This window comes from Streptomyces sp. XY431, from assembly GCF_001279805.1.
Taxonomy (GTDB): Bacteria; Actinomycetota; Actinomycetes; order Streptomycetales; family Streptomycetaceae; genus Kitasatospora; species Kitasatospora purpeofusca.
In genome coordinates, this window is the sequence record NZ_LGDO01000302.1 from 1 (window position 1) to 84,887 (window position 84,887).

The window sequence follows — 84,887 nt, forward strand, 5'->3', positions numbered from 1 at the left end:
GCCTTTCTGCTGGCCCTCGCCGGCGCCCTGCTGCTCCAGGGCTACACCCAGCACCTCTTCGACACGCGCCCCGACGCCGCCGCCCACCCGGCCGGCAACGCGACCGTCCCGCAGGAGGTCCGCACCGGCGGCCCGGTGATCGACGCGGGCGGCCCGAAGCCCCGCACCGCCGCGCCCGCCCCCGGCACGGTCGCGCTCACCTTCGACGACGGCCCGGACCCGCGCTGGACCCCGGAGGTCCTCGACACGCTGCGCCGGGCCGGCGTGCGCGCCACCTTCTTCGTCGTCGGCACCCAGGCCGCCGCCCACCCCGACCTGGTCCGCCGGATCGTCGCCGAGGGCCACCAGCTCGGCGTGCACACCTTCACCCACACCGACCTCGGCGCCCAGCCCGCCTGGCGCCGCTCGCTGGAGCTGCGTGAGACCCAGCTGACCCTGGCCGGCGCCGCCGGGGTGACCAGCGCGCTGCTGCGCCCGCCGTACTCCTCCACCGCCGAGGCGCTGGACGACCCGGGCTGGGCCGCCGTCCAACAGGCCGGGCGCGAGGGGTACCTGACCGTGCTCTCCACCCGGGACAGCGAGGACTGGCGGCGCCCCGGCGTCGAGGAGATCATCGGCGCCGCCACCGCCCCCACCGACCGCGGCGGCAGCGGCCGGATCCTGCTGCTGCACGACGCCGGCGGAAACCGCTGGCAGACCGTCGCCGCGCTGGACGGCATCCTCTCCCAGCTCAAGGCGCACGGCGCCCGGTTCACCACGGTGAGCGAGGCCGTCGGCCTGCCGGACCCGGTCCGCAAGGCCACCTCGGCCGAGCACTGGCAGGGCCTCGCGCTGATCCAGATGCTGCGGGCCGGCGACTGGACGCTCACCGTGCTGGGGTGGCTGCTCTGGGCGGCCGGCGCGGTCAGCGTGCTGCGCGCGGTCGCCGTGCTGTTCGCCGCCCGGCGGCACAAGCGGTTGCGCCGCCGCCGCCCGTGGGGCCCGCCGGTCACCGAGCCGGTCAGCGTGATCGTGCCCGCGTACAACGAGGTGGCCGGCATCGAGGCGGCCGTCCGCTCGCTGCTCGCCTCCGACCACCCGGTCGAGGTGATCGTCGTCGACGACGGTTCCACCGACGGCACCGCCGACCTCGTCGAGTCGCTGAACCTCCCCTACCTGCGGGTGATCCGGCAGGCCAACGCGGGCAAGCCGGCCGCCCTCAACACCGGCATCGCCGCCGCCCGGGCCGAGCTGCTGGTGATGGTGGACGGCGACACCGTCTTCGAGCCGGACGCCGTCCGGATGCTCGTCCAGCCCTTCGCCGACCCGACCGTGGGCGCCGTCTCCGGCAACGCCAAGGTGGTCAACCGGGGTGGCCTGCTGGGTCGTTGGCAGCACATCGAGTACGTGGTCGGCTTCAACCTGGACCGCCGGTTCTTCGACCTCGCCGAGTGCATGCCCACCGTGCCCGGCGCGGTCGGCGCCTTCCGCCGCTCGGCGCTGCTGGCCGTCGGCGGCGTCGGCGAGGAGACCCTGGCCGAGGACACCGACCTCACCATGGCGCTCTGCCGGGACGGCTGGCGGGTCGTCTACGAGGAGCGCGCGGTGGCCTGGACGGAGGCGCCGGCCTCGCTGGGCGCGCTCTGGCGTCAGCGCTACCGCTGGTGCTACGGCACCATGCAGGCGATGTGGAAGCACCGCGGCGCGCTGCGCCAGCGCGGGCAGGCGGGCAAGCTCGGCCGGCGCGGCGTGCTCTACCTGCTGGTGTTCCAGGTGCTGCTGCCGCTGCTCGCCCCGGCGGTGGACGTCTTCGCGCTGTACGGGCTGGTGTTCCTGGACCCGCTGCGGATCGTCGGACTCTGGGCGGCGTTCCTGCTGGTCCAGCTGCTGATGTCGGTCTACGCGTTCCGGCTGGACCGGGAGCCGCTCGGACCGCTGTGGTCCCTGCCGCTGCAGCAGTTCGTCCACCGGCAGCTGATGTACCTGGTGGTGGTCCACTCGGTGTTCACCGCACTGGCCGGCTCGCGGCTGCGCTGGCAGCGGATGCAGCGGTACGGCAGCCTGCGGGTACCGCCCCGAACCGGGCCCCAGGGCGGGCCCGGCGAGGCCGGGTACCACGACGCACCGCCGGAGCCGGTCGCCCCCGGGGGCTATCGTGCACACGTGCACGAGGCGGTCCGGGACCCCGGGCAGGGCCTCTGAGGGGAGCGGTTCCAGGTGATCGGACGCGCGCTGAACGGGCGCTACGAGCTCGTCGAGATACTCGGCGTCGGCGGCATGGCCACCGTCTGGCGCGGGGTGGACCACGTGCTGGGCCGCCAGGTGGCCGTCAAGGTCCTCAACGGGGGGCTCGCCGACGACCCGAGGTTCGCCGAGCGGTTCGGCCGCGAGGCGCAGCACGCCGCGATGCTGGTCCACCCGAGGATCGCGATGGTCTTCGACTCCGGCCTGGACCAGGGCTCGCCGTACATCGTGATGGAGCTGGTGCAGGGCCGGTCGCTGGCCGTGCTGCTGGCCCAGCGCCCGGGGCTGCCGGTCGAGCAGGCGGTCGGGATCGCGGCGGCGGTCTGCGAGGCGCTGGCCCACGCGCACGCGGCGGGTCTGGTGCACCGGGACATCAAGCCCGGCAACATCATGATCACCCACGACGGCGGGGTGAAGGTGGTGGACTTCGGCATCGCCCGCGCGGGCTCCTCGCACAACCTCACCCAGACCGCCTCGGTGCTCGGCACCGCCGCCTACCTGTCGCCCGAGCAGGCCACCGCGAGCCCGCTGGACGGCCGCACCGACCTCTACGCGGTCGGCTGCGTGCTCACCGAGATGCTCACCGGCGCACCGCCGTTCGCGGCCGAGACCCCGGTGGCGATCGCCTACAAGCACGTCGGTGAGCTGCCGCTGCCGCCCTCCGTCCGGCGGCCCGGCCTGCCGCCCGCCCTGGACGCGGCGGTGCTGCGGCTGCTCGCCAAGCACCCGGCCGACCGCCCCGCCGACGCCGCCGTCGCGCGGGCCGAACTGCTGGCCTGCGTCCCGGGGCTGGTGCCCGCCGACCCGACCACCGAACTGCTCGCCGCGGCCTTCCCCCAGGCCGCGCCGCCGCCGGGCGACCAGCGGCACACCACGCTCCTGCCGCCGCAGCCGGTGCCGCCGGCCGCCACGTCGGTGATGGCGCCGATCCCGGCCGCCGGTCCGTTCCCGGAGGCCGAGCCGGTGCGGGAGAGCCGTCGTCGGCCGATCGTGTTCGGGGCGCTGGGCCTGGCCGGTGCGGCCGGTGCGGCGATGCTCGCCCTCACCGCCTTCGACGACCCGGCCACGCCCGCCGCCGCGCCGTCCGCCAGGCCCTCCGCGACCGCGCCGGTCACCCCGGCAGCGGCCCCGGCGCAGGCCCCGGCGCCGACCCCGACGGCCACCACTGCGTCCCCGACGCCCTCGGCCGCCCCGACCACCCAGGCGCCGCACAACCAGGCCCCGCTGGTGCAGATCAACGCCCTGCGCCAGAGCGTCGCGCAGACCCAGGTGGAGAAGGACCGGGCCCGCCAGATCGAGTTGCTCCGCACCCTCGACGAGGCCACCGCCCGCCTCAACGAGGGGCATCCCGACGACGCCGCGAACAAGCTGAAGAGTGCCCAGCGCACCGTCCGCGACCTCGCCAAGCGCCACGCCATCGAGGGCCAGACCTACCAGAACTGGAACTCCCGCCTGTCGTCCCTCATCACCTCCCTCAACGCCACCGCCGACCAGGACGACTGACCGGCGGCGGGGGCGTCCCGGGCAGGAGCCGGTCAGGAGCCGGGCAGGAGCCGGTCAGGCGCCGAGGAAGCGCTGGAGTTCGTCCAGGAGGTAGTTGGCGCCGGTGCAGCCGACGCCCTGGAACCACAGCTGGTCGTCCACGGGGAAGGCGCGGTGGGCCCTGACGGCCTCCAGGGCCTGCCAGCCGGGGCTCGCGAGGGTGGCGGTGAGGCCGTTGCGCTCCGGGTCGCCGTAGCCGGCGTAGAGGAGCAGGTCGCCGTCGGCCCTGGCGAGCTGGTCCGGCGGGAGTTCCAGGTCCGGCCGGTCGACGTTCTGGGAGTCCGGGCGGGGGACGCCGACGTCGGCGAGGACGGCGCCGGGGAAGGTCTGTCGGCCGTAGAGGCGGATCCCGCCGCCCTCGACGAAGCGGACCAGGCTGACCTTCCGGCCGCCCGCCCTGGCGTTCCCGAGGGCGGCCGTCACCTGGTTGACGTGCCGCTGGTAGGAGGCCATGAACGCCGCCGCGGCGTCCTGCCGGCCGAGCGCCTCGGCGTGGGTCTGCAGATTGGCCTTCCAGGGCGCGCCGGTGGTGGCGGTGAGGACGGTCGGGGCGATCGCCCGCAGCTCGTCGTAGCGGCCGCCGTCCCGGGACTGGTTGGACAGGATGAGGTCGGGCCGCAGCGCGCGGACGGCGGCGAGGTCCGGGGCGCCGATCGGCCCGACGTACGCGATCGGGGCGAGCCGGGAGGCGGGCCAGTAGTCGGGGAGGGCCCGGTCCGCCGCCGCCCGGGCCGCGCCGACCGGGGTGATGCCGAGGGTGAGCGCGGAGTCCAGTTCGGCGGTGTCCAGGACGACGACCCGCGCGGGCGCCCCGGGCACGGTGACCGGGCCGGTGGCGGTGGCCACGGTGACGCTCGGCGGCGGGGTGGGGGAGGGGGCCTCGGCGGCGGCCGCGAGGTCCATCGGCGGGGGTGCGGCGGGCCGGCCGGTGCAGCCGGTGAGCGCGGCGCCCCCGAGCCCGCCGAGCAGCGCGGTCAGCAGGGTGCGGCGGGGGATCGGGGGCATCGGCACCTCGGGCGGCTCGGACAGCGCAGACGGGCGGAAGGACACGGCAGCGCGTCGATTATGTCCGAATTGGTGCGTAAAAAGTGGCTATGCGTCCACGGTGGCCGCCCATGGCGCGCCCGGCACCACCAGCGGGGTGCCGGTCACCGGGTCCGGCACCACCACCGACTCCAGCCCGAACACCTCGCGCACCAGCTCCGCCGTGACCACCTCGGCCGGCGGTCCCTGGGCGACGATCCGCCCGTCCTTCATCGCCACCAGGTGGTCGGCGTACCGGGCCGCCTGGTTGAGGTCGTGCAGCACCGCGACGACCGTCCGGCCGCGTTCCACGTTCAGCCGGCGGACCAGGTCCAGCACCTCCACCTGGTGCGCGATGTCCAGGAAGGTGGTCGGCTCGTCCAGCAGCAGGATGTCCGTGCCCTGGGCGAGCGCCATGGCGATCCAGACCCGCTGCCGCTGCCCGCCGGACAGCTCGTCCACGCCGCGTTCGGCCAGTTCGGCGGTCGAGGTGCGCTCCAGCGCCTCGGCGACCGCGGCCTCGTCCTCCGCCGACCACTGCTGCCACCAGCTCTGGTGCGGCTGGCGGCCGCGCGACACCAGGTCGGCGACCGCGATGCCCTCGGGGGCGGACGGCGACTGCGGCAGCAGCCCGATCCGGCGGGCGATCCGCTTGGTCGGGACGCGGGCCAGCTCCTCGCCGTCCAGCAGCACCGCGCCGCGGACCGGCTTCAGCAGCCGCCCCAGCGCGCGCAGCAGGGTGGACTTGCCGCAGGCGTTCGGGCCGACGATCACGGTCACCCGGCCGTCCGGAATCCGCAGGTCGAGCCCCTCGGCGACGGTGCGGGCCTCGTAGGCGAGGGTCAGGTCCCGCGCCTCCAGGCGGTGGGACACCCGCTTCACGGGATCGGCGGACTCGGTGTCGGGCAGCATCGGGACCTCCACGACTCAGGAACCTCCACGGCGGGAGCGGATCAGCAGCCACATCAGGTACGGCGCGCCGACCAGTCCGGTCACCACACCGACCGGCAGCTCGACGGGCGCCAGCAGCCGACGGGCCAGCAGGTCGGCGAGCACCACGACCAGTGCGCCGGTGAGCGCCGAGCAGAACAGCGGGATCTGCGCCGACCGGGCCAGCCGCACGGCGATCTGCGGGGCCATCAGCGCGACGAAGTCCACCGGCCCGGCCGCGCCCGCCGCGCAGGAGGCGAGCACCACGCCGAGCAGCGCCATGCCGAGCCGGATCCGGTCCAGCCGCAGCCCCAGGCCGACGGCAGTGGCGTCGTCGAAGGAGATCGAGCGCTGGGCCCGCGCCGCCCACAGCGCCACCGGCACGGCGGCCAGCAGCACCCAGGCGAGCCAGCCGGCCTGGTCGTACCCGGAGCCGTTCAGGCTGCCGGTCATCCACACCTTGGCGGCCTGCGCCTGGAAGCCGTCGCCCTTGGTCAGGAACACCGAGGTCAGGGAGGAGAGCGCGACCGAGACGCCGATGCCGATCAGCACGAAGCGCTGGGCGTGCAGCCCGCGCCGCCAGGCCAGCAGGTACACCAGCAGCCCGGCCGCCAGCCCGCCCGCGACGGCCGCGTACGGCACCTGGCCGGTGGAGTCGACCACGCCGTAGGCCAGCAGGCCGACCACGGTGGCGGTGGCGCCCCAGGAGACACCGACCACGTCCGGGCTGGCCAGCGGATTGCGGGCGACGGTCTGGATCAGCGCCCCGGCCAGCCCGAGCGCGGTGCCGGCCAGCAGCCCGACCACCACCCGGGGCAGCCGGAACTCGCCGACCACCAGCTCGTGCGGGCTCGGCTGCCCGAGCACCACCTTCAGCACCTCGCCGGGCGCCACGGTGGACTCGCCCAGGCAGAGCGAGGCGACGACGGTGGCGGCCAGCACGACCAGCAGGCCGAGCGCGGCGAGCGCCGAGCGCCGGTGCAGCAGGAAGGAGGCCGGTCCGGCCCGCAGCACGGTGTAGCCGCGCAGGGCGACGGTGCTCATGCCGCCACCACCTTCCGCCGCCGGACCAGCGCGACCAGCACCGGGACGCCGACCAGGGCGGTCATCACCCCGGCCGGTACCTCGGAGGGCGGGAAGAGCACCCGGCCGAGGGTGTCGGCGAGCAGCAGCAGCGCGGGGCCGAGCACAGCCGAGAGGGCCAGCACCCAGCGGTGGTCCGCCCCGGCCACCGCGCGCGCGGCGTGCGGCACCGCCAGGCCGACGAAGGCGACCGGCCCGGCCGCCGCGACCGCCGACCCGGTCAGCACGGTGGCGCCGAGCGCGCCGACCGCCCGGACCGGTCCGGTCCGCGCGCCGAGGCCCTTGGCGGTGTCGTCGCCGAGCGCCAGCGCGTCCAGCCCGCGCGCCACCGACAGGACCAGCACCGTGCCGACGGCCAGGAACGGCAGCAGCTGCCGGGCGACGTCCGCGTCCCGCCCGGAGAGCGAGCCGACGTGCCAGAACCGGAACTGGTCCATGGCGGCCGCGTCGGTGGTGAGTACCAGGGTGTTGAGGGAGGCGATGAACGCGGAGATCGCCGCGCCGGCCAGCGCCAGCTTGACCGGCGCGGTCCCGCCCCGGCCGCGCCCGGCGAGCCCGTACACCAGCACGGTGGCGAGCACCGCGCCGGCGAAGCCGAACCAGACGTACCCGGTGAGCGTGGAGATCCCGAACACGGAGATCGCCACCACCACGCCGGCCGCCGCGCCCTGGCTGACGCCCAGGATGCCGGGGTCGGCGATCGGGTTGCGGGTGATGCCCTGCATGACGGTGCCGGCGAGGCCGAGCGCCGCGCCCACCGCGAGGCCCACGATCGTGCGCGGCAGCCGCAGCTCGCGGATCACCACGGCGTTGGTGGTGTCCCCGCCGTGCAGCAGGGCGTCGACGGTGTCGCCGAACGGGACGGTGCGGCTGCCGACCGCCAGGCTCAGCAGCACCGCACCGGCCAGCAGGGCCAGCGCGGCGGCGAGCCACAGTATTCGGCGGCGCAGCAGCCGGGCTCTTCCGGGTGCGGTGGTGTCGGTCATGGCTCTCTCTCGCAGATAGCTCAGGCAAACCTAAGTTCCGCGTCGAAGCCCGGGCAAATCCCCCTGTCCGACAACCCGTCCGACAACCTGCCTGCCAAGCCGCCCGACAACCTGCCCGCCGACCTGCCGTCCAGGCCGGTTGGATAGCCTGACGGCATGCCTGTGACCTCGGACGTCCCGCTGACCGTGGGTTTCGACCTCGACATGACGCTGCTCGACACCCGGCCCGGGGTCAGGGCCACCTATGTGGCGCTGTCCGCCGAGACCGGCACCGCCATCGACGCCGACCTGGTGGTCACCCGGCTCGGGCCGCCGCTCCTCGACGAGCTGCGCAACTGGTTCCCGGCGGAGGACCTGGACGCGGTCGCCCACCGCTACCGCACGCTCTACCGGGACCACGCCTTCGCGCCGACGGTCGCCCTGCCGGGCGCGCACGCCGCACTGGACGCGGTCCGCGCCCACGGCGGCCGGGTCGCGGTCATCACCGGCAAGTACGAGCCGAACGCCCGGCTCCACCTGGAGCACGCGGGTCTGCGCGCGGACGCGCTGGTCGGCGACCTGTGGGCGGAGACCAAGGGTGTGGCCCTGCGCGAGCACGGCGCGACCGTCTACGTCGGCGACCACCTCGGCGACATCCGGGGCGCCAAGCACGCGGACGCGGTGGCGGTGGCCGTGGCGACCGGCCCGTACAGCGCGGAGGAGCTGCTGGCGGCCGGCGCGGACGTGGTGCTGCCCGATCTCACCGGCTTCCCGGCCTGGCTCGACGGGCATCTGGCCGCCCGCTGAGGCCCGTGCCGACGCCCTGCGGCGGCGCCGTCAGGCCCCGGCGCGGACCCGGCGCCGCTGGGCGCGCGCGGAGAGCAGCAGACCGGTCAGGGCGAGCAGGAAGCCGAGCGGCATCAGCATGCTCAGCCAGTAGGCGGCCGACGGCAGCGGCGTCAGGTGCAGGAACAGCGGGACGAAGGTCACCAGGGTGGCGAGCGCGCCGAGTCCGAAGACGATCGTGCCGACCTTGACGTAGACCTCGCCTCGGTCGGCGCTCTGGCTGCTGACGCTGCTCGCGCTGCTCACGGGGCTTGCTCCTCTGCGGCGGGGTTCGGCCGCGGCGGCGGGTCCGGCGGCCGTCCCAGTCTCGCAGAGCCGCCCGGGGTGCGGGCCGCCGCGGTACCGCCGGGGCGGCCCCGGAACCGCTTCGCGGGCGAGCGGTCCCGTCACGTTGCGCAGTTTTCCGGGCGCTGGGAGTTTTGATCCCTGCTGGGCGGGGGTATGCAGGCTGTGCCGAGGGGTGCGATCAGTGCGCCCCGTTCTCTCCGACCGGAGGTGTGAGCCAGTGGACAGCGTCGAGTCGCGCCCGGGTCATGCCGATTCCGGGTCGCGCGTGGCCGTCGGGGCTCCGTACGGAACTTTCGCGGAACGCGGATGAGACAGTGACGGACCGTTAGTCTGCTCCTTACAGTGTGCTGATCGTGCGCGCCCCGCAGGGCGCGTCCCCCAGGGTCGGCCCGCTCTCCCACCACCCAGTGACCCCGGCCAGGGCCGGGATCCCTCATACCCACATCGAGGACTGTTCGAGATGCCCACCGGCCAGGTCAAGTGGTTCAACGAGACGAAGGGCTTCGGCTTCCTGTCGCGCGACGACGGCGGCGATGTCTTCGTCCACACCAAGGCGCTGCCCGCCGGAATCACGTCACTGAAGCCGGGGCAGCGGGTCGAGTTCGGCGTGGTCGCCGGACACCGCGGCGACCAGGCGATGCAGGTCCAGCTGCTGGAGGCGCTGCCCTCGGTGGCCGCCGCCCAGCGCAAGAGCCCGGACGACATGGCGGCACTGGTCCAGGACCTCATCACGATGATGGACGCGGTGCTGCCCGGGCTCCAGCACGGCCGCTACCCGGCCAAGCCGGCCGGGCAGAAGCTCGCCGTCCTGCTGCGCGCGGTCGCCGAGCAGTTCGACGTATGAGTCCGCCGCCCGACCGGTGACGGCCGGGCGGCCGGTGCTCAGAAGTCCAGCGCACCCGGGCCGAGCGGGGGGACCAGGCCCTCCGCGGCGGCCCGGGCGAGCAGCGCGCGGACGGCCGCGTGCCCCTCCTCGCCGAGCTCCGCGGTGAACTCGTTGACGTAGAGGGCGATGTGCTGGTCGGCGACGTCCGGGTCCATCTCCTGGGCGTGCTCCAGCACGTACCGGCGGCTGGCCTCCGGGTCGTCCCAGGCCTGTCGGACGGAGGCGCGGATCGCCTCGGTGAGCGCCCGCAGCCGCTCCGCGCCGAGCGAGCGCCGGGCGATGATGGCGCCGAGCGGGATCGGCAGGCCGGTCTCCCGCTCCCAGGCCTCGCCCATGTCGGCCAGGCTGCGCAGACCGTAGTTCCGGTAGGTGAACCGGGCCTCGTGGATGACCAGGCCGGCGTCCACCCGGCCGTCCCGCACGGCGGGCATGATCTCGTGGAACGGCAGCACCACGATCCGGCCCAGGCCGCCCGGTACCGCCTTCGCCGCCCACAGCCGGAACAGCAGATAGGCGGTGGACCGCTCGGAGGGGACGGCGACGGTCTTCCCGCTCAGGTCGTCCCCGCTGTCCGGGCGGGTGAGCACCAGCGGGCCGCAGCCGCGCCCGAGCGCCCCGCCGCAGGGCAGCAGGGTGTACTCGTCCAGCACCCAGGGCAGCGCGGCGTAGCTGACCTTGAGGACGTCCAGCTCGCCGCGCTCGGCCAGGCCGTTGGTGACGTCGATGTCGGCGAAGGTGACCTCGGGGGCGTCCGCGCCCGGGACCAGGCCGTGCGACCAGGCGTGGAAGACGAAGGTGTCGTTGGGGCAGGGCGAGTAGGCGATGCTCAGCCGTTCAGCCACGGCCGGCCTCCTTGGGCGCTCGGCGCGGTCCGGGCGGATCGGCCCGGTGGGACTGCGGTGGCCCGGCGGCCTGCGGTGCCGCCGCCGGCGCCGGTGGGCCGGGCGGGGGCGGGACCAGGGCCGGGCAGGGCAGGGCGGCGAAGGCCCGCTCCAGCGCGCCGAAGGCCTCGCCGATCCGCCAGGCGGACCGGTCGCGCGGGCCCACCGGGTTGGAGACGGTGCGCAGCTCGAACGCCGGCACCCCGTGCCGGGCGGCGGCCTCGGCGACCCCGAAGCCCTCCATCGCCTCGGCCACCGCGTCCGGATGGCGGGCGGTCAGGGCGGCGGCGCGCCCGGCGCTGCCGGTCACGGTGGAGACGGTCAGCACGGTACCGGTGGCCAGGGTGTCCACCCCGGCGGCCCGCAGGGCCTCGGCGACCAGGGCCACGGTGGCCGGCGCCGGGGTGTGCCGGACGGTCCCGAAGCCCAGCTCGGTGACGTCGGCGAAGCCTTCCGGCGTCTCGGCGCCCAGGTCGGCGGCGACGATCGCGTCGGCGAGCACGGTGGTGCCGATCGGCGCCCGCGGGGCGAAGCCCCCGGCGATCCCGGCCGAGACCACCAGGTCGTACCGGTCGGCGGTCAGTGCTGAGAGTGTCGCGAGCGCGGTGGCGGCGGCCGCCGCCGCGGCACCCGGGCCGACCCCGCCGGCCAGCACGTCCACCGTCGCGCCGGAGGGGTGCGCGACCCGGTCCAGCGCGCCGCCGGGCAGCGGCACCCGCCGGGGGACGCCGCCGAGGCCGCGCAGCACCGCCTCGGCCTCGGCCGGCACCGCGACGACGACGAGCAGCCGGGCCCGCGCGGGGCCCGACTGCTCGTCGGGAAGTCGTACCGTCACCGGTCGACCGTCAGCTGTCCTGGGTGTTCAGCTGGAAGTACCACACGCCGTAGATCGCGTCCGGCTGCTTCGGGTCGCTCTCGACCACGGTGATCAGGGTCTTGCCGGAGGAGTTGAGCGCCTTGCTCGCGGGCACCGAGCCCGAGTAGGTGGCGTCCGTGGCCGCCGTGGCCAGGATGAACCGGCCGCCCTGCGCCTGCTGGCCGCCGTTGGTGTTGGCCCACCAGCCGCGGTCGGCCACCTCGGGGCTCACGCCGATGCCGATCCGGTCGCTCATGGTGACGTCGGACTTGGGGAGGGTGCCCTCGTCCAGAGCCTTGCCGGCCTTGTCCTGGCACTCCTCCTGCTGCTGCTCGGTCAGCGGCTTGCCCTCGTTGAAGCAGAAGGGGTCCTTGACCGTCGAGGAGTTCCCGACGACCAGCGTGACGCGGTGGTCGCTGATCTCGTGCTGGTCGGACGCGAAGGCGATGGACCCGCCGACCGTGCCGGCGGCGATGACGACGACGGCGCCGAGGCCGGCGATGACGCGGGTGCTGAGGCTCATGCGTCAGAGGCTACCGGGCTTTCGCGATCACGCTACGCGGGGGTCGGCAACCGCGTGTTGTGCCCAGGGGCGGGCCGCCGGGGGCGGCCGCTCACGCCACCCGGGGCGCGGCGGGGCGGTGGCGCACACCCACCCGCAGGAGCGAGCGGAGCGTCCACAGCAGCACCGCGCCGACCACGGCGGCGGCCACCGTGAGGCCCAGCGCGCCGTTCAGCGGCAGCAGGATGCCGACCGCGCCGCCCGCCACCCAGGACATCTGGAGCAGGGTCTCCGAACGGGCGAAGGCCGAGGTCCGCACCGCCTCGGGCACGTCCCGCTGGATCAGCGCGTCCAGCGACAGCTTGCCCAGCGAGGCCGCCATCCCGGCCGCCGCGGCCACCGTCACCACGGTGACGGTGCTGTACCAGAGCGCGGCGGCGGCGGTGGCGCAGCCGGCCAGCAGCAGCATCGCGGTGACCGTCATCTCCGGGCTGCGGGGGCGCAGCCAGGACCCGAGCGCCGAACCGATCGCGTTGCCCGTCCCCGCGGCCAGCGCCACCAGGCCGAGTGCCAGGGTCGGCTGCAGGCCGCCGATCGGCTCCTCACGGAGCAGGAACGCCAGGAACATCACCAGGAAGCCGACCAGCCAGCGCATCGCCGCCATCGCCCGCAGCGCCAGGATCACCGAGGGTCCGACGGTGCGCAGCGAGGCCTTGGGCCGCTGCCCCGCGGCCGGCTCCGGCGCGGGGGCGTTCCGGCCGTGCAGGACGCCGTGGTGGCCCGGCGGGTGCTCCTCGGCGTGCAGCACGGCCCGCTGCTCGCCCTTGGCCGAGTCCACCGTGTGCGGCAGGTGGAAGGCCATCAGGGTGCCGGCCACGAAGACCAGGAAGGCGCCGCGCAGCGGCCAGCCGGGACCGATCAGGTGCAGCAGCCCGCCCACGCCGCCCGCGACGATGGTGGCCAGCAGCCCGGCCAGGGTGACCCGGGAGTTCGCCTTCACCAGCGACAGCCGGCTGGGCAGCAGCCGGGGCACCACGACGCTGCGCACCACCCCGTACGCCTTGGACGCGACCAGGACGCCGAGTGCCTCCGGGTAGAGCGCCAGCCCGCCGCCGGTCACCACGCCGGCCATGGTCCAGGCGAGCACCGCGCGGGCCAGCATCGACATCGCCATGGCGGCCCGGCGGCCGTGCGGCAGCCGGTCCAGCAGCGGGCCGATCACCGGGGCCAGCAGGGCGAACGGCGCCATGGTGACGAGGAGGTAGAGCGCCACCCGGCCGCGGGCCTCGCCGGTCGGCACCGAGAAGAAGATCGTGGAGGCGAGCGCCACGGTGATGAGCATGTCCCCGAAGGCGTTCAGGGCGTGCAGCTCGATCAGCTTGGCCAGGCCGGACTCGCCGGCGCCCTCGGCGGCGGTGGCCCGGCGGATCCGGCGGCCGGTGCCGTGCACGACCTTGCCGGTCCGGGAGCCGGCGGCGGAGGCGGTGCGGACCAGGAAGTGCCGGCGCGGCTCCTCGCCGTCACCGTCACCGTCGTCCGGCCCGTCCCGGTGGGCCTGCTCCTCCTGCTCGTGCTGCTCCTCCGGCTCGGCCCGGTCGTCCGGTCCGTCCGCGGGGGCGCCGGTCGGCGGCGCAGCGGGCAGTGACGAGGGGTCCACCGACTGCGGTTCACCCGCAGCGTGGACCGGAGACTGCTGTCGCGGCACGGCGTTCGCTTCGTCGGGGCTGCCGGCCTGCGAGGCGTGCAGTGCGTGCTGCGACGGTTTCTCGTCCGCCACATGCCCATCCTGCCCCAGATTCGGGAGGACGACGCGGGATTCCGCTCCGCGCCGCGCGAGCGGGGGCCGCCGTTCCCGTCCCGGACGCCCCGGATCCACTCCGGAGCGCCCCGGACTGTGCCCGGCGGCCGACCGGCGGGTAGCCTGCCCAGAGTCCGCCCGAGTGCCCGACCGGTGCCGGCGGATCGGACCAGCGGCGCGGCCGGTATCCGCGGCAGGCCGCAGTCGCGCAGAATGGACGAGGGAATCCGAGCCGCGACGGAAAAGGCAACTCGCCGTGGGCGACAGAAGAAATGGGAGAGAATCGACGCCGTGAGTGCAGCGATGCGAAGCCGTACCCCTGATCGGCTCTGTGCCGAGGCCGTCGAACTCGCCCGCCAGGCCGCCGAGGACGCTGTCGGTGCCGAGACCGTCGGGGGGCACCTGGGCGTCCAGGCCGAGACCGACCGTGTCGTGACCCACACCTTCGAGTGCCTGGACGCGGCCTACCGCGGCTGGCACTGGGCGGTCACGGTGGCGCGGGCCCCGAGGGCCAAGAACGTGACGCTGGACGAGGTCGTCCTGCTGCCGGGGCCCGACGCCGTCCTGGCCCCGCAGTGGGTGCCGTGGAGCGAGCGGCTGCGCCCGGGCGACATGGGCCCCGGCGACCTGCTCCCCACCGACGCCGACGACGTGCGTCTGGAGCCGGGCTGGACCGGCGAGGACGAGCCCGCGCCGAACTCCGCGCTGGCCCAGGCCGCCCAGGAGGACGTGCTGGTCAGCGACGACCCGGAGGTCCAGCCGGCCCCGGTCCGGGCCCAGATCAGCGCCGTCGCCGACGAACTGGGCCTGGGCCGCAGCCGGGTGCTGTCCCGACTCGGTCTGCACCTGGCCGCCGACCGCTGGGAGAAGGCCCACGGCGCGCAGACGCCGATGGCGCAGTCCGCCCCGGCCTGCTGCGTCAGCTGCGGCTTCCTGATCCCCATCGGCGGCTCGCTGGGCCAGGCCTTCGGGGTCTGCGGCAACGAGTTCGGTCCGGCGGACGGCCAGATCGTCTCCTTCGCCTACGGCTGCGGCGGGCACTCCGAGGCGGCCGTCATCCCGGCCCCGCCGGCGCCGGCCGCGCTGATCCTGGACGAGCTGGTGGTCGAGCCGCTGACGCTGCACCCCGACCGGCTCTCCGGCTCGGTCGAGCCGGACGCCCCCACCGAGGAGCTCGGCCACTCCTAGGAATCGTCGTCGTCCGGCGGCCCGTCCCACCCCGTGGGGCGGGCCGCCGTCGTCCCTGCCGCCGTCCGGGCGGACCGCCCGCTCCGGGGGTGTGTCCGGGACTGTCCCCGCGGCAGGGAAGAATGCCCCCCGTAGGGCACAACAGGGCGGCGGAAGGCGGCAGGTCCAGTGGAACCTCGGATTCTCGGCAGCGGCACGGACGAGCGCCTCGCGGACCCCTTCGGCAGTGCCGGACTGCGCCGCCGGGTGCTGGACGCCTGGGCCGCCTCCCCGGCCAGGTTCCGGGAGGACGCCAACGCCGAGGAGGAGCTCGCCCTCGGCGGCTACCGCGACCGGCTGGTCGTCGAGCTGGCGCAGAACGCCGCCGACGCCGCCGTCCGGGCCGGGCACGGCCCGGGCCGGCTCCGGCTCACCCTGGCGGACGGCGTGCTGGCCGCCGCGAACACCGGTGCGCCGCTGGACGCGGCGGCCGTCGAATCGCTCTCCACCCTGCGCGCCTCCTCCAAGCGCGGCGACCGGGACAGCACCGTCGGCCGGTTCGGGGTCGGCTTCGCCGCCGTCCTCGCGGTCACCGACGAGCCCGCCGTGCTCGGCGCGGGCGGCGGTGTGCGCTGGTCGCTCGACGAGGCCAGGTCGCTGGCCGAGGCGCAGCCCGCCCTCGACGAGGAGCTCCGCCGCCGGGACGGCCATGTGCCGCTGCTGCGGCTGCCGTTCGCCGCCGAGGGTCTCGCGCCCGACGGGTACGACACGGTGGTGGTGCTGCCGCTGCGCGACGCGGCCGCCGAGGACCTCACCCGCCGGCTGCTGGCCGGCATCGACGACGCGCTGCTGCTCACCCTGCCCGGCCTGGCCGAGGTCGTGGTGGAGACCGCGGACGGCACCCGCACCCTGACCCGTTCGGCCGCCGAGCCGCGTCCGGACGGGGCCCTCCCGGCGCCGGCCGGCGGGGTCACCGGGGCGGAGATCAGCGAGGTCACCATCACCGACGACGCCGACGGGCAGCTGCGGAGCACCGTCTGGCAGACCGTCGGGGCGGCCGGGCCGCTCGACGTCGAGCTGCTCGCCGACCGGCCCACCGAGGAGCGCACCCGCCCGCACTGGACGGTGACCTGGGCGGTACCGGTCTCCGCCGGGGGCGACCCGCAGCCTCCGGCGATCGCCCCGGTGCTGCACGCGCCCACCCCGAGCGACGAGCCGCTCGACCTGCCCGCGCTGCTGATCGCCTCCTACCCGCTGGACTCCACCCGTCGGCACGTCGCCCCCGGCCCGCTCGCCGACTTCGTCACCGAGCGGGCCGCCGACGCCTACGCCGAGCTGCTGCGCGCCCGCGGCGGCGACCTCGGCTCGCTCGGCCTGGTGCCCGGGCCGCTCGGCCGGGGCGCGCTGGACAACGCGCTGCGCGCCGCCGTGCTCTCCCGGCTGCCCGGGACGCCGTTCCTGCCGCACCCGGCGCCGGTCGAGGACGGCACCCCGGCGCTGCGGCCCCGGGACGCCACGCTGCTGGAGGGCGCGGACGGCTCGGTGGTCGAGGCGCTGGCGCCGATCTTCCCCGGCCTGCTGCCGGCCGGTCTGGAACGCCGCACCGAGCTGCGGGTGCTGAACGTGCGCCGGGTCCCGCTCGCCGAGGTGGTCGACCAGTTGGGCGGCCTGGACCGGGAGCCGGCCTGGTGGCGCAACCTGTACGCGGCGCTCGGCGGCGCCGACCCGGAGGCGCTCGGCGCGCTGCCGGTCCCGCTCGCCGACGGGCGGACGGTCACCGGGCCGCGCCGGGTCCTGCTGCCCTCCGACGACGCCGACTGGGCCGCCTTCCCCGGCTACCCGGAGGCGCTGGCCGACGCGCTCGCGGTGCTCGACCTGCGGCTCGCCCACCCGGAGGCCTCCCACCCGCTGCTGGCCAAGCTGGGCGCGGGCGCGGCCACCCCCGCCGGGGTGCTGGACACGCCCGAGGTGCGGGCCGCCGTGCTGCGCTCCTACGAGCTGGCCGAGGACGACCCGGACGCCGCCGCCGACCTCGCCGAGGCCGTCCTGGCGCTCGTCCGGGCGGCTGCCCCGGCCCCCGGCGAGCACCCGTGGCTGGCCCGGCTGGCCCTGCTCGACGACGAGGGCGAGCCCGCCCGGGCCGGTGAACTCCTGCTTCCCGAAAGCCCGTTCGCCGCGCTGGCACGCGAGGACGACGCGGCCTGGGTGGACGACGAGCTGCTGGAGCGCTGGGGCCCCGAGGTGCTCGGCTCGGTCGGTGTGCTCGCCGACTTCGTGCTGGTCCGGGCCGAGGACGTGGTGCTCGACCCGGACGACCTGGAGCGGCTCGACCCGACCGCGCCCGCCGACCGGGCGGCCGGCGGCCACCCCACCGGGCTGATCGACGAGGCCCCGGACGGCCTGGCCGACTGGGCCGAGGATGCGCTGGAGGCGCTGCACGCCGATGGCGGAGACGCGATCGGCGTCCCGCCGGTCGCCGCCGAGCTGCTCGCCGTCCGGGACCTCGACCTGGTGGACGACGACGCCTGGCCGCAGGCGCTGGCCACGCTGGCCCGCCCGCCGTACCGGGACGCCGTGGTCACCCCCGTCCGCACCCTGCTGCCGGACGGCTCGTACACCGACCTGCCGCCGTACACCGCCTGGTGGCTGCGCGACCACCCGGTGCTGGACGGCCGCGAGCCCGCCGGGCTGCGCGCGGCCGGCGCGGACCCGCTGCTGCGCGGCCTCTACGACGAGGCCCGCACCACCCTGGACGAGCAGTTCCTGCACGCGCTGGGCGTGCGCACCACGCTGGCCGCGCTGCTCGCCGAGCCGCACGGTCCCGACGAGGTGCTGGACCGGCTGACCGACCCGGACGCCGAGATCGGGCACCGCCAGCTGCACGGCATCCACAGCGCGCTGGCCCGGGTCGGCGCGGACCGGCTCGAAGCGCTGGACGTGGTCAGGGCGGTCCCGCCGATGGACCGCGCCACCGGGCGGCGGCCGGACCGGACCGTGGTGGTGGACGCCACCGAGGCGGTCGTCGCGGACGCCCCCGACCTGGTCGAGCTGCTGCACGACCACCCGCTGCTGCCGGTCGCCCCGGAGCTGGCCGCGGAGCTCGCCGAGCGGCTGCACGTCTCGCTGGCCAGCGAGGTGGCCGGCGGTCGGGTGCTCTCCCAGGGCGCACTGCACCGGGTGCCGGCGGTGGTGCGGGAGCTGCTGCCCGGCTGCCCGGTGGCGTACGAGGAGCACGAGGAGCTGCTGGTGGTCGGCCCGGACGGGGAGGAGGCGGCCGTCGACTGGCGTTGGGACGGCGCGGCGGACACCCCGGAGGCGCCGTACGACCCGGAGACGGCCGAGGAGGCCGACGAGGACGACGAGTTCGAGCTGCCGCCGGTGCCCGGGCTGCTGCACGCGGCCACCCCGGAGGGTCTGGCCGCGGGCCTGGCCTGGTCGGTGGGGCAGTGGCACCGCCGGTTCGAGGTGCTGGCCGCGCTGAGCGAGCCGGACCGGGCCTACGAGCTGTCCGCGGCCCGGGACTTCGAGGGCTGACGGGGCGCCGGAGCCGGAGCCGCCCTCGCCGGCGGGTCCGGCTCCGGCTCCGGCGCTTCCGGCCTCTGCCCGCCGGGTGTCGGAGCGTCCGGATCCCGTCGGTCAGGAACGGGAGCCGGAGCGGGTCCGGCCGCGGGCGATCATCCGCAGGTAGAGCGCGAGCGTGCTCAGCACCCAGGTGGCGGTGAGCACCGCCGCCACCGCCTTGGTCAGCAGCGGGCCCGGTTCGATGTGCGCGAGCGCGCCGGCCCCCACCATCACCCCGGCCAGCAGCCCGGTGGCCAGCAGTCCGCCCAGGAAGGCCGCGAAGGCCTCCAGCTCCCCGCCCCTGCGCCCCATCGCGGTACCCCCCGTCGTCCGAACCCCTCCGGTTCGTGGCTCAATCATCGAGCCGGCGCCGCATGATCCGCCAGACCACTTCCAGCACCAGCCCGGCGGTCACCGCGATGGCCACCCCGATCCACGGGTCCCGGGTGCCGGACAGCGAGAGCTGGAAGAAGTCGGAGAGCCACGGCACGGTCATCACCAGCGCGAAGCAGCCGCACATGGTGGCGATCAGCAGCACCCGCCACCAGTTGTACGGGCGGGCGACGATCGCCAGCACCCAGATGGCGACCAGGAACAGCGTCAGGGTGGCCACGCTGGTGTCCGACTCGAGGTCGGTGGCGTGGTTGGCCCGGGCCAGCGCGTACGCGGTGAAGGTCGCCGTGCCGGCGATGATGCCGCCCGGGATCGCCAGCCGCAGCACCCGGCGCACGAAACCGGTGCGGGCCCGTTCGTTGTTGGGCGCGAGCGCCAGGAAGAAGGCCGGCACACCGATCGTCAGGGTGGACAGCACGGTGGAGTGCCGGGGCAGGAACGGGTACGGCGAGTGGGTGAAGATCACCAGTAGTGCCAGCAGCACCGAGTAGACCGTCTTGACCAGGAACAGCCCGGCCACCCGCTCGATGTTGCCGATCACCCGGCGGCCCTCGGCGACCACCGAGGGCATCACCGCGAAGGAGTTGTTCAGCAGCACGATCTGGGCGACCGCCTTGGTCGCGTCGCTGCCGCTGCCCATCGCCACGCCGATGTCCGCGTCCTTGAGCGCCAGCACGTCGTTGACGCCGTCGCCGGTCATCGCCACGGTGTGCCCGCGCGACTGCAGCGCGCCGACCAGCTCGCGCTTCTGCTGCGGGGTGACCCGGCCGAAGACGGTGGTGCGCTCGGCGAGGTCGGCCAGCGCCTCCGGCTCGCCGGGCAGGGTGCGGGCGTCCACCGGGTGGTCGGCGCCGGGCAGTCCGAGGTGGGCGGCGACCGCGCCGACCGAGACGGCCGCGTCGCCGGAGATCACCTTCGCCTCGACCTGCTGGCTCTCGAAGTAGCGCAGGGTGTCGGCGGCGTCCTCGCGCAGCCGCTGCTGGAGCACCACCAGGGCGAGCGGGCGCAGCCCGGCGGCCGGGTCCGGGGCGTCCAGCGGGACGGGCGTGCGGCCGAGCAGCAGGACCCGCAGGCCCTGGGCGCCCAGCTCGTCGACCTCGGCCAGCGCCGGGTGGCCGGCCGGCAGCAGGACGTCGGGCGCGCCGAGCAGCCAGCTGGCCTCGCCGCCGCGCGGCTCCAGCAGTTGGACGCCGCTCCACTTGCGGGCGGAGGAGAACGGCATCGCCTCGATCACCCGCCAGCCGCCCCGGGCCCCGGGGGCTCCCCGGCCGGACTCCGGGCCGTCGCCGTTCAGGTGCCCGCCGTCGGGGTGCCGGCCGTCCGGGTGCTGGGCGTCCGGAGGCTGGGGGCCGTGAACCGCGGCGTCCCGGCCGTCGCCGTAGGCGTCGATGACGGCCTGCATGGACGCGTTGGGTCGGGCGTCGGCCCCGGCCATCACCGCCAGCGCCTGCTCGACGGTCTCCTTGAGGGTGCCCCGGTCGTCCAGCGCGCCGCGCTCGTCGGTGGCCCCGTCGTCCCCGTCGTCCGCGTCCGCGTCGAGGATCCGCAGGTCCACCAGGTCCATGCCGCCCTCGGTGAGGGTGCCGGTCTTGTCCAGGCAGACGGTGTTCACCCGGGCCAGGCCCTCGATCGCGGGCAGCTCCTGGACCAGGCACTGCTTGCGGCCCAGCCGGATCACCCCGATCGCGAAGGCCACCGAGGTCAGCAGCACCAGGCCCTCGGGCACCATCGGCACGATCCCGGCGATCATCCGGCGGACCGCCTCGCGCCAGTCGCGGCCCTCCACCGCCAGCTGGCTGATGATCAGACCGACCGCGGTCGGGATCAGCAGCCAGGTGATGAACCGCAGGATGCTGTCGATGCCGCTGCGCAGTTCCGACTTCACCAGCGTGAACCGGCTGGCCTCCTCGGCCAGCTGCGCCGCGTACGCCTCGCGGCCGACCTTGGTGGCGGTGAAGGTGCCCGCGCCGGCCACCACGAAGCTGCCGGACATCACCTGGTCGCCGGGCTGCTTGAGGACCGAATCGGGCTCGCCGGTGAGCAGCGACTCGTCGATCTCCAGACCGTCCGCCTCGGTGACCTCGCCGTCGACGATCACCTTGTCGCCGATGCCCAGCAGCACGGTGTCGTCCAGCACGATCTCGCCGACGGCGATCTGCTGGACCGTGCCGTCCCGGCGGACCTGGGGCCTGGCCTCGCCGATCAGCGCGAGGCTGTCCAGGGTCTTCTTGGCGCGCAGCTCCTGGATGATGCCGATCGCCGTGTTGGCGACGATGACCAGGCCGAAGAGTCCGTCCTGGATCGGGCCGACGACCAGGATGATCGCGAACATCACGCCGATGATCGCGTTGAAGCGGGTGAAGACGTTGGCCCGGACGATCTCCTTGGTGGAGCGGCTGGAGCGGACCGGTACGTCGTTGACGTCACCCCGGGCGACCCGGTCGGCCACCTCGGCGGCGGTGAGACCGCCGCGCCGGCCGGGCAGCAGCCCGAGCGGGTGGGCGCCGTCGGGCTTCTCCCCGGCGTCCGGGGCGGCGGTCGGCCGGTCCTCGGCGGGCTGCGCAGGCTGCGTCATGGCACCGACTCTACGGGTGCCTTATGTCCGATGCGTGCTACTAAAGGACTATTCAGTCCGACCGGGTGGCCGGGTCCCCGCCGTTCCCCTCCGGGGCCGTGCGGGGCGCCCGGTCGGCCGTTCCCGCGGTGCCCGTCGGGCCCGTTCCCGCGGTGCCCGTCGCCCCAGCCCCGGCGGCCCGGCTGCGGGCGATCGCGTCCCGGCGGGCCCGGCAGTACCAGAGGCCGATCAGGCCGAGGCCGCCGCCGGCCAGGCAGATCCACGGCCAGTTGCCGTGGCCGTGGTCGGAGAGGGTCCCCCAGAAGGGGAGCAGGACGACGAACGCCACGAACCAGAGCACCGTCCCGCCGCCGACGATCGCGACGTCATTGGCCTCCAGCGGCGGCGGAGAGGGGTGCGATGGCGTCTTGGGCATGGGCCCTAGGGTACGGGGGCGGCGGGCGTTCGATCGATTCCCTGTGCGGACTGTCCGGGGCTGTTCCGATCCATCCCGGTCTACGCGCGAAGATAGCGAACGGGCGATGGTGGAACTCATACTTGTCGTTCCGGTTGGCCGGGGCACGCCCAGGACATCGTGCTTCGTGCCCGTCCGATCGGATCGCCCGGCCACAGTCGCTCGGGCGGCTCCCCCCTCTCCTCCGCCCCCACAGAGGACGCAGCATGCCCGTGGCCCAGCCGACCACCGAGTCGCCCGAGCCCGCCCAGCCCGACGCGCCGAAGCCCCCGACCGGCGCCCTGGACCGCTACTTCCGGATCGGCGAGCGCGGCTCCACCCTGCCGCGCGAGATCCGCGGCGGCATCGCCACCTTCTTCACCATGGCCTACATCCTGGTGCTGAACCCGATCATCCTGGCCAGCGCCACCGACATGACCGGCGCCCACCTGGACAACACCCAGCTGGTCACCGCCACCGCGCTCACCGCCGGTCTGACCACACTGCTCATGGGTGTGATCGGCAACGTCCCGATCGGCCTGGCCGCCGGCCTCGGCGTCAACACCATCGTGGCCCTCCAGCTCGCGCCGAAGATGACCTGGCCGGACGCCATGGGCATGGTGGTGCTGGCCGGCTTCGCGATCATGATCCTGGTCGCCACCGGCCTGCGCGAGCGGGTGATGAACGCCGTCCCGCTCGGCCTGCGCAAGGGCATCGCGATCGGCATCGGTCTGTTCATCAGCCTGGTCGGCCTGGTCGACGCCGGCTTCGTCACCCGGATGCCCGACGCCGCCCACACCACCGTGCCGCTCCAGCTCGGTACCGGCGGCCACCTGCTCGGCTGGCCGGTCCTGGTCTTCGTGCTCGGCCTGCTGCTGACCCTGGTCCTGATCGTCCGCAAGGTGCCCGGCGCGATCCTGGTCTCCATCGCGGTGATGACCGTCGTCGCCGTCGTCATCGACAAGCTCGCCGACCTGCCCGACAGCGTCTGGGGCCTGACCGTCCCGGCCTGGCCCGGCAGCCCGGTCGCCAAGCCCGACTTCGGCCTGGTCGGCGAGGTCAGCCTGTTCGGCGGCTTCGAGAAGGTCGGCGTCCTGACCGGCGTCCTCTTCGTCTTCACCGTCCTGATGTCCTGCTTCTTCGACGCGATGGGCACCATCCTCGGCGTGGCCGACGAGGCCCACCTGCTGGACGAGAAGGGCGACCTGCCGGGCATCAACAAGGTGCTGATGATCGACGGCATCGCCACCGCGGCGGGCGGCGCCACCTCCTCCTCCGCGAACACCTGCTTCGTCGAGTCCACCGCCGGTGTCGGCGAGGGCGCCCGCACCGGCTTCGCCTCGATCGTCACCGGCGCCCTGTTCATGGTGGCGCTCTTCTTCTCCCCGCTCGCCAAGATGGTCCCCGCCCAGGCCGCGACCCCCGCGCTGGTCGCCGTCGGCTTCCTGATCCTGGCCAACTCGATCAAGGAGATCGACTGGGCCGACTACACGATCGCGATCCCGGCGTTCCTGACCATCGTGATGATGCCGTTCACCTACAGCATCACCAACGGCATCGGCTTCGGCTTCATCGCCTTCTGCGTGCTGCGCCTCGCCGCCGGCCGGGGCCGGGAGGTGCCGGTCGCGATGTACGCGGTCTCGGCGGTCTTCGCCTTCTACTACCTGATGCCGGCCCTCGGCCTGCTCTGAGGCCGGACGCCGGTCGGTCCCGGGCCCTCTCCGCACCGCGGGGAGGGCCCTCGGCTTTCCGTCCTCCCGGTCCGCGAGGCGGTCGGGGGCGAGGGCGCGGATGGCGGAGAGCCGGTCGGCGTGGCCGGTGCGGCCGACGATGTCGACGACCTGGGCCGGCGGGGTGTTCACGCGCATCGTCTGCGCTGGGCCGGTTCGCATCGGGTCGGGGCTCGCGCCGACTGGGCCAGGATGTGCTCGGTGCGCTCGCGGGCGCCGGGCGGGTCAGCCCCAGATGAGGTCCTCGGCCGGCGGGGCGACGACGGTGATCGGCCGGGCCTCGACACCGGTGGCGGGCTGCGCGGTGGTGGCGGCCAGTCCGGCCAGCGCGACGAGAGCGAGGGTGGTGACCGCGGCGGCCTTGGCGATGACGGTGCGGAACATGAGGGTGGTCCTCTCGGGTGCGAAGCGGCTGGGTCCCGGAGGCCGCATCCCGCGGTGACGCCTCCTCCGGTGCCGTCCGGGGCCTGGCCCCTTCCGGCAGACACCAGCTTCGTCGCAGCTCAGCCCGGGTGGAAGGCCTGACCGGTGGACGGAAACGGCCCTGGACCGTTCCGGTCAGGGGTGCCGGAAGCGGCCAGCAGCCGGTCGTAGAACGGGGTGACGAGCGGGACGGCGACCCGGTCGGCCCGCCAGCCCAGGAGCTCCGGGAACGATTCCAGCGCGGTCCGGCAGAACGCGGCCGCGCGTCTCTCGGCCTCGGCGAGCGAGTCGGTGAGGAGGAACAGGCCGAGCACCGGGTCGGGCACGGCGTCGCGGTGGAGCACCAGGTGCTCGATCCGGTCCTCCGGGCGCACCAGGGCCGACAGGAGTTCGCGGGTGTCCGGGGGGAGGGCGGCCTCCGGCGCGGGGTGCCGCAGGGCGGCGTGCACGAGGTACATGGAGTCAAGCGTGCTGAAGCGGGCGATCGGTGTGGAGTAGTTCAACACGGACAGTTCAGGCCCTGGCCGGAAGCGTCCACAGGGCGCCCTGGTGGGGGGCTCGGAGCCTGTGGAAGGATCGCGTGCGCAGCGAACACACATTCGTCATGGGGGAACGGACATGCTGACCGCACTGGGGCTGGACGCTGTCGCGGAGTCCGTCTACCGGGCCATGCTGGCCCGTCCGGGTGACGGCGTGGCCGCGCTGGCCGATCGCCTGTCTCTGGCCGAGCCGCAGGTCAGGACCGCCCTGGACCACCTGAGCGAGCTGGCCCTGCTGCGCCCCTCCGCCGAGCGGCCCGGTTCCCTGCGCGCGGTCTCCCCGGACGTCGGGATGGAGATCCTGATGGCGCGGCAGCAGGCCGAGCTGGCCGCCGCGCAGGCCAGGATCGAGGCCTCCCGTGCCGCGGCGGCGCAGCTCATCGCCGACTACGCCGACCTGCGGCCGGAGGCGAACACGCCCGATGTCGAGCAGCTGGTCGGCCTGGACCGGATCCGGGACCGGCTGAGCCGCTTCTCGAACGAGGCGCGCGAGGAGATCATGACCTTCGCGCCGGACGGCGGCCAGAGGCCGGAGAACATCGAGGCGGCCAAGCCGCTCAACCGCGCCCTGGCCGACCGCGGCGTGCGGATGCGCACCGTCTACCTGGACAGCGTCCGAAACAGTCCGCACACCGTCGAGTACGTGAACTGGCTGGCCTCCCTCGGCGGCCAGGTCCGGACCGTGCCCGAGCTGCCGACCCGCATGATCGTCGTCGACCGGGCGACCGCCGTCATCCCGGTGCGCAGCGACGACACCGCGGCCGGCGCCGTCGTACTGACCGGCCAGGGGATGCTGACCGCGCTCTGCGCGCTGTTCGAGACCGTCTGGGCCGGCGCACAGCCGCTGGGGGTCATCGCCCAGCTCGACCGGAACGGCCTCACCGCCCAGGAACGCACCGCCCTCGCCCTGCTCGCCGACGGGCACACCGACGACGCCATCGCCAAGCGGCTGGGCGTCTCCCCCCGCACCGCCCGCCGCATCGCCACCGACCTGATGGAGCGCCTGGAGGCCCGCAGCCGCTTCCAGGCCGGCGCCCGCGCGGCCCAGGTGGGCTGGCTGTCGTAGCGGAGCCCGCGCGTCGGCTGCGGCGTGCGGGGACGGAGGGCGTGAACCGGTCGGGTTCACGCCCTCCGTCGTTCGGCCGGGTTCGCAGCCGGTGCGCCGGGTGTCAGTGGACGCAGTACTCGTTGCCCTCAGGGTCCTGCATGACCACCCAGGAGCCGCCCGGTTCGGCGACCTCGCGCAGGGTGGTGGCGCCGAGGGCCTCGAGGCGGGTGACGGTGGCGGCGCGGGCGTCCGGGCCGGGGTGGAGGTCGAGGTGGAGGCGGTTCTTGCCCTGCTTCGGCTCGGGGACGCGCTGGAAGAGGATGCGGCGGCCGAGCCCGGTGCCGGAGGTGGGGTCGTGCGGGTCCTCGGGGTGGCGGACGGCGGCGAGGGTGAGCCAGGCGTGGCGGCCGTCGACCTCGGTGATCAGGTCCGGGGTGATCGCACCGGCGGACAGCAGGTTGCCGATCAGGGTGCTGTGGTCCTCGACGGTGTAGTCGAGGGCGGCGCCCCAGAAGGCGGCCTGGCGGTGCGGGTCGGCGGCGTCGATGACGAGCTTCCAGTGCATGGGCATGTAACCGGTTATAGGGGTTGCAGGGCGACCGGGGCAAGATGCGGCGTCAAGAAGGTCTCGGTGTAGCGGAGTTGACCGGGGGCATACTCCGGGCGAGACGGGGGAGGGGAGCGTTTCGATGGTGCGACAGGATCCGCCGACGGGGGTCGAGGCACAACTGCTGCCGGAGCTGTTCCGGGCGGCCGACCGGGCGTCGATCGCCGGCCAGCAGGAGACGCTGCGCTGGTACCGGGGACTGATCTCGATGCTGGTGGTCGCGGCGGTCGTCGGCTCGCTGCCCGGGCCGGACGACAAGGGCGCCGCCGACATCACGCCGCTGTTCTCGGTGGTGGCGTTCCTGGTGGCCGGGTACTTCTGGTCCCGGCTGCGCCGGGGCAACCCGCAGGCGCGGTGGTACGAGGCGCGGGCGGCGGCCGAGTCGGTGAAGACGCTGGCCTGGAAGTACTCGGTGCGGGCCCGGCCGTTCGAGGGTGACGCGGAGTCGGCGGACGTCGACCGGGTCTATCTGCTCCAGCTGGAGGACGTGCTGCGGGCCTTCGAGGACCCGGCGATCGTGCCGCCGGACGCGGTCGCCGAGATCACCCCGGAGATGCGGCGGGTCCGGGCGGAGTCGTTGACCTCGCGCCGGACGCTCTATCTGCGTACCCGGGTGGAGGGGCAGCGGACGTGGTACCGCTCGCGCGCCGAGTCCTGCGAGTCGCAGGCGGTCACCTGGGGGCTGGCCGTCGCGGCGCTGATCATCATCGGTGCGGCGGCGGCCGTCGCGCAGGCGACCGGGGCGCTGCAGGTGCACGTCTTCGGGGCCACGTCGGCGGCGGCCGCGTCGGTGATCGCCTGGACCCAGCTGAAGCAGCTCCGCCCGCTGGCGGCCGCGTACCAGCTGGCGGCGCGGGAATTGGAGAACGTCGGCAACCAGCTGTCCGACCTCGACCTGCGGGGGCCGGACGCCGAGCGGGGCTGGGCCCGGCTGGCGGCCGAGGCGGAGGACGCGGTGTCGCGCGAGCACACCACCTGGCGGGCCAAGCGGGCCTTCCCGCGCTGAGCGGGGCGCCCGTGGGGCCCGGGCCTTCCGGCGCTGGGCTCAGGCGTCCAGGGGCGCTAGACCGAACGGGTGGCCGGCCGGGTCGATCAGCACCTTGAGCGTGCGCCCGTGCTGGTACGTGGGCTCGGTCGCGCCCAGGGCCAGCGCGCGGGCGGTGGCCTCCTCCAGGTCGTCGACGTAGAAGTCCAGGTGGAAGTGCTTGCCGCCGTCCGGCTCGACCCACGGCTCCGGCCGGTACCCGTTGACCCGTCCGAAGCCGAGCGGGCTGCCGCCCTCCGGGTTGTCCAGGATGGCGAACTGCTCGTCCACGTGCCGGGTCTCCCACCCGAGCAGCTCGCCGTAGAAGGCGGCCAGTGCGACCGGGTCGGCACAGTCGATGGTGACCATGGCGAGGCGGGCGAAGCCGGTGTCGGCCTGCGCGGCCTGCTCGGCGGCGACGTCGGTCATGTCTGCTCGGCCCTTCTGCTGAGGGGTGGTGCGGCGCCGGGGGTCCGCGTGGACCGGGCCCCACGATCCAGCATCGCACCGGGAGTCATCGGGGGCACGGCCAGAGATGTGGGGCGATTCGGTCCGGAACGTTCCGGATCGCTACAGAATCGGCACTTCTTGGGCATCGGAGGACCAATGATTAGTTGTATAAACTTTTGATCCAATCGAGGGATTGTTGGTTACGGGGGGTTTCTCGATGGCTATCGAACTGCCTGACGAAGTCGCGACACTGCTGAGCTTCATCGGCATCCGCTGGCCCGCGGTCAACGAGGACAAGGTCCGCGAATTCGGCGAGCACATCAAGGAGTTCGCCAAGGGCCTCGAAGAGGTCCACGGCGACTCGACCGCGACGATCCATCAGCTCGGCGGAGCCTACGAGGGCGCGTCCTACCAGGCGCTGGCCGCCAAGTGGGCCCTGATGTCCGACAAGCACTTCAACGAGGTCGTCCAGGCCGCGCACGTGGTCGCGCAGGCGATGGACATCGCCGCCGACGCGATCGTCGCGATGAAGCTGGAGGCGCTCGGCGAACTCATCGTCCTGGCCGCCACCTTCGTCGCCGCCCAGGCCGCCGCCGTGGCGACGGCGGGACTGGCGGAGGTCGGCGCCATCGCGGCCCAGCAGGCCGCGCGCAAGCTGATGTCCTACCTGGCGCACCAGCTGGAGGAGTACATCGTCGCCCAGGTGGTGGAGGCCGCGCTCAACCCGCTGATCGAGATCGTCGCGGAGGCGGTGTCCGGGCTGGTCTTCGAGGCCGCCGAGGCCGCGGTCGCCGGTGGCTCGGTCGGCGCCGCGTTCAAGATCAATCCGGCCGCGGTGGAGGCGCACGCCCGGGCGCTGCACGAGCAGGCCGAGAAGGTCGCCCAGCACGCCCAGGTCTTCGGCACCCGGGTGTCGGCGGTGAGCTTCGAGTGAGCGACCCCACCGTCAAGGCGCTCAAGAACGTCGCGACGAAGCTCGGCAAGACCCTGTCGGACGACATGGGCAAGGCCGCCAAGAAGATGTACAAGCAGGCGGGCGACAACCTCAACAAGACCGCCAAGCACCACAAGGACAACGACCACAACACCGCCGGCGACTTCGACGGCAAGGCCAAGGACAAGGCCGCCGAACCGCCCAAGACGGGCAACGGCGCGGGTGGTGACGGGCCGAAGACGCCGCCGCGGAAGTACTTCATCCACGACGACGGCCGGGTCCAGGAGATCAAGGACGGCAAGCTCGTCGATGTGAAGGACCCGGACGAGTCGCTCAAGACCATGCTGGACGGGGCCAAGGTCAAGGACCCGTCCAAGGAGGAGATCGAGAAGCACCACGCGAAGAAGTACAAGAAGTCGGACAAGGACGACGCCGGGAACCAGAAGCAGGACGAGAAGGTCGTCAGTCAGAAGATCGACGATCCGACCGAGCTGTCCCGCGCGGTGGAGGAGGCCCGGCGCGCCCAGGGGGACTACGGCGGCAAGAACTACGCCTCGCTCCGGTACCGGGACGAGAAGGGCGAGTTCATCCTGGTCGGCCGGAGCGACTACAACCGCAGCCACTCGGAACGCTCGATCGGAAAACCTCTGCTCGGCGGCAGGGAGGGCAATGTCACCGACCTCTACACCGAACGGGCGCCCTGCCAGGCGGGCCCGAACTGCGAACGCTGGCTGGCCAGGCACTTCGAGTCCCAGAACCCGGATCTGAAGGTCACCCACGGTGTCGAGTACGACAACAAGGTGCCCACCAAGGACCGCGACTGGGGGCACAAGGCCTATCTGAAGCAGATCGAGCAGGACCACGCCGCGGGCCAGCACGGTGGCACGATGGGCACCAAGGACTTCGACGCGCAGGGGCAGCAGGACAAGGCGGCCTCCGCCGCGAAGAAGAAGGCCAAGGGTCTGTGACGGTCGAGAACGAAGGATGGACGAGGTGCTGGTAGGGATTGAGTGGCCGGTGGTCGTGGAACGGGCCGCACCCGGCGACCTGCTGCGGTTCCGCCCCGACGTGGCGGCGCGGATCTGGCCCGAGGGTGACGGCGCGCGCTTCGTGACCGAGATCGGGATCCCGTTCTCCAACGGGCTCTTCCGGATCCTGGAGGAGTTCGCGGACCGGGACCCGGCCACCCCGGCGCACGCCTTCGAGACCTGGGACTCCTCGCCGGTCGACACGCCGCACGGCCGGCTGCAGCCGCTGGGCAGCCTCTTCCAGGCGACCGTGTACGTGCACCTCGGCGACGGCACGATCTGGGTCTCGGACCCGGACGCCGAGATCGAGTACGAGCTGATCCACGGGGACGTCTCCTCCCTGAGCTACCTCGTCTACAAGTTCGAGGTCGAGCGCCCGGGCCCCGACGAGCGCCCGGACCCCAACGACTGGGCCGCGGTGGAGGAGATCGTCCAGGAGGGCATGGAGCGCTGGGACTCGCTGCCGTTCAAGAGCGAGTTCTGGGCGATGTTCCTCGACACCTGGGCCACCCTGTGAGCGGGGCCGCCGAGTGAACGCGGACAGGGACGACGAGCTGGCGGCGGCGCTGTTGGCGCATTTCGGGCCGCGCGGGCTGCGGGCCCTGCCGATCGCGCCCGCCGGGCCGTTGCGGCATCCGGGGCTTCCGCTGCAGGTCGGGCCGTACTTCCGGGCGGCGGAGGAGCACGATCCGCTGTCGGTGGGGGAGTGTGCCGCGGCGGTCGGGGCGGACGCCGGGCCGATGGCGGCGCAGCTGCGGATCGGGACGGACGGCGGGGCCGAGCTGTACTTCGCGCCGGACCGGTCGGTCCGGGCGGTGCTGCTGGGCGCCGAGCCGCTGGACCTGCCGGTGAGCGGCAGCGTGGCGGCGTTCGCGGCGGGACTGCTGCTGCTCGACCGGTTGCTGCCGGCGGTCGCCGAGGTGGATCGGCCGGACCTGGCGCTGGCCGCCTACCGGGAGCTGCGGCAGGGTCTGCTGGCCGCGGACCCGACCGCCTTCGACGACCGTGAGGGCTGGTGGCCGCGGGTGCTGGACGACCTGCGGCGGCCGTTGAACATCGACTCCTCGGCGGCCTTCGAGGTGGTCGACGAGCACGGCGCGAAGCGGATCGTCTCGGAGGTGGGCGGCCCCGGCCTGCTGCACCCCGAGGAGGCGCTCTGGCACCGGCTGCGGGCCGAGGGCGTGGAGGCCGAGCAGGTCGTGCGGGTGTACTGCGAGCTGGAGCCGTGCATGATGCCCGGCCACTACTGCGCGCGCTGGCTGGCGCGGGAGTTTCCGCAGGCGGAGTTCACCCACAGCTTCGACTACGGCGACACGGCCGAGTCCCGGGAGAGCGGGATCAAGGCACTGATGATCAGCGTGGCCGAGCGGCGCGGCTGAGTCGGGCAAGGCCGGGTCGGGCAAGGCCGGGTCGGGTAGGGCCGAGCCTGGCACGGCTGAGCTCGGCACGGAGCACGGAAGTACGGGGAGAGGGAAGCGGGCGATGGCGGGGAGCGGGCTGCGGATGCCGCGGCTGGGGGCGGGCCGCAGGCCGGCCGGAATGGCGTTGCTGGGCTGGCTGGACGATCCGCGGGCGCCGCGGCTGTGCCGGGTGGCCGGGCCGCCCGGGTCCGGCAAGTCGCACCTGCTGGCCTGGCTGGTGCGCGGCTGCACCGGGGCCGACGCCCCGGGCGGGCGGCGGATCCACGCGGTGCTGCCCGCCGCCGGTGCCACCGTCCGGACGGCCGTCTGGTCGCTCGGGCAGCAGCTCGACCTGGTCGCGCACGCCCCGGGCCCGCTGATCGCGGCGATCGCGGCGGACGGCCGGCCGACCGTGGTCTGCGTGCCCGAACTGGACCTGGCCGAGGACCCGGCCGCCCTGGTGACCGAGCTGCTCGACCCGCTGCTCCGGCTGCCCGGGGTACGGCTGGTGATCGGGGCGGCGACGGACGGCCCGGCCGCCCGGGCGTTCACCGCCGTGCCCGCTCCGGCGGTGCTGGACCTCGGTGAGCCGCAGTGGACGGACGCCGCGCGGTTCGCCGCCTGGGCGGTGGAGCAGGGCGGCGACCCGGCCGCCTACCCGCTGCCCGGGCCGGTCCTCGGGACGCCCGCGGCCCCGCCCGCCCCGGTGCCGCCGCCGCCCGGGACGGAGCCGCGCTCGCTCGGCGAGGAGGCCCTGTCGGCGCTCTGGACGACGGTGGCGGCGGACCCCGGCCCGCTGGCCGCGGACCCGCTGCTCTACGCGCTCGCCCGCCCGGTCCCGGTGACGGCGGCGGTCGAGCGGCGGGACGACGCGCTGGCCAGGGCCTGGCGGGCCGCGGGACCGGCGGTGATCGAGGAGCCGGACCCGGCGGTGCGGGCGGCGGTGCTGCGCACCCGGCTGCTGGGCGGGGACACCGTCGCCGCGGCGGCCGCGGCCGTGCTGGCGCAGCTGCCAGGGCCCTGGGCCGGGCGCTGGGCCCGCTGGGAGGGCGTCGACCGGGACTGGCCGGGACCGGCGGTGGCGCTCACGGCCGGGGCGGGGCCGTACGCGGGGCAGGTGCTGGTGGCCGATCCGACCGGTTCGGTGCGGACCTTCGACGCCGCCACCGGCCGGCGCCTCGGCGCGGTGGTGGTGCCCGCGCCGCGCCCGTTGCGGGGGCTGGCGGTGACGGCGGGCGGTTCCGCGGTGCTGCTCGACGCCTGGGGGCGGCCGGAGCTGGTGGTGCCGGCCGAGCCCCGGCCGGGCCTGGAGCCGTACGGGCTGATGGCGGCACTGGACGCGGTGGGCGCGGCCTCCGGGGACCTGAGCGCGGTGGCGGCGGTCGGCGGGCTGGCGGATTCCGCGCCGGCCCTCGGCGACGCGGCCGGCGCGGTGCACTGGTACGAGGACGGCAAGGTGCTGAGCGAGCGGCTGCACCACGGGCCGGTGACGGCGCTGGCCGGTACCGCGCTGGGCGGCGGGCCGCTGTCCGATCCGGAGATCCCGCTGCTGGTGAGCGGTGGCTTCGACGGCGCGGTGCGGCTCTGGGGGCCGCGTTCGGCGCCGATGCCCGAGCCGTCCGACCGCCGGGGCTGTCCGGTGACGGCGGTGGCGGCCGGGGCGACGGCGGCCGGTCCGGTGGTGGCGGCGGCCTGGTCGGACGGGCTCGTCCGGGTGCGGGACCTGGGGACGGGAGGGGTGCTGGACCTGCGGACCGGCTCGGAGGTGTGGTCGCTGGCGCTGGCCGGCACGCTGCTGGTGCTGGGCATGCCGGACGGTCTCGCGGCGGTGGACACCCGGCGCTGACCTCGCCCAGAACCCACGCGCGTAAACCCACGCGCGTACCCCGATCGGGACGCCGTGAAGCGGGCGAACGGAAACCAATTTTCTTTAGCGAGAGTAATGACGTAGGCTAAACAACATGCCCGAGATGTCCGAGCAGGACCTCGCAGCCATCAGTCAGCTGCGTTCGTCCGCCATGCGCCTCTCCCGTCGACTGCGTCACCAGCGGGTCGAGGAGTCGCTCAGCCCCACCGAGATCGGGGTGCTGGGCACCCTCGCCCGGTGCGGGAAGGCCACACCGGGCGAGCTCGCCCGGAAGGAGCACGTGCAGCCGCCCTCGATGACCAGGATCGTCGCGATGCTGGAGGAGAAGGGCCTGGTGCGGCGCGAGCCGCACCCGGAGGACCGCCGCCAGGTGGTCGTCAGCAGTACCGAGGAGGCCGAGGCGATCCTGGCGGAGTCCCGCAGTCGCCGGAACGCCTGGCTCGCCGAGCTCGCCGAGGGGCTCGACGAGGAGGAGTGGGCGAAGCTCCGCGAGGCCGCGCCCGTGCTCTACAAGCTCGCACACCTCTAGGCAGATCGATTCCGGTAGCCGCCGGAGGACGAAGGAGAAACGCATTACCGCAGGACCGATGACAGACACCAGGAGCGCGACGGCCGGAGCACCGGCCGCCGCGCCGCGAGGGGAGACCACTGTGACACCGCCGGCCGCCGCCACCGCAGCCGCCACCCGTATCCGGACCGACGAGCAGACCACCGACACCGCCGCGGCGAGCGCCGCGGCCGCCGACACCCAGGCACCCGCCCCGACGGGGCTGCCGGGCAACGGCGACGACGACCCCGACGAACGCACCGCGGCGGAGGACCCCGCCGCTCCCGGCCGCAGCCGCGCGGCCACGTCCCCGAGGACGGCGGATTCGCCGACCGGAGCCCGGTTCACCCGGCCCGGGGGGATGTTCAGCTCACTGAGCGTTCGCAACTACCGCTACTACTTCGCCGGCCAGGTGGTGTCCAACACCGGGACCTGGATGCAGCGCATCGCCCAGGACTGGTTGGTCCTGAGCCTCACCGGCAGCCCGCTCGCGGTCGGCATCACCACCGCGATGCAGTTCCTGCCGATGCTGCTGCTCGGTCTCTTCGGCGGAGTGCTCGCCGACCGGCTGCCCAAGCGCAAGCTGCTGATCGGCACCCAGGGCGCGATGGGCCTGCTGGCCGCCGGCCTCGCCGTGCTGACCGTGGCCGGCGTCGTGACGCCGTACTACGTCTACGCCTTCGCCCTGCTGCTCGGCCTGGTCACCGTGGTCGACAACCCGGCCCGGCAGGCCTTCGTCTCCGAGATGGTCGGCCCGAAGCACCTCGCCAACGCGGTCAGCCTGAACGCCGCCAACTTCCAGACCGCCCGGCTGGTCGGCCCCGCCGTCGCGGGCCTGCTGATCGCCGCGGTCGGCAGCGGCTGGGCGTTCGCGGTGAACGCGCTGTCCTTCGCCGCCGTCATCGGCGGACTGCTCGCCATGCGCGAGAGCGAACTGCGCCCGACCGAGCCGATCGCCCGGGAGAAGGGGCAGTTGCGGGAGGGGCTGCGGTACGTCAAGGAGCGGCCCGAGCTGCTCTGGCCGCTGGTGCTGGCCGGTTTCATCGGCACCTTCGGCTTCAACTTCCCGACCCTGCTGGCGGGTTTCGCCACGGACACCTTCCACGTCGGTGCCGGGCAGTACGGCCTGCTGAACACCGCGATGGCGGTCGGCTCGCTGGCCGGGGCCCTGATCGCGGCCCGCCGGGGCGCGCCCAGGCTGCGCAGACTCGTCGGCGCCGCCCTCGGCTTCGGCGCGCTGGAGGTGCTGGCGGCGTTCGCGCCCGGCTACTGGACCTTCGCGCTGCTGCTCACCCTGATCGGGGTGTTCGGGCTGAGCTTCAACACCTCGGTCAACGCCACCCTGCAGCTGGCCACCGAGCCCGCGATGCGCGGCCGGGTGATGGGCCTGCTGATGCTGGTCTTCACCGGCGGCACGCCGATCGGGGCGCCGATCGTGGGCTGGGTCACCGCCTCGTACGGGCCCCGGCTCGGGCTGCTGGCCTGCGGCCTGGTCTCGGCGCTGGCGGCCACCGTGGTCGGCCTGGTGCTGGCCCGCAGCGCGGAGCTGCGGCTGCGGCTTGACCTGCACCCGGGGCGCGGCGGCCGGATCGTCGCCCTGGTGCCGCGGCCGGTGGCCGGCGTCAAGCCGGAGCTGGCCACCGCCTGCTGACGGTGGGTCGGGCTCGCTGACCGCGGGTCGGGCCCGTTGACCGCGGGTCGGCCCCGGAGTGCCGTTCGACACTCCGGGGCCGACGGCCGGTCAGAGCCGGATGGCCAGGATCTGCCCCTGCCAGAGCCCGGCCGGCTGCTCGACCTCGAAGGATTCCGTCTCGGTGAAGCCGAGCGCCCGGTACTGGCCGACCAGCTTGCGGTCGCCGCCGGCGAAGCAGTCCACCCGCAGCAGGCCGATGCCGCGCCGGCGGGCCTCGTCGAGGGCGTCGGCGATCAGCGCGGCGCCGATGCCGGAGCCCTTGCGGGTCCGGTCGGTCACCAGGTTGCGGATGTACAGCTCGGGCCCGTCCACCGGGGTGGCGTACTCGGGCCGCTCCTCGGACAGCACGCAGGAGCCGACGGTGCGCCCCTCGTCGTCGACCGCGAGCCGGATCAGGAACGGCTCGTGGCCGTACTTGCCGATGTGCTCGACCCGGGCCGGGGTGCCGCTGAAGGAGTGCTCGCCCCACTGGCGGGTGCGGCCCTGGGCGGCCAGCCACTCCACGGCGCCGTCGAGCAGGGACAGGATGTCGGGGATGTCTTCGGGACCCCCGTTGCGGATCTTCATGGAAAACCGTTCTAGTCCAAACCGTCGCCCGGTGGAAGATGTCCCCATGAGGCTCTTCGTGGCGGTACTGCCTCCGGTGGAGGCGTTGCAGGACCTGGTCGACGCGGTGGCGCCGGTGCACGGCCTGCCCGGGGCGGACCGGCTGCGCTGGACCGCGGTCGAGGGCTGGCACCTGACCCTGGCGTTCCTCGGCGAGGTGCCGGTCGAGCGGGTGCCGGAGCTGTCGGCCGCTCTGGCGGCGGTGGCGGCGGTGAATCCGGCGCACCCGCTGCGGCTGGCCGGGGCCGGCCGGTTCGGCGACAAGGTGCTCTGGGCCGGGGTCGAGGGCCGGGTGTGGGCCCTGCGCGGGCTGGCCGAGGCGGTGGCCGGGGCCACCGCGGCGGTGGCCGGCGAGGCGGACGCGTTCAGCTTCCACCCCCATCTGACGCTGGCCAGGGCCGGGTCCTCACGGGGGCAGCGGCGCGCGGCGCAGCGGGCGGCCGCGGCGGAGCTGGACGGGCTGGCGCAGGCCCTGGAGGGGTACCGCGGGCCGGACTGGGAGGCCGCCGAGCTGCACCTGATGCAGAGCGAGCAGGGCGGCGGCTTCGCCCACTACAGCTCACTGGCCTCCTGGCCGCTGGCCCGCTGGGAGGACTGAGAAGGGCGGGTGGGCCGGGGCTCCGGTCAGGGCCAGATCCGCATGGCGTCCGCCGCGACCCGCTCCAGTTCGGCGCGGGTCGCGCCGTCGCGGGCGCGCTGCGACATGCCCTGGACCACGGTTGCGGTGAACTGCGCCAGCGCCGCCGGGTCCGTCCCGGCGGGCTCGTGACCGGCCGCGACGTCGGCGCGGATCAGTGACTCCAGGGCGCGGACGTTGGCGTTGCGCAGCTCCCGGACGGCCCCGGTCACCTCGGGCGAGGTGCAGTTGACGGTCGAGCTGATCAGCAGACAGCCCCACGGGTGGTCGGGGTCGGTCGCCATGGCGGCGGCCTCGCGCAGCATCCGGGCCACGCCGGCCCGGGCGGTGGGCTCCTCGGCGAGCGCGCGGGTCGCGTAGGCGCCGTGGCCCTCCCGGTACCGGTCGACCACCTCGCCGAAGAGGGCGCTCTTGTCGCCGAAGGCCGCGTAGAGGCTCGGCGGGCGGATGCCCATCGCGGTGGTGAGGTCGGCGACCGAGGTCGCCTCGTAGCCGCGTTCCCAGAACAGCCGCAGGGCCTGCTCCAGGGCGGCCTCACGGTCGAAGGAGCGCGGGCGGCCGCGCTTCGCGGTGGTGGTGGCCATGCGCCGATTCTATATCGCCCACTACAGAAACCGTGCTACGGTCATTTCATTAGCGATCACTACAGAAGTGGGCGCCGCCGGACCGGTGGCGCCCGGAAGAAGGGGGCGGTCATGTCGGGGTTGACCGGACGGACGGCGCTGGTGACGGGCGGCAGCCGGGGTATCGGGCGGGGCATCGCCGAGCGGCTGGCCCGCGAGGGCGCGCTGGTCGCGGTGCACGGGCGGGACCCGGAGGCGGCCGCGCGGACGGCGAAGGAGATCGAGCGGGACGGCGGCCGGGCCTTCCCGGTCGCCGCCGAACTCGGCGTGCCCGGGGACGCCGAGGCGCTCTGGGCCGCCTTCGACGCCGGGCTGGCCGGGTACGACGGCGGCCACGGGCTGGACATCCTGGTGAACAACGCCGGGATCGGGCAGCCGGGACGGATCCACGAGGTGGACGAGGCCGCCTACGACCGGGTCTTCGCCGTCAACACGCGGGCGCCGTTCTTCGTCGTCCGGCACGGTCTGGACCGGCTGCGCGACGGCGGGCGGATCGTCAACGTCTCCTCGGGCGTCACCCGGGTGGCGTTCCCGGAGGCCGTCGCCTACGCGATGACCAAGGGGGCGCTGAACACCCTGACGCTGACCCTCGCCCAGGAGCTGGGGCCGCGCGGGATCACCGTCAACGCGGTGCTGCCGGGCATCGTGGCCACCGACATCAACCCCTGGCTGGCGGACCCGTCGGCGCGGGCCCGGGCCTCCTCGTTCTCGGTCTTCGACCGGGTCGCCGAGCCGGCCGACGTGGCGGACGTGGTGGCCTTCCTGGCCTCGGACGACGCCCGCTGGGTCACCGGCCAGAACCTGGACGCCAGCGGCGGATCCAACCTCGGCGTCTGAGCCCGGACCGGCCGGGGGTACGCTCGTTGACCGTGGATCCCAAGACTCGCATGCGAATCGTGACCGGCGCGCTCGTCCTGCTGCTGGTGATCGTGCTGGCCAGCTCGCTGGTCGGCCGGTAGCCGCCGGGACCGGCGGAACGGAAGAGGGCCACCGCCCGGAGGCGGTGGCCCTTCATTCGTGCGGGTGCGGCCGGTCGTAGCCGCTGGAGCACGCGGTCGGGGTCAGAGCCGCTCGACCACGTAGTCGATGCAGACCGTGAGCGCCTCGACGTCGGCCGGCTCGATCGCCGGGAACATCGCGACCCGCAGCTGGTTGCGGCCGAGCTTGCGGTACGGCTCGGTGTCGACGATGCCGTTGGCGCGCAGCGCCTTGGCGACGGCGGCGGCGTCCACCGAGTCGTCGAAGTCGATCGTGCCGACGACCTGGGAGCGCTCGGCCGGGTTCGCCACGAACGGGTTGGCGAACGAGGACTTCTCGGCCCAGCCGTACAGCCGGGACGAGGAATCAGCCGTACGGGCGACGGCCCAGTCGAGCCCGCCGTTGCCGTTCATCCATTCCAGCTGGTCGGCCAGCAGGAAGAGGGTGGCGATGGACGGGGTGTTGTACGTCTGGTCCTTCGACGAGTTGTCGATGGCCGTCGGCAGGTCGAAGAACGGCGGGATGTACCGGCCGGAGCCGGCGATCTCGGCGGCGCGCTCCAGGGCGGCCGGGGAGAACGACGCCAGCCACAGGCCGCCCTCGGAGGCGAAGGACTTCTGCGGGGCGAAGTAGTAGACGTCGGTCTCGGTGATGTCCACCGGCAGGCCGCCGGCGCCCGAGGTGGCGTCGACCAGCACCAGCGAGCCCTGGTCGGCGCCGGCCGGGCGGGCGATCGGCATCGCGACGCCGGTGGAGGTCTCGTTGTGGGTGAGGCCGTAGACGTCCACCCCGGCCTCGGCGACCGGCAGCGGGTGGGTGCCGGGGGCGGTCTTGATCACGCTCGGCTCGGCCAGCCAGGGCGCGGCCTTCACGGAGGAGGCGAACTTGGAGGAGAACTCGCCGAAGTCGAGGTGCTGGGACTTCTCGCGTACCAGGCCGAAGGCCGCGATGTCCCAGAAGGCGGTGGACCCGCCGTTGCCGAGAACCACCTGGTATCCCTCGGGCAGGGAGAACAGGCTGCTCACGCCCTCGCGCACGCGCTTGACCAGGTTCTTCACCGGGGCCTGGCGGTGGGAGGTGCCGAGCAGGGAGGTCTCGGTGGCGGCGAGGGCACTCAGGGCCTCGGGGCGCACCTTGGAGGGGCCACAGCCGAAACGGCCGTCGGCGGGCTTGATGTCAGCGGGGATCTGGATCTGAGCCACGCGCCGCAGCCTACCGGCCGGGGCAGCCGCGGTTCGACGCCCGTCCGCCCGCTGAGATGCCCCCGACCCGCCCGCGAGCTGCGGAAACAGCGGGTCCGGTCGGTATCCGGACCCGCTGTCGGGGGAGCTGCGACGGTGGTGTCAGCCGGCGATGGCCTCGAAGCCCTCGATGTCGCGGGGGCTGCGCGGGCCGGGGCCGATGTAGCGCGCGGCGGGGCGCACGAGGCGTCCGGTGCGCTTCTGCTCCAGGATGTGCGCCGACCAGCCGGCGGTCCGGGCACAGGTGAACATCGAGGTGAACATGTGCGCCGGGACCTCGGCGAAGTCCAGCATGATGGCGGCCCAGAACTCGACGTTGGTGGCCAGCACGCGGTCGGGGCGGCGGTTGTGCAGCTCCTCCAGCGCGGCCTTCTCCAGCGCCTCGGCGACCTCGAAGCGCGGCGCGCCGAGCTCCTTGGCGGTGCGGCGCAGCACGCGGGCGCGCGGGTCCTCGGCGCGGTAGACGCGGTGGCCGAAGCCCATCAGGCGCTCGCCCTTGTCCAGGGCGTTCTTGACCCAGGCGGTCGCGTCGCCGGTGCGCTCGATCTCCTCGATCATGCCGAGCACGCGGGACGGCGCGCCGCCGTGCAGCGGGCCGGACATCGCGCCGACGGCGCCGGACAGGGCGGCCGCGACATCGGCGCCGGTGGAGGCGATGACCCGGGCGGTGAACGTGGAGGCGTTCATGCCGTGCTCGGCGGCGGAGGTCCAGTAGGCGTCGATGGCCTTGACGTGCTTGGGGTCGGGCTCGCCGCGCCAGCGGATCATGAACCGCTCGACCACGGTCTCGGCCTTGTCGATCTCGCTCTGCGGGACCATCGGCAGGCCCTGGCCGCGGGCGGACTGGGCGACGTACGACAGCGCCATGACGGCGGCCCGGGCGAGGTCGTCGCGGGCCTGCTCGGCGTCGATGTCGAGGAGCGGCTTGAGGCCCCAGACCGGGGCGAGCATGGCGAGGGCGGACTGCACGTCGACCCGGATGTCGCCGGAGTGGACGGGGATCGGGAAGGGCTCGGCGGCCGGCAGGCCGGGGTTGAACTTGCCGTCGACCAGCAGGCCCCAGACGTGACCGAAGGAGACATTGCCAACCAGGTCGTCGATGTCGACGCCTCGGTACCGCAGGGCGCCGCCTTCACGGTCGGGTTCGGCGATCTCGCTCTCGAAAGCGACGACGCCTTCGAGCCCGGGTACGAAGTCGGACATGCACGGCTCCTTCAGTTCTGCGATCGGCGGACCTCCGTGGTGGGGAGGCACACCAGTGACCGAATGGTGGTTGGCACTCGGTGCCAGGGTGACAGGCACGGGGTGCATTGCGCCATACACCACCATGGTGATGTTTCCCGAGGGCCCGCTTGACTTTTCGCCCGAGGGCCGGTCGTGCCCGGCAAATCTCCGGAACCAAGGGTGCGGTTCGGGACAAATCACCGTACGACGGGCGGCCAAGCGGTGGCGAGTCACCTTATCTCCCACCGGGGTTTGTCCGGAGGTAGCGGTGCCGGTTGCTTGTCGTACGGGATGATGTTGACGTGCAGACCCCGGACCGCGCCCAGTCGACGCCCCTGCCCCCCGCCACCCGGATCCTGGCCGACGAGGCCCGACCCGGGCCGGACCTCGCCGTGATGCGCAAGCACTACACGCACGAGGGCCTGGTCGAGGAGGACCTCGCCGCCGAGCCGATGGGCCAGTTCACCCGGTGGTTCCACGACGCGGACGAGGCCGGGGTGGCGGAGCCCAACGCGATGGTGCTCTCCACCGCCGACGCCGAGGGGCGGCCCAGCTCGCGCACGGTGCTGCTCAAGGGGTTCGACGCCCGCGGCTTCGTCTTCTTCACCAACTACGGCTCCCGCAAGGGCGCCGAACTCGCCGTCAACCCGTACGGCGCACTGCTCTTCCCGTGGGTCGCGCTGGCCCGCCAGGTGATCGTCCAGGGCCGGGTGGAGAAGGTCGGCCGGGACGAGACCGCGGCCTACTTCCGCACCCGCCCGCACGGCTCCCAACTCGGCGCCTGGGCCAGCGAACAGTCCAGCCCGGTCGCCTCGCGCGAGGTGCTGGAGCAGCGCTACGCGGAGCTGGAGCGGCGCTACCCGGAGGGCGAGGGGGTGCCGGTGCCGCCGTTCTGGGGCGGGTACCGGGTGGTGCCGGAGAGCGTGGAGTTCTGGCAGGGGCGGGAGAACCGGCTGCACGACCGGCTGCGCTACCTCGTCGACCCGGCTGCCCCGGCGGGCTGGCGGGTGGAGCGGCTCTGCCCGTGAGTCCGGCCGGGCCGTGCCCGCGGGGCGGTCGGGGTCGTGCACGCGGGACGGGTCGGGTCGTGCCCCCGTGCATGCCCGTGCGGGCGTCGGTCCGGGCCGTGCCCGTACGCCCCCGACCAGGCCCGTAGCCCCGCGGGGTCGCACTTGTGACGACACCACTACACCTTCCTTCGCCCACCGGCTGACCTTGCGTCAGCCCGCCAGTAAGGTGGGGATGTTCACCGGCTCGGTGGGGGGTTTTTGGGTGCGGCCGTACTTCTTCTTCAGCTACGCGCGGCGGGACCACCTGGCCGGGGGTGCCTTCGTCGACCAGTTCTTCACCGACCTGCGGGACGAACTGGCGCGGATCGAGCCCGAGGCCGGTCCGGGCGAACTGGCCTACCGGGACACCGAACGGCTGCGGATCGGCGACGACTGGGAGCGGCAGCTCTCCCTGATGCTCGGCGCCAGCCGCACCATGGTCGCCCTCTACTCGCCCGCCTACTTCGCCAGCCCCTACTGCGGCAAGGAGTGGACCGCCTTCGACCACCGGACGCGGCGCCACGAGGAGCAGACCGGGGAGAGCGTCCCGGCCCTCATCCCCGTCCTGTGGGAGCCGCCGCCCGAGGACCTGCCCGTCGAAGTCCGGCGGATCCAGTACATGCAGCACGACTTCGGCGCCGAGTACGCCACCGGCGGGCTGCGCCACCTGCTGCGGACCGACCCGCAGGGCACGGCGTACCGCAAGGTGGTGCGGGTGATCGCCGAGCGGATCCGGGAGGCCGCCTCCTGGCGGGTCGCCGAACTGCGGGACCTCGACCTCGGGCAGGTGGAGGGCTGCTTCCCGGTGGAGGAGGTCGCCCCGGTCGCCGCCCGCAGCAGCCTGGTCCGGCTCTTCGTCGCCGCGCGGCGGGCCGGCGACCCGCCCGCCGTGGTCGGCGGGGCCGGCGCGGTCAACGGCGACCGGTTCCCGGCGCAGCGCTCCGAGGCGGACAGCGTGCGGGCCGACAGCGTGCGGGCCGACGGCGCGGGCGGCGGTGCGGGCGGTGGCGTCGGCGGCCCGGACGGGCCCTACCAGGGCGGCTGGTACGGGGCGCACCCCCGCGACTGGGCGCCCTACCACCCGCCCCGGCTGCCCTCGTTGGCGGTCCAGGCCCAGCAGGTGATCACCCGGGCCGGGCACAGCACCAGCCTGGAGACCGTCGGCCCGGACCTCGCCGACGCGCTCGACCGGGCCCGGGAGAACAACGAGGTCAGCGTCCTGCTGGTGGACCCCTGGGCGGCCGGCGCCGAGCCCTTCCGGCAGGCGCTGCGCGACTTCGACCGGCAGAACCACCCGGTCACCGCCGTCCTGCTGCCCGACAGCACCGACGACCCGCCGGCCGGTCCGGCGCGCGCCCGGCTCTGGGAGGGGGTGCGCGAGGTGTTCGCGCGCACCTGGTTGCACCGGTCCGGGCCCGAGCCGCTCTTTCGCATCCACATCCGGCGGGAACGATTCGAGCGTGAGCTGCTCTCGACCGTGACCGTCGCCCAGAACCGCCTGCTCGACCAGCTGGACGACGACCCGGTCGCCGCCCGGGCCCAGTTCGGGCTCGGTCCGGACCCGCGACCGATGCCCGGCCTCACCATCCCGGCCTGGCCGCCCGTTCCGCCGGCGCCGCCCGTCTCCCCGGGCCCGCCCGTCCCGCGCCCGGGGAACGCCCCCGGAGCGGGGGCCGGCGCCGGGGCGGGGGCCGGCGCCGGGGCCGCGCCGGGGCCGAGGGGCGCCCTGCGCGAGGAGACCGTGCCCCTGACCAACCGGGCGCCCAGTGAAGGAGAAGCGGACCGATGAGCGTTGAGCACGCCGCCCTCGCGGACCACGGGTCCGCGGCCCTCGCGACCCCCGGCACCGGCACGGTCGTCACCTTCTACTCCTTCAAGGGCGGCACCGGCCGCACCATGGCGCTCGCCAACCTGGGCTGGATCCTGGCCAGCCAGGGCCTGCGCGTGCTGGTGGTGGACTGGGACCTGGAGGCCCCGGGCCTGCACCGCTACTACCACCCGCTGCTGGTCGACCCCGAACTCCACGGCACCGACGGGCTGATCGACATGCTCCGGGCCTACGTCGACGAGGCGCTGCCCGGCCCGGACCGCCGCGGCCCGGGCCCGGACCCCCGGGAGTGGCTGGCGGTGCCCGGCCGGCTGGAGCAGTACCTCTGCGGCCTGGCCCTCGACCTCCCGGACGGCGGCAAGCTCGACCTCATGCCCGCCGGCCGGCAGAACGCCGCCTACTCGGCCGCCGTCACCAGCTTCAACTGGCGCAGCTTCTACACCCGCGCCGACATCCGCGGCGCGGAGTTCCTGTACGCGCTGCGCGAGCAGTGGACCAGCAGCTACGACTACGTGCTGATCGACAGCAGGACCGGCGTAAGCGACACCTCGGGCATCTGCACCGTGCTGATGCCCGACACCGTCGTCGACTGCTTCACCCTCGGCGCCCAGAGCATCCGCGGCGGCGTCGACGCGGCCCGCGCCATCGTCGACGCCGACGAGCGCGAGATCCGCGTGCTGCCCGTCCCGATGCGGGTCGAGGACGCCGAACGCGCCGGACTGGCGGCCGGGCGCGACCTCGCCCACGACGCCTTCGACCCCTACCTGGAGCGCTGGCTGAGCCCCGAGCGGCGGGCGGACTACTGGCGCGACGTCGAGGTGCCGTACAAGCCGTTCTACGCCTACGAGGAGGTGCCGGCCACCATCGTCGACCGGCCGCAGCAGGGCCGCAGCCTGCTCGCCGCCTTCGAACGGCTGGCCGCCTGGCTCACCGACGGCCGGGTCAGCACCCTGCGCCCGCTGCCCGACCTGGCCCGCCGCCGCCTGTACGCCGCCTATCTGCGCACCGGCCGCACCCGCTCCCGCCAGGTGCACGTGAGCTACGCCCCCAAGGACCGGGTCTGGGCCGAGTGGATCTCCGAGACCCTGCGCGGCTTCGGCTACCTGGTCAGCCTGCACAGCGCCGCCGTCCCGCTCGACCCCGGCCCGGCGCACGGCGGCGCGCTGCCCGAGGCCGCCGGACCGCTGGACGGCGACGGCCGGCTGCTCGCCCTGCTCACCCCCGAGTACACCGCCCTGCCGCGCGCCCGGGAGATCTGGCGCCGGCTCACCGGCCAGGCGCCGGTCGGCGACTCCGGCGGCCTGCTCGCCGTGCGGATCGGCGGTGCGGAGGGCATGGAGCCGCCGCAGTTCGCCGGACACCGGGCCCTGGACCTCGCGCTCGGCTCCGCGGAACAGGCCGAGGCCCAGCTGTTCGAGCTGATCGGCCCGGCGCCCGGCGCCGGGCGCTGGATGGAGACCGGCGGCACCGGCGAGACCGCCGTGCCGCACCCCACCCGGTTCCCGGACGGCCGGCCCTCGGTCCAGGAACTGCCGCCCCGGCTGCCCACCTTCACCGGCCGGATGCGCCTGCTGGAGGCCGTCCGCGACGGCTTCACGGCCGACAGCGACGCCGCGCCCGTCCAGGTGCTCTACGGCATCGGCGGGGTCGGCAAGTCCCAGGCCGCGATCGAGTACGCGCACCGCTTCGCGGCCGGCTACGACGTGCTGTGGTGGGTCCCGGCCCAGCAGCCCGCGGTGATCCCGCAGAAACTCGCCGAACTCGCCCCCGGCCTCGGCCTGGAGACCGACGGCGACGTCACCAGGACGGCCCGCGCCGTCCTCGACGCGCTCGCCAGCGGCCGGCCGTACCACCGCTGGCTGCTGCTCTTCGACAACGCCGAGGACCCGGAGCTGCTGGACCCCTGGCTGCCCGCCGCCGGACCGGGCGGCCACGTCCTGGTCACCTCCCGCGACCGGCGCTGGGCCCGCCGCCCGGGCCGCACCGAGGTCGAGGTGTTCGACCGGGCGGAGAGCGTCGAACTCGTCCGGCACTTCAACACCGGGGTCGAGCGGGCCGACGCCGAGCGGATCGCCGAACTCCTCGGCGACCTGCCGCTCGCCGTCGGCCAGGCCGCCGCCTGGCTCCAGGAGACGCCGATGCCGGCCGCCACGTACGCGGACCTGCTCGACGAGACGCTGACCGACATCCTCGACCGCTCGGTGCGGGGCGCGCCGGTGGCGGTGGCGGCGGAGGAGGACGCCGAGCACGGCTCCGCCGAGGAGGAGGCCGTCGGGAGTTCCGCCGTCCCGCTCGCCACGGCCGCCACCTGGCGGATCGCCGGCTCCGACCTGCGCCGGATCAACGCCCCGGCCGCCCGGATGCTGGAGGTCTGCGGCTTCCTCGGCCCCGAGGCCATCCCGATCTCGATGCTCTACAGCCCGCCGGTGATCGAGGCGATCGGGCTGGTCGGCCCGGGCACCGCCGACCAGCGGCTCGCGGTCGGCGAGATCCTGCGGACCGTCAACCAGTACAACCTCGCCCGCTACGACCACACGGCCGGAACCCTGGTCGTGCACCGGATCGTCCAGGCCCTGCTGCGCGAGCAGGTCGGGGAGGCCGACCGGCCGCGGGTCCGCGCCGCGGCGCACCGCGCGCTGGCCCTCGCCGACCCCGGCGACCCGGACGCGCCGCACAACTGGCCCCGGTACGGCGAACTGCTGGCCCACCTCTGGCCGTCCGGGGCGGCCGAGTCCACCGACCCGGCGGTCCGGCAGTGGATCGTCAACTCGGTCCGCTACCTGTGGCGTCGCAGCCTCCACGACGCCGGCCGCGAGCTGGCCGAACGCGTGCTCGCCCAGTGGCAGGAGAGCGGACCGCAGAGCGTCGAGGCCGAGGTCAGGGTCCAGCTGCTGCGCGTCCAGCTCGGCAACATCCTGCGCAGTCAGGGGCTGGTCCGGGAGGCGTACGAGACCGACCGGGACGCCTTCGACCGGCTGACCGCGCTGGTGGGGCGGGAACACCGGGACACCTTCCCGGCGGCCACCAGCCTCGGCGGGGACCTCCGGCACCTGGGCCGCTACCAGGAGGCCCGGGAGCTGGACGAGGTGACGCTCGCCGGCGCGCGCCGGGTACTCGGATCCGACCACCCGCGCACCCTGATGATCGAGAACAACCTCGCGGTCTCCATCATGCTCGCGGGCGACTTCGCCGGGGCGCTGGCCACCCACGAGGTGCTGTACCACCGGAAGTTGGAGCTGTTCGGCAGGCGCAGTCCGTCCACCATCCGCGACGGGCTCCTCCGGGGACACCTGTTGCGCGAGGTGGGGCGGCCCGTCGAGGCGCTGGCGCAGTTGGAGAAGACCGTCCGCCGGAGCCGGGACGTGCTCGGTGAGGAGCACGACGACACCCTGCGGGCGAGGCGGTACCGCAGCGCCACCCTGCGCCGGCTGGGCCGGCTGCCGGAGGCCCTGGTGGAGGCCGAGGACGTCCACCGGCAGTTGTACGGGCGCTACGGGCCGGACCACCCCGGCACCACGGGTGTCGCCGGGACCCTCGCGGCGGTACTCGGCGCGCTCGGGGACGGCGAACAGGCCGTCCTGCTCGCCGACGAGTCGTACCGGTACCACCGCGACCACCTCGGCGACGGGCACCCGATGGAGCGCCTGGCGGCGGGCAACCTCGCCGTGGCCCTCCGCCGGGCCGGCCGGAGCGACGAGGCACGCTCGTTGGCCTGCGAGGTGGCGGACGACCTGCTCCGGCTGCTCGGCGACCGGCATCCGTGGGTCGCGGTCGCCCGGTTGAACCGGGCCAACGACTCGGCCGGTGCCGGTGCGTACGGTGAGGCGGCGGCCCTCAGCTCGGCTGCCGTCCGGGTCCTGGTCGACCGCTTCGGCCCGGATCACCCGGACAGTCTGGCGGCCTCCGCGAACCTCGCCCTGGCGCTCGCCGCTGTCGGCGACCGGGAGGGCACGGACCTGGGTGCACGGACCCTGGCCCGGGCCCGTGCTGTGTCGTACCTGGGTGACAACCACCCGCTCACCGAGTCGATCAGGGTGAAGGAGTGGCTGGACACCTCGATCGAGCTCCCGCCGGCGTGACGGTGGGCAGGCCACAGACGAAGGGGAACTGGCAATGGAGTCGACCGTGGAGCCGCATGCGGTGACCGAGCGGACCGAGGAGCGCGTCCCCGGGCGACGCCCCGGTCTCACCGAACTGGCGAGCTTGGACGCGGGTGAGTTGGCGAGCCACCTCGCACTGGCCCTGCCGGGTTTCGGGGCTCGCCCGGTCTCACCGTTCGACTCTGCGATCTGATCACCAGGGTTAGTCCGCACCGGCGGTTGGAAACGTGCCGTCATGACGTTTCCTCCGCCGCCGATCACGCAGTTCGTCCTGAAGGTCCACAGCCGGTGCGACCTCGCCTGCGACCACTGCTACGTGTACGAGCACGCCGACACCGGCTGGCGGTCCAGACCGCGGGTCGTCGGGGAGGCCGTACTGGCGCGGGTGGCGGAGCGGATCGGGGAGCACACGGCCGCGCACGGGCTGACCGTCGTCCGGGTCGTCCTGCACGGGGGTGAGCCGCTGCTGGCCGGGCCGGAGGTGTTCCGGCGGGCGGCCGGGCTGCTGCGGGCGGCGCTGCCCGAGGTGTGCGACCTGGACCTGCGGGTGCACACCAACGGCGTCCGGCTGGACGAGGCGTACTGCGAGCTGTTCGACGAGCTGGGCATCCGGGTCGGCATCTCGCTGGACGGCGACCGGGCCGCCAACGACCGGCACCGCCGGTTCGCGAACGGGCGGTCCAGCCATCCGCAGGTGCTGCGGGCCGTCGGGCTGCTGCGCGACCCGCGGTTCCGGCACCTGTACGCGGGGCTGCTCTGCACCGTGGACGTGGCGAACGACGCGGTGGCCGTGTACCGGGCGCTCGCGGAACTGGAGCCCCCGGCCGTGGACTTCCTGCTCCCGCACGCCACCTGGGACCGCCCGCCGGAACGCCCGCCAGGCGCGGGCGCGACGCCGTACGCGGACTGGTTGCTGACCGTGCACGAGCAGTGGGAGGCGGACGGCCGCCCGTTCGCCGTCCGGACCTTCGACTCGGTGCACCGGACGCTGTCGGGGCTGCCCGGTCTGAGCGAGGCGCTCGGGCTGGAGCCGGTGGACCTGGTGGTGCTGGAGACGGACGGCACGTACGAGCAGGCGGACAGCCTGAAGACGGCGTACGACGGCGCGCCCGGGACGGGGATGGACGTCTTCCGGCACAGCCTCGACGAGGTGGCCGGGCACCCGGGCATGGCGGCGAGGCAGTCGGGCCTGGACGGGCTGAGCGCGGAGTGCCGGGCGTGCCCGGTGGTGCGGTCCTGCGGGGGCGGGCTGTACGCGCACCGGTACGGAGGCGGGTCGTTCGACCGTCCCTCGGTGTACTGCGCGGACCTGAGGGCGCTGATCGACGGTCTGGCCGCGCGTGCGGGGGTCGGCTCACGGCCCGCCCCGCCGCCGGTGGACCTCGCCGGGCCGGGGCTCACGGACGAGCAACTGGAAGAACTGGCGGTGGGGTTGGGCGGTCCGGAGACCGTGCGTGCGCTGGCCCGGTCCCAACTCGCGCTCACCCGGACGATGCTGGCCGCCGTGCACGGCTCCTCGGGGCTGGCGCGGTCGGAGGCGTGGGAGCTGCTGGCGGAACTGGACGCCGTCGAACCGGCGGCTGTGGACGCGGTGTTCGCCCACCCGTACGTCCGGGCGTGGGCGGCGCGACGGCTGAGCGGCGATCCGGGGGCGGGGCTCGGCACGCTGGCCGAGCTGGCTGCGGCCGCGGCGGTGCGGGCGGGGCGGGGGGACAGCGTGGCGGTGCCGGTCCGGGACGGGGTGCTGCACCTGCCGACGCTGGGGCGGCTGGTGCTGGGCGGGGGCGTGCGGGAGGCGCGGGTCAGCGGCGGGCGGGACGGCTGGACGGCGCGCGTGGATGACGGCGCGGTCGCCGGTTCGGGTGACCCGCGCTGGCAGCCGCTCCGGAGGGTCGGGAGGGGGATCGCGATGGAGGACGTGGATCCGCAACGGGGGGTGCACCGGTGGCCGGTGGAGGAGCGGTTGAGCGGTGCTGAGTACCTGAATTGGGCCGGGGATTTTCGGGGGGCTGCGGACCTGCTTGACCGCGATCTGCCCGAGTACGCGGCCGGCCTGTGGGCCGGATTGAGCACGGTCACACCGTTGCAGCGGAGATCGGACGGGCGCGACGTCAGCTCGGCCGCCCGCCAGGCCTTCGGCGCGGTCGCAATCGCGCGGCCGCGTGGTGCGGAGACGTTGGCGTTGTTGCTGGTGCACGAGTTCCAGCACGTGAAGCTGGGGGCGGTGTTGGACCGGGAGGAGCTGTACGACCGGGGGGATACGAGGCTGTTCGAGGCGTTCGGCCTGACGCCGAGGCCGATCGGCTCGCTGTTCCAGGCCGTCTACGCGCATCTCGCGGTCACGGCGTTCTGGGGCACCCGCGCGCACGGGGGGACGGAGCCGGCCCGGGCCCGATTCGCGCACTGGCGAGCCCTGACGGACGAAGCCGTGGATTTGCTGGCCGACAGCGGAGCGCTGACCCCGGTGGGGAAGCGATTCGCCGACGGGGCAAGGGCGTCGGTGGACCCCTGGCTGCGGATCACCGGGGGGTGACCCGGTGCTCGGGCTGCGAGCGTCAGATCAGCGATTCGAGGCCACCGCGTGGCCAGCGGCCGAGCCAGAACGCGGCGGTGGACGGCTCGGGTTGGTCCTCGGTGGAACCGTCGTGGGGCAGCAACTCGGTAGGGGCTATGTAGCCCTCCCCGGGGTCGAGCCGAAACCGGTACACGCGGAGTGGGAGTCCACGGCTGATGTAGGCCCGTAGGTCATCGGTGTGTGGGTAGCGCATCTCGGCATCGGTGTGGAGGGCGGCGCAGATGGCACGGATGTCGAGGTTGCCGAGCAGGAGGTAGCGGGTGCCGGGACCAAGGTTGAAGCACAGGCGGCGGCGTCCGGTGTGCTTGGACGAGTAGGGCAGGCGGTCCCAGTTGTCGACGTGAAGGCCGATACGGCGGCCGTCGCGGTAGTTCGGGGTGGTGGTGAGGGTCTTGGCCGGGCTGGCGGCCTGGCCGAGGTGGACCGCGTCCCGGTCGCCCAGCAGGTCGGCGAGGCTTGCCAAGCCGCCCGCCGGGGCCGGGCCGTCGGGTAGCTTCACCAGCTCCACCAGCGTGCTGTCGGCGTTCTGCGCGGTGGGCTGGAGGTCGACGGCCTCGGCGGCGGTGAGGGGCTGCCAGGGGCCGTCCGGGAGGACGGCCCCTGCCTCGTAGCCGAGGTCGCCGTGGGCGGTGCGAACGGCGGCGGTGTCGCACCGGGCTCTGAGAGAGGAGGGGTCGGTATGAGCGACGGCGAAGGTCACGCGGGTTTCCTCCGGGGCTGGTTCACCGGTCGTCGAGGGTGTCTGCGAAGGTCACGTCGAGTTCGGCGATCAGGGCTTCGGCGAGTTCGGCCTGCTGGGTGCGGTCGATGACGACTTTGGCGAGGTGGGCGATGCCGCGCAGGGCGGTCAGGTCGTTTCCGCGCAGGTCGAGGCCCTGGTACTTGCCTCGGCCGAACTCGGTCAGCCGCAGGGTGCAGGTGTCGAGGACGGAGCCGGCCAGGTCGCAGCCGGTGAAGGACGACTCGGTGAGCACACATTTGGTGAAGGCGACCGGGCCGGTGGCTCGGACCTGTTCGAAGACCGAGTAGTCCAGCTTGCAGTTGTCGAACAGGACATTGTCGAGGGTCGTGCCGGTGATGGTGGCGCCCATGATCCTGCAGTTGCGGAAGACGACGCGGGAGAGCTTGCTGCCGGTGACGCGGGCGGCTGCCAGGTCGCAGGTGTCGAACTCGACGGAGTCGAGGCGGACCTGGTCGAGCTGGAAGCGGTCGGCCCGCAGACCGGTGACGCGGCCGGTGATCAGGCGGGTCTCGGCGAGGTCCAGGTCCCGGAGATCGGTGTCGCCGTACTGGAAGTCCTGGACCAGGCCGCGTGCGGACTCCAGGGTGGTGACGTTGGACAGGTAGAGGCCGGGTTCGTTCAGGCGGGGCAGGGCCACGGTGACGCGGCCGATGGTGATGCTGTCCACGGGGCTCCGATCTTGGGCCGTGCCGGGCCCGCACCGCGCGGTGCGGGCCCGGCACTGTTCGGCTAGTCCTTGTTCGGCCAGTTGTCCCAGGTCGGCCGGTTGTCGAACGACGATCCGGCGTTGTCCCAAGTGGGCCGGTTGTCGAACGGGTCGGCGCTGGGGCCGGTCACGGCGGCACCGGTGAGGTCGGCGATCACGGCGGTGTCGCTGGTGGCCAGGAGTTCGAGCAGGGTCATGCGGCTTGCTCCTCACGGACGGTATCGGACAGGGCTGTGACCAGGGCCTGCCGGGACACGCGGCAGTGGTTTGTCTCGCTGGTGTCCAGGCGGCCGTTCTCGAAGTAGCGATTGCCGGCGTGGGCTCCTCGGCAGAAGCCGAAGAACTGGCAGGTGGCCTCACACTCCTCCAGGCCGCTCAGGAACTCGCGCACGTAACGGAGCTGGTGTGCGCGGTCCAACATGGAGCCGATGGTCTGCTCCAGGACGTTCCCGGCTCGGAAGTCCTCGTAGGCCGGGTCGGTGATCCCGGCAAGTTCGGGGGACAGCAGGACGACGTCGCCGTTGGAGGCGACGGTCGGAATGGGGTCGATCAGCGTGCGGTCCCAGTCGTCCTGGCGGCCGTCGCGGACGGCCCGCAGGTAGGCGCCGAGCCGGTCGACCTCGCGGACGGTCAGGCCGGGGTGGACGCGGGACCAGGCGATGGTGCGGCGCCAGAACTCGCGGGCCTGTTCGACGGTCGGCACTGCGCGGTCGGTGTTGACGCCTTCTCTCTCCTCCATGTTCAAGCCGACGGAGTGGCAGCCGAGGTCGGTCATGAAGCTGAGCAGTGTCTCTGGGGCACCGATGCTCTCAGCGCTGACGACCGAGATCGCGGAGAAGCGGATTCCGTGCTCGCGCAGCCGTCCGATGCCCTTCATGATCCGGTCGAAGGCGGGGCGGCCGGACCGGTCCACGCGATGCCGGTTGAGGGCGTCGGGGCCATCGATGCTGACCCCGACGCGGAAGCCGTACCTGGTGAAGAAGTCGCACCATGCCGGGGTGATCATCACCGCGTTGGTCTGTATCGAGTGCTCGACCAACCCGGCCTGCCGCAGCGGCTCGAACGGGGCCAGCAGCTCGGCGAGCCGGGTCCGACCGACGGCCAAGGGCTCGCCGGCGTGCCAGACGACCTCGACCGGTCGCGGCGAAGTCGTGTCGGTGAACTCGGCGATCGAGTGCGCGACGGCCTCCGAAACGGGGATCGGCATCGGGGTTCGCCGCCTGCGGTGCGGCAGGTAGCAGTAGAAGCAGTCCAGGTCGCACAGGGTGTCGCCTTGGACGATGACCGTGTTGGGGCGTCGGGCGATGCGGTGCCGGTAGCGGGCGAGGGTGTGCATCGTGCGGTCCTCCGGGAGGTATGCGTGCGCACTGGTGCAGTGCCGGCCAGCGTGTTCTGCGAGCCAGCCGGTGGAACCACCTTGGCCGGTGGTGTGTCGCCGAACCAGCTCCGCGTCCTATAGGTCGGCCCTATATTTCGAAGGGTGGCCGAGGAGTTGGACGTGTGGACCCACCCGGATCTGCGAGCCGCGGTGGCGGCCGGGGACTGGCCGGCGGTCCTCAAGAGGTGGCGGGCACTGACCCGCAGCAGTCAGAGCAAGCTCGGTGCTCTGGTCGGGCTCGCCCAGCCGGATGTGTCGGCGATCGAGAACCGGCGCCGGGAGGTGACCTCGATCGAGGTGCGCCAGCGGATCGTCACCGGGCTGGGCGTCCCGGTGGAGCTGCTGACCGGACGGGCCGAGGAGTTGCCGCTGCCCTCGCTGGTGCTGCCCGGGGTCGTGGCCGACCCCGAGGCGGACCGGCTGATCAGGGTACGCGGCGGGATGCGGCTGGATGCCGCGTCGCTGGACGCGGTGGAAAGGCTGCTCGCCGAACACCGCCGGGCCGAGGACACTCTCGGGGCGCGGGTCATGAACGGAGTGGTCACCGCGCAATTCGCGCAGGTGGCCACGTTCTACGACCAGGCTCGCGGACCGCTGGCGGACCGCCTGGTGAAGATCCTCGCGGAGTACGCGCAGTTCCTGGCGTGGCTCGCGCAGGACCAGGACAACGCCCCGGTGGCGCTCGGCTGGTTCGACCGCTCGTACGACTGGGCGTTGGAGTCCGGCTACGGCGACATGGCGGCCACCACCATGAGCATGAAGGCCCACCTGGCCTGGTCACAGGGCAACGGCCGTCGCTGTACCCGGCTCGGGGAAGCCGCTGCGGCCACACAGGGCGCGAGTGCGGCAACCAGGGCCATGGCGCTGCAGATGGCCGGCCGTGGACACGCCTTGGACGGGGACGGGGAGAGCGCCTACCGCCGCCTGGACGAGGCCCAGCGGATCATCACCGGCATCACCGATGCCCCGCCTTGGCTGTACTTCTACGGCGAGTCCTGGTTCGCCGCCCAGCGTGGCATGGCCGAACTGCACCTGGGGCGATGGTCCAGCGCGGTGGACAGTCTTCGGGAAGGGCTCGACGGGTTCGGCGCCGGGTTCCGTCGGGACCGGGCCTGGTACGGGGCGTGCCTGGCGCACGCCTACGCGGGAGCCGGCGAAGCCGAGCAGGCCCTGGCCTGCGCGCTTGGTGTACTCACCGACGCCAGTGAGGTCGGCCGACCGCATTCCTGGGGCGAACTGCACACCGTGGCCTCCGTCCTGCTTCGGCAAGGTGCCCGCGAGGGGCGAGCCCTGGTCGACGCGCTGGCGGTGCTGGACTGAAGGTTAGAGGGGTGTTCGGGGCTGCTCCCGCGCGGGCGCGGGAGCAGCCCCAGGGGCAACGCTCAGTGGGTGAAGTGGTCGAACTCGCCGGCCTTGGTGCCCTGGATCCAGGCGGCGAGCTTGGCCTTGGTGGTGGTGATGGCTATGGCGGGGTCGTCGGACTCGCGGATGTGGATGAGGCCGCCGTCAGCCGCGATCTCGACGCAGTCGGCGGCGTCTCCGCTGTAGCTCGACTTCTGCCAGTTGAGCTTCTCCATGGCTACCTCCCCAGGAGTTTGTACCGGACGTGCTGGATCATGCCCCACGAGTCGCGAAAGGCGGGAGACGGCCCAGGCGCAGCTGCGTCCAGTGGCGGAAGCGCCATGCCCTTGAGCCGGTCGAACTTCCTTCGGAACGTGGCCACACCCTCAGGATCGCCCAGAAATGTCGGGCCGTGGGGGTTCTCCAGGAGAACGGTGTCCAATCGAGAGTGCGGCCCGTGCATCAGGACGAATGCCGTGTCGGTCGATGAGTAGACCGTGCAGTCGAACGGGAGAATCTGGATCGTCACGTGGGGGAGGCGTGCCATCTCGATCAGATGGCTCAGCTGTCCACGCATGACGGCCGGACCGCCGTACATCATGTGCAGGGCTGCTTCATGGATCACGGCGTGGAAGGGCGGCGCGTTCTCCGCTGTGATCAACTGCTGGCGTCGGCGCCTGAACTCCGCTTTCTTCTCGGCATATTCGAGGATCACCTCGCTGTACGCCTTGGTCTGCAGCAGGCCAGGGATCAGATGGGTCTGGTAACTCCCGATCGAGGCCGAGGAAGCCTCGAACTCGGCCAGGTCGAGAGCTTCCGAGACCACATGGGCTCGATACTCGCTCCACCATCCCTTGCCGTTGCTCCGGCACATGGCGACGAGTCCGGCCCGGTACTCGGCGTCGTTGACGCCGCACGTGTCGAGCCAGAGGGTGAGTCGCTCAAGGTTGAGGCCGAGCCTGCCAGCCTCGGTGTGGCTGACGGCGGGGCCCTTCATGCCGAGCACATCACCGATCTCGGCAGCGGACAGGCCGGCGGTGTTGCGGAGACGTCTCAGCTCATCGCCGAATCGGCGCTGCCGTTCGCTGATGTCGGTCCTGAACCCCACGTACGTGCCTTTCTGCGCGGACGAGTGACCTCGAACCCGAAGCCTACGGAAAGTGTAGGACTGCCCACAGAGTGTGTTGCACAGTTGAGGGACTTGCGCCTACAGTTGCTTCGACCGCTCGCCGGACGGTTTGTCAGTAATGCTCATATTTACGGCAGTTGGTACCGAACTGCCCGGGCACCGAAGAGCACTCGCATGCGGCGCCTCCAGTCCCGCAACGGGCTTGTTCACGGCGACAGACCCCGAGGTGTGCCCCTACCTACACCGCAGGGAGATTCCCCGTGTGTAACCCCAACCTCAACTCCCCCTCCCTCACCCTTGCCCGGCAGTTGTTGCGCGAGGCCATGGCGCGCGCCGGGTGGGACGACGCGCGCATCTTCGACGCCGAGCTCGCGCTGGCCGAACTGATCGTCAATGCCTGGCGGCACGGCCGTACCGCCGCGCCCGTCGTCCTGATCGCCATCCTCGACCGAACGCTCCGCGTCTCGGTCGGCGACGAGAGCCACGACCTCCCCGAGCAGCGACGATCGCCCGCACTCGGCGAACTCGCCGAGTGCGGGCGGGGACTCCAACTCGTCGAGGGGCTCACCCAGCGCTGGGGTGCCGATCCCCAGAAGAGAGGCAAGCTCGTCTGGTTCGAGCTGGACTCCGCCGCGTGACCGTCGCCGTCGCACTCCTCCTCCTTGCCTCGGCGCTGGTCGGGGCGGTTGGCGAGGTGATGACACGATCGCTGCGGGATCGGGTCGACCGGGCGGGCAGCACGGTCGGCGATGCTCCGCGCCGGGCGGGGCGAACGTAGGTGCCATATATGGCACCGTGGCCCTCGCCCCGGCCGGGCGAGGGCCCACCGCGTAAACCCCACCGCGTAAACTCCGGGCCTGTGAACGAGCAGCCTCCGGTCCTGGTCACCCGCCGTCTCGCGCCCGGTGTCGTCGAGCGCCTCTCCGCGCAGCTCCCGGCCACCCTGCACGACTCCGAACTGCCGATGAGCCGCGAGGAGTTGCTAGCCGCCGTCCGCGGCCGGCAGGCCCTGATCACCACCCTCGACGAGCGGGTGGACGCCGAACTCCTCGACGCGGCTGGTCCCGGCCTCGAAATCGTCGCCAACCACGCCGTGGGCTACCACAACGTCGATGTGGCGGCCTGCACCGAGCGCGGCATCACCGTCACCAACACCCCCGGGGTGCTGACCGCCGCCACCGCCGACATGGCGTGGGCCCTGCTCCTCGCCGCCACCCGCCGGCTCGGCGAGGGGGAGCGGCTGCTGCGCTCCGGTGAGCCGTGGGCCTGGGCGCCGACCTTCATGCTCGGCCTGGAGCTCTCCGGCACCCAGCTGGGCGTGCTCGGGATGGGCCGGATCGGGCAGGCGGTGGCCCGCCGGGCCAAGGGCTTCGACATGCCCGTCCGCTACCACAACCGCAACCCGCTGCCGCCCGAGCAGGCCGACGGCGCCGAGTGGCTGCCGCTGGAGCAACTGCTCTCCACCTCCACCGTCCTGGTGGTCACCTGCCCGCTGAGCGAGGCCACCCGGCACCTGCTGGACGCCCGCCGGCTCGCCCTGCTGCCGCCCGGCGCGGTGGTGGTCGCGATCTCGCCCCGCACCTGGGCAGCGCCACCGTCCGCACCCGCCAGGCGATGGGCAACCTCGCCGTCGACAACGTCCTCGCCGTCCTCGCCGGGAAGGACCCGCTCACCCCGGTGGCGCGGTAGCGGTAGCAGTGGCAGTAGCGGTAGCGCCCCGGCTCATGGGCCGGGGCGCCGTCGTCTCATGAGCCCGCGCGCCGGGCGATCAGCGTCTCCAAACCGTCCAGGATGCGCTCGACCCCGAACGTCAGGGCCTGGTCCCGCCCTTCGGCCGGCGCGGTCATCGCGGTCAGGGTGGCCGGGTAGTCGTCGCCGTGCTCCCGCAGCACTCCGGCGAGGGCCGCGACGAGTCGGGACTCGGCCTCCGTGCCGCTCGCCCGCGACTGCTGGGCGATGCCGCGGACGTGGCTGGTCAGCAGGACGACGGCGTCGAGCCGCTCGCCGCCGGTGAGGCCCTTGCCGTCCAGTGCGGCCAGGGCCCGTTCCACCCAGGACAGTTCCCGCGGACCCATCAGGCGCGCGCCCACGGTCGTCTCCAGGAGCCAGGGGTGTTGCGCGAAGGCCCGGAACAGGGCCGTGGACCAGTCGGTGAGGTCCGTGCGCCAGTCGCCGGACGCGAGGTCCGGCGGGTTCTCGACCGCCCGGTCCGTCATCAGGGCGACCAGCTCCGCCTTGCCCGGCACATACCGGTAGAGCGACATCTTCGTCTTGCCGAGCAGCTCCGCGACGCGCTGCATCGACAGGGCGGCCAGGCCCTCCGCGTCCGCGACCTCGATGCCGGCCCGGGCGATGCCGTCCAGGCTCAGCGCGGGCTTGGGGCCCCGCCTGGGCCGGGCCTGCGGGCCCCAGAGCAGCTGTGCCAGTTCGTCCGCCATCGGTTCTCCCGCCCGCCGTCAGGCTTGCCACATCCCAAAACTGTGTCTACCGTACACAACAACAAACAGCGTCCGAAGGACACAGTTTTGATCGAGGGGTGGAACTCATGGGCACGAAGGTCCTGATCTCCGGAGCCGGTATCGCCGGACCGGCGCTGGCGCTCTGGCTCGGCCGGTACGGCTTCGAGGTGACGGTGGCCGAGGCGGCCCCGCGACTGCGCGGCGGCGGCCAGGCCGTCGACTTCCGCGGCACCACCCACCTGACCGTGCTGGAACGCATGGGCGTGCTCGACGACCTCCGCCGGATCCGCACCGGCGGCAGCCCCATGCGCTTCGTCGACGAGAGCGGGCGGACCAGGCTGCAGCTGCCCGCCGAGTTCGCCGGCGGTGACATCGAGGTCCTGCGCGGCGACCTCGTCCACGTCCTGTACGAGCACAGCCGCCCGTTCACCGACTACCGCTTCGGCGAGTCCGTCACCGAGCTCCACCAGGACGCCGACGGTGTTCACGTCCGCTTCCGCAGCGGTGAGGCCCGCACCTTCGACCTCGTCGTCGGGGCCGACGGGCTGCACTCCAACGTCCGCCGGCTCGCCCACGGACCCGAGGAGCGCTACGTCACCCACCTCGGCCACTACGCCGCCGGCTGGTCGCTGCCCAACTACCTGGGCATCGGCCCGGGGGAGGGGTCCGTCGGCCTCAATGTGCCCGGGCGGCTCGCCTCGGTCGGCACGAGCCACCGGGACCCGGGGACGGCCGCGGCCTTCTTCGTCTTCTCCTCGCCCGCGCTGGCCTACGACCGCCACGACCAGGAGCAGCAGAAGGCGATCGTCGCCGGGGCCTTCGCCGGGACGGGTTGGGAGGTGCCGCGGCTCCTGGCGTCCCTGGCCGAGGCCGACGACCTGTACTTCGACTCCATCAGCCGCGCCGACGTCCCGAACTGGTCCACCGGACGCGTCGCCCTCCTCGGCGACGCCGCCTGCGGGGCCACCATCGGCGGCATGGGCACCGGCACCGCGATCGTCGCCGCGTACGTCCTGGCCGGCGAACTGGCCGCGGCCGCCGGGGACCACACCGCCGCCTTCGCCCGCTACGAGGGCCTCCTGCGTGCGTACGCCCAGGGCTGCCAGAAGGGCGGCGACCGCGCGGGCCGGTTCCTGGCCCCCGGGGCCGTCGGGCTGCGGCTGCGCAACTGGTCGCTGAACCGCCCCCGCATCCTCGACTGGATGATCGAGGAGGGCCGGAAGGCGACCCATCTCGACCTGCCCGACTACCGCCGGTTCGAGACCCGGCCGGGTAGCGGCAGCACCACTCCAGCGTCCTGGTGGTCACCTGCCCGCTGAGCGAGGCCACCCGGCACCTGCTGGACGCCCGCCGGCTCGCCCTGCTGCCGCCCGGCGCGGTGGTGGTCGCGATTCGCCCAGGACCGCGCCGTCCTCGCCCCGCATCTGGGCAGCGCCACCGTCCGCACCCGCCAGGCGATGGGCAATCTCGCCGTCGGCAACGTCCTCGCCGTCCTCGCCGGGAAGGACCCGCTTACCCCGGTGGCGCGTTAGCGGCAGTAGAGGCGCCCCGGCTTTCAGTCCATCGGCCGCCCGGCCGGGGAGCTTCGGCCGGGCGACGGACAGGCGCGCGATGCCGGTCGCGGCTGCGACCCTCGACCTTCGGTATGCCGAGCGGGGAGCGGCACCTCATGTCGCCACATATCCTCAACCGGCCCCAAGGGGTATCAAGGGCGACATTCACGTCAAGTGCCAATCGGTCCGGGGAATCTCAGCCGAATGTGCTCGCATTTCGGCCGGGGTCGTTCTGTTTCGACTTCGATCATCAAGTGGTGATTACCGTCGTTTGACGTGCCATGCGTGCACAGAAAATCGACCGGATGGAGCTTGAATTGATGATGCGCCGAATAATGACAGCTGTTGCGGTGCTTGCTTTATCGGCGACTGGGGCGGGTGTTGCAGAAGCTTCCCCCGAAACTGCCCGGTCCGTTGTTGGCAGTGTCACGACGCTTGAACCCTCTCAGTCGACCGACTCGCTCACTGCCTTCTGGACGCCGGAGCGTCTGCGGCAGGCGGCGGAGAACCCCCTGCCCGTTCCTGCCGTCACCGCCGAGTCCGTAAAGGATTCACGTCAACAGACGCAACGGAATCAGGGAAAGTCGCGAGTGAGCGTCTCCGTGGCGGCAGACTCCGTGGCTCCGAGTCGTAAGAGCGCGACCGTGGCCTCGCCTCTCGCGGCCGGTGCGGCGGTCACCACCCTCTCGCGCTCGGACCTTGCATCGCCGCTCGGCTGGCAGGTCAACATCACAGGTAGGCTCTTCTTCTCCGTCGGCGATGGGTACGGCTCGTGCAGTGCCTCCGCCATCGTCTCGAACAACAAGAACTCGATCTGGACCGCGGGCCACTGCCTGCACGGCGGAAAGAACGGGAGCTTCTATTCGAACTTCGTATTTGCTCCCGGGTACGACGAAACCGCCCCATGGGGGTTTTGGCCCCTCCAGTCGCTCATTGTCTCGTCCGACTGGGCGGACAGTGGCGACCTCACTTCCGGTGACATCGGTGGCGGGATCGTCAGGGCACCGCAGCCTGAGTACGGAAACCTTCAGGACTGGACCGGTGCTTACGGCTACCGATTCAATGGCGACGCCGATGTCGATGGCGTCACTTCGCTGGGGTACCCGGTCGACGGATACAATCGAACGGGCGCAGAACTCCATGACGGAAGCAAGCCGATGTACTGCCACGGCAATGCTGTCGACGCCGGCAACTGGAACCCGTTCGACAATCGTCTGAAGCTGTCCTGCGATATGGGTCATGGGGCCAGTGGCGGTCCCATGGTCATCAATTTCGGCAATAACAGTCAAATCGTGGGAACGAACAGCCACCGACTTGCCGACGAGAATGGCAACTGGGTCGAGAACTATCTCTACTCGTCCAACCACGGCGGAAACGCCGCCGGTGTGATCAACTGGCTCAACAGCCACTGAGAACTCCGAGGGCAGTGGGTCTGCGGGACATGATCGGCAGACCCACTGCCACCTCCGCCGCTACCTGCCGGAGGGGCGGATCTGTCCCATCAGCGGCTGGGGAGGGTTCGTGCGCAGGAACTCCTCGAACGCTCCCGGGTCCTGGACGTACCTCTGCATCTCCGGCGAGAGCGGGAGGTCCTCACGTACCACCACGCGGCCCGAGTCGCGGGCCAGCCCCACTGCGGTGACTGAACCTGCGACACCAAGAACTCCTGCTGTGGCCACCAGCATCAGGCGCGTTCGCTTCATGACTGCCGCAGCTCCCCTTCCATAGCCCGCTCCAGTTCCGCCGACCACGGCGCACTGCGCGGCAACTTCCGTCCCTGCCAACAGAGTAGGAGGGTCGGGGATGTTCGGGTACTCGGATCCGGGCCCACCTCGACCTGCCCGACTACCGCCGGTTCGAGACCCGGCCGGGTAGCGCGGTCAGTACTCCCGGTCGGCCGCGCCGTTGACTTCGCGGCGGGCCTGCCAGGTGGTGTGCTCGCGGGAGACGGCGTCCTCGGCGTCGCGGGAGAAGCGGGCCCAGAGTTCTTCGGCGTCGGGGGAGTCGATGTCGAGGTGGGCGAGCTGGGCCCGGATCAGGGCGAGTTCGTCGGCGGCCAGGCCGTATGCGGCGGCGAGCGGGCGGTACTGGCGCAGTTGGGCCCAGGCGGTGACGGAGGCGGCCACGGCGGAGACGGCGCCGAGGGCGTCGAAGGAGAAGAGCCCCAGCGCCCGCAGTACCGCGAGCACCAGGCCGAGCAGCGGCAGCACCACGCCCGCCACCCCGGTCCAGAAGCCGGCCCGGGCGCAGAAGCGGGACTTGGAGCGGTACCAGTCCTGCTGCACCTGGATCCGTTCGCGCAGGTAGACGTCCCGGCGCAGGGCCAGCGGCTGTTCGCGCAGGGTGCGCATTGCGGGGGTGATCTGGCTCTCGGCGGGCCGGCCGGCCAGGCCGGGGCCGACCGCGCGGCTGTCCCGGAAGGCGTGCAGCACCCGGCCGAGCTGGAGGCCGTAGAGGCCCTCGGCGTCCGACAGCGGTCGGGGCGGCGGCTGGACGGCGTCGGCCCGGACGGCGAACTTCCAGGCCAGGGTCTTCACCGACTCGGCGGCGGCCCGGCCCTCGTACCAGAGGCCCTGCGGGTTCTGCCGGCTGGTGACGGCGGAGAGGCCGATCGCGCCGAGGTAGGCGACGGCGGCGAGCCAGGCCCACGGCCGGCCGTCGGCGGAGCCGGCTGTGGCGGCCGCGACCAGCAGCAGCAGTTCGGCGGCGGAGAGCCGGACGGCCCTGTGCTGCCCCTGCTGGGAGGCCGAGTCGGCCTTCCAGAACAGCTCGGGCAGCAGCTCGCGCTCCCGCACCACCCGGTCCGCCCCGCCCGTGCCCGACGTCATCCCGTCCCCCCGCTCGCAGTTCCACCACCCGCCCCGGCGGTTCTGCCCCGGCGGACGGCCCGGTACGCCTGGGCGGGCAGGCCGGTGCACCCGGACGGACAGGTGGGACGGGCCGGCCGGGGCAGGGCGAGCAGGCAGGGACGCCGTGTCGGCGCGGGTGTCCAGGACGGCCGGCGGGACGGTCGGCCGGGCGGCGTAGCGGGCCCGGTACCGGCCGCCGCGTCCTCGTACGCCGAACGGGCGGGGCGGAACGGAGAAGTCCCGGAAGGCGGCGGAAGGCCCCGGAAGGTCTCAGAACGTGTAGAAGATCCGGTCGGCGTTGTCGGTCATCTGCTTGGCGTTCCACTCGGTGCCGCCGGGCACGTTGCCCGAGCGGAACAGCGGCGGGGCGGCGCCCTCGCCGGCGAGGGCCGCGTCGGCCAGCCGCTCCACCGCCGAGGCGACCACGGCCTGCATCAGCGCGCTGGTGACGATCGTCGAGACCGGGCCGAAGGTGGTCTCGGCGCCGGGGTGGGTCAGCTCGCCGTCGCCGACCGCGATCTTGTTGTCCAGGACGACGTCGCAGTGGTCCTTGAGGTAGGTGCCGGAGGGGTGCCCCGAGGGGACCGCACCGGGGTAGGCCAGCGAGGTCAGTCCGATCACCTTCAGGCCCCGGCCCCGGGCGTGCTGGGCCAGCTCCACGGGCATGGTCTGGCGGCCCGAGAGCGAGATCAGGAACAGCAGGTCACCGCTGGTGGCGGGGGTGAGGTCCAGGGTGGTGGTGGCCAGTCCGGAGACCCGCTCCAGGGCGCTCGACAGCGGCGCCGGCATCACCGTGACCCCGGCCATGCCGGGGACCTCCAGCAGGTTGATCGGCACCAGCCCGCCGGCCCGGTAGACCACGTCCTGGGCCGCCAGCGAGGAGTGGCCGGCGCCGAAGGCGAAGACCCGGCGGTTCCCGGCGACCGCCTCGGCCAGCAGGGCGGCGGCCGCCTCGATGTTCTCCGCCTCCTCGGTCCGCACCCGCTGGAGGTGGGCGATCGCGGCCTCGAAGTACCGGCCGACCAGCTCGCTCATCTGCTGCCTTCGCTCTCTGCCGGTGGAGGCCCCGGCCGGGTGGGGCGGCCGTGATGGTCCGGACCGCTGGTGGAGAAAGCTACGGCGAGCACCGTGCTGCCTCACCGGTGCCGCTGTCAACAGGCACGAAATGCCGCCCCCGGGGCCTGGGGCGGGCCCGGTTGTCGTCGCGGTACGTCAGAATTGGCGGTGAGGATCCCGAGGAACGGAGCCAGCGGCGATGTCTGGGCTGATCGACACCACTGAGATGTACCTTCGCACCATCCTGGAGCTGGAGGAGGAGGGCATCACCCCGATGCGCGCCCGGATCGCCGAGCGCCTGGAGCAGAGCGGTCCCACGGTCAGCCAGACGGTCGGCCGGATGGAGCGCGACGGGCTGCTCCGGGTCGCGGGCGACCGCCACCTGGAGCTGACCGAGGAGGGCCGCCGGCTCGCGGTGCGGGTGATGCGCAAGCACCGCATCGCCGAGTGCCTGCTGGTCGACGTGATCGGGCTGGAGTGGGAGCAGGTGCACGAGGAGGCCTGCCGCTGGGAGCACGTGATGAGCGAGACCGTCGAGCGCAAGGTGCTCGCGATGCTCGGCCACCCGACCCAGTCCCCGTACGGCAACCCGATCCCGGGGCTGGACGAGCTGGGCGACGCCAAGGCCGAGGGCGAGGGCTTCGACGCCGGGCTCGTCCCGCTGGACACCGTGCTGCCGGGCGAGGACGGTGCCGACGTGGTGGTCCGCCGGATCGGCGAGCCGATCCAGACCGACGGCGAGCTGATGCGCACGCTGCGCCGGGCCGGGGTCCGTCCCGGCTCCACGGTGCGGGTGACCGCCGGGGTCGGCGGGGTCATGGTGGGCTCCGGCGACAGTGCGGCCGAGCTGGGCAAGGACATCGCCGCGCACGTCTTCGTCGCTCAGGCCTGAGGACGCCCGGGCCCGAGGACTCCCGGGCCCGAGTACGGCTCGCGCCCCGCGAGAGAACGGCCGGAAGGGCCCGGTGCTCCCCGTGCACCGGGCCCTTCCGTCCTCCCCGTTCCCTCCCGCTCCCGCGCCACCGGCCTCCCCGAACCCGGCCGGTGACGCGGCCCCGCCCTTCCCTCCCGTCCCCTCCGGTTCCCCTCCGTCCCTCCCGTCCGCCTCGCCCGGCTTCCCCGACCGAGCACCCCTTCCGGCGGCCCCTCACATGGGAATTCCTGCCACTCGGCCGATCATGGCAATCCTTGAGCGTTGTCACTCGTACGAGGGGCTTTCGCCGTTGACCAGCGGGTACACCGAACCCTTATCCGCACATGCGTATGACGGGCCCGGCCTCCGGTGGGAGACAAGGCCCGTCACTCGCGCGCGGGGTCTCGCGCGGCGCACACCCCTCACCCGATCGGCGTAGGGCGGCAGTCCTCGGAAGGGTCGGCCGTTCGTCGGCGCGGCCGTTCGGCCGTTCAGCGGGTCGGCCGTTCGGCCGACCGGGGTGCGGTCAGCGCACCGCCGCGGGCTGGGCCGGCTGCGCCGCGGCCGACGGCGCCTCGCGCCCGCAGGCGTAGGCCAGCGGATTGATCAGCTCGGCGGCGTCCGGCAGCCAGCGGTTGAGTGCGGAGGGTGAGCGGGCCCACTGGGCGAAACCGGTCGGGCCGACCCGGGACGGCGGGGCCACCGTCCAGTCGCCCTCGCCCCGGGCCACCAGGTCCAGCCGGGCCGGCGGCCAGCCGAGCTTGCGGAGCATCTCCGGCAGTTTGGCCGCCACCCCGGGCAGCACCAGGAAGTGCAGCCGTCGCCCCGCCCGGCCCTGCGCGGCCGGGACCACGGCCACCGGGCCGAGCTGCAGGCCCATCCGCTCCATCCGGGCCAGCGCCAGGCAGCCCGCCGTCTCCGGCACGTCCAGGACGTCGAAGGACCTGCCGGTCGGCAGCAGGATCGACGCCTCCGGGCGCTCCGTCCACCAGCGCCGTACCGCACCCGGCCCCGCGCTCGCCTTGCGCGCCCAGTCCGAGTCGATCGGGTGGGCACCGGGCAGCGCGCAGCGCGGCTCGCCGCACGAGCAGCGGGCGGGGCCGTCGCCGTCGATCAGCCAGGCGCCCGGGGCGACCTCCCAGTGACGGGTCTCGGCGTAGCTGACGGCTTCGACGAGCAGCGGGGGCAGTCCTGCGTCGGAGCCCTGGTCGGGGGAGTCGGGGGTGTCTTCCACGGGCTGCTCAACTACCGTGCGTGAGGCGGGTTACGGTCGGGTGCGGGCCGTTCCGCCACGCGGTGGCAATTCACCCGAACCGGTGAGGCGGACCGTGCGGGAGCGCGCCGGGGGGAGGCGGGGTGGGCGCAATGGGGGCGCACGGGAGCATTTTGCCGGGCGCGTGGGGGGTGGGGATCGTCACCGTGGGTATCCCGCTGGCGTTGCTGATCGCTAACCTGGTGTCAGTTTCCTTGAACGGTCGGACAGTCGGCAACTCGGCAACAGAGATCAGCAGAAAGCGTCGCCCGCCGGCCGGGACCGGAGGGTGTGGGGAGGCGAAGCCCATGGCCGCGAGACCACTTGTCGCACGACAGCCCAACGAGCGCCTGCAGCAGCTGATCCAGGAGGCCAGCTGCTCCAACGCCGGTCTGGCACGGAGAGTCAACCTCTGCGGTGCCGAGCACGGTCTTGACCTGCGCTACGACAAGACCTCCGTCGCGCGCTGGCTCCGCGGCCAGCAACCGCGCGGACAGGCACCGGCGGTGATCGCCGAGGCGCTCGGACGCAAACTGGGGCGCAGTGTGTCGGTCGAGGAGATCGGCATGGCGGACGGCAAGAACCTCAGCTCCGGCATCGGGCTGCAGTTCGCGCCGACGCTGGGCGCCGCACTCGAGCAGGTCTGCGAGCTCTGGCGCAGCGACGTCGGACGCCGGGACTTCCTGACCGGGGCGACGGTGGCGGCCTCCGCCCTGGTCGAGCCCAGCCGGGACTGGCTGATCACCCCGCCGGACCCGGTGGTGGCCCGCAGCGGCGGCACCCGGGTCGGCCCGACCGATGTCGCGGCGATCAAGGCGACCACCGCGATGCTGGTCGACCTGGACCACCGCTTCGGCAGCGGCCACGTCCGCCCGGTCGTGGTGCACTACCTCAACAGCGTGGTCTCCGGCCTGCTCGGAGGCTCCTACCGGGAGGAGACGGGCCGCCAGCTCTTCGCGGCCGTCGCGCGGTTGACCGAGCTGGCGGGCTACATGGCGGTGGACACCGGACAGCCCGGCCTCGCCCAGCGGTACTACATCCAGGCGCTGCGCCTGGCCCAGGCCGCCGACGACCGGGGCTACGGCGGGTACGTGCTGGCGGCCTCGATGAGCCACCTGGCGGCGACCCTGGGCAACCCGAGGGAGATCGCCCAGCTCGCCCGGGCCGCCCAGGAGGGCGCCAGGACGGTCGCCACCCCGACCGCGATGGCGATGTTCTACGCGGCCGAGGCGCGCGGCCACGCCCTGCTCGGCGACGCCCGGGCGTGCGAGGCGGTGGCCGCCAAGGCGCTGGAGATGATGGAGAAGCGCCGCCCGGAGGACGACCCGGACTGGATCGTCCACTTCGACGACGCCTACCTCGCCGACGAACTGGCCCACTGCCACCGGGACCTCGAACAGGCGGGCCAGGCCGAGCACTACGCCCGCCGGGCGCTCGACCTGCACCCGCCGACCCGGGTGCGGCGCCGTGCGGTGGACCTCGTGCTGCTGGCGACGGCTCAGCTCCAGCAGCGGGACGTGGAACGGGCCTGCGAGACGGGCGCGCAGGCGGTCCGGCTGCTGAGCGGTCTGCGGTCCAACCGGGGCGTGGAGTACCTGGACGAGTTCCGCCGCCGGCTGGAGCCGTACCGGGAGCAGCGGGTGGTCCGCGAGTTCCAGGCCAGGGCGGAGGCGGAGGCCGCCTGAGCGGTGCGGTGGCGCGGTGTTGCGGAGCGTGCGGGGACGGTGAGGGGCGGGCCGCCCACGTGGTCGGCCGGTTCGGTGAACCGGTAGCGTGGGCGCGACGTCCAAGGAACTGTGATGCTCCCAAGAACCGACGAGATGTGGTCCGCCGTCAGCGCGCGGTCGTGCACAGGTGAGGAATCGCGTTGAGCCAGCGCCGCTCGTACCCCAACTCCGGTGACTTCAATCTGGACGACCTGTTCCGTCCGGAGCCGGGGCAGCAACCGGCCCCGCAGCCGGGGCAGCAACCGGGGCAGCAACCGGTCCAGCAGCCCGGGCCGCCGCACGGCCAGCAGCCGGCCGCGCCGTACCCGGGCCCGCAGCCGGGTCCCTACCCGGGCCAGGCGTCCGGGCAGCCCGAGTACTTCGGCGACAGCGCGCTGCCCACCCAGGCCATGCCGGCCCAGCAGCAGGGGATGCCGGCGCCCGGCTGGGGCGGCGCGGCGCACCCCGGCCACCCGGCCGACCACGCCCAGGCCACCCAGTACCTGCCGCCGTACCCGGGGGCCGACCCGCAGGGTGCCGGCGGCTATCCCCCGGCCCGGCCGGGATACGCCGACGGGCCCGCGGCGGACTACCCGGACCGGTCCGGCGCGGCCCCGGCCGGGCGCGGCGGCGGCCGCTCCTCCAACAAGCTGGTGATCGGCGGTGTGGTGGTCGGCGGCATCGCCGCGGCCGCCCTGGTCGCGGTGCTGATGAGCGGCGGCGACGACAAGCCCGGATCGAAGCCCCAGGCCGCCCCGGCGACCACCGGCGGCACCACCACCGCCACCACCGCGCAGCAGGGCCCGGGCCCGACCACCGCCTCCGTCAATCCGGAGGTCAAGGCGCAGGCCCAGGCGCTCTCCGACCTGCTCGGCACCGCCAACGACAGCCGGCAGGCGGTGATCGGCGCGGTCGCCTCGGTGCAGAAGTGCGAGAAGCTCCCGGAGTCGCAGCAGGCGCTGACCGCCGCGGCCGGCCAGCGGCGGGAGCTGCAGAGCAAGCTCTCCGGGCTGAAGACGGACAAGCTGACCGGCGGTCCGCAGCTGGTCGAGCAGCTGAACGCGGCGTGGGCGGCCTCGGCGACCGCCGACGACGAGTACGCGGCCTGGGCCGGGGACGCGCAGAGCGGCTGCGACCCCAAGAAGAACGACAACCAGCACTACAAGAACGCCGTCGCCGCGAGCGGCACCGCGACCACCGCCAAGAAGCAGGCGTCCGGGCTCTGGAACACCGTCGCGGGCCAGACCGCCCTGCCCACCCGCACCGACGGCGACCTCTGAGTCCGCGCCCCGCCGAGGCCCGGCGGGGAACAACGGCGGAGGGCCCGACCACAGTGGTCGGGCCCTCCGCCGTTCCCGGGACGCGCTCCCGGAGGGTGCATCGGCTCAGGCGGGCGGCTTGCCGCCGGTGAGCACCCAGCGCACATCGACGAAGCCGGGCCGCTGCAGGATCATCTGGCCGCCCTTGACCACCTGGAAGGTGACCCAGGTGTTCACCAGCCGCGGCGACTCGGTGCTCGGCAGCATGTTGGTGGTGGCCCAGTTCAACGGCGGGGTGAGCCCGACGTCGATCGGCTCGCCGCCGTCCAGCAGGGTGGTCACGGCCTTGCTGGTGACCGACTGCCCGGCCGCGGTCAGGCGCTCGGAGATCTGCTTGAACACCTCGTAGGCGACCCAGGTGGTCTGTACCCCCGGGTCGGCGGCGTCGATGTGCCGATCGGAGTCGGCGCGGATCACCGCGCGCAGGCCGTCCCAGATCTTGGCCGACTCCGGCGGGTACCAGCCGGTCACGAAGGCACCGGAGAGCGGGCCGCTGTCGCCGCCGGTGGAGTCGACCACCGACTGCTGCACGCTGCCGATCACCGAGGCGATCCTGGTGTTCTTCGCACCGGTCCGGCGGAAGGCGTCGAGCAGGTTGCCGGTCGGCTCGGCGCCCAGCGCGCTGGTGACGCAGTTGCCGGCCTGGTCGGTCCCGATCGCCTTGCGGACCACCGGGCTGTAGTCGTTGGACTTCTCCGGCGCCTTGACGTCCAGCAGCTTGATCCCGGCCGGCTTGAGCGCGTTGCCGAGGTAGCCGAGCAGGTTGTCGCCGGCCGGGGTGTCCGGGCGGATCAGCGAGACGGCCTTGCAGCCGGCCTCCACCAGCTGGCGGCCGCTGCCGCCGATCAGGGCGGGCATGCCGCCGCCCACCGGGTAGGACAGCGGGCTGCTGAACTCCGGCTGGGACAGGCCGTAGCCGCCGATCAGCGGGATGCCGGCGCGCTCCAGGACGGGCATGAAGTCGTCGCCGAACTGGCTGTAGGAGCCCAGCACCGCGACCGCCTTGGCGTCCACGGCCTGCTGGGCGCAGGCCCGGGCGCCGTCGGCGGTGTTGTGCTCGTTGCAGGTGATCACATTGAGCCGGCGGCCGCCGAGGCCGCCCTTGACGTTGAGGTCCTTGCCGATGGCCTCGGCCAGGGCCGTCATACCGGGACGGTCGGCCGAGCCGGTGCCGGACGGTGCCCAGGTCATGACGGTGAGGTCGCCACCACTGGTGGCGGCGTCGGCCGGTCCGCCGCACGCGGAGGCCGAGAAGAGGGTGGGAAGCAGCGCCGCAGCGGTCGCGACGGCAGCGATCGGGCGCCGGTTGCGCCGTCCTTCGATCGGGTTCATGGCCTGGGACGAGCCCCTTCGGCTGGTCATGGGTCTTTCCCTCCCGGGGCGCTCTCTGCTGCGCACCTGTTCCAGCCAAGCCCTGGTGCCGCAAGCCGAGAGGGCCGTAAAGCCAACAGACGACCAACGGAGGAGGAACTCCGGGCGGGAACGCGTGTAGATCGGGAGTGGAGTACGAACGGTGGGGGAACGTACGATCCATCTCCATGTCCGCCAGCACAGAATCTTCGTATCGGTCTGCCCGAAACCCTTCTCGTCCGGGCCACCGCTCCAGCACGATGGGCGGCATGCCGCTCAACGACCTGCCCTGGTGGCGCTGGCGGGCCCGACTCCGCTCGGCCCTGCACATGCTCTCCGACCCCGGGTTCCAGCGGGAGGCCTGGCTGGCCGGCCGTGACGGGTACGGCGATGTGACCGACGCCGTCTACCGGCTGGTCGAGGACACCTGGCTGGACCGCTGGTCCGCCGAGAAGTACATCGGCACGATCTTCCGGGACTCCGCCGAGGCCACGCTGGTGGACCTCGCGGTGCTGCGGGTCGTGCAGATCCTGCACGAGGTCGGTGCGGACGCGCCGGCCGCCGTCTACCTGGGGCACCACGACTGGCCGGAGGCGGTCCGGGCGGCCCGGGAGGCGCACGTCCTGCTGGCGGCCAACGACGGCGAGGATCCGGACGCGCCGCCGCGCTCGCTGGACATCCTGCGGATCCTGACCCAGGTCTGACCGGCCCGTCCCGGAGTGCGGGCAGCCCGGCTGGGGGCGTCCCGGAGTGTGACACGCTGGAGCATTCACACCAGCACGAGCTCAGGACGGGATACCCCCACCGTGGAACAGCAGCCGGCCAGCGCCCAGTACGTCCTCACGCTGTCCTGCCCCGACAAGCAGGGCATCGTCCACGCGGTCTCCAGCTACCTCTTCATGACCGGGTGCAACATCATCGACAGCCAGCAGTTCGGTGACGGGGACAGCGGGCTGTTCTTCATGCGGGTGCACTTCTCGGCGGCCGAGCCGGTGACCGTCGACAAGCTGCGGGCCAGCTTCGCCGCGATCGGCGCCTCGTTCGGGATGGACTGGCAGATCCACCCGAGCGAGCAGAAGCTGCGGATCGTCCTGATGGTCAGCAAGTTCGGCCACTGCCTGAACGATCTGCTGTTCCGGACCCGGATCGGCGCGCTGCCGGTGGAGATCGCCGCAGTGGTCTCCAACCACACCGACTTCCGCGACCTCACCGAGGGCTACGGCATCCCGTTCCACCACATCCCGGTGACCAGGGAGAACAAGGCCGAGGCGGAGCAGCAGCTGCTGGACCTGGTCGCCAAGGAGGACGTCGATCTGGTCGTGCTGGCCCGCTACATGCAGGTGCTGTCGGACAACCTCTGCACCGCGCTGTCCGGCAAGGTGATCAACATCCACCACTCCTTCCTGCCGAGCTTCAAGGGCGCCAAGCCGTACCACCAGGCGCACACCCGGGGCGTGAAGCTGATCGGTGCCACCGCGCACTACGTCACCGCCGACCTCGACGAGGGCCCGATCATCGAGCAGGAGGTGGCCCGGGTGACCCACGACGTCACCCCGGACCAGCTGGTCGCGCTCGGGCGGGACGTCGAGTGCCAGGCGCTGGCGCGCGCGGTGAAGTGGCACAGCGAGCACCGGGTGCTGCTGAACGGCAGCCGGACGGTCGTCTTCGCCTGAGCCTGCCGGCTCTGCCGCCAAGGCTGCCAAGGCTGCTAAGGCTGTTAAGGCTGTTAAGGCTGCTAAGGCTGCTAAGGCTGTTTAAGGCCGGGACAGCAGGGGCGTCGCGCGCAGCACCTCGCGGATCGCGGCCCGGTCGCCGTGCTCGCCGACCGGCACCCGGTCCGGGTCGCGGTGTGCGGCGGCCAGCTGGCAGAACTCCAGCCCGTCCAGCACCATCGCGGCCACCGGCTCGCCGCCGGGCGGGCCCGCGTCCGGGCCGTCCAGCGGTATCAGCCACTCGCCGGCCGCCGGACCGTCGATCACCAGCCGGATCCGACGGCCGGTCCGGCGCCCGGCAACGGCACCGGTCCCGGAGCCGGTCCCGGAGCCGTCCGGCCGCCCGTCGGCACCGCCGAGCGCCGCGCCGGCCGGTTCGGGACGCGCCGCCCGCTGCCCGGCCAGGGCCAGCGGCAGCATCCGCACCGCCAGGTCGATCATCTGCCGCAGGTGCTGCGGGGTCGGCGGGTCGTACGGGTAGGCGACCGCCCGGGCGATGTCCTCGCCGTGCACGTAGCACTCGAAGGCGCGGTCGACGAAGGCGTCCCGCAGCGGGACGGTCGCGAAGCCGAAGTCCACCGGGGTGTTGCCCTGCGGGGCGAGTGCGGCCGAGCGGACCAGTTCGTGGCAGTGCCGGCGCCACCGGGCGCGGATCCGCTGGGGCGGCTGGCCGGCCTGCTCGGCGGTGAGCCGGGCGGTGCGCTCGGTGATCCGGGCCCAGGGCGGCCCCGCCTGCGGCGGCACCCGGGGCACCGCGCCGGTGACGGCCTCCTGCGGCGGGACCCGGCGTGCGGCGGTCGGCCCGCCGCCGGGGACCGGGCCGCCAGGTACCGGGTCGGGCAGGCCGAGCGCGACGGCCAGGTAGCCGTCCACGGCGGCGAGATGGCACAGGACCTCGGCCGGGCGCAGGTACTCGGTGCCGCCGTGCCAGGGGAGTTCGGCCACCTCCTGCCACTCCTCGGGGCCGAGGTCGCGCAACAGGGCGTCGAGCTTGGCGGTCTCGGCGGTGTACGGCATGCCCCAGGTGGGCACCGGCAGGTCCGCCGGACGGCGGGTCAGGCACCAGTCGAGCACCTGCTGGCGCAGCGCGCCGGGCTGGTCCAGCGGCTCCTCGACGGAGAGCCAGCCGGCCGCCTCGCGGAGCCGTCCGGCCTCCTCGGCGCACTGCGGGCAGCCGGCCAGGTGGAGTTCCAGTTCGGCGGCCTCGGCGGAGGGGACGGCGCCGAGGGCCCAGGCGCCGAGCAGCGAGCGCAGCGCCTCGTGCCGCTCGTCGGTGGTCGTCACGTCCCTCCGCCCTCCGTCCGTTGCCCGTCCTCCTCGGCCCTCGGCCCGTCCGTGCTGCCGGCACCCGGGGCCGGGAGCCCGCCGCGCGGATCGCCGACCGCCGGGGCGGAGGGCCGGTGCCGCTCGCGCTCCTGCTCCAGTTCGGTGGCCAGCAGTGCCAGCCCCAGCCGCATCCGCTGTTTGGCGGCCTGCTCGCTGATCCCGAGCCGACGGGCCGTCTCCTGGTAGGTGCGGCCGTCGTAGTAGGACTCCGCGATCGTCTCACGCAGCGGTTGCGGCAGGGCGGAGACCACGTACTGGACCCGGGCGGCGGTGGCCACCGTGCGGATCTCGTCCTCCTCGGCGGGCCCGGCGTAGCCGGCCGCCTCGGCCCGGCGGGCGCGCAGCCGGTCCACCGCGCGACGGTGGGTCAGCGCGCCGAGCCAGGAGCGGAGCGAGCCGCGGGACGGGTCGAAGGCCTCGGGGTGCTCCCAGACGTGGGCGAAGATCTCCCGGGTGAGTTGGGCCGCGGCGGTCTGGTCGGCCAGTATCCGGCCCGCCAATCCGTGCACCATCGGAGCGAGTTGGTCGTACAGCTCGCCGAGGGCGGTCTCCTCGCCGCGGGCCAGGCGCCGTTGCAGCTGCTCGTCCCGGCGCGGGGCGTCGTCGGTGGTGGCCACCGGTCACCACCCCTCCTGCCGGACCGACCGCTGACGCGTCCACGGTATCCCGGGGTGTTCGGGCGGCGGAGCGATTCGGGGAAGAACGGAGTCCGGTGCTTCGGATGGTCGGATCGTGGGATCTGCCGCCGATCCCGCTGCGGTGCTGTTCGAAGCTGGTTGGACATATGTCGCACGGGTGGTTCGCGAGTGGCGGGCGCGGCGCGAGGGGCGGACGGCGGTAGGTTCGCCTCTGCGTCCGGGGCCGGTCGGAGCGGCCGGGCGATCGCCGGTCCGAGGCTCGCCAGAGTGAGCGGGACAGTATGCCCTGCCCCGTCCCCCGATCGCTGGAATATGCCCGAAGCGCTTGCTGCGGTCCGCCGGCCGACTCATCCTGAGGCGTATTCGCGCCGTGGTCGATGGGCGAAGGACGAGCCGGTGCGGGCGCACCGCACCGGGCGTGACGTGCGGTGACCCGGCGGACGGCGGCCCGGAGGACGGCGGCCCGGTGCGTACCCGGGCCGGCCGGGCGACCAGGGCCCGGTCGAGACGGTGCCGAACTGCGAGTGCGGGTGGTGGAGCGGTGCAGGTTCTTCAGGTACAGCTGGCGGTGCAGGCGGACCCCGCCGAGGTCGGCCGGGCCCGCCGATGGGTCCGCTCCCGGCTGCTCAACCACGGGGTGGACCCGGACGCGCCGATCGCCGAGACGGTGGTGCTGGTGGTCTCCGAGCTGGTCACCAATGCCGTGGTGCACACCGGGTGTCCGGCCGTGCTGCGGCTCTGCTTCCCGCTGGGCGACTTCCCCGGCGCGCCACCGGACGGCTCCCCGGGCAGCTCGGCGAGCGGGTCGGTGGGCGGCTCGTCGGGCGCCTGTGCGAGTGGCTCCCCGTCCTCAAGTTCCGCCCCGGCCGGGGGCGGTGAGGTGCGCGAGGCGGCGACGGTCGGTCCGCTCCGGGTCGAGGTCGCGGACGCCAGCCAGGTCGCCCCCGCGCCCCGGCACGCGGGCGCGGACGTCGACGCCACCAACGGGCGCGGGCTGGAGCTGGTCGAGCTGCTCTGCGACCGCTGGGGCTGGTACCCGGACGGTTCGGGCAAGCGGGTCTGGTGCGAGATCAGCCCGGACGCCCGACCGCTGGACCCGCTGGCCACCGTCGACTGGGCGGCCCTCGCGCAGTAGGGCGCGGGTCGCGGGCGGGTGCACGGGCGGGTGCACCGGCGGGCCGTCGGACTCCGGTGATCGCCGGGCCGAAAGCTGACGCAACCATTCCGAATTTCCGACAACCCATTGACGTGACGTATCCGACTGATCACGCTTGGGTGCAGCTCTCCGTCGCGAGGGGACGCCGAGGGACACCCGAACGCCGCCGCGGTGCTGCTGTCCAGGGGGATCACGTCAGCAGGGGGGCCGCAGGCAGGGCCGGTCGGGCGACCGTTCCTCGGCGAGTGCGGAGGGCGTCGCACGGGTTCAGGGCCCGTGCACCGAGGTTGGATGGCGGCCGGCCGTGCCGTGCTCGGGGTGCGTGCGGCCCGCCGTCATCCGATCCGCCCGCCATGGGCGATCCTTTTCGGCCACCGGTTTTGTTCGTCGGAGCACGGACCCCGGTCGGCCGGTTCCCGCTCCCCGGTTGGCCCGATTCCGACGAAAGCTGGCAGCCCCGCCTCTCGTCGCGCCACGGCCCCTTCGGGAGACTCGGCCGCGTGAACGAAGCGAACGCCCCCACCGGCACGGCGGCTCCGGCCGGAGCTGTCGGCCCCGCCGACCTCGCCGGACCTGCCGACCTCGCCGACCCTGCCGACCTTGCCGGATCGGCGAGTCAGCCCGGCCCGGCCCGCGCGCCCCGGGTGCACTACGCCTGGGTGGTGGCCGGAGTCGCCCTGCTGGTGCTGCTCGGCTCGGCCGGATTCCGCTCCACGCCCAGTCTGATGATGGACGCGCTGCACACCGAGTTCGGCTGGTCGATGGGCACGATATCCAGCGCCACCTCGGTGAACCTCACCCTCTACGGCCTGACGGCGCCGTTCGCCGCCGCGCTGATGGACCGGTTCGGCGTCCGGTTGGTGGTGGTCTGCGCACTGCTGACCATCTCGGTCGGCTCCGGCCTCACCATGCTGATGCGAGAGCCCTGGCAACTGGTGCTGTGCTGGGGCGTGTTGGTCGGCCTCGGCAGCGGCTCGATGGCCGGGGCGTTCGCCACCACCATCACCGGCCGCTGGTTCCGGGCCCGGCAGGGCCTGGTGACCGGGGTGCTGACGGCTGCCGGGGCGGCGGGCAACCTGGTCTTCCTCCCGCTCGGCGCCTGGCTGGTCGAGCAGCACGGCTGGCGCTCGGCGGTCGTGGTGGTCTCGCTGGCGGCCAGCGCGGTGGCCGTCCCGGTGCTGCTGCTGATGCGCGAGCGGCCCGCCGACCTCGGCCTGCTCCCGTACGGTGCGACCGAGCCCCCGCCCGCCCCGGCGGCCGAGGGGCGGGCCCTGGCCCGTTCGCTGCGGGTGCTCAGGGACGCCGCCCGTACCCGGGCGTTCTGGCTGCTGGCCGCGTCCTTCGCGATCTGCGGCGCGACCACCGCCGGGCTGGTCGGCACCCACTTCATCCCGGCCGCCCACGACCACGGCCTGCCGGTCACCACCGCGGCGAGCCTGCTCGCGCTGATCGGCGTGTTCGACGTGATCGGCACCGTCGCCAGCGGCTGGTTCACCGACCGCTTCGACGCCGGGCGGCTGCTGGTCGTCTACTACGCGCTGCGCGGGCTCTCGCTGCTCCTGCTGCCGCAGCTGTTCGCCGGCTCGCTGGAACCGCCGATCCTGGCGTTCGTGATCTTCTACGGCCTCGACTGGGTGGCCACCGTCCCGCCGACCGTCGCCCTCTGCCGGCAGTACTTCGGGGAGGACGCGCCGATCGTCTTCGGCTGGGTGCTGGCCTGTCACCAGATCGGCGCCGCGGTGGTGGCCGGTCTGGCCGGGATCGCCCGGGACGCGCTCGGCGACTACGACCTCGCCTGGTACGTGGCGGGCGGGCTCTGCGCCGTCGCGGTGCTGCTCTGCCTGGCCCTGCGGACGCCGGGGCGCAGGACGGACCGCGCGGTCCCGGCCCTGAGCTGATTGTCGTAAGGCATGGCTAGGCTCCGTGGCCATGACGCTGAGTTTCACCCTGGACCCCGGATTCGGCCCCGAGCTGCGCGCCGAGGTCACCGGCCTGTGGACGGCCGCCAGCAATGCCGGCGGGGCCGTCGGTTTCGTCCACCGGGTGACCGAGGAGGAGGTCGGGGCCGCCGGGGCGGCGCAGTTCGCCGGGATCGCCCCGGCCGGACCGGACCGGCTGCTGATCGCCCGGGAGGCCGGGACCGGGCGGCTGGCCGGGCTGCTGCTCCTGGAGTCGATGCGGTTCGGGCCGATGGACCACTGGCGGCTGGTCTCCAAGGTCATGGTCCATCCCGAGCTGCAGGGGCGGGGGTACGGTGCGGCGCTGCTGGCCGAGGCCGAGCGGATCGCCCGGGAATGGGGGCTGGACGGGCTGAAGCTCCAGGTACGGGGCGGGCTCGGCCTGGAGTCCTTCTACCTCCGCAGCGGCTACGTCGAGGTCGGCCGGGTGCCCAGCGCCATCCGGGTCGCCCCCGGTGACGACCGGGACGATGTCATCATGTGGCGCGACCTGCGCTGATCATGCCCGCGCCGGGGCGGTCCGGGGCGGGACCCGTTCCCCGCCGGGCCCGTCGGGCATGCTTCACTGGGAGACCGGCCGGTCCCAGCGCAGTGAAGGATGTGTCCCCGGTGAGCAGCAATGTGAGCAAGAAGTCGCACGCCACACTCCGCTACACCTCGATGCGGGTCTCCGTCTTCCTGGGCTGCCTGCTGGTCGTGCTGATCCTCGGCCACTTCCAGGTGATCCCGGTCTCCGGCGAGGCCGGGGTGATCTTCCTCTTCCTGCTGGCCGCCATCGTCTCGGCGCCGCTCAGCTATGTGCTGCTCAGCCGGCAGCGTGACGAGATGTCGGTCGAGATCTCCGGCCGGGTGGACGGCATCCGCACCCGGACGGCCTCCCGGATCGCCGCACAGAACGCCGAGGAGGACGCGGTGGACGACGCGCTGCGTGCCGCGGCCACCAAGGCGCCCGCCGGCCCCGCCGCCTCGGCCCCGCAGAACTGACCCGCGCCACCGTGCCGGAGAACGCCGCACCGGAGGACTCCGTACCGGAGGGCGCGGAGCCGGGGGACGCCGTGCCGCCGGGGCGCCCCGAACCGGCCGCCGGGACCTGGCCGGCCCCGGTCCGCCGTCCGACCGGCCGGGACGTCGCCCGCCTGGCCGGGGTCTCGCAGGCCACCGTCTCGCTGGTGTTCTCCGGCTCCGAGGCGGGCCGCCGGGTCTCCGACGCCACCCGCGAGCGGGTCCGTGAGGCCGCCCGGGGCCTCGGCTACCGGCCGCAGGCCGCCGGCCGTCAACTCCGGCTCGGCCGCAGCGGCATGATCCTGCTGGCCGTGCCGAACATCCTCGGCCCGTTCTTCGGCCGGGTGCTGGAGGGCGTCCACGAGGAGGCGGGCAAGCACGGCCTGGCCGTCGTGGTCAGCTCGGGCTGGGGGAGTGCCACCCTCGCCGAGGCCGCCACCACCAGCCGCTTCGACGGCCTGCTGATCTGCTCCCCGGACGACAGCCAGCTCGGCGAACTGCCCGCCGACACCCCCGTCGTCTTCCTGGACGCCGACCCCGGCACCGACCGGGCCCGTCCGACCGTCGAACTGGACGTGGGCGGCGGGATGCGCGCCGCCGTCGCCCACCTCGCCGCCCTCGGCCACCGCCGGATCGCCAGGCTCCGCTCCACCCACGCCGCGTACACCTTCCGGGTCCGCCAGGCGGCCTTCGAGGAGACGGTCCTGGCGCTGGGCCTGGACGCGGTCGAACTCGGTGTCAGCCTGAACGAGGGCCAGGCCGCCGCACGCGAGGTCGCCCACCGGCTGCTGGAACTGCCGGACCGGCCGCACGCGGTGATCTGCGACGACGACGTGGTCGCCGCCGGCGTCTACCAGGCCGCGGCCGAGCGGGGCCTGCGGGTGCCCGCCGACCTCTCGGTGGTCGGGATCGACAACGTCCCGGTGGCCGCGCTGCTCACCCCGCCGCTCACCACGGTCGACCTGCCCGGCGAGGAGCTGGGCCGGGCCGGGGTGGCGGCGCTCGCCGGACTGCTCCGGGGCGAGGCGGTCGCACCCGTGCCGCCGCTCGCCACCTCGCTGGTGCTGCGCTCCTCCACCGCCCCGGTCTCCGGGGAGCACTGACCCCGTCGGTCTCCGGCTCACGTTCGCCGGCCCATGTTCGTCGGCTCCTTCGTTCCCGTCGCCCGGGCGCAGGGGCGCGCGTGCGGGGCGGACGGGCGCGCGGAACCGGCGCGGACCGGGGCGGGTACAACGAAGTGGCTGCGCCCGTCAGCCAGACCACCGGCCCGACAGGCGCAGCCACGTCCATGGGGATGCGGCGGGCGTCAGCCCACCGGCACCGGCTCGGCGGCGGGCAGCGGGTGCGCCCCGGCCTCCCCGGCCGAGGTCCCGCCGACCGGGCGGAACCAGCGGCGGGCGCCGAACAGCAGCAGCCCGCCCAGGCCGATCCCGCCGGCCGCGCAGAGCGCCACCGAACGCAGCGACCCCTCCGCGAGGTGGCCGGAGACCGCGTAGCCCAGCGAGTTCCCGGTCGCGAAGAGCGTGACCAGCCAGGCGAAGGCCTCCGTCACGGTGCCCTGCGGGGCCAGCTCGGCGACCAGCACGAAGGCCGCCGCCAGCAGCGGAGCCAGCGCGATCCCGGAGAGGAAGGCGAGGGCGGCCATCGCGGCCGGCCCCGGGACCAGCACCAGCGGCAGGTAGCTGACGGCCATGCCGAGTGCCATCAACCAGGTCCGGGTGGCCGTCGAGCTGCGCCACCGCACCGCGCCGTAGGCGAGCGCGCCGAGCAGGCCGCCGAGCGCCGCGAGGGCCAGCAGGCTCCCGGCGCCGCCGGGCAGGCCCTTCCCGTGCTGGGCCTCGGCATAGGCGATGAACAGCACGTTCTGCGCGCCGACCGCCCAGCCGGCGCCGGCCAGGCCGATCAGCAGCAGGACCAGGCCGGGGGAGCGGAGCGGTCCGAGCAGGCCCGCCGAGTGCGCGCGCGGCGGCGCCTGCCAGGCGCGGGCCGGCGCGGTGGTGGCGACCACGAGGGCCCCGGCCAGGCCGAGTCCGGCCGCCACCCAGAGCGCCGTGACCGGGCCGGCGGTGCCCGCGATGCCGGCCACCGCGAGCGGGCCCGCGACATAGAGGATCTGCTGGGAGGCGGAGTCGAAGGCGTAGGCGGTGTCGAGCTGCTCCTCCTCGACGACGTCCGGCCAGAGCGAGCGCAGGCAGGGTTCGAGCGGCGGCATCGCCAGTCCGGCGATCGCGGCGCCGACGGTGGCGGAGACCGCGGACGCCGGTGCCAGCGCCAGCAGGGCGTACCCGCCGCCGGCGATCACCGCGGAGACGAGCAGGACGCGCGGCTGGCCGGTGCGGTCCACGATCCGGCCGAGCACCGGCCCGCCGATGGCCGCCGCGATCGCGTACGCGGCGGTGGCCAGCCCGATCCGGCTGTACGGCGCACCGGCGTCGCGCAGCGCGAGGGCGATCACCAGGGCGGTCATGCCGGCCGGGAGGCGGCCGAGCAGGGTGCCGAAGAGCAGGCGGCCGACGTGCGGGGCACGGAGCAGGGCGAGGTAGCCCATGGGCGGGATTCTCCGGTCTGGGCAGGGGGCAGGCGGGGATGCTCTCCAAGTTATACGTATAACTGCTGAGCGGTCAATCGGGCCCGCGCGGAGCACTGCCCGGAGCCCGTCGAGGCGCCCGGGTGTCGCGCCGGGATCCTTCGCGTCCGGAACTCAAACAACTACTTTGAACATCTCAAACCTTTACTGCTAACGTGTCGCCCATGACCACCTCAGACGCACGTTCGGCGCACGGCCTGGGCTCGCAGCCCGGTGCCGCCCGCGTGCGTCTGTCCGGTGCTGTGGACAGCCCGCGCCGTTGTCGCGCCATGAGCTGTATTCAGGCGGCACGCCCCTGATCGGGGCCGGTTCCCTTCCCGTCCGGCTCTCGCGCCGTGCCGCCTTTCCCGCCCCCCACCGCCACACCGTCAGTCACGCCTCCCCCGGAGCCGCACCGTCATGTCCACAGCGCCCGAGGCGACCTCGTCGCCGTCCGTGCTCGCCAGAATCCGCAAGACGCCCTTCTGGGCCCAGATCGTCGCCGGCCTTGTGCTCGGCGTCGCCCTCGGTTACCTGGCCCGCGCGGCCGACATTTCCTGGCTGGCCACCACCCTGGAGACCATCGGCCGGATCTTCGTCCAGCTGCTGAAGCTCGCCGTCCCGCCGCTGGTCTTCACCGCGATCCTGGTCAGCGTCGCCAACCTGCGGAACGTCACCAACGCCGCCCGGCTGGCCGTCCGCACCCTGCTCTGGTTCGCGATCACCTCGCTGATCGCGGTGGCCATCGGCCTCGGCCTCGGCCTGCTCACCAACCCGGGCGAGGGCACCAACCTCAAGACCGAGGGCCTCAAGGCGCCGAAGTCCACCGGTAGCTGGATCGACTTCCTCACCGGGATCTTCCCGACCAACATCGTCACCGCGTTCACCGAGGTCGAGGTCCTGCAGATCGTCTTCCTGGCGATCGTGGCCGGCGCGGCGATCATCAAGCTCGGCGCCAAGGCCGAGCCGGTGCTCAAGCTCAGCGAATCGGTGCTCGAGCTGATCCAGACCGCCCTCTGGTGGGTCATCCGGCTCTCGCCGCTCGGCACCCTCGGCCTGATCGGCAAGTCCGTCGCCAAGTACGGCTGGGACCTGCTGGAGCCGTTCGCGACGCTGACCGTCGACGTCTACGTCGGTTGCGCGCTGGTGCTGTTCGGCGTCTACTCGCTGCTGCTGAAGTTCGCCGCCGGCCTCAACCCGGTCAACTTCTTCAAGGGCGCCTGGCCCGCCATCCAGCTGGCCTTCGTCTCCCGCTCCTCGGTCGGCACCCTGCCGGTCACCCGCCGGGTCACCGAGCGGCTCGGCGTCCCGGGCGAGTACGCCTCCTTCGCCGTCCCGTTCGGCGCCACCACCAAGATGGACGGCTGCGCCGCGATCTACCCCTCGCTGGCCGCGATCTTCGTCGCCCAGGTGTACGGCATCGACCTCGGCATCAAGGACTACCTGCTGATCGCCTTCGTCTCGGTGATCGGCTCGGCCGCCACCGCCGGTCTGACCGGTGCGATCGTGATGCTGACGCTGACCCTCTCCACCCTGGGTCTGCCGCTGGAGGGCGTCGGTCTGCTGCTGGCCATCGACCCGATCCTCGACATGGTCCGCACCGCGACCAACGTCGCCGGCCAGGCCCTGGTGCCGGTCGTGGTCGCGGCCCGGGAGAAGACGCTCGACCTGGTCGCGTACAACAACCCGGCCGCCGACCTCTACGACGAGGCCCCGGCCTCGGTGCCGGTCACCGTTCCGGCCCAGGCCGGCGGTCAGGCCCCCGCGACGGCCTGACGCCTGCCCCGAACGGACGCGGCCCCCTCTCCCGGTGAACGGGAGAGGGGGCCGTCGTCGTGCGCGCACCCCGGGAACCCGCGGGGGTTGCCCGAACGCAGGGGGGCGGCGGCGCGGGCGCGCGGGGGCGCCGGAAAAGGCAGGGGGCCCGCCGAAAGGCGGGCCCCCTTGGGTACTGCTGCTCTTGTGCTCACCGTGACGGCCTTGCGGCCGTCGGCGGACCCGACGGGTCCCGAGCGATCAGATCCTCATCGAGGATGATTCAGACAAGGGTGACGTTCTCCGCCTGCGGGCCCTTCGGACCCTGGGTGACGTCGAAGCTGACCGCCTGGTTCTCCTCCAGCGAGCGGAAACCGCTCGCGTTGATGGCGGAGTAGTGGACGAAGACGTCGGGGCCGCCGCCATCCTGGGCGATGAAGCCGAAGCCCTTCTCAGCGTTGAACCACTTGACGGTTCCCTGAGCCATGCCGTTCTCCTTGCGAGGGACGTGTCGGGGACCACACCGTGTGGCGCCCGGTCCGCTGCGCTGATCGCCCTGCCTCCGGACGGGTCCGGAGTTTTCGATATTGCTGAAAAACTACAAAAAGCCTGCGGTTACATGCTCCGCAGGCTTCAAGTACTGCAAGGGGAATCAAACTGCAACTGAGGGCAACGCTAGCATGCGGCTGCTGTGACGACCAGGGGTGACTTGCGTGCTGGACGCCGCGTGTCGTAAGGCGGTTGCGGTGATCGGCACGGTGCGTCACGGAAGGCTGGTGCGGGGCTTCCCGAGCAGCAGGCATACCCTGCGGGGAGGCGCACGAACAGCAAGGGAGCGGCGCGGTGGCAGTACCGGACGAGGAAACGCGGGAGACCCGGGAGAGCACCCCGGTCCGGCCCCGAGTGGGGCACATTCAGTTCCTGAACTGCGTGCCCCTCTACTGGGGGCTGGCCAGGACCGGCAATCTGCTCGACCTGGATCTCACCAAGGACACGCCGGAGAAGCTCAGCGACCAGTTGGTCGCCGGTTCGCTGGACATCGGTCCGATCACCTGTGTGGAGTACCTGCGCCACGCGGACGAACTGCTCGTGCTCCCCGACATCGCCGTGGGCAGCGACGGCCCGGTGATGTCCTGCGTGATCGTCAGCAAGGTGCCGCTCGCCGAGCTGGACGGCCGGAAGGTCGCCCTCGGCTCCACCAGCCGGACCTCCGTCCGGCTCGCCCGCCTGCTGCTGGAGGAGCGGGAGGGGGTGCGGCCGGAGTACTACAGCTGCCCGCCCGACCTGGAGGCGATGCTCGCCGAGGCCGACGCGGCCGTGCTGATCGGCGACCCGGCGCTGCGTGCCTACCTGGGGCAGGCGGCCGAACGCGGCCTGACCGTGCACGATCTGGGCGCGATGTGGAAGGAGTGGACCGGGCTGCCGTTCGTCTTCGCCGTCTGGGCCGCCCGCCGCGACTTCGCCGAGCGCCGGCCCGAACTGACCGCGGCCGTCCACCGCGCCTTCCTGGAGTCCCGGGACCTCTCGCTGGTCGAGGCCCGCGAGGTGGCGACACACGCGGCCCGCTGGGAGGCCTTCGACGCGGACGTGCTGGAGCGGTACTTCAGCGAGGCGCTGGACTTCTCGCTCGGCGAGCGGCAGTTGGCCGGGGTGGCCGAGTTCGCCCGGAGGGTCGCGCACGACAGCGGCTTCGCACCCGATGTGGCCGTCCGGCTGCTGGAGCCCGCACCGGTGGAGCCGCTGGAGGCATTGGAGCCGGCGCTGCTGGAGTCCGCCCCGCTGGTGGTCTGAGCACGTCCCCGCGTCCTCCCGGGACGGCCCGCCGCCCCGGGAGGACGCGGGTTGTGGCACGGCGTCCGCCCGTCGCCCGATAGCGTCTGCACGCGAGCGGGCCCCGGCGGCGGGCCGGGCGGGTGACGGGAGCGGCGGGGGATGCAGGCACTGGGATCGGACGACCCGCGGCAGGTGGGCGCGTACCGGCTGCTGCGACGGCTCGGCGCGGGCGGCATGGGCCGGGTCTACCTCGGCCGGACGGCGGGCGGCCGCACGGTGGCGGTCAAGGTGGTCCGCGGCGAACTCGCCGAGGACGCCGAGTTCCGGGCCCGGTTCCGGCAGGAGGTGGCCGCCGCCCGCCGGGTCGGCGGGACCTGGACGGCTCCCGTCCTGGACGCCGACACCGAGGGAGCCCACCCCTGGGTGGCCACCGGCTACGTCGCCGGCCCCGCGCTGGGCGGCGCCGTCCGGGAGTACGGGCCGCTGACCGACCCCGCCGTCCGCACACTGGGCGCCGTCCTGGCCCAGGCACTGGAGCACGTGCACGGGCTCGGCCTGGTGCACCGGGACGTCAAGCCGTCCAATGTGCTGCTCACCCTGGACGGCCCGAGGCTGATCGACTTCGGCATCGCCCGCGCCCTCGACGCGGCCACCGGGCTGACCCAGTCCGGGTTCGTGGTCGGATCGCCCGGCTTCATGTCGCCGGAACAGGCGAACGGCCGCCCGGTCGGGCCGCCCGGCGACGTCTTCTCGCTCGGCGCGGTGCTCGCGTACGCGGCCACCGGGGTGCACCCGTTCGGCGAGGGGGTGAGCGCGGCCGTCCTGCTCTACCGCGTGGTGCACGAGGAGCCGGACCTCACCGGGCTGGCCCCCGGGCCGCTGCGCTCGATCGTGCTCGCCTGCCTGGCCAAGGACCCGGCGGTCCGGCCGACGCCGCGGCGGCTGCGGGAACTGCTGGACCCCGACGGCTCGGCGGTCGGCCGGCTGGGGCAGGGCGGGGGCTGGCTCCCGCCGGCGCTGGCGGCCGCGGTCGGGCGCAGTGCGGTGCAACTGCTGGACCTGGAGGGGGAGGAGGACGCGTCCGTCGGCGGGGCCGCGGGCGGGGCCGGGGCCGGGGGCGGGGCTGCGGCGGAGCGGACGCCGAC

75 protein-coding genes and 1 pseudogene are annotated in these 84,887 nt (G+C 73.6%); 41 read left to right on the forward strand and 35 right to left on the reverse strand.

From position 1 onward, the window contains the following. Positions 1-6: 6 nt before the first annotated feature. On the forward strand, positions 7-2,181 hold the full coding sequence (locus ADK60_RS24115; RefSeq protein ID WP_079008659.1) for a bifunctional polysaccharide deacetylase/glycosyltransferase family 2 protein: 2,175 nt from the start codon (positions 7-9) through the stop codon (positions 2,179-2,181). Positions 2,182-2,196: 15 nt separating this feature from the next. Beyond that, the gene (locus ADK60_RS24120; RefSeq protein WP_053648846.1) at positions 2,197-3,726 is read left to right on the forward strand and encodes a protein kinase domain-containing protein; all 1,530 of its coding nucleotides are present in this window, start codon (positions 2,197-2,199) and stop codon (positions 3,724-3,726) included. A gap of 54 nt (positions 3,727-3,780) precedes the next feature. On the opposite strand, the gene ADK60_RS24125 is transcribed toward ADK60_RS24120, so the two are convergent. From ADK60_RS24125 to ADK60_RS24140, 4 genes are all read right to left on the reverse strand, one after another. Next, positions 3,781-4,770: an ABC transporter substrate-binding protein gene (locus ADK60_RS24125; protein WP_053648848.1), complete on the reverse strand. Its 990-nt coding sequence runs from the start codon at positions 4,768-4,770 to the stop codon at positions 3,781-3,783. A gap of 87 nt (positions 4,771-4,857) precedes the next feature. Further along, positions 4,858-5,700: an ABC transporter ATP-binding protein gene (locus ADK60_RS24130; protein ID WP_053648921.1), complete on the reverse strand. Its 843-nt coding sequence runs from the start codon at positions 5,698-5,700 to the stop codon at positions 4,858-4,860. Between the two features lie 15 nt (positions 5,701-5,715). Continuing rightward, positions 5,716-6,762, reverse strand: a complete 1,047-nt coding sequence (locus tag ADK60_RS24135; RefSeq protein WP_053648850.1) for a FecCD family ABC transporter permease — start codon at positions 6,760-6,762, stop codon at positions 5,716-5,718. Beyond that, complete coding sequence (locus tag ADK60_RS24140; protein ID WP_045937673.1) at positions 6,759-7,787, reverse strand: FecCD family ABC transporter permease; 1,029 nt, start codon at positions 7,785-7,787, stop codon at positions 6,759-6,761. The genes ADK60_RS24135 and ADK60_RS24140 overlap by 4 nt, the downstream gene beginning before the upstream one ends. Positions 7,788-7,943: 156 nt before the next feature. Between ADK60_RS24140 and ADK60_RS24145 the strand changes: the two genes are divergently transcribed. After that, positions 7,944-8,573, forward strand: coding sequence for an HAD family hydrolase (locus tag ADK60_RS24145; RefSeq protein ID WP_053648852.1), 630 nt, complete (start codon positions 7,944-7,946; stop codon positions 8,571-8,573). Positions 8,574-8,603: 30 nt separating this feature from the next. Here the strand turns inward: ADK60_RS24145 and ADK60_RS24150 are convergent, their stop codons facing one another. Further along, positions 8,604-8,858, reverse strand: a complete 255-nt coding sequence (locus tag ADK60_RS24150; RefSeq protein ID WP_053648854.1) for a hypothetical protein — start codon at positions 8,856-8,858, stop codon at positions 8,604-8,606. A 502-nt stretch (positions 8,859-9,360) separates the two neighbouring features. On the opposite strand from ADK60_RS24150, the gene ADK60_RS47790 reads away from it, so the two are divergent. Next, positions 9,361-9,744: a cold-shock protein gene (locus tag ADK60_RS47790; RefSeq protein WP_030393600.1), complete on the forward strand. Its 384-nt coding sequence runs from the start codon at positions 9,361-9,363 to the stop codon at positions 9,742-9,744. Between the two features lie 38 nt (positions 9,745-9,782). Here the strand turns inward: ADK60_RS47790 and ADK60_RS24160 are convergent, their stop codons facing one another. The 4 genes from ADK60_RS24160 to ADK60_RS24175 all read right to left on the reverse strand — a co-directional run bounded on the left by ADK60_RS24160 (position 9,783) and on the right by ADK60_RS24175 (position 13,520). After that, positions 9,783-10,628 carry a 1,4-dihydroxy-6-naphtoate synthase gene (locus ADK60_RS24160; protein ID WP_199839741.1) on the reverse strand — a complete coding sequence of 282 codons (846 nt, stop codon included), beginning with the start codon at positions 10,626-10,628 and terminating at the stop codon, positions 9,783-9,785. Beyond that, the gene (locus tag ADK60_RS24165) at positions 10,621-11,502 is read right to left on the reverse strand and encodes a futalosine hydrolase (RefSeq protein WP_063783251.1); all 882 of its coding nucleotides are present in this window, start codon (positions 11,500-11,502) and stop codon (positions 10,621-10,623) included. The genes ADK60_RS24160 and ADK60_RS24165 overlap by 8 nt, the downstream gene beginning before the upstream one ends. Positions 11,503-11,512: 10 nt before the next feature. Further along, positions 11,513-12,046, reverse strand: coding sequence for a hypothetical protein (locus ADK60_RS24170; RefSeq protein WP_045937670.1), 534 nt, complete (start codon positions 12,044-12,046; stop codon positions 11,513-11,515). Positions 12,047-12,137: 91 nt separating this feature from the next. Then, positions 12,138-13,520 (reverse strand): MFS transporter, encoded by a 1,383-nt coding sequence (locus ADK60_RS24175; RefSeq protein WP_045937694.1) that lies wholly within the window; start codon positions 13,518-13,520, stop codon positions 12,138-12,140. A gap of 606 nt (positions 13,521-14,126) precedes the next feature. Here ADK60_RS24175 and ADK60_RS24180 point away from each other — a divergent pair. Together ADK60_RS24180 and ADK60_RS24185 are read left to right on the forward strand one after the other, a co-directional pair. Continuing rightward, positions 14,127-15,011, forward strand: a complete 885-nt coding sequence (locus ADK60_RS24180) for a DUF3027 domain-containing protein (RefSeq protein ID WP_045937669.1) — start codon at positions 14,127-14,129, stop codon at positions 15,009-15,011. Positions 15,012-15,179: 168 nt separating this feature from the next. Then, complete coding sequence (locus ADK60_RS24185) at positions 15,180-18,524, forward strand: sacsin N-terminal ATP-binding-like domain-containing protein (RefSeq protein ID WP_079008653.1); 3,345 nt, start codon at positions 15,180-15,182, stop codon at positions 18,522-18,524. Between the two features lie 102 nt (positions 18,525-18,626). Here ADK60_RS24185 and ADK60_RS24190 read toward each other — a convergent pair whose 3' ends face one another. From ADK60_RS24190 to ADK60_RS24200, 3 genes are read right to left on the reverse strand one after another with little or no spacing between them, the layout of a single operon-like run. Next, positions 18,627-18,863 carry a hypothetical protein gene (locus ADK60_RS24190; RefSeq protein ID WP_045937668.1) on the reverse strand — a complete coding sequence of 79 codons (237 nt, stop codon included), beginning with the start codon at positions 18,861-18,863 and terminating at the stop codon, positions 18,627-18,629. Positions 18,864-18,903: 40 nt separating this feature from the next. After that, a complete protein-coding gene (locus ADK60_RS24195; RefSeq protein ID WP_053648856.1) occupies positions 18,904-21,519 on the reverse strand; it encodes an HAD-IC family P-type ATPase in 2,616 nt (871 codons plus the stop codon). 52 nt (positions 21,520-21,571) lie between these two features. Then, positions 21,572-21,934: a DUF2530 domain-containing protein gene (locus tag ADK60_RS24200; protein WP_079008654.1), complete on the reverse strand. Its 363-nt coding sequence runs from the start codon at positions 21,932-21,934 to the stop codon at positions 21,572-21,574. A 245-nt stretch (positions 21,935-22,179) separates the two neighbouring features. Here ADK60_RS24200 and ADK60_RS24205 point away from each other — a divergent pair, with 245 nt between their 5' ends. Then, positions 22,180-23,643, forward strand: coding sequence for an NCS2 family permease (locus tag ADK60_RS24205; protein WP_053648858.1), 1,464 nt, complete (start codon positions 22,180-22,182; stop codon positions 23,641-23,643). A 264-nt stretch (positions 23,644-23,907) separates the two neighbouring features. On the opposite strand, the gene ADK60_RS45030 is transcribed toward ADK60_RS24205, so the two are convergent. Both ADK60_RS45030 and ADK60_RS45035 read right to left on the reverse strand, forming a co-directional pair. Continuing rightward, the gene (locus ADK60_RS45030) at positions 23,908-24,066 is read right to left on the reverse strand and encodes a hypothetical protein (RefSeq protein ID WP_159394080.1); all 159 of its coding nucleotides are present in this window, start codon (positions 24,064-24,066) and stop codon (positions 23,908-23,910) included. Between the two features lie 119 nt (positions 24,067-24,185). Continuing rightward, positions 24,186-24,563, reverse strand: a complete 378-nt coding sequence (locus ADK60_RS45035) for a hypothetical protein (protein ID WP_159400548.1) — start codon at positions 24,561-24,563, stop codon at positions 24,186-24,188. A 160-nt stretch (positions 24,564-24,723) separates the two neighbouring features. Here ADK60_RS45035 and ADK60_RS24215 point away from each other — a divergent pair, with 160 nt between their 5' ends. Next, positions 24,724-25,710, forward strand: a complete 987-nt coding sequence (locus tag ADK60_RS24215; protein ID WP_053648862.1) for a helix-turn-helix transcriptional regulator — start codon at positions 24,724-24,726, stop codon at positions 25,708-25,710. A gap of 103 nt (positions 25,711-25,813) precedes the next feature. On the opposite strand, the gene ADK60_RS24220 is transcribed toward ADK60_RS24215, so the two are convergent. Further along, on the reverse strand, positions 25,814-26,257 hold the full coding sequence (locus ADK60_RS24220; RefSeq protein ID WP_053648864.1) for a VOC family protein: 444 nt from the start codon (positions 26,255-26,257) through the stop codon (positions 25,814-25,816). A 124-nt stretch (positions 26,258-26,381) separates the two neighbouring features. On the opposite strand from ADK60_RS24220, the gene ADK60_RS24225 reads away from it, so the two are divergent. Beyond that, a complete protein-coding gene (locus tag ADK60_RS24225) occupies positions 26,382-27,305 on the forward strand; it encodes a DUF4231 domain-containing protein (protein ID WP_045937645.1) in 924 nt (307 codons plus the stop codon). 39 nt (positions 27,306-27,344) lie between these two features. On the opposite strand, the gene ADK60_RS24230 is transcribed toward ADK60_RS24225, so the two are convergent. Next, complete coding sequence (locus tag ADK60_RS24230) at positions 27,345-27,752, reverse strand: VOC family protein (protein ID WP_045937644.1); 408 nt, start codon at positions 27,750-27,752, stop codon at positions 27,345-27,347. Between the two features lie 238 nt (positions 27,753-27,990). Between ADK60_RS24230 and ADK60_RS24235 the strand changes: the two genes are divergently transcribed. From ADK60_RS24235 to ADK60_RS24265, 7 genes are all read left to right on the forward strand, one after another. Beyond that, on the forward strand, positions 27,991-28,707 hold the full coding sequence (locus tag ADK60_RS24235; protein ID WP_045937643.1) for a WXG100-like domain-containing protein: 717 nt from the start codon (positions 27,991-27,993) through the stop codon (positions 28,705-28,707). Next, positions 28,704-29,675 (forward strand): nucleic acid/nucleotide deaminase domain-containing protein, encoded by a 972-nt coding sequence (locus ADK60_RS24240; RefSeq protein WP_053648866.1) that lies wholly within the window; start codon positions 28,704-28,706, stop codon positions 29,673-29,675. Before ADK60_RS24235 ends, ADK60_RS24240 begins: the two co-directional genes overlap by 4 nt. A 25-nt stretch (positions 29,676-29,700) precedes the next feature. Then, on the forward strand, positions 29,701-30,252 hold the full coding sequence (locus tag ADK60_RS24245) for an SUKH-4 family immunity protein (RefSeq protein WP_159394078.1): 552 nt from the start codon (positions 29,701-29,703) through the stop codon (positions 30,250-30,252). Positions 30,253-30,265: 13 nt separating this feature from the next. Then, positions 30,266-31,114 carry a nucleic acid/nucleotide deaminase domain-containing protein gene (locus ADK60_RS24250; protein ID WP_053648868.1) on the forward strand — a complete coding sequence of 283 codons (849 nt, stop codon included), beginning with the start codon at positions 30,266-30,268 and terminating at the stop codon, positions 31,112-31,114. A 103-nt stretch (positions 31,115-31,217) separates the two neighbouring features. Beyond that, positions 31,218-32,981: a hypothetical protein gene (locus ADK60_RS24255; protein WP_053648870.1), complete on the forward strand. Its 1,764-nt coding sequence runs from the start codon at positions 31,218-31,220 to the stop codon at positions 32,979-32,981. Positions 32,982-33,096: 115 nt separating this feature from the next. Then, complete coding sequence (locus ADK60_RS24260) at positions 33,097-33,531, forward strand: MarR family winged helix-turn-helix transcriptional regulator (protein ID WP_030393578.1); 435 nt, start codon at positions 33,097-33,099, stop codon at positions 33,529-33,531. A gap of 58 nt (positions 33,532-33,589) precedes the next feature. Then, positions 33,590-35,200 (forward strand): MFS transporter, encoded by a 1,611-nt coding sequence (locus tag ADK60_RS24265; protein WP_234371235.1) that lies wholly within the window; start codon positions 33,590-33,592, stop codon positions 35,198-35,200. A gap of 90 nt (positions 35,201-35,290) precedes the next feature. On the opposite strand, the gene ADK60_RS24270 is transcribed toward ADK60_RS24265, so the two are convergent. Then, positions 35,291-35,809 carry a GNAT family N-acetyltransferase gene (locus ADK60_RS24270; protein WP_199839742.1) on the reverse strand — a complete coding sequence of 173 codons (519 nt, stop codon included), beginning with the start codon at positions 35,807-35,809 and terminating at the stop codon, positions 35,291-35,293. A 46-nt stretch (positions 35,810-35,855) separates the two neighbouring features. Here ADK60_RS24270 and thpR point away from each other — a divergent pair, with 46 nt between their 5' ends. Next, the gene (thpR, locus tag ADK60_RS24275) at positions 35,856-36,446 is read left to right on the forward strand and encodes an RNA 2',3'-cyclic phosphodiesterase (protein ID WP_053648872.1); all 591 of its coding nucleotides are present in this window, start codon (positions 35,856-35,858) and stop codon (positions 36,444-36,446) included. 26 nt (positions 36,447-36,472) lie between these two features. Here the strand turns inward: thpR and ADK60_RS24280 are convergent, their stop codons facing one another. Next, positions 36,473-37,069, reverse strand: a complete 597-nt coding sequence (locus ADK60_RS24280) for a TetR/AcrR family transcriptional regulator (protein WP_053648874.1) — start codon at positions 37,067-37,069, stop codon at positions 36,473-36,475. A 111-nt stretch (positions 37,070-37,180) separates the two neighbouring features. On the opposite strand from ADK60_RS24280, the gene ADK60_RS24285 reads away from it, so the two are divergent. Next, entirely contained in the window at positions 37,181-37,945 is a 765-nt protein-coding gene (locus ADK60_RS24285) for an SDR family NAD(P)-dependent oxidoreductase (protein WP_053648875.1), read from the forward strand. A 224-nt stretch (positions 37,946-38,169) separates the two neighbouring features. Here the strand turns inward: ADK60_RS24285 and serC are convergent, their stop codons facing one another. Together serC and ADK60_RS24295 are read right to left on the reverse strand one after the other, a co-directional pair. Continuing rightward, positions 38,170-39,288, reverse strand: coding sequence for a phosphoserine transaminase (gene serC, locus ADK60_RS24290; RefSeq protein WP_030393572.1), 1,119 nt, complete (start codon positions 39,286-39,288; stop codon positions 38,170-38,172). A gap of 141 nt (positions 39,289-39,429) precedes the next feature. After that, on the reverse strand, positions 39,430-40,530 hold the full coding sequence (locus tag ADK60_RS24295) for a citrate synthase 2 (RefSeq protein ID WP_045937634.1): 1,101 nt from the start codon (positions 40,528-40,530) through the stop codon (positions 39,430-39,432). 416 nt (positions 40,531-40,946) lie between these two features. Here ADK60_RS24295 and pdxH point away from each other — a divergent pair, with 416 nt between their 5' ends. From pdxH to ADK60_RS47795, 4 genes are all read left to right on the forward strand, one after another. Then, on the forward strand, positions 40,947-41,579 hold the full coding sequence (gene pdxH / locus ADK60_RS24300) for a pyridoxamine 5'-phosphate oxidase (protein ID WP_053648928.1): 633 nt from the start codon (positions 40,947-40,949) through the stop codon (positions 41,577-41,579). A gap of 244 nt (positions 41,580-41,823) precedes the next feature. Next, positions 41,824-43,389 carry a TIR-like protein FxsC gene (locus tag ADK60_RS24305; RefSeq protein ID WP_159400549.1) on the forward strand — a complete coding sequence of 522 codons (1,566 nt, stop codon included), beginning with the start codon at positions 41,824-41,826 and terminating at the stop codon, positions 43,387-43,389. After that, entirely contained in the window at positions 43,386-47,507 is a 4,122-nt protein-coding gene (gene fxsT / locus ADK60_RS24310; RefSeq protein ID WP_053648879.1) for an FxSxx-COOH system tetratricopeptide repeat protein, read from the forward strand. Before ADK60_RS24305 ends, fxsT begins: the two co-directional genes overlap by 4 nt. A 256-nt stretch (positions 47,508-47,763) precedes the next feature. Further along, a complete protein-coding gene (locus ADK60_RS47795) occupies positions 47,764-50,061 on the forward strand; it encodes an FxsB family cyclophane-forming radical SAM/SPASM peptide maturase (protein WP_053648883.1) in 2,298 nt (765 codons plus the stop codon). Between the two features lie 22 nt (positions 50,062-50,083). Here ADK60_RS47795 and ADK60_RS24325 read toward each other — a convergent pair whose 3' ends face one another. The 4 genes from ADK60_RS24325 to amcB all read right to left on the reverse strand — a co-directional run bounded on the left by ADK60_RS24325 (position 50,084) and on the right by amcB (position 52,887). Then, positions 50,084-50,803, reverse strand: coding sequence for a hypothetical protein (locus ADK60_RS24325; protein WP_053648885.1), 720 nt, complete (start codon positions 50,801-50,803; stop codon positions 50,084-50,086). Between the two features lie 22 nt (positions 50,804-50,825). Continuing rightward, complete coding sequence (locus ADK60_RS24330) at positions 50,826-51,512, reverse strand: pentapeptide repeat-containing protein (RefSeq protein ID WP_053648887.1); 687 nt, start codon at positions 51,510-51,512, stop codon at positions 50,826-50,828. A 62-nt stretch (positions 51,513-51,574) separates the two neighbouring features. Beyond that, on the reverse strand, positions 51,575-51,748 hold the full coding sequence (gene amcA, locus ADK60_RS45840; protein ID WP_199839743.1) for a multiple cyclophane-containing RiPP AmcA: 174 nt from the start codon (positions 51,746-51,748) through the stop codon (positions 51,575-51,577). After that, positions 51,745-52,887, reverse strand: coding sequence for a cyclophane-forming radical SAM peptide maturase AmcB (gene amcB / locus ADK60_RS24335; protein ID WP_053648889.1), 1,143 nt, complete (start codon positions 52,885-52,887; stop codon positions 51,745-51,747). The genes amcA and amcB overlap by 4 nt, the downstream gene beginning before the upstream one ends. A gap of 144 nt (positions 52,888-53,031) precedes the next feature. Here amcB and ADK60_RS24340 point away from each other — a divergent pair, with 144 nt between their 5' ends. After that, positions 53,032-54,249, forward strand: a complete 1,218-nt coding sequence (locus ADK60_RS24340; protein WP_199839744.1) for a helix-turn-helix domain-containing protein — start codon at positions 53,032-53,034, stop codon at positions 54,247-54,249. Between the two features lie 62 nt (positions 54,250-54,311). Here the strand turns inward: ADK60_RS24340 and ADK60_RS24345 are convergent, their stop codons facing one another. Together ADK60_RS24345 and ADK60_RS24350 are read right to left on the reverse strand one after the other, a co-directional pair. Next, positions 54,312-54,506 (reverse strand): DUF397 domain-containing protein, encoded by a 195-nt coding sequence (locus ADK60_RS24345; protein WP_053648893.1) that lies wholly within the window; start codon positions 54,504-54,506, stop codon positions 54,312-54,314. Positions 54,507-54,508: 2 nt separating this feature from the next. Continuing rightward, on the reverse strand, positions 54,509-55,378 hold the full coding sequence (locus ADK60_RS24350; protein WP_053648895.1) for a helix-turn-helix domain-containing protein: 870 nt from the start codon (positions 55,376-55,378) through the stop codon (positions 54,509-54,511). Between the two features lie 281 nt (positions 55,379-55,659). Between ADK60_RS24350 and ADK60_RS24355 the strand changes: the two genes are divergently transcribed. The 3 genes and pseudogenes from ADK60_RS24355 (at position 55,660) to ADK60_RS45850 (ending at position 57,088) form a co-directional block, all read left to right on the forward strand. After that, positions 55,660-56,037 (forward strand): ATP-binding protein, encoded by a 378-nt coding sequence (locus tag ADK60_RS24355; protein WP_159400550.1) that lies wholly within the window; start codon positions 55,660-55,662, stop codon positions 56,035-56,037. Positions 56,038-56,186: 149 nt separating this feature from the next. Next, positions 56,187-56,909: pseudogene (locus tag ADK60_RS48185) on the forward strand (NAD(P)-dependent oxidoreductase); the annotation flags it as partial. Continuing rightward, complete coding sequence (locus ADK60_RS45850; RefSeq protein ID WP_199839746.1) at positions 56,834-57,088, forward strand: hypothetical protein; 255 nt, start codon at positions 56,834-56,836, stop codon at positions 57,086-57,088. The pseudogene ADK60_RS48185 and the gene ADK60_RS45850, both read left to right, overlap by 76 nt. Before the next feature lie 56 nt (positions 57,089-57,144). Here ADK60_RS45850 and ADK60_RS24370 read toward each other — a convergent pair whose 3' ends face one another. Then, positions 57,145-57,837, reverse strand: a complete 693-nt coding sequence (locus ADK60_RS24370) for a TetR/AcrR family transcriptional regulator (protein WP_053648903.1) — start codon at positions 57,835-57,837, stop codon at positions 57,145-57,147. Between the two features lie 107 nt (positions 57,838-57,944). Between ADK60_RS24370 and ADK60_RS24375 the strand changes: the two genes are divergently transcribed. Then, on the forward strand, positions 57,945-59,177 hold the full coding sequence (locus tag ADK60_RS24375; protein ID WP_053648930.1) for an FAD-dependent monooxygenase: 1,233 nt from the start codon (positions 57,945-57,947) through the stop codon (positions 59,175-59,177). Positions 59,178-59,716: 539 nt separating this feature from the next. Next, the gene (locus ADK60_RS45040) at positions 59,717-60,823 is read left to right on the forward strand and encodes a trypsin-like serine peptidase (RefSeq protein ID WP_159400551.1); all 1,107 of its coding nucleotides are present in this window, start codon (positions 59,717-59,719) and stop codon (positions 60,821-60,823) included. Between the two features lie 468 nt (positions 60,824-61,291). Here the strand turns inward: ADK60_RS45040 and ADK60_RS24385 are convergent, their stop codons facing one another. Together ADK60_RS24385 and ADK60_RS24390 are read right to left on the reverse strand one after the other, a co-directional pair. Further along, positions 61,292-62,239, reverse strand: coding sequence for a DUF4231 domain-containing protein (locus ADK60_RS24385; protein WP_053648907.1), 948 nt, complete (start codon positions 62,237-62,239; stop codon positions 61,292-61,294). A 291-nt stretch (positions 62,240-62,530) separates the two neighbouring features. Beyond that, positions 62,531-63,295 carry an SIS domain-containing protein gene (locus ADK60_RS24390; protein ID WP_045937624.1) on the reverse strand — a complete coding sequence of 255 codons (765 nt, stop codon included), beginning with the start codon at positions 63,293-63,295 and terminating at the stop codon, positions 62,531-62,533. Between the two features lie 220 nt (positions 63,296-63,515). Here ADK60_RS24390 and ADK60_RS24395 point away from each other — a divergent pair, with 220 nt between their 5' ends. After that, positions 63,516-64,208 carry an iron-dependent transcriptional repressor DtxR gene (locus tag ADK60_RS24395; protein ID WP_045937623.1) on the forward strand — a complete coding sequence of 231 codons (693 nt, stop codon included), beginning with the start codon at positions 63,516-63,518 and terminating at the stop codon, positions 64,206-64,208. A gap of 547 nt (positions 64,209-64,755) precedes the next feature. Here ADK60_RS24395 and ADK60_RS24400 read toward each other — a convergent pair. Next, positions 64,756-65,463, reverse strand: a complete 708-nt coding sequence (locus ADK60_RS24400) for a bifunctional DNA primase/polymerase (RefSeq protein ID WP_045937622.1) — start codon at positions 65,461-65,463, stop codon at positions 64,756-64,758. A gap of 326 nt (positions 65,464-65,789) precedes the next feature. On the opposite strand from ADK60_RS24400, the gene ADK60_RS24405 reads away from it, so the two are divergent. After that, entirely contained in the window at positions 65,790-67,166 is a 1,377-nt protein-coding gene (locus ADK60_RS24405) for an NsdA family TPR-like regulatory protein (protein ID WP_030393555.1), read from the forward strand. 182 nt (positions 67,167-67,348) lie between these two features. Continuing rightward, positions 67,349-68,467 (forward strand): hypothetical protein, encoded by a 1,119-nt coding sequence (locus ADK60_RS24410; RefSeq protein ID WP_053648909.1) that lies wholly within the window; start codon positions 67,349-67,351, stop codon positions 68,465-68,467. Positions 68,468-68,572: 105 nt separating this feature from the next. Here the strand turns inward: ADK60_RS24410 and ADK60_RS24415 are convergent, their stop codons facing one another. Continuing rightward, a complete protein-coding gene (locus ADK60_RS24415; protein WP_234371236.1) occupies positions 68,573-69,868 on the reverse strand; it encodes an ABC transporter substrate-binding protein in 1,296 nt (431 codons plus the stop codon). 257 nt (positions 69,869-70,125) lie between these two features. Between ADK60_RS24415 and ADK60_RS24420 the strand changes: the two genes are divergently transcribed. Together ADK60_RS24420 and purU are read left to right on the forward strand one after the other, a co-directional pair. Further along, positions 70,126-70,560, forward strand: coding sequence for an SCO4402 family protein (locus ADK60_RS24420; protein ID WP_502687451.1), 435 nt, complete (start codon positions 70,126-70,128; stop codon positions 70,558-70,560). A gap of 102 nt (positions 70,561-70,662) precedes the next feature. Further along, the gene (gene purU / locus ADK60_RS24425) at positions 70,663-71,529 is read left to right on the forward strand and encodes a formyltetrahydrofolate deformylase (RefSeq protein WP_045937619.1); all 867 of its coding nucleotides are present in this window, start codon (positions 70,663-70,665) and stop codon (positions 71,527-71,529) included. Between the two features lie 81 nt (positions 71,530-71,610). Here purU and ADK60_RS24430 read toward each other — a convergent pair whose 3' ends face one another. Further along, entirely contained in the window at positions 71,611-72,852 is a 1,242-nt protein-coding gene (locus tag ADK60_RS24430) for a zf-HC2 domain-containing protein (RefSeq protein ID WP_053648913.1), read from the reverse strand. After that, positions 72,849-73,511, reverse strand: a complete 663-nt coding sequence (locus ADK60_RS24435) for a sigma-70 family RNA polymerase sigma factor (RefSeq protein WP_063783253.1) — start codon at positions 73,509-73,511, stop codon at positions 72,849-72,851. Before ADK60_RS24435 ends, ADK60_RS24430 begins: the two co-directional genes overlap by 4 nt. 562 nt (positions 73,512-74,073) lie before the next feature. On the opposite strand from ADK60_RS24435, the gene ADK60_RS24440 reads away from it, so the two are divergent. The 5 genes from ADK60_RS24440 to ADK60_RS24460 all read left to right on the forward strand — a co-directional run bounded on the left by ADK60_RS24440 (position 74,074) and on the right by ADK60_RS24460 (position 78,751). Then, complete coding sequence (locus ADK60_RS24440; protein WP_053648915.1) at positions 74,074-74,667, forward strand: ATP-binding protein; 594 nt, start codon at positions 74,074-74,076, stop codon at positions 74,665-74,667. Between the two features lie 521 nt (positions 74,668-75,188). Beyond that, positions 75,189-76,586: an MFS transporter gene (locus ADK60_RS24445; RefSeq protein WP_502687452.1), complete on the forward strand. Its 1,398-nt coding sequence runs from the start codon at positions 75,189-75,191 to the stop codon at positions 76,584-76,586. Positions 76,587-76,617: 31 nt separating this feature from the next. Further along, complete coding sequence (locus ADK60_RS24450) at positions 76,618-77,145, forward strand: GNAT family N-acetyltransferase (RefSeq protein ID WP_045937615.1); 528 nt, start codon at positions 76,618-76,620, stop codon at positions 77,143-77,145. A 110-nt stretch (positions 77,146-77,255) separates the two neighbouring features. Continuing rightward, entirely contained in the window at positions 77,256-77,630 is a 375-nt protein-coding gene (locus ADK60_RS24455) for a DUF4229 domain-containing protein (RefSeq protein ID WP_052708708.1), read from the forward strand. Positions 77,631-77,641: 11 nt separating this feature from the next. Next, positions 77,642-78,751 (forward strand): LacI family DNA-binding transcriptional regulator, encoded by a 1,110-nt coding sequence (locus tag ADK60_RS24460; RefSeq protein WP_053648917.1) that lies wholly within the window; start codon positions 77,642-77,644, stop codon positions 78,749-78,751. A 203-nt stretch (positions 78,752-78,954) separates the two neighbouring features. On the opposite strand, the gene ADK60_RS24465 is transcribed toward ADK60_RS24460, so the two are convergent. Further along, the gene (locus ADK60_RS24465) at positions 78,955-80,196 is read right to left on the reverse strand and encodes an MFS transporter (RefSeq protein WP_063783254.1); all 1,242 of its coding nucleotides are present in this window, start codon (positions 80,194-80,196) and stop codon (positions 78,955-78,957) included. A 438-nt stretch (positions 80,197-80,634) separates the two neighbouring features. On the opposite strand from ADK60_RS24465, the gene ADK60_RS24470 reads away from it, so the two are divergent. Next, entirely contained in the window at positions 80,635-81,990 is a 1,356-nt protein-coding gene (locus tag ADK60_RS24470; RefSeq protein WP_053648919.1) for a dicarboxylate/amino acid:cation symporter, read from the forward strand. Positions 81,991-82,252: 262 nt separating this feature from the next. Here the strand turns inward: ADK60_RS24470 and ADK60_RS24475 are convergent, their stop codons facing one another. Beyond that, positions 82,253-82,456: a cold-shock protein gene (locus tag ADK60_RS24475; RefSeq protein WP_030393541.1), complete on the reverse strand. Its 204-nt coding sequence runs from the start codon at positions 82,454-82,456 to the stop codon at positions 82,253-82,255. A 356-nt stretch (positions 82,457-82,812) separates the two neighbouring features. On the opposite strand from ADK60_RS24475, the gene ADK60_RS24480 reads away from it, so the two are divergent. Beyond that, positions 82,813-83,760, forward strand: coding sequence for a menaquinone biosynthetic enzyme MqnA/MqnD family protein (locus ADK60_RS24480; RefSeq protein WP_053648920.1), 948 nt, complete (start codon positions 82,813-82,815; stop codon positions 83,758-83,760). Positions 83,761-83,901: 141 nt separating this feature from the next. Next, a partial coding sequence (locus ADK60_RS24485; RefSeq protein ID WP_159400552.1) for a serine/threonine-protein kinase occupies positions 83,902-84,887 on the forward strand: 986 nt, incomplete at its 3' end.

Excerpts from the sequence above, each read along its gene's own strand:
- ADK60_RS24180 (WP_045937669.1), top strand. The coding sequence starts at position 14,127 with ATGCGAAGCCGTACCCCTGATCGGCTCTGTGCCGAGGCCGTCGAACTC.
- ADK60_RS24280 (WP_053648874.1), bottom strand. The coding sequence starts at position 37,069 with ATGGCCACCACCACCGCGAAGCGCGGCCGCCCGCGCTCCTTCGACCGT.
- ADK60_RS24125 (WP_053648848.1), bottom strand. The coding sequence starts at position 4,770 with ATGCCCCCGATCCCCCGCCGCACCCTGCTGACCGCGCTGCTCGGCGGG.
- ADK60_RS24230 (WP_045937644.1), bottom strand. The coding sequence starts at position 27,752 with ATGACCGACGTCGCCGCCGAGCAGGCCGCGCAGGCCGACACCGGCTTC.
- ADK60_RS24345 (WP_053648893.1), bottom strand. The coding sequence starts at position 54,506 with ATGGAGAAGCTCAACTGGCAGAAGTCGAGCTACAGCGGAGACGCCGCC.
- ADK60_RS24145 (WP_053648852.1), top strand. The coding sequence starts at position 7,944 with ATGCCTGTGACCTCGGACGTCCCGCTGACCGTGGGTTTCGACCTCGAC.
- ADK60_RS24255 (WP_053648870.1), top strand. The coding sequence starts at position 31,218 with ATGGCGGGGAGCGGGCTGCGGATGCCGCGGCTGGGGGCGGGCCGCAGG.
- ADK60_RS24470 (WP_053648919.1), top strand. The coding sequence starts at position 80,635 with ATGTCCACAGCGCCCGAGGCGACCTCGTCGCCGTCCGTGCTCGCCAGA.
- ADK60_RS24420 (WP_502687451.1), top strand. The coding sequence starts at position 70,126 with ATGCCGCTCAACGACCTGCCCTGGTGGCGCTGGCGGGCCCGACTCCGC.
- ADK60_RS24220 (WP_053648864.1), bottom strand. The coding sequence starts at position 26,257 with ATGCACTGGAAGCTCGTCATCGACGCCGCCGACCCGCACCGCCAGGCC.
- fxsT (WP_053648879.1), top strand. The coding sequence starts at position 43,386 with ATGAGCGTTGAGCACGCCGCCCTCGCGGACCACGGGTCCGCGGCCCTC.
- ADK60_RS24190 (WP_045937668.1), bottom strand. The coding sequence starts at position 18,863 with ATGGGGCGCAGGGGCGGGGAGCTGGAGGCCTTCGCGGCCTTCCTGGGC.
- amcB (WP_053648889.1), bottom strand. The coding sequence starts at position 52,887 with ATGCACACCCTCGCCCGCTACCGGCACCGCATCGCCCGACGCCCCAAC.
- ADK60_RS24270 (WP_199839742.1), bottom strand. The coding sequence starts at position 35,809 with ATGAAGATCCGCAACGGGGGTCCCGAAGACATCCCCGACATCCTGTCC.
- ADK60_RS24265 (WP_234371235.1), top strand. The coding sequence starts at position 33,590 with ATGACAGACACCAGGAGCGCGACGGCCGGAGCACCGGCCGCCGCGCCG.
- ADK60_RS24375 (WP_053648930.1), top strand. The coding sequence starts at position 57,945 with ATGGGCACGAAGGTCCTGATCTCCGGAGCCGGTATCGCCGGACCGGCG.
- ADK60_RS24225 (WP_045937645.1), top strand. The coding sequence starts at position 26,382 with ATGGTGCGACAGGATCCGCCGACGGGGGTCGAGGCACAACTGCTGCCG.
- ADK60_RS47790 (WP_030393600.1), top strand. The coding sequence starts at position 9,361 with ATGCCCACCGGCCAGGTCAAGTGGTTCAACGAGACGAAGGGCTTCGGC.
- thpR (WP_053648872.1), top strand. The coding sequence starts at position 35,856 with ATGAGGCTCTTCGTGGCGGTACTGCCTCCGGTGGAGGCGTTGCAGGAC.
- ADK60_RS45035 (WP_159400548.1), bottom strand. The coding sequence starts at position 24,563 with ATGTACCTCGTGCACGCCGCCCTGCGGCACCCCGCGCCGGAGGCCGCC.
- ADK60_RS24135 (WP_053648850.1), bottom strand. The coding sequence starts at position 6,762 with ATGAGCACCGTCGCCCTGCGCGGCTACACCGTGCTGCGGGCCGGACCG.
- ADK60_RS24140 (WP_045937673.1), bottom strand. The coding sequence starts at position 7,787 with ATGACCGACACCACCGCACCCGGAAGAGCCCGGCTGCTGCGCCGCCGA.
- ADK60_RS24385 (WP_053648907.1), bottom strand. The coding sequence starts at position 62,239 with ATGACGTCGGGCACGGGCGGGGCGGACCGGGTGGTGCGGGAGCGCGAG.
- ADK60_RS24295 (WP_045937634.1), bottom strand. The coding sequence starts at position 40,530 with ATGTCCGACTTCGTACCCGGGCTCGAAGGCGTCGTCGCTTTCGAGAGC.
- ADK60_RS24215 (WP_053648862.1), top strand. The coding sequence starts at position 24,724 with ATGCTGACCGCACTGGGGCTGGACGCTGTCGCGGAGTCCGTCTACCGG.
- ADK60_RS24415 (WP_234371236.1), bottom strand. The coding sequence starts at position 69,868 with ATGACCAGCCGAAGGGGCTCGTCCCAGGCCATGAACCCGATCGAAGGA.
- ADK60_RS24370 (WP_053648903.1), bottom strand. The coding sequence starts at position 57,837 with ATGGCGGACGAACTGGCACAGCTGCTCTGGGGCCCGCAGGCCCGGCCC.
- amcA (WP_199839743.1), bottom strand. The coding sequence starts at position 51,748 with ATGACCCTGCTCGAACTCCTGGCCACCAGCGACACCGCCGTGATCGCC.
- ADK60_RS45040 (WP_159400551.1), top strand. The coding sequence starts at position 59,717 with ATGGAGCTTGAATTGATGATGCGCCGAATAATGACAGCTGTTGCGGTG.
- ADK60_RS24200 (WP_079008654.1), bottom strand. The coding sequence starts at position 21,934 with ATGCCCAAGACGCCATCGCACCCCTCTCCGCCGCCGCTGGAGGCCAAT.
- ADK60_RS24395 (WP_045937623.1), top strand. The coding sequence starts at position 63,516 with ATGTCTGGGCTGATCGACACCACTGAGATGTACCTTCGCACCATCCTG.
- ADK60_RS24390 (WP_045937624.1), bottom strand. The coding sequence starts at position 63,295 with ATGAGCGAGCTGGTCGGCCGGTACTTCGAGGCCGCGATCGCCCACCTC.
- ADK60_RS24205 (WP_053648858.1), top strand. The coding sequence starts at position 22,180 with ATGCCCGTGGCCCAGCCGACCACCGAGTCGCCCGAGCCCGCCCAGCCC.
- ADK60_RS47795 (WP_053648883.1), top strand. The coding sequence starts at position 47,764 with ATGACGTTTCCTCCGCCGCCGATCACGCAGTTCGTCCTGAAGGTCCAC.
- ADK60_RS24475 (WP_030393541.1), bottom strand. The coding sequence starts at position 82,456 with ATGGCTCAGGGAACCGTCAAGTGGTTCAACGCTGAGAAGGGCTTCGGC.
- ADK60_RS24260 (WP_030393578.1), top strand. The coding sequence starts at position 33,097 with ATGCCCGAGATGTCCGAGCAGGACCTCGCAGCCATCAGTCAGCTGCGT.
- ADK60_RS24405 (WP_030393555.1), top strand. The coding sequence starts at position 65,790 with ATGGCCGCGAGACCACTTGTCGCACGACAGCCCAACGAGCGCCTGCAG.
- ADK60_RS24235 (WP_045937643.1), top strand. The coding sequence starts at position 27,991 with ATGGCTATCGAACTGCCTGACGAAGTCGCGACACTGCTGAGCTTCATC.
- ADK60_RS24285 (WP_053648875.1), top strand. The coding sequence starts at position 37,181 with ATGTCGGGGTTGACCGGACGGACGGCGCTGGTGACGGGCGGCAGCCGG.
- ADK60_RS24130 (WP_053648921.1), bottom strand. The coding sequence starts at position 5,700 with ATGCTGCCCGACACCGAGTCCGCCGATCCCGTGAAGCGGGTGTCCCAC.
- ADK60_RS24195 (WP_053648856.1), bottom strand. The coding sequence starts at position 21,519 with ATGACGCAGCCTGCGCAGCCCGCCGAGGACCGGCCGACCGCCGCCCCG.
- ADK60_RS45030 (WP_159394080.1), bottom strand. The coding sequence starts at position 24,066 with ATGTTCCGCACCGTCATCGCCAAGGCCGCCGCGGTCACCACCCTCGCT.
- ADK60_RS24465 (WP_063783254.1), bottom strand. The coding sequence starts at position 80,196 with ATGGGCTACCTCGCCCTGCTCCGTGCCCCGCACGTCGGCCGCCTGCTC.
- pdxH (WP_053648928.1), top strand. The coding sequence starts at position 40,947 with ATGCGCAAGCACTACACGCACGAGGGCCTGGTCGAGGAGGACCTCGCC.
- ADK60_RS24450 (WP_045937615.1), top strand. The coding sequence starts at position 76,618 with ATGACGCTGAGTTTCACCCTGGACCCCGGATTCGGCCCCGAGCTGCGC.
- ADK60_RS24170 (WP_045937670.1), bottom strand. The coding sequence starts at position 12,046 with ATGAGCCTCAGCACCCGCGTCATCGCCGGCCTCGGCGCCGTCGTCGTC.